100 protein-coding genes and 1 pseudogene (2 of these 101 only partly in view) are annotated in these 115,343 nt (G+C 39.2%); 53 read left to right on the top strand and 48 right to left on the bottom strand.

Annotation, left to right across the window (positions count from 1 at the left end; genetic code table 11):
* The 7 genes from AAEU28_RS10785 to AAEU28_RS10755 form a co-directional block, all read left to right on the top strand.
* Positions 1 to 940: the 3' portion of a DUF1513 domain-containing protein gene (locus tag AAEU28_RS10785; protein ID WP_421964113.1), read on the top strand. Its footprint begins 155 nt before the window's first position; only the last 940 of its 1,095 coding nucleotides appear in the window; the start codon falls outside the window, past its left edge; its stop codon occupies positions 938 to 940.
* A 273-nt stretch (positions 941 to 1,213) separates the two neighbouring features.
* The gene (locus AAEU28_RS10780; RefSeq protein ID WP_421964112.1) at positions 1,214 to 2,662 is read left to right on the top strand and encodes an SLC13 family permease; all 1,449 of its coding nucleotides are present in this window, start codon (positions 1,214 to 1,216) and stop codon (positions 2,660 to 2,662) included.
* Between the two features lie 13 nt (positions 2,663 to 2,675).
* A complete protein-coding gene (locus AAEU28_RS10775; RefSeq protein ID WP_421964111.1) occupies positions 2,676 to 4,433 on the top strand; it encodes a sensor histidine kinase in 1,758 nt (585 codons plus the stop codon).
* Positions 4,434 to 5,786 carry a sigma-54-dependent transcriptional regulator gene (locus AAEU28_RS10770; RefSeq protein WP_421964110.1) on the top strand — a complete coding sequence of 451 codons (1,353 nt, stop codon included), beginning with the start codon at positions 4,434 to 4,436 and terminating at the stop codon, positions 5,784 to 5,786. It begins immediately after the preceding gene.
* Positions 5,787 to 5,993: 207 nt separating this feature from the next.
* Entirely contained in the window at positions 5,994 to 6,938 is a 945-nt protein-coding gene (locus tag AAEU28_RS10765) for a porin (protein ID WP_421964109.1), read from the top strand.
* A gap of 10 nt (positions 6,939 to 6,948) precedes the next feature.
* The gene (locus tag AAEU28_RS10760) at positions 6,949 to 8,397 is read left to right on the top strand and encodes an SLC13 family permease (protein ID WP_421964108.1); all 1,449 of its coding nucleotides are present in this window, start codon (positions 6,949 to 6,951) and stop codon (positions 8,395 to 8,397) included.
* A gap of 64 nt (positions 8,398 to 8,461) precedes the next feature.
* Positions 8,462 to 9,865 (top strand): coniferyl aldehyde dehydrogenase, encoded by a 1,404-nt coding sequence (locus AAEU28_RS10755; RefSeq protein WP_421964107.1) that lies wholly within the window; start codon positions 8,462 to 8,464, stop codon positions 9,863 to 9,865.
* Between the two features lie 34 nt (positions 9,866 to 9,899).
* Here AAEU28_RS10755 and AAEU28_RS10750 read toward each other — a convergent pair whose 3' ends face one another.
* Genes AAEU28_RS10750 through AAEU28_RS10735 form a run of 4 tightly spaced genes read right to left on the bottom strand, consistent with a single transcriptional unit; the run spans position 9,900 to position 12,441 of the window.
* Positions 9,900 to 10,625, bottom strand: a complete 726-nt coding sequence (locus AAEU28_RS10750) for a tetratricopeptide repeat protein (protein WP_421964106.1) — start codon at positions 10,623 to 10,625, stop codon at positions 9,900 to 9,902.
* 60 nt (positions 10,626 to 10,685) lie between these two features.
* Positions 10,686 to 11,324: a flavin reductase family protein gene (locus tag AAEU28_RS10745; protein WP_421964105.1), complete on the bottom strand. Its 639-nt coding sequence runs from the start codon at positions 11,322 to 11,324 to the stop codon at positions 10,686 to 10,688.
* Positions 11,325 to 11,327: 3 nt separating this feature from the next.
* Positions 11,328 to 12,077: an SDR family NAD(P)-dependent oxidoreductase gene (locus AAEU28_RS10740; protein ID WP_421964104.1), complete on the bottom strand. Its 750-nt coding sequence runs from the start codon at positions 12,075 to 12,077 to the stop codon at positions 11,328 to 11,330.
* Positions 12,055 to 12,441: a thiol-disulfide oxidoreductase DCC family protein gene (locus AAEU28_RS10735; protein ID WP_421964103.1), complete on the bottom strand. Its 387-nt coding sequence runs from the start codon at positions 12,439 to 12,441 to the stop codon at positions 12,055 to 12,057. Before AAEU28_RS10735 ends, AAEU28_RS10740 begins: the two co-directional genes overlap by 23 nt.
* Before the next feature lie 178 nt (positions 12,442 to 12,619).
* On the opposite strand from AAEU28_RS10735, the gene ppc reads away from it, so the two are divergent.
* The 3 genes from ppc to cdd all read left to right on the top strand — a co-directional run bounded on the left by ppc (position 12,620) and on the right by cdd (position 16,847).
* Entirely contained in the window at positions 12,620 to 15,253 is a 2,634-nt protein-coding gene (gene ppc / locus AAEU28_RS10730) for a phosphoenolpyruvate carboxylase (protein WP_421964102.1), read from the top strand.
* A 318-nt stretch (positions 15,254 to 15,571) separates the two neighbouring features.
* Positions 15,572 to 15,940 (top strand): hypothetical protein, encoded by a 369-nt coding sequence (locus AAEU28_RS10725; protein ID WP_421964101.1) that lies wholly within the window; start codon positions 15,572 to 15,574, stop codon positions 15,938 to 15,940.
* Between the two features lie 46 nt (positions 15,941 to 15,986).
* On the top strand, positions 15,987 to 16,847 hold the full coding sequence (cdd, locus tag AAEU28_RS10720; RefSeq protein ID WP_421964100.1) for a cytidine deaminase: 861 nt from the start codon (positions 15,987 to 15,989) through the stop codon (positions 16,845 to 16,847).
* Between the two features lie 31 nt (positions 16,848 to 16,878).
* Here the strand turns inward: cdd and udp are convergent, their stop codons facing one another.
* Entirely contained in the window at positions 16,879 to 17,637 is a 759-nt protein-coding gene (udp, locus tag AAEU28_RS10715) for a uridine phosphorylase (RefSeq protein ID WP_421964099.1), read from the bottom strand.
* 157 nt (positions 17,638 to 17,794) lie between these two features.
* Between udp and AAEU28_RS10710 the strand changes: the two genes are divergently transcribed.
* The 3 genes from AAEU28_RS10710 to AAEU28_RS10700 all read left to right on the top strand — a co-directional run bounded on the left by AAEU28_RS10710 (position 17,795) and on the right by AAEU28_RS10700 (position 20,743).
* A complete protein-coding gene (locus tag AAEU28_RS10710; protein ID WP_138479538.1) occupies positions 17,795 to 18,574 on the top strand; it encodes a DUF2189 domain-containing protein in 780 nt (259 codons plus the stop codon).
* A 283-nt stretch (positions 18,575 to 18,857) separates the two neighbouring features.
* The gene (locus tag AAEU28_RS10705) at positions 18,858 to 19,970 is read left to right on the top strand and encodes an arginase family protein (protein ID WP_421964098.1); all 1,113 of its coding nucleotides are present in this window, start codon (positions 18,858 to 18,860) and stop codon (positions 19,968 to 19,970) included.
* A gap of 56 nt (positions 19,971 to 20,026) precedes the next feature.
* Positions 20,027 to 20,743, top strand: coding sequence for an amino acid ABC transporter substrate-binding protein (locus tag AAEU28_RS10700; RefSeq protein ID WP_421964097.1), 717 nt, complete (start codon positions 20,027 to 20,029; stop codon positions 20,741 to 20,743).
* 24 nt (positions 20,744 to 20,767) lie between these two features.
* On the opposite strand, the pseudogene AAEU28_RS10695 reads toward AAEU28_RS10700, so the two are convergent.
* A pseudogene (locus AAEU28_RS10695) lies at positions 20,768 to 20,965 on the bottom strand (VF530 family DNA-binding protein); the annotation flags it as partial.
* A gap of 17 nt (positions 20,966 to 20,982) precedes the next feature.
* A complete protein-coding gene (locus tag AAEU28_RS10690) occupies positions 20,983 to 21,282 on the bottom strand; it encodes a DUF1496 domain-containing protein (RefSeq protein ID WP_421964096.1) in 300 nt (99 codons plus the stop codon).
* A gap of 91 nt (positions 21,283 to 21,373) precedes the next feature.
* On the opposite strand from AAEU28_RS10690, the gene AAEU28_RS10685 reads away from it, so the two are divergent.
* On the top strand, positions 21,374 to 21,604 hold the full coding sequence (locus tag AAEU28_RS10685; protein WP_390443705.1) for a TIGR02647 family protein: 231 nt from the start codon (positions 21,374 to 21,376) through the stop codon (positions 21,602 to 21,604).
* Between the two features lie 19 nt (positions 21,605 to 21,623).
* On the opposite strand, the gene maiA is transcribed toward AAEU28_RS10685, so the two are convergent.
* The gene (gene maiA, locus AAEU28_RS10680) at positions 21,624 to 22,250 is read right to left on the bottom strand and encodes a maleylacetoacetate isomerase (protein ID WP_421964095.1); all 627 of its coding nucleotides are present in this window, start codon (positions 22,248 to 22,250) and stop codon (positions 21,624 to 21,626) included.
* A gap of 67 nt (positions 22,251 to 22,317) precedes the next feature.
* Positions 22,318 to 23,613, bottom strand: a complete 1,296-nt coding sequence (hmgA, locus tag AAEU28_RS10675; protein ID WP_421964094.1) for a homogentisate 1,2-dioxygenase — start codon at positions 23,611 to 23,613, stop codon at positions 22,318 to 22,320.
* A 129-nt stretch (positions 23,614 to 23,742) separates the two neighbouring features.
* Between hmgA and AAEU28_RS10670 the strand changes: the two genes are divergently transcribed.
* A complete protein-coding gene (locus tag AAEU28_RS10670; RefSeq protein ID WP_421964093.1) occupies positions 23,743 to 24,162 on the top strand; it encodes a MarR family winged helix-turn-helix transcriptional regulator in 420 nt (139 codons plus the stop codon).
* Positions 24,163 to 24,203: 41 nt separating this feature from the next.
* Here AAEU28_RS10670 and AAEU28_RS10665 read toward each other — a convergent pair whose 3' ends face one another.
* Entirely contained in the window at positions 24,204 to 27,326 is a 3,123-nt protein-coding gene (locus AAEU28_RS10665) for a TonB-dependent receptor (protein WP_421964092.1), read from the bottom strand.
* A 49-nt stretch (positions 27,327 to 27,375) separates the two neighbouring features.
* Positions 27,376 to 28,188 (bottom strand): S1/P1 nuclease, encoded by an 813-nt coding sequence (locus AAEU28_RS10660; RefSeq protein WP_421964198.1) that lies wholly within the window; start codon positions 28,186 to 28,188, stop codon positions 27,376 to 27,378.
* A gap of 287 nt (positions 28,189 to 28,475) precedes the next feature.
* Here AAEU28_RS10660 and AAEU28_RS10655 point away from each other — a divergent pair, with 287 nt between their 5' ends.
* Positions 28,476 to 29,330 (top strand): PhnD/SsuA/transferrin family substrate-binding protein, encoded by an 855-nt coding sequence (locus AAEU28_RS10655; protein WP_421964091.1) that lies wholly within the window; start codon positions 28,476 to 28,478, stop codon positions 29,328 to 29,330.
* Positions 29,330 to 30,247 (top strand): hypothetical protein, encoded by a 918-nt coding sequence (locus AAEU28_RS10650; RefSeq protein ID WP_421964090.1) that lies wholly within the window; start codon positions 29,330 to 29,332, stop codon positions 30,245 to 30,247. The genes AAEU28_RS10655 and AAEU28_RS10650 overlap by 1 nt, the downstream gene beginning before the upstream one ends.
* Before the next feature lie 58 nt (positions 30,248 to 30,305).
* Here the strand turns inward: AAEU28_RS10650 and ushA are convergent, their stop codons facing one another.
* Complete coding sequence (ushA, locus tag AAEU28_RS10645; RefSeq protein ID WP_421964089.1) at positions 30,306 to 31,895, bottom strand: bifunctional UDP-sugar hydrolase/5'-nucleotidase UshA; 1,590 nt, start codon at positions 31,893 to 31,895, stop codon at positions 30,306 to 30,308.
* A gap of 68 nt (positions 31,896 to 31,963) precedes the next feature.
* On the bottom strand, positions 31,964 to 32,143 hold the full coding sequence (locus AAEU28_RS10640) for a hypothetical protein (protein WP_138479514.1): 180 nt from the start codon (positions 32,141 to 32,143) through the stop codon (positions 31,964 to 31,966).
* Positions 32,144 to 32,360: 217 nt separating this feature from the next.
* On the opposite strand from AAEU28_RS10640, the gene AAEU28_RS10635 reads away from it, so the two are divergent.
* Positions 32,361 to 32,879, top strand: coding sequence for a GNAT family N-acetyltransferase (locus AAEU28_RS10635; RefSeq protein WP_421964088.1), 519 nt, complete (start codon positions 32,361 to 32,363; stop codon positions 32,877 to 32,879).
* Here AAEU28_RS10635 and AAEU28_RS10630 read toward each other — a convergent pair.
* The 3 genes from AAEU28_RS10630 to AAEU28_RS10620 are packed head-to-tail and all read right to left on the bottom strand — an operon-like array spanning position 32,872 to position 36,327.
* Positions 32,872 to 33,468, bottom strand: a complete 597-nt coding sequence (locus AAEU28_RS10630; RefSeq protein ID WP_421964087.1) for a PqiC family protein — start codon at positions 33,466 to 33,468, stop codon at positions 32,872 to 32,874. The two genes, AAEU28_RS10635 and AAEU28_RS10630, sit on opposite strands and share 8 nt — an antisense overlap.
* Positions 33,468 to 35,126, bottom strand: a complete 1,659-nt coding sequence (pqiB, locus tag AAEU28_RS10625; protein WP_421964086.1) for an intermembrane transport protein PqiB — start codon at positions 35,124 to 35,126, stop codon at positions 33,468 to 33,470. Before pqiB ends, AAEU28_RS10630 begins: the two co-directional genes overlap by 1 nt.
* On the bottom strand, positions 35,119 to 36,327 hold the full coding sequence (locus AAEU28_RS10620) for a PqiA/YebS family transporter subunit (protein ID WP_421964085.1): 1,209 nt from the start codon (positions 36,325 to 36,327) through the stop codon (positions 35,119 to 35,121). Before AAEU28_RS10620 ends, pqiB begins: the two co-directional genes overlap by 8 nt.
* A gap of 236 nt (positions 36,328 to 36,563) precedes the next feature.
* Between AAEU28_RS10620 and dnaK the strand changes: the two genes are divergently transcribed.
* The gene (gene dnaK, locus AAEU28_RS10615) at positions 36,564 to 38,492 is read left to right on the top strand and encodes a molecular chaperone DnaK (RefSeq protein ID WP_421964084.1); all 1,929 of its coding nucleotides are present in this window, start codon (positions 36,564 to 36,566) and stop codon (positions 38,490 to 38,492) included.
* Between the two features lie 106 nt (positions 38,493 to 38,598).
* On the top strand, positions 38,599 to 39,735 hold the full coding sequence (gene dnaJ / locus AAEU28_RS10610; RefSeq protein ID WP_421964083.1) for a molecular chaperone DnaJ: 1,137 nt from the start codon (positions 38,599 to 38,601) through the stop codon (positions 39,733 to 39,735).
* Positions 39,736 to 39,778: 43 nt separating this feature from the next.
* On the opposite strand, the gene AAEU28_RS10605 is transcribed toward dnaJ, so the two are convergent.
* Entirely contained in the window at positions 39,779 to 40,012 is a 234-nt protein-coding gene (locus tag AAEU28_RS10605) for a hypothetical protein (protein ID WP_421964082.1), read from the bottom strand.
* Between the two features lie 446 nt (positions 40,013 to 40,458).
* On the opposite strand from AAEU28_RS10605, the gene AAEU28_RS10600 reads away from it, so the two are divergent.
* From AAEU28_RS10600 to AAEU28_RS10585, 4 genes are all read left to right on the top strand, one after another.
* Positions 40,459 to 42,705 carry an acyl-CoA dehydrogenase gene (locus tag AAEU28_RS10600; protein WP_421964081.1) on the top strand — a complete coding sequence of 749 codons (2,247 nt, stop codon included), beginning with the start codon at positions 40,459 to 40,461 and terminating at the stop codon, positions 42,703 to 42,705.
* Between the two features lie 95 nt (positions 42,706 to 42,800).
* Positions 42,801 to 43,742, top strand: a complete 942-nt coding sequence (locus tag AAEU28_RS10595) for a kinase (RefSeq protein WP_421964080.1) — start codon at positions 42,801 to 42,803, stop codon at positions 43,740 to 43,742.
* Positions 43,739 to 44,554, top strand: coding sequence for an SMR family transporter (locus AAEU28_RS10590; protein ID WP_421964079.1), 816 nt, complete (start codon positions 43,739 to 43,741; stop codon positions 44,552 to 44,554). The genes AAEU28_RS10595 and AAEU28_RS10590 overlap by 4 nt, the downstream gene beginning before the upstream one ends.
* Positions 44,555 to 44,625: 71 nt before the next feature.
* Positions 44,626 to 45,018, top strand: a complete 393-nt coding sequence (locus tag AAEU28_RS10585; RefSeq protein WP_421964078.1) for a cytochrome b562 — start codon at positions 44,626 to 44,628, stop codon at positions 45,016 to 45,018.
* A 26-nt stretch (positions 45,019 to 45,044) separates the two neighbouring features.
* On the opposite strand, the gene ykgO is transcribed toward AAEU28_RS10585, so the two are convergent.
* A complete protein-coding gene (gene ykgO / locus AAEU28_RS10580; protein ID WP_058032458.1) occupies positions 45,045 to 45,185 on the bottom strand; it encodes a type B 50S ribosomal protein L36 in 141 nt (46 codons plus the stop codon).
* 14 nt (positions 45,186 to 45,199) lie between these two features.
* The gene (locus AAEU28_RS10575) at positions 45,200 to 45,451 is read right to left on the bottom strand and encodes a type B 50S ribosomal protein L31 (protein WP_390443652.1); all 252 of its coding nucleotides are present in this window, start codon (positions 45,449 to 45,451) and stop codon (positions 45,200 to 45,202) included.
* Between the two features lie 180 nt (positions 45,452 to 45,631).
* Here AAEU28_RS10575 and AAEU28_RS10570 point away from each other — a divergent pair, with 180 nt between their 5' ends.
* Positions 45,632 to 45,883, top strand: coding sequence for a hypothetical protein (locus tag AAEU28_RS10570; protein WP_421964077.1), 252 nt, complete (start codon positions 45,632 to 45,634; stop codon positions 45,881 to 45,883).
* A 2-nt stretch (positions 45,884 to 45,885) separates the two neighbouring features.
* Here AAEU28_RS10570 and AAEU28_RS10565 read toward each other — a convergent pair whose 3' ends face one another.
* On the bottom strand, positions 45,886 to 46,539 hold the full coding sequence (locus AAEU28_RS10565) for a DUF6058 family natural product biosynthesis protein (RefSeq protein WP_421964076.1): 654 nt from the start codon (positions 46,537 to 46,539) through the stop codon (positions 45,886 to 45,888).
* 140 nt (positions 46,540 to 46,679) lie between these two features.
* Here AAEU28_RS10565 and dapA point away from each other — a divergent pair, with 140 nt between their 5' ends.
* Together dapA and AAEU28_RS10555 are read left to right on the top strand one after the other, a co-directional pair.
* A complete protein-coding gene (gene dapA, locus AAEU28_RS10560; protein ID WP_421964075.1) occupies positions 46,680 to 47,594 on the top strand; it encodes a 4-hydroxy-tetrahydrodipicolinate synthase in 915 nt (304 codons plus the stop codon).
* Between the two features lie 58 nt (positions 47,595 to 47,652).
* Positions 47,653 to 48,948 (top strand): DEAD/DEAH box helicase, encoded by a 1,296-nt coding sequence (locus AAEU28_RS10555; protein WP_421964074.1) that lies wholly within the window; start codon positions 47,653 to 47,655, stop codon positions 48,946 to 48,948.
* A 68-nt stretch (positions 48,949 to 49,016) separates the two neighbouring features.
* Here the strand turns inward: AAEU28_RS10555 and AAEU28_RS10550 are convergent, their stop codons facing one another.
* Positions 49,017 to 49,655, bottom strand: coding sequence for a glutathione S-transferase family protein (locus AAEU28_RS10550; protein ID WP_421964073.1), 639 nt, complete (start codon positions 49,653 to 49,655; stop codon positions 49,017 to 49,019).
* A gap of 169 nt (positions 49,656 to 49,824) precedes the next feature.
* Positions 49,825 to 51,432 (bottom strand): AbgT family transporter, encoded by a 1,608-nt coding sequence (locus tag AAEU28_RS10545; RefSeq protein WP_421964072.1) that lies wholly within the window; start codon positions 51,430 to 51,432, stop codon positions 49,825 to 49,827.
* A gap of 161 nt (positions 51,433 to 51,593) precedes the next feature.
* Here AAEU28_RS10545 and AAEU28_RS10540 point away from each other — a divergent pair, with 161 nt between their 5' ends.
* Together AAEU28_RS10540 and AAEU28_RS10535 are read left to right on the top strand one after the other, a co-directional pair.
* Positions 51,594 to 52,541, top strand: a complete 948-nt coding sequence (locus AAEU28_RS10540) for a ribonuclease Z (RefSeq protein ID WP_421964071.1) — start codon at positions 51,594 to 51,596, stop codon at positions 52,539 to 52,541.
* Between the two features lie 73 nt (positions 52,542 to 52,614).
* The gene (locus tag AAEU28_RS10535) at positions 52,615 to 54,711 is read left to right on the top strand and encodes an ATP-binding protein (protein WP_421964070.1); all 2,097 of its coding nucleotides are present in this window, start codon (positions 52,615 to 52,617) and stop codon (positions 54,709 to 54,711) included.
* On the opposite strand, the gene AAEU28_RS10530 is transcribed toward AAEU28_RS10535, so the two are convergent.
* The 3 genes from AAEU28_RS10530 to AAEU28_RS10520 form a co-directional block, all read right to left on the bottom strand.
* Positions 54,708 to 55,511 carry a DUF1338 domain-containing protein gene (locus tag AAEU28_RS10530; protein WP_421964069.1) on the bottom strand — a complete coding sequence of 268 codons (804 nt, stop codon included), beginning with the start codon at positions 55,509 to 55,511 and terminating at the stop codon, positions 54,708 to 54,710. The two genes, AAEU28_RS10535 and AAEU28_RS10530, sit on opposite strands and share 4 nt — an antisense overlap.
* Before the next feature lie 95 nt (positions 55,512 to 55,606).
* A complete protein-coding gene (gene astA / locus AAEU28_RS10525) occupies positions 55,607 to 56,629 on the bottom strand; it encodes an arginine N-succinyltransferase (protein WP_421964068.1) in 1,023 nt (340 codons plus the stop codon).
* 36 nt (positions 56,630 to 56,665) lie between these two features.
* A complete protein-coding gene (locus AAEU28_RS10520; RefSeq protein WP_421964067.1) occupies positions 56,666 to 57,871 on the bottom strand; it encodes an aspartate aminotransferase family protein in 1,206 nt (401 codons plus the stop codon).
* Positions 57,872 to 58,021: 150 nt separating this feature from the next.
* Between AAEU28_RS10520 and AAEU28_RS10515 the strand changes: the two genes are divergently transcribed.
* Positions 58,022 to 58,450, top strand: coding sequence for an Lrp/AsnC family transcriptional regulator (locus AAEU28_RS10515; RefSeq protein ID WP_421964066.1), 429 nt, complete (start codon positions 58,022 to 58,024; stop codon positions 58,448 to 58,450).
* A gap of 60 nt (positions 58,451 to 58,510) precedes the next feature.
* Here the strand turns inward: AAEU28_RS10515 and AAEU28_RS10510 are convergent, their stop codons facing one another.
* The gene (locus AAEU28_RS10510) at positions 58,511 to 60,427 is read right to left on the bottom strand and encodes a putative bifunctional diguanylate cyclase/phosphodiesterase (protein WP_421964065.1); all 1,917 of its coding nucleotides are present in this window, start codon (positions 60,425 to 60,427) and stop codon (positions 58,511 to 58,513) included.
* A 386-nt stretch (positions 60,428 to 60,813) separates the two neighbouring features.
* On the opposite strand from AAEU28_RS10510, the gene AAEU28_RS10505 reads away from it, so the two are divergent.
* From AAEU28_RS10505 to rluF, 10 genes are all read left to right on the top strand, one after another.
* Positions 60,814 to 61,137: an isoamylase early set domain-containing protein gene (locus tag AAEU28_RS10505; RefSeq protein ID WP_349286986.1), complete on the top strand. Its 324-nt coding sequence runs from the start codon at positions 60,814 to 60,816 to the stop codon at positions 61,135 to 61,137.
* On the top strand, positions 61,124 to 63,106 hold the full coding sequence (malQ, locus tag AAEU28_RS10500; RefSeq protein WP_421964064.1) for a 4-alpha-glucanotransferase: 1,983 nt from the start codon (positions 61,124 to 61,126) through the stop codon (positions 63,104 to 63,106). The genes AAEU28_RS10505 and malQ overlap by 14 nt, the downstream gene beginning before the upstream one ends.
* Entirely contained in the window at positions 63,099 to 65,318 is a 2,220-nt protein-coding gene (glgB, locus tag AAEU28_RS10495) for a 1,4-alpha-glucan branching protein GlgB (RefSeq protein ID WP_421964063.1), read from the top strand. Before malQ ends, glgB begins: the two co-directional genes overlap by 8 nt.
* A gap of 2 nt (positions 65,319 to 65,320) precedes the next feature.
* Positions 65,321 to 67,363 (top strand): glycogen debranching protein GlgX, encoded by a 2,043-nt coding sequence (gene glgX, locus AAEU28_RS10490; protein ID WP_421964062.1) that lies wholly within the window; start codon positions 65,321 to 65,323, stop codon positions 67,361 to 67,363.
* On the top strand, positions 67,353 to 69,872 hold the full coding sequence (locus AAEU28_RS10485; RefSeq protein ID WP_421964061.1) for a glycogen/starch/alpha-glucan phosphorylase: 2,520 nt from the start codon (positions 67,353 to 67,355) through the stop codon (positions 69,870 to 69,872). The genes glgX and AAEU28_RS10485 overlap by 11 nt, the downstream gene beginning before the upstream one ends.
* On the top strand, positions 69,865 to 71,169 hold the full coding sequence (gene glgC / locus AAEU28_RS10480; protein WP_421964060.1) for a glucose-1-phosphate adenylyltransferase: 1,305 nt from the start codon (positions 69,865 to 69,867) through the stop codon (positions 71,167 to 71,169). The genes AAEU28_RS10485 and glgC overlap by 8 nt, the downstream gene beginning before the upstream one ends.
* A gap of 10 nt (positions 71,170 to 71,179) precedes the next feature.
* A complete protein-coding gene (locus tag AAEU28_RS10475) occupies positions 71,180 to 72,712 on the top strand; it encodes a glycogen synthase (protein WP_421964059.1) in 1,533 nt (510 codons plus the stop codon).
* Between the two features lie 187 nt (positions 72,713 to 72,899).
* Entirely contained in the window at positions 72,900 to 74,117 is a 1,218-nt protein-coding gene (locus tag AAEU28_RS10470; protein WP_421964058.1) for an EAL and HDOD domain-containing protein, read from the top strand.
* A 79-nt stretch (positions 74,118 to 74,196) separates the two neighbouring features.
* Positions 74,197 to 75,210: an ABC transporter substrate-binding protein gene (locus AAEU28_RS10465; protein WP_421964057.1), complete on the top strand. Its 1,014-nt coding sequence runs from the start codon at positions 74,197 to 74,199 to the stop codon at positions 75,208 to 75,210.
* Between the two features lie 57 nt (positions 75,211 to 75,267).
* On the top strand, positions 75,268 to 76,155 hold the full coding sequence (gene rluF, locus AAEU28_RS10460; RefSeq protein ID WP_421964056.1) for a 23S rRNA pseudouridine(2604) synthase RluF: 888 nt from the start codon (positions 75,268 to 75,270) through the stop codon (positions 76,153 to 76,155).
* An 85-nt stretch (positions 76,156 to 76,240) separates the two neighbouring features.
* Here rluF and AAEU28_RS10455 read toward each other — a convergent pair whose 3' ends face one another.
* Positions 76,241 to 79,291 carry an efflux RND transporter permease subunit gene (locus AAEU28_RS10455; RefSeq protein WP_421964055.1) on the bottom strand — a complete coding sequence of 1,017 codons (3,051 nt, stop codon included), beginning with the start codon at positions 79,289 to 79,291 and terminating at the stop codon, positions 76,241 to 76,243.
* A gap of 2 nt (positions 79,292 to 79,293) precedes the next feature.
* Positions 79,294 to 80,373, bottom strand: coding sequence for an efflux RND transporter periplasmic adaptor subunit (locus tag AAEU28_RS10450; protein ID WP_421964054.1), 1,080 nt, complete (start codon positions 80,371 to 80,373; stop codon positions 79,294 to 79,296).
* Between the two features lie 147 nt (positions 80,374 to 80,520).
* On the opposite strand from AAEU28_RS10450, the gene AAEU28_RS10445 reads away from it, so the two are divergent.
* The 3 genes from AAEU28_RS10445 (at position 80,521) to AAEU28_RS10435 (ending at position 82,134) form a co-directional block, all read left to right on the top strand.
* A complete protein-coding gene (locus tag AAEU28_RS10445; RefSeq protein WP_421964053.1) occupies positions 80,521 to 81,411 on the top strand; it encodes a LysR family transcriptional regulator in 891 nt (296 codons plus the stop codon).
* The gene (locus tag AAEU28_RS10440; protein ID WP_421964052.1) at positions 81,401 to 81,709 is read left to right on the top strand and encodes an MGMT family protein; all 309 of its coding nucleotides are present in this window, start codon (positions 81,401 to 81,403) and stop codon (positions 81,707 to 81,709) included. The genes AAEU28_RS10445 and AAEU28_RS10440 overlap by 11 nt, the downstream gene beginning before the upstream one ends.
* A 149-nt stretch (positions 81,710 to 81,858) precedes the next feature.
* Positions 81,859 to 82,134: an HU family DNA-binding protein gene (locus tag AAEU28_RS10435; RefSeq protein ID WP_138479433.1), complete on the top strand. Its 276-nt coding sequence runs from the start codon at positions 81,859 to 81,861 to the stop codon at positions 82,132 to 82,134.
* 58 nt (positions 82,135 to 82,192) lie between these two features.
* Here the strand turns inward: AAEU28_RS10435 and ilvN are convergent, their stop codons facing one another.
* Positions 82,193 to 82,690 carry an acetolactate synthase small subunit gene (gene ilvN / locus AAEU28_RS10430; RefSeq protein ID WP_138479431.1) on the bottom strand — a complete coding sequence of 166 codons (498 nt, stop codon included), beginning with the start codon at positions 82,688 to 82,690 and terminating at the stop codon, positions 82,193 to 82,195.
* Entirely contained in the window at positions 82,690 to 84,414 is a 1,725-nt protein-coding gene (locus tag AAEU28_RS10425) for an acetolactate synthase 3 large subunit (RefSeq protein ID WP_421964051.1), read from the bottom strand. The genes ilvN and AAEU28_RS10425 overlap by 1 nt, the downstream gene beginning before the upstream one ends.
* A gap of 399 nt (positions 84,415 to 84,813) precedes the next feature.
* On the opposite strand from AAEU28_RS10425, the gene AAEU28_RS10420 reads away from it, so the two are divergent.
* Positions 84,814 to 87,774, top strand: coding sequence for an immune inhibitor A domain-containing protein (locus AAEU28_RS10420; RefSeq protein ID WP_421964050.1), 2,961 nt, complete (start codon positions 84,814 to 84,816; stop codon positions 87,772 to 87,774).
* Positions 87,775 to 87,846: 72 nt separating this feature from the next.
* Here the strand turns inward: AAEU28_RS10420 and AAEU28_RS10415 are convergent, their stop codons facing one another.
* The 6 genes from AAEU28_RS10415 to AAEU28_RS10390 all read right to left on the bottom strand — a co-directional run bounded on the left by AAEU28_RS10415 (position 87,847) and on the right by AAEU28_RS10390 (position 94,869).
* Positions 87,847 to 88,854: an isocitrate dehydrogenase gene (locus tag AAEU28_RS10415; RefSeq protein WP_058032489.1), complete on the bottom strand. Its 1,008-nt coding sequence runs from the start codon at positions 88,852 to 88,854 to the stop codon at positions 87,847 to 87,849.
* A 206-nt stretch (positions 88,855 to 89,060) separates the two neighbouring features.
* Positions 89,061 to 90,743, bottom strand: a complete 1,683-nt coding sequence (locus AAEU28_RS10410; protein ID WP_421964049.1) for a hypothetical protein — start codon at positions 90,741 to 90,743, stop codon at positions 89,061 to 89,063.
* A gap of 7 nt (positions 90,744 to 90,750) precedes the next feature.
* The gene (locus tag AAEU28_RS10405) at positions 90,751 to 91,140 is read right to left on the bottom strand and encodes a DUF3192 domain-containing protein (RefSeq protein ID WP_421964048.1); all 390 of its coding nucleotides are present in this window, start codon (positions 91,138 to 91,140) and stop codon (positions 90,751 to 90,753) included.
* 68 nt (positions 91,141 to 91,208) lie between these two features.
* A complete protein-coding gene (gene xni / locus AAEU28_RS10400) occupies positions 91,209 to 91,976 on the bottom strand; it encodes a flap endonuclease Xni (protein WP_421964047.1) in 768 nt (255 codons plus the stop codon).
* Positions 91,973 to 93,313 (bottom strand): nucleotide 5'-monophosphate nucleosidase PpnN, encoded by a 1,341-nt coding sequence (gene ppnN, locus AAEU28_RS10395; RefSeq protein ID WP_421964046.1) that lies wholly within the window; start codon positions 93,311 to 93,313, stop codon positions 91,973 to 91,975. Before ppnN ends, xni begins: the two co-directional genes overlap by 4 nt.
* Positions 93,314 to 93,327: 14 nt before the next feature.
* Entirely contained in the window at positions 93,328 to 94,869 is a 1,542-nt protein-coding gene (locus AAEU28_RS10390; RefSeq protein ID WP_421964197.1) for a GGDEF domain-containing protein, read from the bottom strand.
* Between the two features lie 187 nt (positions 94,870 to 95,056).
* Here AAEU28_RS10390 and AAEU28_RS10385 point away from each other — a divergent pair, with 187 nt between their 5' ends.
* Positions 95,057 to 96,835 (top strand): M61 family metallopeptidase, encoded by a 1,779-nt coding sequence (locus AAEU28_RS10385; RefSeq protein WP_421964045.1) that lies wholly within the window; start codon positions 95,057 to 95,059, stop codon positions 96,833 to 96,835.
* 93 nt (positions 96,836 to 96,928) lie between these two features.
* On the opposite strand, the gene hisIE is transcribed toward AAEU28_RS10385, so the two are convergent.
* Genes hisIE through hisG form a run of 8 tightly spaced genes read right to left on the bottom strand, consistent with a single transcriptional unit; the run spans position 96,929 to position 103,954 of the window.
* Positions 96,929 to 97,540 (bottom strand): bifunctional phosphoribosyl-AMP cyclohydrolase/phosphoribosyl-ATP diphosphatase HisIE, encoded by a 612-nt coding sequence (gene hisIE, locus AAEU28_RS10380; protein ID WP_421964044.1) that lies wholly within the window; start codon positions 97,538 to 97,540, stop codon positions 96,929 to 96,931.
* Complete coding sequence (hisF, locus tag AAEU28_RS10375) at positions 97,531 to 98,310, bottom strand: imidazole glycerol phosphate synthase subunit HisF (protein ID WP_138479413.1); 780 nt, start codon at positions 98,308 to 98,310, stop codon at positions 97,531 to 97,533. Before hisF ends, hisIE begins: the two co-directional genes overlap by 10 nt.
* Complete coding sequence (locus tag AAEU28_RS10370) at positions 98,292 to 99,026, bottom strand: 1-(5-phosphoribosyl)-5-[(5-phosphoribosylamino)methylideneamino] imidazole-4-carboxamide isomerase (RefSeq protein WP_421964043.1); 735 nt, start codon at positions 99,024 to 99,026, stop codon at positions 98,292 to 98,294. The genes hisF and AAEU28_RS10370 overlap by 19 nt, the downstream gene beginning before the upstream one ends.
* A 12-nt stretch (positions 99,027 to 99,038) precedes the next feature.
* Positions 99,039 to 99,629, bottom strand: a complete 591-nt coding sequence (gene hisH / locus AAEU28_RS10365) for an imidazole glycerol phosphate synthase subunit HisH (RefSeq protein WP_421964042.1) — start codon at positions 99,627 to 99,629, stop codon at positions 99,039 to 99,041.
* Positions 99,626 to 100,687, bottom strand: coding sequence for a bifunctional histidinol-phosphatase/imidazoleglycerol-phosphate dehydratase HisB (gene hisB / locus AAEU28_RS10360; RefSeq protein ID WP_421964041.1), 1,062 nt, complete (start codon positions 100,685 to 100,687; stop codon positions 99,626 to 99,628). The genes hisH and hisB overlap by 4 nt, the downstream gene beginning before the upstream one ends.
* 16 nt (positions 100,688 to 100,703) lie before the next feature.
* The gene (gene hisC / locus AAEU28_RS10355) at positions 100,704 to 101,759 is read right to left on the bottom strand and encodes a histidinol-phosphate transaminase (RefSeq protein ID WP_421964040.1); all 1,056 of its coding nucleotides are present in this window, start codon (positions 101,757 to 101,759) and stop codon (positions 100,704 to 100,706) included.
* Complete coding sequence (hisD, locus tag AAEU28_RS10350) at positions 101,760 to 103,049, bottom strand: histidinol dehydrogenase (protein WP_421964039.1); 1,290 nt, start codon at positions 103,047 to 103,049, stop codon at positions 101,760 to 101,762.
* A 5-nt stretch (positions 103,050 to 103,054) separates the two neighbouring features.
* Complete coding sequence (gene hisG, locus AAEU28_RS10345; protein WP_421964038.1) at positions 103,055 to 103,954, bottom strand: ATP phosphoribosyltransferase; 900 nt, start codon at positions 103,952 to 103,954, stop codon at positions 103,055 to 103,057.
* Positions 103,955 to 104,265: 311 nt separating this feature from the next.
* On the opposite strand from hisG, the gene AAEU28_RS10340 reads away from it, so the two are divergent.
* The 3 genes from AAEU28_RS10340 to tsaB all read left to right on the top strand — a co-directional run bounded on the left by AAEU28_RS10340 (position 104,266) and on the right by tsaB (position 107,185).
* Positions 104,266 to 104,496, top strand: a complete 231-nt coding sequence (locus AAEU28_RS10340) for a hypothetical protein (protein ID WP_421964037.1) — start codon at positions 104,266 to 104,268, stop codon at positions 104,494 to 104,496.
* 84 nt (positions 104,497 to 104,580) lie between these two features.
* The gene (locus tag AAEU28_RS10335; RefSeq protein WP_404396833.1) at positions 104,581 to 106,491 is read left to right on the top strand and encodes an ATP-dependent DNA helicase; all 1,911 of its coding nucleotides are present in this window, start codon (positions 104,581 to 104,583) and stop codon (positions 106,489 to 106,491) included.
* A gap of 1 nt (position 106,492) precedes the next feature.
* Complete coding sequence (tsaB, locus tag AAEU28_RS10330) at positions 106,493 to 107,185, top strand: tRNA (adenosine(37)-N6)-threonylcarbamoyltransferase complex dimerization subunit type 1 TsaB (RefSeq protein WP_421964036.1); 693 nt, start codon at positions 106,493 to 106,495, stop codon at positions 107,183 to 107,185.
* Positions 107,186 to 107,277: 92 nt separating this feature from the next.
* Here the strand turns inward: tsaB and AAEU28_RS10325 are convergent, their stop codons facing one another.
* A complete protein-coding gene (locus AAEU28_RS10325; protein WP_421964035.1) occupies positions 107,278 to 108,576 on the bottom strand; it encodes an alkaline phosphatase in 1,299 nt (432 codons plus the stop codon).
* A 159-nt stretch (positions 108,577 to 108,735) separates the two neighbouring features.
* Between AAEU28_RS10325 and AAEU28_RS10320 the strand changes: the two genes are divergently transcribed.
* From AAEU28_RS10320 to rnd, 3 genes are all read left to right on the top strand, one after another.
* Positions 108,736 to 109,608: an alpha/beta fold hydrolase gene (locus AAEU28_RS10320; protein WP_421964034.1), complete on the top strand. Its 873-nt coding sequence runs from the start codon at positions 108,736 to 108,738 to the stop codon at positions 109,606 to 109,608.
* Between the two features lie 118 nt (positions 109,609 to 109,726).
* Positions 109,727 to 111,379, top strand: a complete 1,653-nt coding sequence (gene fadD / locus AAEU28_RS10315; RefSeq protein WP_421964033.1) for a long-chain-fatty-acid--CoA ligase FadD — start codon at positions 109,727 to 109,729, stop codon at positions 111,377 to 111,379.
* A gap of 51 nt (positions 111,380 to 111,430) precedes the next feature.
* The gene (gene rnd, locus AAEU28_RS10310) at positions 111,431 to 112,558 is read left to right on the top strand and encodes a ribonuclease D (protein WP_421964032.1); all 1,128 of its coding nucleotides are present in this window, start codon (positions 111,431 to 111,433) and stop codon (positions 112,556 to 112,558) included.
* A gap of 53 nt (positions 112,559 to 112,611) precedes the next feature.
* On the opposite strand, the gene minE is transcribed toward rnd, so the two are convergent.
* From minE to minC, 3 genes are read right to left on the bottom strand one after another with little or no spacing between them, the layout of a single operon-like run.
* On the bottom strand, positions 112,612 to 112,875 hold the full coding sequence (minE, locus tag AAEU28_RS10305; protein WP_058032510.1) for a cell division topological specificity factor MinE: 264 nt from the start codon (positions 112,873 to 112,875) through the stop codon (positions 112,612 to 112,614).
* A 1-nt stretch (position 112,876) separates the two neighbouring features.
* Entirely contained in the window at positions 112,877 to 113,686 is an 810-nt protein-coding gene (gene minD, locus AAEU28_RS10300) for a septum site-determining protein MinD (protein WP_421964031.1), read from the bottom strand.
* Between the two features lie 5 nt (positions 113,687 to 113,691).
* On the bottom strand, positions 113,692 to 114,390 hold the full coding sequence (minC, locus tag AAEU28_RS10295) for a septum site-determining protein MinC (RefSeq protein ID WP_421964030.1): 699 nt from the start codon (positions 114,388 to 114,390) through the stop codon (positions 113,692 to 113,694).
* Between the two features lie 170 nt (positions 114,391 to 114,560).
* Between minC and AAEU28_RS10290 the strand changes: the two genes are divergently transcribed.
* Entirely contained in the window at positions 114,561 to 114,842 is a 282-nt protein-coding gene (locus tag AAEU28_RS10290) for a YcgL domain-containing protein (protein WP_421964029.1), read from the top strand.
* A protein-coding gene (locus AAEU28_RS10285; protein ID WP_421964028.1) for a lytic murein transglycosylase crosses the window boundary here: on the top strand, positions 114,835 to 115,343 show its 5' portion. It continues 508 nt past the right edge of the window; the window shows 509 of its 1,017 coding nt (coding positions 1-509); the start codon lies at positions 114,835 to 114,837; its stop codon lies off the right edge, out of view. Before AAEU28_RS10290 ends, AAEU28_RS10285 begins: the two co-directional genes overlap by 8 nt.

The raw sequence follows: 115,343 nt of genomic DNA, 5'->3' as shown, positions 1-115,343 counted from the left end.
GCAGGGTCATCTACATGGACGCGTTGAGATCTCTGAGCGCGCCCATGATTTAGCCTATATTAAATCGCAAAATAGAATAATCGCCTTTGCTAGAAGGCCCGGCGTTAAGTTGCACGTTATTGATGTCGCGTCGAAGCTGGTAGTTAAAGAAATTGACGCCCAGCCTCAGCATCACTTTTTTGGTCATGGTGTATTAAACGCTGATGAAAGTTTATTGTTCTCCACAGAAAACTACTTCGATGAACATATGACAGAGCGAGATGGTTTAATCACCGTTCGAGATACCAAAGACTTTTCTATTGTTAGGCAGTTTTCAAGTCATGGAGTAGGACCACATCAACTTGCGATGTTAAGTGATAATCAAACTTTGGTGATTGCTAATGGCGGCATTCATACTCATCCTGCTAAATCGAGAGAAAAGCTAAACCTAGATACAATGCAACCGAACTTAAGTTATATAAATACACTAAATGGTAAACTTGTTTCTAAACACCAGTTACGCGACAAGCATCTAAGTATTAGACACTTATGTGTGGCTAATGATGATACCGTTTACTTTGGCTGTCAGTATCAAGGTGCTGTATATCAGGTGAATCCGCTTATTTATGGTCATAGGATCGGTGAACAGATCCAGCCGATGCAAGCAACCGATAATGAATGGATGCGTTTCAAACAGTACATTGCGAGTCTTTCAGTTAATGACCAAAATGAGCTGGCTGTTACTTCTCCTCGCGGGGGCGTGGTGAGTATTTGGGATAGAAAAACGCTAGAATTAAAGTCTTTATTAACGCTGGATGATACTGCTGGCGTTGCGAGTAGCAAAACGACATTTATAGCAACAACAGGGCGGGGTAATTTAGTTGGTGTAGACAAAGCGTTAAGTGCGATTAATCAACATCAGATCCGGTGGGATAATCACATGATCAGTTTTATGGCTTAAATTTCTATAAATCTTAAAAATTTCATTTTAAGCACAGGTAAAATTTGCTGCGTTTTCAGTTATTAACGACTGAAAGCGCATTTTATCTTTTAGATCCCTCTTTTTTTGAGTTGCGTCTTGTCGTTCAAAACCCTCTCATTCATACTCACTCCTTAATTACTAAGTAATCTGCACGCTGAATAGTAAATTTATCTCTAGCGGTTACTTTCAATACAAACGGCATTGAATGTATTTACAAACGAAACAACGAAAATAATAAAGTAATGTACGGATATGATTTCAGATAACAATAAAACACTTTTCCACTATTTTTATTTATTACTCGGACCAGCCATTTTCTTATCAACCTTTTTAATTGATACGCCATCCGGTATGCCTGACGTTGCTTGGAAAACCGCAGGTTTGGCACTGTGGTTGGGTGTGTGGTGGGTGAGTGAGGTTGTGCCTATTCCTGCGACCTCATTAGTGCCTATCATTGCTGTGCCATTGGCGGGTATTAACGATATAAAATCCGTGACGAGTGTGTACTCTCATCCGCTCATATTTCTATTTTTAGGCGGCTTTTTAATTTCTATTGCGATGGAAAAGTGGCACTTACACAAGCGAATTGCCCTGATCACCATGCTGAAAAGTGGCAATAATCCCAAATTCCAGATCTTGGCCATGATGATGGTCAGTGGCTTTTTATCAATGTGGATCAATAACACAGCAACAACCCTAATGATGTTGCCGATTGCCTTGTCGGTTATCTATGTTTTACGAGAAAACAATAGTAGTTGTGATAATTACGGTAAGGCGCTGCTATTAGCAATCGCTTACAGTGCGAGTATAGGTGGTGTAGGGACTATCATTGGGACTGCGCCAAATGCATTGATGGCCGCTTATCTCTGGGAAAACCATCAAATCAAAATTGGCTTTGCTCAGTGGATGATGTTCGCTGTGCCATTCGTATTTACTATGATTGTTATTTGTTGGTATTGGCTGACTCGATTTGCTTTTAACGTAAAACAAGTCGGCAATAATGCTCAGTTAAACACACTGTTTCAAAAACAAGTAGATGAACTGGGCAGCATGACACTCGCCGAGAAAAATGTACTGTTTGTATTTGTTTTTGCTGCGGTGAGCTGGGTGTTAAGACCTTATTTAGCAAGTTGGACAGGATTAAATATCACAGATACAGGTATTGCTATTATTGCGGCGTTACTGCTTTTTGTTTTACCTGCAAAAAAAGATAATAAAACCAAGGTGATGGATTGGGATGCAGCGCAAGCTGTACCTTGGGGAATTTTGCTGTTGTTCGGTGGGGGTCTTGCGCTTGCCGCTCAAATTAAAAGCTCTGGCCTAGCGCAATATATTGCGGATATGTTGGCTGGCGCATCTGCAATCCCTCTTATTTTAGGTGTGTTAGTGGTCGCGACATTAATTTGCTTTTTAACTGAGATCACATCTAATACTGCAACAGCCGCAGGCTTCTTGCCTTTACTTGGCCCTGTTGCAGAGCAAATTGCGGGTACACCACTGATTTGGGTGATACCAGCAGCAATTGCTGCAAGTTGCGCATTTATGATGCCAGTAGCAACACCGCCAAATGCCATTGTGTTTGGTTCTGGCGAGATAAAGATAAAAGACATGGTTAAAGCTGGCTTTATGATGAATATCATTGCAGTCTTACTCATAACCTTGTTAACTATGACCCTCGGCTCTTGGGTATTTGGTTACTAAAACAGGCAGACTTTTGCAGCAAAAACTATCGACCAAACTATTTGTTTATTTTTTAGGTTTAATTATCGGGTTGTGCGTCATCTATCATGTTGGCGTGCAATACGATCTTAAACAGACTCGTCAAAACAGCACTGAAAACCTAGAAAAGCTTCATCAATATTTCACCTCAGAACTTGCACGTTTTACTTCAATTCCAAATTTAGTGCGACAAAACACGCACATGCTGAATTTGCTCGATGAAGAAACTAAACATGACTTAAAGCCGCTTAATGAATACCTTGCAGATATTCAAATTGCCAGTGGCGCATCTGATGTGTATGTCTTGAATGAGCAAGGATGGGTGACTGCCAGCAGTAACTGGCAAACAGCGCATAGTTACATAGGGAGTAACTTTGCTTTTCGAAAATACTTTTATGAGGCAGTTGAAAACGGCAATGCGATAGATTTTGCTGTAGGGCTTCGCTCAGGTGCTCGAGGCATTTATATTTCTCAGGCAATAGAGCAGCAAGGCGAAGTCAAAGGCGTTATTGTTGTTAAAGTAAATGCAAGTCATTTTGAAGAGGTTCGTGACAGCCTAGATACAGGTCATCAGCATAGTTTTATCTTGATGGATAAATCAGGCATTGTATTGATGTCCGATCAAGAAAAATGGCGATTAATCTCAACGCAACCTTTAACCCAAACTGACATCGCTGAATTTGATGCTTCACGGCAATTCTCAGGACGTGAGATCAACACGCAGCCTTGGCGCTTTGACGAGCAAACAGAACAGTTACAAATTTCGACAGAGGGGCGTTTAGCCAAACACTTTGTGTATGCTAAAAAGCCCCTTGAATCACTCAATGCGTCACTATATTTACTGTCAGCCATTGATGATGTGACAGCCAATCAATGGAGCCGCTTGGCACTGAGTTCAGTATTATTACTGGCGTTATTTATTATTTTTGAAGTCATTTTAGTTAAGCTGGCAGGCTACAAGCAGTTACTCTTTACTCAAAGAAGTTTGGAAGCGCAAATCAATGCCCGCTCTGAGCAGCTACTTGAAACACAGCAAGCTTTGCTGCGCGCCGCGAAATTGGCAACCATAGGTCAACTCAGTGCCGGAATTAACCATGAAATAAGTCAGCCACTTACGGCTATGAGTGCCTATTTGGCCAGTAGCAAGCGATTATTACTCAAAGGTCAGTTTGAAAAAGTCCAAGAAAACTTAATGCTAATTGAAGCGCTAATAAAACGAACCCATACAATCGTTGCGCAACTTAAGCACTTTAGTAAATCTCAAAAGCCTAAGTTAGCATTGCATAAACTTAAGGACTTATTTGCTAATGCATTAATTATCATCGGTCCTGAGCTTAAAAAACATGATATAAAGTTGAGCCTTGAATTAGACGACATAGCTGTGTGGGTTGACCCAATTCTCTGCGAGCAAGTTATTGTGAACCTACTTTCAAATGCGTGTCATGCGATGCAAGACGTCGAAATAAAAAAACTAACAATCTCTAACTATACCGATGCAGGTCAATCATCAATCAAGATATCTGATACTGGCACAGGTATTGAGTCGCATACCCTTGAGAGTATTTTTGAGCCTTTCTTTACCACTAAGTCGGGTAATGGTTTGGGCTTAGGTTTGTCTATTTCTAAACAAATAATACACTCCTTCAAAGGTGAACTGAGCGCTGAAAATAATTCAGATATCGGCGCGAGTTTTATCCTTACACTGCAAACATCAATCGGTTCAGCTCCACTTTCTAATGAGAAGAGAATTTAAATGAGTCATTCCAGCGTCATTGTTATTGATGATGAAAAGAGCATTCGTGATGCCCTAAAACAACTACTAGAATTAGAAGGCTATGAGGTGTTTTGCTATGGCGATGCCAATGCTGCGTTGAGCAAATTAAGCCGCCGTTTTAACGGGGTGGTGTTAAGTGACATCAATATGCCTAAACTCAACGGCCTTGAATTTATAGAACAAGTTAAGCAATTTGACAGCGAGCTACCGGTTATTTTCTTAACGGGGTTTGCTGATGTGAACATTGCAGTTAAGGCAATGCACCTTGGTGCCTATGACTTATTTGAAAAACCAATTACCGACAAGTTGTTAGATTGCATAGCAAGAGCCTCTGAAAAGCGTGCTTTGGTGCTTGAAAACCGCGAACTTAAGCAAAGTGTGAAACAACATTCGGGACCTGGGGTTAGAATTTTAGGTCAAACACAAGTCATGCAAGACATGTTGCAACTGCTTGATGCAGTGTTAGATACCCCAGCTGATGTATTAATTGAAGGAGAAACTGGCACAGGTAAAGAGCTGGTGGCACGTTACCTTCATGAGCACAGTAACCGCAGTAAACATAATTTTGTTGCCATTAACTGTGGCGCAATCCCAGAAGAGTTGATTGAAAGCGAATTATTTGGTGCAAAAAGTGGTGCTTATACAGGGGCGCAAAGTTCGCGTATTGGTAAGTTTGAATATGCGCAGGGCGGCACTGTGTTTTTAGATGAAATTGAAGCTATGTCGCCTAGCTTACAAGTTAAGTTATTACGGGTATTAGAAGAGCGCAAAGTCACACCCGTTGGTGAAAACACGCCAATTGATTTAGATGTCAGAGTGATTGCTGCAACAAAAGTCGACCTACAAACCTTGGTGGATGCACAGCAGTTTAGAGCCGATCTTTATTACCGCTTGAATTTACTTAAAGTGCCTATTCCGGCACTGCGTGAGAGAAAAGCAGATATTCCTCTGTTGTATAAGCATTTTTGCTCAATTGCGGCGACCCGTTTTCATAAGACATTTGAACCTATTACACCCGAGCAAGCCTTGCTCCTCAGAGAAAAGCCTTGGCCCGGTAATGTACGAGAGCTTAGAAACCACGCTGAAAGAACGGTTTTGTTGGGTAAAGCATTGGCCCTTAAAGATTTAGAACAAGTCTCGCAAACTGATGAGTCACTGAGCTTACAAGAAAAGGTCAGTTACTTTGAGCAATCGTTAATTGAAGAAGCCCTCTCTCAATCACAAGGCAGTATCAAAGAAGCCATGGCGTTGTTGCAATTACCACGTAAAACCTTATACGACAAAATGGCAAAGTATGGTCTAACCCGTACTATGTTTACCGAATCAGAATGAGTGTGTGGCTTTGGTGACAAGTGCAGTAAAAGCGTGTGTGAAAATCCGCACATTATTTGCGGATTTGTTGTTAAGTAATTTTTTAACTTGTTGAAATTAAGCTTTTTTATCTTTTTGGCAACCATCTTGTAACACTAGGGCGTGTTTATCTTTGAAGTTGCAAAGGTCAACACGCCCTGATCACAACTATAAAAAAGGTAAAACAAGATGACAGCAAGTAAAACTCTAATCGCACTCGGTGTGATGGCCACATTTTCAAGCACCGCTTTTGCAGCCGATTACAATGTGTATGGCAAAGCTGAAGTTCAAATTGCAGACACTGATAAAGGGCTAATGCGTTACACCAAAGCGGGCACGCAAATTGACGCGCCATTTTCACGTATTGGCATTAAAGGTGAACACAAACTGAGTGATTCTCTTAAAGTGGTGTTTAAATATGAAGTACAAGTAAAGGGCTTTGAAAACGACGACACTAAATCACCATTTTCTTCGCGTAACACCTATGTAGGTTTGGCAGGCAATTGGGGGACATTGGTTGTTGGTCGTAACGATACGCGCTTTAAATACAGCGAGGGTAAAGTTGATCAATTCAACGAAACCCAAAGTGATATTGCACAAATCTTACCTGGACAAGACCGACTAGGCGATACCCTCACTTACAGCAGTAAAACCTATAATGATCTGTCGTTCTCCTTCACCTATGCACCGAAAGATGATGCCTCAAATGAAGAGACTGGGTTTGCTGCGACCGCAATTTATGGCGACCGAGCTTTAAAAACAAAACCTTATTATATCTCATTAAGCCACACTGATAGCTTGAATAATTTGGTTGCGACACGTGTAGTTGCGGCGTATAAGTTTGATGCATTCCAACTGGGTGCTATCGTTCAAGACAGTGAAAATCTAGATGGTAGCAAATCTGGCACAGGCTATTTGGTCAGTGCAAGCTATAAAACGGGCAGTTGGGTGCCTAAAATTCAATTAGGTAAAGATACCAGTAAATTACGTCATGCCGAAGAAGCCACACAATGGACACTTGGTACAGACTATATTCTCGATAAGCAAACCAATCTATACGCACTAGTGACACAACTGGACCTTGAGTCAGACGATGACACGTCAATCGCTGTTGGCATGAAGTATAAGTTTTAAGGGTTAAAGAATGTCTGATTATTCATCTGCACATCCAATCAAATATGCCATGTTGTTTTTAGGACCACTGGCAATGTTATTTACTTGCCTTGTGTCTCCACCCGAGGGCATGAGTGTTGAGGCTTGGCGTACAGCGGGTTTAGCTTTTTGGCTAGCCTCTTGGTGGGTAAGCGAAGTCGTGCCTATTCCTGCGGCATCATTGTTACCTTTGGTGGTATCACCTCTTGCTGGCATCGCACCCATTAAATCGGTTGCAGCACCTTATGCGCATCCACTTATTTTCTTATTTTTAGGCGGCTTTCTAATTTCAATTGCTATGGAAAGGTGGGGCCTACACAAACGTATTGCATTAAAAACCATGCTTTATGCGGGCTCGAAGCCAAGCGTACAAATTCTAGCTATGATGTTAGTGACGGCATTCTTATCTATGTGGATGTCGAATACAGCCACTGCGGTGATGATGTTGCCGATTGCATTATCGGTTATCCATCTTGTAAAAGAGCGTGACAGCAGCAATGAAGCATTTGGTAAAGCGCTACTGCTTTCGATTGCCTATGGTGCCAGTATTGGTGGTATTGCAACCTTGATTGGCACGCCACCAAACGCATTAATGGCAGCTTACTTAGCTGATAGTTATCAAATCGAAATTGGTTTTGCGACTTGGATGGCGGTAGGCTTACCTTTATCTGTCACCATGTTATTCATTACTTGGTTTTGGTTAACCAAAGTGAGTTATAAAGTAGATAACTCGGAAGCAGAAGTCGATACCAAATCGCTGTTTAAAAAACAGCTAGATAAATTAGGTGACATGTCACGCGCGGAAAAAGGCGTTTTAGCAGTCTTTATTTTCGCAGCCTTAAGTTGGATCTTCCGACCGCTATTGGGCGATTGGACTGGCCTGAAGATCTCAGATACCTCTATTGCGATTGCAGCAGCGCTATTGTTGTTTGTGATCACCGCTGATAAGAAAACCGGTGAGCGTATCTTGGATTGGGATAGTGCGGCAAAAGTGCCTTGGGGTATTTTATTGCTGTTTGGTGGCGGTTTGACGTTGGCTTCACAAATTAAGTCGTCAGGTTTGGCAACGTACATTGCTAACCTATTGGTTTCGGCTGACACCATTCCATTGGTTGTCAGTGTATTGCTGGTGGCTGGTTTGATTACTTTCTTAACCGAGATCACTTCAAATACAGCAACGGCAGCAGGCTTTTTACCGTTACTGGGTCCTGTAGCTGAGTCTATTACGGGCACGCCATTAGTATGGGTAATTCCAGCTGCCATTGCAGCGAGTTGTGCCTTTATGATGCCAGTTGCCACGCCACCCAATGCCATTGTATTTGGCTCTGGCGAGATAAAAATGCGCGATATGATCCGTGCAGGCTTTGTGTTGAATATTGTGGCGATTGTACTCATTACTGTACTAACACTGACAGTCGCAAGAAGCGTCCTTTCTTTCTAATTTGAAACAACTAACAGGCTCATTTATAGTGTATTTATTCAAATACCGATAAATGAGCCATGTTGTGCAATACGAGATAGATCCCCAACTGACAAAGCAACTTGAATCTCTCAAAGTTGCTTTTATGCATCATCCTAATTCATCCGTAGAAACACGCATTTCTTTATTAAAGAAAATAAGAACACAGCTTGTTGCAGCCGAGCATGACTTTATTGCAGCCTCTAATAAAGACTTTGGAAATCGCTGCACGTTTGATACACAAATGGCAGATTTTATGCCTGTGATTGGTGGGCTAGATCATATCATTAAGCATTTAAAATCTTGGCTCAAGCCCAGTAAACGCAAAGTCGGTATTCAGTTTGCCCCCTCAAAAGCCCACATTGAATATGTGCCAAAGGGTGTCGTGGGTGTTATTTCACCTTGGAATTACCCGATACAGCTTGCCTTAATGCCAGTTCTCACGGCGTTGGCTGCGGGTAATCGAGTTATGTTAAAGCTCAGTGAATATACGCAGGCAACAAATCAAGTTATCAAAAGTGTGCTAGAGCCTTTTTCAGATCATTGCTGTGTTGTAGAAGGGGGCCCAGCTGTTGCGAAAAGTTTCAGTGCAATCCCCTTTGATCATTTGTTTTTTACAGGAAGTACTGAAATAGGCAAGTACGTGATGCGTGCTGCCGCGAATAATTTAGTGCCTGTGACCTTAGAGTTGGGGGGGAAATCTCCAATTATCGTGATGGACGATGCAGACATCAAACACGCAGCCAAAAGTATTGTATTTGGTAAAACCGCCAATGCCGGACAGATCTGCGTTGCACCTGATTATCTGGTTGTTCACGAAAAATGTAAGGGCGCGTTAATAGCTGAGATTAAAAAGCACTACAAAAAACAATTTAAATCAGGTGCAAACTCAGACAAATTAACCTCAATTATTAATCAGCAACAGTATGAGCGACTCATCGAATTAATTGGTGATGCACTGCATAACGGTGCTGAGGTTTGGAGCGAACCACACAGCGAAAATAGTGAAACTCGAAAACTTGGCTTACACCTCATCGATAATGCCTCGGAACAAGCACGGGTAAATAGTGAAGAGATTTTTGGCCCATTATTGCCAATAAAAACCGTGTCTAGTTTTGATGAGGCTTTAAAGGTTATAAAAGAAAACCCAAATCCACTCGCGGCGTATTTATTTACAGAAGATAAGTCTCTCATTAAGCGTGCAGAGCGAGAGCTACAGTGTGGCGGTCTAGTGATTAATGATGTACTACTTCATGTGGCCGTTGAAGACTTACCTTTTGGTGGTGTCGGCGCTTCAGGTATGGGGCAATATCACGGTAGAGAAGGCGTTTTGACTTTCAGCCACGCCAAAAGTGTTTTTAAAAGCGGAAGTTTAGGTAAACCAAGAATGCAATTACTACTGTCACGGTCAAAACTGCTTACTTGGTTTGTGAAAACCTTGCAGAAATAATGTAGACATAAAAAAAGCGCCTTAGCGCTTTTTATTAGTCAATTTTAGAACCTGGAAAATAGGTTTTTTCTTGAATACGCCAATAAAGTTTGTTGGCTTTTTCAATTGCTTTTTCAACCTGAGAAGGGGAAAGCTGTTGTTCATCAAGCTCTCGGCTTTTCATCGCTTGGCGATTGCCATTATATTCAGCCAATGTATTCCAGATGAACGACTTTTCGATGTTTTTCTCAACACCTAACCCTTCATAGTACATTAAGGCGAGGTTAAACATTGCCAAAGTGTAGTTGCTCGCAGCGGCCTTTTCGTACCAGTCCATCGCGACAGCGTAATCTTTTAACACCCCGTCACCATTGGTATACATCACACCGAGGTTGAATTGCGCGGCAGCTAGATTTTTGTTTGCAGCCTGAGTGAACAACTCAATAGCACGTTGCTTATCTTGCTTCACACCACGGCCTTCTTCATGCATGACAGCTAATGAAAACATAGCATCAGCACTACCCAGTTTTACTGCTTTTTGAAATAACTCCGCTGCTTTACGTGGGTTCTTAATAACGCCATGACCGCCTTCATGTAATTTAGCTAACTCATATATGCCAGGAGCGTAATTCATATCAGCTAAGTATTGAAATTCCTGTAAAGCCCTTTCAAAATCACCTGCATTTGCAGCTTCAATCCCTTCCTCTAATCCTGCAGTTGCAGTAAAGCACACGCTCATTAAGCCGGCGAGTGCAAACTTCTTTAGGTTATTACGCCACATGGTTATTCTCTCTTATGGTCGGTATTTTGAGTTTAAAGCAACCAAAAGAAAAAACAAACCCTAAAGTGTAACTAAAGGCTTAGGCTTTGAATCAGGTTTAGCGTAGCTTAAGCGATTGATTTTACTTGTAGTGTGATAACTGTCCAATCCAGTTATCGCGACGGTATTTGCCGCTTCTATGTCGATAAAACCATCAGCTTGTATGACTGAATCAGGACAGTGAAGTGCGATCAATTCACCAATCACTAAGTGAGTTTGGTTAAGCTCAATTACCTGTTCACTGACAAGTTTTAGACCCATCTTAATTTTAGACTCTTTGACGAACGGTGCTTTAAAGTCATTTAAATATTCTGCGGTTAAACCTGTTTCAGTAAATTCTGATTGTTTTTTTTCGTAACGAGCTGATGTTTGGTGCGCTTGTGTAACTATTTCTTCACTCACATGATTCAGGGTATAAAAACCAGTTTCTAATAGGTTTTCAAAAGAATGTCTTGGCACCGAATGAGGTCGAATGATCATACCAAGTAGAGCAGGGTTTGCGCCTAAGTGAAAAACAGAACTGACAATAGATAAGTTTTCTTGACCTTTGTTATCAACGGTTCCTAGCAGGTTTGCACTTTTGAAACCTGACAAGCTATTTATCAAATGAGCACGATATCTTTGTTCTAATTCATTGAGAGATTGGGTATTAAAAAACATAATTCACCATTGTATAGACTGGCCTTGCCAATCGAGATAATTAATTAAATCGTTACTGTTCGATTCAACGATTTGGTTAAATAAGCACTCAGCGACAAACTCGGGTTCAAATAATTTGCCTGCCGGTACATTTTTTTGAAAAGGTTTAGACAGGGGGGTGTCCGTAGTACCTGGGTGGAAAAGTAAGACCGTACTTTGAGGGCATTGACGTTTTAATTCAATCGCAAAACTTTTCATCATCATATTAAGTGCTGACTTTGAGCTTCGATAGCTGTACCAACCACCGAGTCCGTTATCTTCGATGCTGCCCACACGAGCTGAAAGCGCAGTAACAACGCATTTATCAGAGCGCTTCAGTAAATTAACGAGATGCTTAAGCCAAAGCATGGGAGTAATGACATTCGAATTGAACAGCGACTGTGCATAAGCTGGGTCAAATTGTCGGATGCTCTTTTCTGGGCCATGCAAGTCTGAATGTAATTGACCATTAAAAAATGTGATGGTTTTTATTCTTACATTTTCTGACAAGTAAACATTTTGAAAAGTCGATACAGAGTCAGAGATTGATTCATCAGTGTAATTTGTGGTGAAGTGATGAATATTCTCTGAATCAAAATTTAATGTGTTCTGGCTAAAACTCACCACTAAGTCATCAGGGTTTTGTTCGTTAAGTTTATTAATAAACGCTAAAGCAATTTTACTGCTCGCACCGATAACAAGGTGCAGTGATTTATCTTTGGCACTGTCCATCATTACACCCATCTTTTACTAAAAAGCGTGAAATTTCCATTCTATGTTTGGCAAAAAATAAATAGCCTTTATCGGCGAACCACTTTATTGGTTGCACTCTTAGCAATCTCAACCACGGATATTTACCAACGGTTTGCCAAGCTTGTACGTTTGCATCTAAGCCAAGCAATAACCTGCCATCATCGGAGTAACCATGTAATATTTTCAGCGTGTCTGATTTGGTGATGTTTGGATAAAGTCGTTTGAAATCGAGTTCATGAATATCATGAACATTAATCAAAGTGAGCTTGTTTTCAAGGTCGAACTGCTTGAGTTTTCTCATTTCTTTGGCACACAAAGGACACTGGCCGTCATAGAGTAGTTGCATTGCTTTTATGCTGCTTAGTAATTAAGTAGTTAAAATTACGCTTAAAATTCATAATGAGATCACTCGATCTGCCTTTAATTCTCTGTATAGTAGAGAGTAATTATTGAACAATGAGTGCTTAGAGCAAGTGGTGTTTTAAGCAGTTTGGTTATAGAAATAATAATTAAAAGGAGTCGTTATGGGAGAGCAGTACGAAAACCTGAGAGCGAATGTGAGCCAACTAGGTGGCTGTCTAGGGCGTATTATCGAGCAAACACTGGGTGAGGGAATGCTAAAAAAGATTGAACAAATTCGTCTTTTAGCAAAGTCATCTCGTCAAGGTGATACCGATGCCCGAGCCACATTGCTCGACACTTTACATAGCCTGACTGATCAAGAACTATTACCTGTTGCTCGTGCATTTAACCATTTTTTGAACCTAGCTAATGTAGCAGAGCAATTTCATACAATTTCGGTGACAGGTGCACCCGAAGGTATTTACAAAGCATTAAATGAGCAAGTCGAAAAGCTTTCGAATATGTTAGCAAACGACGAATTAAACCATGCGCAAGTTGAGTCTGTGCTCGCTGGGTTAGACATCGATTTAGTACTTACAGCTCACCCTACCGAAGTGACACGTAGAACCATTATTAACAAACACGTACAACTGAGTGACTGTTTATCTGCCCTTGAATTACAGTGTCTTGATGTAGACGAACGCAAGGTCATTATTAGCCGAATTGAGCAATTGATCAGTCAAGCTTGGCATACCAATGATATTCGCGCTAAACGGCCAACTCCGCTTGATGAGGCGAAATGGGGTTATGCAGTTATTGAAAATAGTTTATGGCATGCCGTCCCTCAGTTTATTCGTTACTTCAACCAGGTTACTCAAGATAAATTAGGTATTCAGTTAAAGAAAATTCATAGTCCAATCCGCTTTACCTCATGGATGGGGGGCGATAGAGACGGCAATCCATTTGTGACCTCTGAGGTGACTCAATCAGTGCTAGATCATGGCCGCTGGATGGCGATTGATTTAATCTCTCGTGACATTGATATGCTCAGTAGCGAACTTTCTATGTATCAAGCAGATGAGCATGTGAAAGCTTTGATAGGGGAGCAACACGAACCGTATCGCTATTTATTGAAGCAGTTGAAAGGCGAACTTGATGAAACCATTCAAGCGCTCGAGAATAAAATAAAAGGTGAGGTAGGCTCAGAGCAAGAAGTGATCATACATATTGAGCAAGTAAAATCACCGCTTACGCTCATTTATAACTCGCTGCATAACTGTAATATGTCGCAAATTGCAGATGGACTGCTACTCGATACGTTACTCAGACTAGAGTGCTTTGGTATTAATCTCTGCAGCTTGGATATTCGTCAAGATTCATCAAGACATGCTGATGCGATTGCTGCTATTGTTGAACACTTGGAGCTGGGCGACTATAACGCTTGGAGCGAAACACAGAAGCAGCAGTTTTTGATTGCAGAATTAGCATCTAAAAGGCCATTGTTGCCAAAAAACTTCTCTGCGTCTGATGAGATTCAAGAAGTTTTAAAAACTTGCCAATTAGTGAGCCAGCAAACCCCTGATAGGCTAGGTATTTATATTATTTCAATGGCGCAATATGCTTCAGATGTACTGGCTGTTAAATTACTTTTAAAAGAAACAGGTTGTCGTTTCAATTTACCCGTTGCGCCGTTATTCGAAACTTTGGACGATTTAAATCGTGGGGCAGATGTCATAACCCAATTGCTAGCCTGTGATTGGTATCGTACTCATATTAATCATAAGCAATACGTGATGATTGGCTATTCTGACTCAGCGAAAGATGCGGGTATGATGGCAGCTGGTTGGGCGCAATATCAAGCTATGGATAAACTGCTTAAGGCTGCAAAAGACTTTGGCGTTGAGCTGGTATTGTTTCATGGTCGTGGTGGCACAGTGGGTCGTGGTGGAGCACCAGCTGCTCAGGCTTTACAATCACAGCCTCCTGGCAGTTTGAGTAACGGATTGCGCGTTACCGAGCAGGGTGAGATGATCCGCTTCAAATATGGATTACCCAAAGTCGCGGTGCAAAGCTTTTCGATTTATACCAGCGCAATCATTGAAGCGAACTTAACTCCAGTTCCATCTCCTAAATCTCATTGGGTTGAAGTAGTAGAGCTCATTGCCCAAAGTTCATGTAAATATTACCGACAAATCGTCAGAGAAAATCCAGATTTTGTCGCATACTTCAGACAAGTTACCCCTGAGTTGGAACTGGCCAAGTTACCCCTTGGGTCTCGACCTACTAAACGTAATCCGAATGGTGGCGTTGAGAGCTTAAGGGCTATTCCATGGATATTTGCTTGGAGTCAAAATAGGCTAATGCTGCCAGCTTGGCTTGGCGTTTATCAAGGCTTACAAGCTGCGATTGATAAATACGGCATTGAAATGTTACGTGAAATGCGTGAGCAATGGCCGTTCTTTAGAACACGTTTAGAAATGCTAGAAATGGTTTTTTGTAAAACAGACATTTGGCTTTCTGAGCATTATGAAAAAGTGTTGATGAAAACCGATGCAAAAGCGCTTGGTACGCAGCTTAGACAAGACCTTAAATCAGCTCAAGCATTGATAACAGAGTTGGCACCAGGAAATACCTTATTATTAGGGCAACCTTGGTTAAGACAATCTCTGCAATTGAGAAATCCTTATATCGATCCGCTTAATTTACTTCAGGTCGAGCTATTAAAACGCACCAGAGAGCACGAAAATGAACAAATTGATAAAGCGCTTATGGTCACTATGACAGGCGTTGCTGCAGGAATGAGAAATTCAGGATAAATACCGCGTTAATCAAAGTGATAAATTTTGATCAAATGTTAACTTATTAGTAAAAGGTATGAGTGAAAACTCATACTTTTTGCTATTTTTTAATCTTCAATTGGTTTTTTTGTATTAATTTTATTGACTGTTTAGATTGTATACATAGAATCTCATCCGACGTCTATGCCCCCGTCATTCGAATAAGCGCATTTCACTGTTAGCATCTGCTGCTTGCGTAAGATAAGTACACGCATCAAATCGAATATCGTTAAACACATATGGGATCTTAGGGTAAAGGAGATGGCGTTTTAGAGTTAACACGTTATTTGAGGTTCTATGCAAACGCTATCTACCAGTATTACTTATGATGAATCAACTTCGCTTGTGATGATGACACTTATAGGCGTTGTAACCGCTGAAGACGTAATAAAAACCTATCAAAGAGCGAACAGTTATGCACAAGATTATAAGTCCTCAAAATTACTGATAGATGTGACTGAGCTTGAACATAACTTTGCCGCGATTGATATCGTGTCTTTAATGCCAAAGGTAGCAAATGCATTGCAGAATATAAAATTGGCACGTGTAGTGAGTTTTGATGGCTACATGCATGATTTATTTTTGCAGAAAGCGAAACGCTTTGGGATCACGGTAGAGAACTTCGATTGTTTCAAGACTGCTAAGCATTGGTTGTCTAACTCATGATAAAGGGATAAACTATTCGGCCTTTTTCATAACGTGTGGCATTTTTATGCTAACGATTCCAAAAGAACTAGAACAAGAATTACAACAAAAAATTCAATCTAATGGTGGTGTCATTCCTAAAACACTACTTGATTCGTTAATGGCTAGGTTTGATGTAGAAATCAAACCTCTTTTGCAAAGCCTGCTACCTATTGCAGCAAAATTTTCAATAGCGCCGATTTCTAACTTTAATGTCGGTGCGATTGCTTACAGCAGCGTCTCTGGTTGTGCATACATAGGGTCCAATTTAGAGTTTAATCACGCCGCATTGTGTTTAGTGGTTCACGCTGAACAATCTGCTATCAATACAGCCTGGATAAATGGCGAAACACATATCTCATACATTGCCATCACTGATGCACCTTGTGGCCATTGCAGGCAATTTATTAATGAAGTGAAGTTATCAGAAAAGATAGAAATACTTTTACCAAATACCAATACTTCATTACCAGAGTTGTTACCTCACTCTTTCGGTCCAGCAGATCTGGGTAATGAAACACGTCTTCTTGATAAATCAGAGCCACATACCTTCGATTCAAAACTACCTATTTCACCTGAATTGCTTAAACACTACCAGGCTTCATATGCGCCATATTCAGGTAACAAGTCAGCAGTACAAATTAAAACTGCAAAGCATGGTGATTTTTACGGTCGTTATGCTGAAAATGTGGCGTACAACCCGAGTCTGTCACCATTACAAAGTGCTCTGAGTCAAATGGCACTATCAGGATTGAGTCTTGATGAAGTTGAAGTGGTAGAAATTACGTTAGTTGAAACTGAGCAATATAAAAATCAATCGGGTGTTGCTGATGTAGTATTAGACAGTTTTACCGGTAATTATGAAATAAAAAAAGCGTATGTGAGCTAGGCTTACATACGCTTTTTCATAATCTTAGAGATTATTTTTCTAACACGATTTCTGCCGCTTTTAAAACCACTGCAATTGCTTTTTGTTCTATCTCTTGATGATCCACATTTGGGATCTCCTGACGTGTTCTATTCACTAACACACCCGCGATACAAGCCGCTTTTAAACCTAAAGCTGCACACATTGTAAATAAAGTTGCAGACTCCATTTCATAGTTCATAACATTCAGTTTTTGCCACTCTTCGCAACTGCCTTGGAACGCCTTATTCACATAACCAGAGTATGTATCGTAGCGTTCCTGGCCTGGATAAAATGTATCACTCGATGCCGTTATGCCTGCATGATATGTCACACCGATTTCTTCACAGGCTTGTACCATTGCAGCGGTTGAGTGGAAGTCAGAGACAGCAGGGTAAGATAGAGGAGCAAAATGCTGGCTAGCACCATCAAGTCTCACTGACGCCGTGCTTACTAAGATATCACCTTCATTGATATGAGGTTGTATTGCCCCGGTTGTACCGATTCTTAAAAATGTTTTGACACCGAGTTGAGCGAGCTCTTCTACTGCAATTGACGTAGAAGGACCACCGATCCCAGTTGAGCAGATCACGACAGGTTGTTGTTTTAGTTCTGCGAGATAGACGTGAAATTCGCGTGTTTTTGCTAAACAAATACTGTTATCGAGTTTGTTAGCAATACGCTCAGCTCTTTCAGGATCGCCAGGAACAATTGCTAAATTAGCACCTTTTAGTTGCTCGGTGCTTAGGCCCAAATGAAATACCTTATCCATAGTAAACCTTATTTATTATAAAACCGTAGTTTGAAAGATTAGCGTATAAAGTACAGGACAGATGTCCGATTGTCTTTGTGCACGATCATGCAATTCCTTGCAAGATTGGAGTTGTTCTTCTAAACATTAATATAGCCGCAACAAAAAAGGGGTTATTATGCCAGCTTCACCACCAATCGATAAAAATACAGAATTTGCTCGCTGTCTCGAAAGTAACAGAATTAGTTCACTAGCACCGTTTCACTGGCTATCGCTTGCGATTGCCGATATGGTGAGAGCACCAATGTTAAGTTTAATCTATGGGTTAGTATTTACTGCCATACCCGTCACTATCTTATATTTAATTTACCAATTAGATACACACCTGGTTATTCTGCCTGCCGCAGTAGCCTTTGCGCTGATTGGTCCTGCATTCGCAGCAGGGCTTTATGATGTCGCTTGGGAGTTAGAAAAAGGCCATACACCAACGTTAGGACATAGTTTGAAATCTATGTTCAGAAACCCTGCGGGAGAGTGGGGGTTTGCGATACTTCTCATGGTCATAATGATTGTTTGGATGCGTTTAGCGGCGCTTGTACACGCGCTATATCCGAACGTGCCTAATCCGACATTTGAGCAACTACAATCATTTTTAGCGTTAGGCAGTTTAATTGGCGGTATCTTATTAATGAGTGTGTTTGCAATATCAGCATTTACACCACAGATCATGATGGAACGCCGAGTTGATATTATGACTGCGGTTGTGTCGTCTATAAATGCGGTTAAGAACAATGCTTCAGCTATGATAGTATGGGCATTCATCATATTGTTTTTAGTATTGTTTGGTTTTGCCACAGGTGGCACGGCCTTTATAGTGATTATGCCATTACTTAGTTACGCCAGTTGGCATGGTTATATTGCTATCATAAAGACCAAGAAACCAAGAGGTTATGAGTAAAATATTCATTTAAACTGAATATTAAACCAAGGGCTGTTTTGCAATAAAACGGCCCTTGTTGACATAAAACGACAGCGTGCTATATCTCTGCCCACAAACAAAAATTCTGTTTTACCATTTAACGTCTAATTAAGCTTAAGACATTGTATTTCAATGAATATATAAAAATGTTTTTGTCTTTTTGAACGTGTTTTACTGTGCGCTTTAATGAACACAGTATTAGGTGAGATATTTTTTCTTAACAAAGTTTTAGCATGAATATGCAAAGCAAGCAGAGGTTTCTATGAGTATTAGCAAAGAACAATTTTACAATAAAATGACCCAGTGTTTATGTCCTCCGGGAGATGGTGTATTTACTGTTAATACTGCAAAAGAAAGAAAAGATGCACTGCGTACAAAGCTTTATGGGCAAACTGAAGGTATTGAGCAGATCTGGAAAGAGTCACTACTGAAGATTGAAGAGTCAGAGCATAAAGCGGCAATTTTAGGTATCAGCTCAGACTGCGGCGGCGGTATTTTAAGAGGCGCCAACTGGGGACCATTATTTCTAAGAAGCACTTTAATTGAGCAGCAGCCTCATATCGATGCGTTTGATTTAGGCGATGTTCGTGTTATTCCACACCTACTTCATGATAAATACCTCAATGAAGTCACCATAGAGAATTGTCAAAAGGCGCTTTATCAAAGTTCTGAAGAAGGCTACCACGTATCACCTCTCTCTATTACTGAAGATGTATGTGATGGTTTCTATCAGCATTACCCTAACAAAGGGATCTTCGGTATTGGCGGTGACCACTCGATCAGTTATCCATTAACAAAGTCGTACTTGAAAGCGAAAAGAGATGCGGGTAAGCGTACTGCTATTATTCACTTCGATGCACATACAGATTTGTTAGTAGAGCGTTTAGGTATTGATTTATGTTTTGGCTCTTGGTGTACGCATATTCTTGAGTTTTTGCCAGCTCCGCATCATTTGATTCAGTTTGGTATTCGTTCAAGTGGTAAAGATAAGTCTCATTGGGAGTCTACGTTTGGTGTTAAGCAACATTGGGCGCATGAAATCAGAGAGCGTGGTGCTCACGCAATCGTAGACGATGTAATCGCACAGCTGCAAGCTGACAATGTAGATGAGCTATACGTTAGTTTTGATATCGATGCCTTAGATGAACAGTGGGCATCTGCAACTGGTACACCTGAAGGCAATGGTATGACCCCTGATGAAGCCATGGTTATTTTGAAGGCATTGTCTGAGCGTTTCCCAATCACAGGCGCAGATATGATGGAAATCGCTCCATTTACTGACAGCTCATTAGTCGGTCAATCAAGTTCTGAGACAACTTTACGCGAAGGCGCGAAAATATCAGCATTTCTTCTAGATGCGATTAATAGAAGTTAAGCTATAGTATTAGGTGATGGTTTTAAAACCATCACCTTTTTATTATAGGGAGCGATATGAAATCAGCGTTGTTCTTTTTCCTCTTTTTGTTATCAACAAAAACATTTGCTTATACATTGAATATCGTCACAGAGTTATTTCCGACTTATCAATATCTAGATAATCAAGGTAACTTGGTAGGTCCAACTGTAACTAAAGTAAGAAATATCTTGGCAGATGCCGATATTGACTACAGCCTTTCAGTTGAGCCTTGGCATGTTGCATACAGTGCCGTTAAAAGAGATCCTAATACGTGTATCTTTTCTATAGGTAGAAATAACCAACGTGAAGATATGTTTAATTGGGTGTTCCCTGTTGGTCAGTTTACTAGTTCATTTTATGCACTAAAAAGCCGCAATTTAAAACTCTCAGTATTAGAGGATGCATTAAAATATAGGACAGCGGTTATTAGAAATAACTTTAGCCATCAATATCTTAAAGAGCATGGGTTTAATGAACAAGAGCAATTAGTTGTCATATCTAGTTTTAGCAAAGTGTTAGAAATTCTAGAAACAAGAAAGAATCAATTAGACTTGGTCGTTTTGGGGGATAGTCAGGTTCAAGATGCATCGAAAGATAATAAACTCATGCAGCACCTAGAACCTCTTTTGAAACTCGATAATATTAATAATCAGTTATATTTTGCATGTAATAAGTCAGTACCTGATTTTATTGTAGATAAATTGCATAGTTCACATAAAAGTTTGTATCCGCAATTACTTCTTAATAGGTGACCACTTAAACCCATGAAAAGTATCAAGATAGAGTTGTTCAACTTTGTCCCTTGCCCAAGGTGTTTTTCGCAAAAACTTTAGACTCGATTTAATGCTCGGGTCGTGGGTAAAGCAACGAATATTGACAATATTTCCCATCTCTTCCCAACCAAGCTCTGCTTCAAGCTTAATTAATATCTCTTCTAGTTTTATACCGTGAAGTGGGTTATTTGGTTGTTCCATAAATAATGACTTCTTGTTTAGTTAATGCGAATGGATTTCTTTGGTTTATGTGGGAGCGGTTGCCCGTTTTCATCAGCAATTCGCCATGTTAGTTGACCATTTGTTTGGTTATCGAACTTATTAGCACAAACGAATAGTTTATCAGCCATGACAATCAATGCACCTTCACTGTATTTAGCGTCTTTATACCAACAAACAGGAGTAAGATTGTCTAAAAATAAATTAGTCTTGTTTAACTTGGGGTTAGCGTAACTATAACCTGAAATAAATAAAGAGGTTATCACAAGGCTAATAAAACTAAATTTGTTGTATGTCATGGCATAACTCCTATTTTTAGCTAACCTTAGTTTAGTTCATGAAAATTTGAACCTATATTACCACAACAACAATAAATTAATGGGAGAGGTTATGGCTATAGATAGTAATTTTATGGCTGAGTTAACACTTTTAGCAAAGTTTCCACGTTCAAGTATGCAAATGGGGATCAAAATCCATAAAGACGCTGACCCTAGTTTGATCGCGGCGGCAGAAAGGCTTTACAAGAAAGGTGTTATTGATAGTCCTGATGGCGGTTATTTGACTGACTTAGGTTTAGATTTAATCGGACACTTAGATCAGGTGCATTGTGCGCTTCAGTAAGCGCACAATGAATGAAATATTAAGCAGCGTCGAATTGATTTTCAGGCGCTGCATCAATAAATTCTTTATGCGTATTACAGTGATTGTAAATAGCTTCAATTTTTGGGAATTGACTCATATCTACTTTAAAGCGTAACGCATTAAACACTTGAGGCACTAAACACGCATCAGCGAGCGTAGGTTTATCGCCAAAACAAAACTTATCACCGGTTAGCATAGTTTCAAGTTTCTTAAACCCTTCAATAACCCAATGTCTGTACCAAATGTTCTTTTGCTCATCATCAACATTTAGTTCATTTGATAGGTATTTAAGGACACGCAAGTTATCGATTGGGTGTATGTCACAAGCTATGGCATAACAAAAGCTTCTAATTTGAGCTTTCTGCCATGGGTCACTCGGAAGTAGAGGCGTATCGGTATATGCTTCTTCTAACCATTCTAGAATTGCCAGAGACTGTCCTAAAACACCTTGCTCAGTTTCTAGCGCAGGTAATAAACCTTGACTGTTTTTATTGGTGTACTCTTCTCCAGTTTGTTCTGATTTCAAGAGGTTAACCGCAGACATTTCATGCGCTATGCCTTTTAAATTCAATGCAATGCGTACTCTATACGCTGCAGAAGAGCGAAAATAGGTATAAAGTTTCATATTCAGGTCCTTAATCACGACAAAGGCACGCGATTGCGTGCCTAATATTTATAACATTATAGAAAGCTTAAGCACCCTTAAAGTACTTTTTGATACCTTTCCAACAATCAAGGTAATTTTGTTGTCTTTCTTTGCCTTCAAGTGCGTATTTTGTTGGAGAGATCACATAACGAGACTCAAACATGAAAGCTAAAGTGTTTTCATATCTTTGCGGCTCAAGCTCTGCATTTGAAGCTTTTTCGAATACATCGGCTTCAGGTCCATGCGGTGACATACAATTATGTAAGCTCATACCACCAGGAACAAAACCATGCTCTTTCGCATCATACACACCTTCAATTAAGCCCATAAACTCACTCATAATGTTGCGGTGATAATATGGTGGGCGGAAAGTCTCTTCTGCAACCATCCAACGTGGTGGGAAGATCACAAAGTCTACATTGGCTACACCAGCGGTACCTGATGGAGACGTTAGGACTGTGAAAATTGACGGATCTGGGTGGTCAAAACTGACGGTGTTCATCACGTTGAAACGCGAAAGGTCATATTTATAAGGCGCGCTATTACCTGTCCAAGCTACAACGTCTAGTGGTGAATGACCAATGTTACAGCGGAAAAGGTTACCGTTAAACTTAGCCACAAGCTCAAAGTCACCTTCAAGATCTTCGAACGCAGCTACAGGATATTGGAAGTCACGCTCATTGGTATAACCGTTAGCGCCTACAGGGCCACGCTCTGGCAGAATGTAAGGGTGGCCGTAGTTTTCACAGATATAGCCACGAATACTGTCGCCAATTACTTCAACTGAGAACTTGATACCACGTGGAATAACTGCAATTTCGCCCGGCTTTACTGCAAGTTTACCGCATTCAGTATGTAAAACCATTTCGCCTTGTTGAGGAACGAATAGCAATTCACCATCAGCATTATAAAAATAACGACCTTGCATTGATTTATTAGCAACATAGACGTGGATACCAATACCCACTTGACCGTTTGCACTGCCATTTGCTGCCATGGTTACTAGACCGTCAACAAAGTCTGTTGCTTCATTTGGGATGTCGATAGGGTTCCAGCGTAGCATAGTAGGGGGTGTTGGCACTTCAGTAATTGGCGCTGTTCTTAATAAACCATTGTCCATCGGCGTATAGTCACCTTGAACAACTGAAGGACGAATACGGTAGAACCAATTACGACGATTGTCAGCACGTGGTGCTGTGAACGCGGTTACATTAAATTGTTCAGCATATAGGTCGTATTTTACTTTTTGTGGTGAGAATTGACCTATTGGTAATGCGCCTGGTAAAGCTTCGGTTTCAAACTCGTTTCCAAAACCTGTTAAGTACTGAAATTCTGTGCTCATAGAACTTGCTCCTTTGATGTTTGCAATTAAGATACTCTCATGTGAGACTATGTTCAAATTAAAAAACAAACTTTGCTTGTATAATTTAGTTTACAAAGGCAATGAGATGCAGAAAATAAAAGACAGTTTATGTTAGAAATTACAGAATTTTTACCTTATCAACTCGTACATTTAGCAAACAAAGTAAGTGATGACTTTGCAAATGTATATAAAGAGCAAGCCGATTTAACCTCGCCTCAATGGCGTGTTATGGCACATCTGGCACAATCGAACTTTACTGCAAAACAATTAATTGATCTCGCTCGAATTGATAAATCAACGATATCAAGAGCAATTAAACAACTAGAATCAAGAGGTTTAGTAGAGCTTAGAGCCGACGAAAAAGATAAGCGCAGCAAAGTACTGTTCTTAACTAAAGAAGGGCGTGAAATTTATAAAAAACTGTCAGTCTCAGCTAAAGCTTGGGAAAAGTCATTGTTAAAAGATCTGTCAGAAGAAGAACGAGTGACATTGAAAGCGGTGTTACACAAACTTAATGAACACATATAAAAAAGGCCAACATGCGTTGGCCTTAATAAATCTAATTTAGATTAGAAAGTGTATTTCACACCGAAACGCATTTCCCAAACTGATACATCTTTCTGTACAGATTGGTTAGCTGCATTTGGATTGAAGTCAGAGTAAACGTACTTACCGTCAACAATCGCTGCCTTAACAACTCGGTTACCTACGAAGTTACCTTTACGCATTACACCCCAGTCATCGTTTAACATGTTAGTTAAGTTGTCGATAACGAAGAATACTTCACCTTTGTGACCATCCATAAATCCAGGTACTTCTTGAGTGATCTTGAAGTCTAGCTTTTTGAACCAATCAGCATTTTGGCTATTTCGAGCTGCGATTTGACCACGATCTAAACCTTGTTCAGCGATCCAGTTATGGAAATCTTCGATTTCAGCAGCTGACATGTTGTAAGTTACTTTGTCATCATTGATTTCAGGAACATACATTAGCTGACGACCACTGCGTGAGTTCCAGCTTGCATCACCAAACGCGCTGTCGCTGCCAGAGAATAGGTAGCTGTACGGTTGACCTTTGCTTGCCTGACCGAATAGGTTGAACTTAGTCTTGAAGCCGTCAATTAGTTCTACTTTATAACCAAGTTGTAAAGTAAAACGATGTGGTACTTCATAATCAGACGTAGATAAGCTTGGTGCAGTCGGGTTGAATGTCGCGATGTTACCGTAGTTCGAACCAGCTGTAGAGCTTGTCATTGGGTTCACATCTTGAGAGTCAGTGAATGCATAAGATAGAGTTAAGTCAATACCATTATCAAAACGCTTGCTCATTGCAGCAGAGATGATGTGTGACTTAGCATCTGGACCTGATACGTTAGTTAACATGTAGTCGCCATCTCGACCGTCTTCACGCTCTTCAATAAGAGGACGACCGTCAGGTGCTGTTTTACCAGTTGTTTGAAGTGCAATGTCTTTTACAAGCGCTGAGTTTTGCTTATCTGTGTATAGGTAATCTACGCTGAACACATACTCGTCTTCAGTTGTGTAGGTTGCACCTAAAGCGATTTTCCACTCTGAAGGAATTTCAAAGTTAGGCGCAGTTGAGTTTACAGCACCGTCGCCATCACCGATAGCAGTGTTACCGATAGCGTCGAACATGTCTTTAGGAACATCATAACCTGGTGTACCACCGTGGATGTTCGTTAACTCAGTTTCAAATAAGTTAGCATAGAAACCACGCTTACCAATTTGAGTTACACCATCATTTGAGTATGAGTTAGATAGCCATACATTCGGGTTACCACCAGAATATAGACCAATACCACCACGTACTTCTAACGCGTCATCAACATACCAGTTGAAACCTACACGTGGTTGAAGTAAGTCAACGCCATCAAGGTTTTTAGTGTTCATGAAACCATAACGTTCTTCAAAGCGCTTGTTTTCTGTTGGACTGTCATCACTTGTGTAACGGTCATAACGTAGACCGAACGTTAGTGTTGCATCGATATCAGAGAATGCGTATTCATCTTGAACGTAGAAAGTATGCTGCGCATAAGAGAATGAAGCAGCTACATCGTTAGGGTTGTTAGTACCAGCTGAGTTGTTGTAGAACGTGAATGCAGCACCGTTCTCATAATCTTCAATAGAGCTGAAACGGAATTCACCTTGTGTATGCTGCATGAATAGGTTGAATACATTTAATTCTTCGAACTCGTAACCAGCAGTGATAGTGTGCTCATCAAGGTAATAAGTACCCGCTAATTTAAGCGTGAAGTTATCCCAGTCTAGATCATTTGATTGACGAGAGTCATCAGGACCAATGTAAACTGTACCTTCGTCTTCGGTTGTGATTTGGAATTCACCAAAACCAGATGCAGCATCTAGTGATGCTTGGCGACCATCTAAATCAGTTTTACCGATGCGTACTTCAGTTGAAAGTTCATCAGTCCAGTCTGAGTATAGTGACGCTACGATTGACGTCATCTCTGCGCCTTGCTCGTAGAAGTGGTTGCTTAGCGGTAGCTCATCACTTGCTTGGTCAGACTGAGATAAACGGAAACCATCATTCCAGTTGTACACTACGTTAGCACGGTGGCTGTCGTTAATGTTCCAATCAAGCTTAACTAGAAGCTTTTCATCTTCAACAGGCATACTAGGAACCATTGTACCCGGGTCATAGTTATACTTGTCTTTTGTAATTGCGATAATACGGTCAAGGTCAGACTGGCTTACAGTATTGTTTAAAGCACTGTAGCTAAATTGCTCAACACCTTCTAACTTCTCGTAAGAAGTAAATAGGAATAATGAATCTTCGATCAGAGGCATACCAACGTGGAAGCCGTAACGCTTTTCAGAGTAATCACCGTTGTCGATGTCTTCGCCTTCTACCTTATCACCCTTCATAGAGTCATTTGTGTAGTCGTAGAACATACCACCACTGATATCGTTACCACCAGACTTTGTAACCGCGTTGATGTTACAAGAAGTGAAACCACCGTATTGAACGTCGAAAGGTGCTAGTTCAACAGCAACTTGGTCGATTGAATCAAAAGAGAAAGGTGCACGAACAGTAGGGTAGCCGTTTGAACTTAGACCAAAGTTGTCGTTCATACGAACGCCGTCTAGTGTAAGGCTGTTAAAGCGAGGGTTACCACCACCACATTGGATAGCACCACGGCTCTCATCTACGTAAACACGTGGATCTGCACGAACGATATCACGAAGGTCACGGTTAATCGCAGGTGCTTCTTGAAGGTTTTCAAGTGTGAAAGTTGCCGCAGGACCTGTACCACCAGACATCTGGCTAATTGGGCGACCTGTTACAACGATTTGCTCGATATCTGAAGGAGCTTTCAACTGAACGTTTACTGGGTAGTCAGAACCAAGAGAAAGATATACGTTTTCGATAAGCTGATCTTCAAAAGTCGTTGAATCAACGATGATTTGGTAAGGACCACCTACACGTAAACCCTTTGCTGAGAAGTAACCTGCATCATTTACAGTTGCCACTTTAGTTGAACCAGAAGGTAAGTGCATGATAGTTACTGTTGTACCAGCAGCTGGATTACCTTGAGGACCAACGATCTGACCTTTCACTGCAGAAGAGGTTTCGTTAGCAAACGCAGCGCCACTTGCACCGATGCCAGCAATAACTGCAAGCGATAGTGCCGTTTTGCGTAGTTGAGTTTTCATTTTATTGTTTCCCGTGTTGAGATTATTTAACTTACTTTTTTGCATGCCATTAACCACGCTTTTTAATAAGCGCTTCAGTTAGCGGCTTTGCGTTACTGTCAAAAATTTGATTGAGAAGCCCGGCTAAACGAATACCACCTTGTGATAAGCGCTTTTTGACAACTGGCATATGTTTGTAGACATAGCCATAACTGAGCTTTGTTTCGTTTTCACCGTATACACGATGAGATATTTTGTTTGATTCAACCAACCAATCAGCAGGCTGGCTATTTAAGTATGCCTTTATAGTCTTTTTATTTGACGTTTTTATGAAATCTGCAAACTCAGTGAAAGATAAATTTTCATTTTCAATAAGATGCGTATCCCATGTACTGTGCAGGTTAGTTTCTTTCCCGAAAAAAGATACCTTAATTAAGTTACCACCTCGGTCTTCAGAGCGTCCCGCATGGAAAGGTTGATGGCTATCTCCAACCAAGTGGACTAAGAAACTTAAAGCAAACTTTTTAGATTCTAAGTCGCTCTTATTACTCTTTAAAATATTAATAGAATAATAAATTCCGTCTAAAATATGTGCAACTTTATCTCTGGAGTCAATAGAAGTGTTTACATATTGATGCATTTTTTTTGCATCTTTAATATTAATGTAATGCCATTTGCCTGATTCTTTTCGCCAAAAGTGCTCCGGATTAGAGCGCATTTCATCGGGCCAGGTTGAGATTTGGGCAAGAGAGCTACCAGCTAGTAAAGGCTGCAGGGCTGATTTAGTATTATCAGTTAAATGCATATCAGCTATTTCACCAATAACTCTGTGACCGTTTTGGCCCCAAGCTACTGCTTTTTGTGAACTAAGTACTATTAACATTGTCAATGATAAAGCAAGTGTTTTAGTAACTGTTGTCAAATTCAACATGGTTAGCCCGTGTAAATCGTAATCTTATTAAGGTCAATTGTCCGTGTTTTTGAAGTTTGAATAAAGGACTCAAGTTTATTCATCATTACTTGTTAACAAAGTAGTTAAATCAAGGGTTTATGAAATTTAAATAATTTTACCTATTGTAATGAGTAAGTAAACTTGCTCTAATAGCCGTGTTGTCAATAAACTTACTTTTTGTTTTGTTAAAAAAATATAAATTATCGTTAAAAACTATCTTGTTCCTGTCTGTTATCACAAGTACATGGTTAGTTTGGCTACTATCTCAATTGGTTATTACTGATACATCTATACATCTGGTGCCTATACAGCAACATAAATTCCAGTGCCAAACTTCATCAAGTGAAAACCAAGCTGTATTTAGAGTTAAAGTACCCACAAAACAACTTGCTGAGCAAATACTTCCGGCGCTTTGTCAAAACAGTGTTCTTAAACGTCAATTTGGTCATGTTGAAGTTTTTTGGGGGGGAAGTTTAGCTGAACAAATCGAATTTTTTGGTAAAGGTATCGCAGATCTCATATTGAGCAAAGACAGTATTATGCAAGCACTTCGTGCCGATGCGACACATAACTACACACCGATTATTGGCTATTCAAGTTACTCTGCATTTTTTATCTCCAATAAAGAAAAACCAAAACTTGAAAAGGCATATTTCCTTGACAAGCGTATTGGATTGCTTGATCACCCAACAAGTCGATCTGGCCATATCTTGCCAAAGAAAGCATTTAAGCAATTAGATTTAGATATTAAAAACCTAGATATTACTTATGTTAGCTCTCACACCGCATTAAGAGAAAAGCTTGCAAATAATGAAGTAGATATTATCGCGTCTTATTGGAATGATAAGACTGATGACGAAAAGTTTTCCCATAACTATATTATCCCTATTGGTGATAATATTACTGGCAGCCGCTGGTACCTTAAATTGACAGAAAACAATACAGATCTTGCCTGTGCCGTTCAAACAATCACAACACAAATAGCGCAATCAGTAGGCAGTGCCTATTTCGAATCTCTAGAAAAGTTCTGGCAGTGCGATCTTTCACCTTATAAATTTATTGGTGAAAAATAATGATAAACATAAAACCTATTTATATTTTCACAGCAGCCGTTTTTGTTTTGTTAAGTTTGCTGTTTTATTTGGGGCAAGAAAGTAAAATATCACAGGCGGTTGAACTGCAGAGCGAACAAGTAGCTAAGCGTGTCTCTCTCGATGTCAGCAGCCTACCATTAGCTGAACCACTTTTTAACTATGCAGGCAACCAGCAAGAAGTAGATATTTATATTGAGCAATTGAATCAACAACTCGATTCACTAGACTCTAGAGTAAAAGTTGAATCGATATCTACTATTAAGCCAACTGATAAAGTATTTTTGGAATTGTTTGCGAATTATAAAACTATCTATTTAGTTTTGATTGCTGATAGAAGCCATGCCAAATACACGTACATTATAGTGATGTTACTTACCTTGGCTAACGCATTACTCTATCGCAAAGTATTTAGAAAACATATTGAAAACAAAGTGAAAAAAAGAGCGGTTTCAGTCGAAACTATAAAACCAAAGTTAGTAATTGATTTATACTCAAAGTCACTATTTATAGAGGGGACTAATGATATTCAAAGTCAATTGGCCAATAAGCCACTTTGCTTTTATCTGGCAATGATCGAATTTAGCCATGCTTACCCAGATTTAAACCTTCATTTAAATAAAGACGTGCCAGCTGAGTTACTTACTATCGCTGAAAAGTATTTTCATAGATTATCTGTTCTAGGACATACAGTTAGAAAAAGGCCAAATTTCTCGAACAGTTTAGAAAAAACTCTCAGTGAGATTAGGGCTGCACTTGACGAAATTTTAAGAGAAAGCCCAGAACTAAAAGCAAAACTGTACCCACCTAAAGCGCATGGTGAAGGGTCGCGATCTAAGTTACATAGCTATGGTCTTAAGGGCTTGTTAGACAATGATTATGAGATAAGAGGTAAATAATCCGCTAAAGATGCCAGATATGTTCTGGCATCCATTATTGAATACAAGACGACTGAACTTATAGTTCGTTTACTTTAATAGGTGAGTATTTCTCAATATAGGCTTTTAATACTTCAGCATCAGTTCGTTCCGAAGGAACAAAGCCTTTTCTACCGACAAGCACTGGATAACCATCACCTCCTGCTGCATTGTAACTGTTGATACTCATTCTGTAGGTTTTGTTAAGTTCTAAAGCTTGACCGTTAATTTTTATATTAATTAACTTTCCCTCTTTTCGTTCAAAACTTAGCCCTTCATATTGCAAGTAAGCACCAGCATCAATCGGGAAAGAAGTAACGACTTCAAGGTAATCAATTAGATCTTTACCTATCCAATTCATTGCAGTAATTCTGTTCTTAAAAGGATGAACTTTTAAAACATCTTTATAACTTATCTCGCCCGCTTCAATACTGTGACGTATGCCACCGCCACTTATTAACCCAAAATCAGCATTCACTGATTCTTTTTGTGCTTTAATAATAAGTCGTGCTAATGGGCTTTGCTTAAATCTTACAGTATCTCGTTTACCGTCTAAATATGCATCTGTGAAGCCAATTGGTAAATCAAGTTGTCCTTCACCTATCTTTTTGAATGGTTTTAATAGAGCTAACATTTGCTGATCTTCTGGAATATATTCCCCGATCACTTCACCAGTATCACTTTTTAAATTGACCGGAATTAGCTGATAATTCTCGAGTGTAATTTTTTCACCTTCTATTTTAAATTCAGCTTTACCAACATATTTTCCCCACTCATGGGCTTGCATGATCCAAGTGCCGTTCTGATTATCTGGCTTACAAGCTTTTCCTGGTGCAAAACCTTTATCCGGGTTACCAAGTGAATCTACACAAACAGGTTCTTGAGAGTGTCCGCCAATGACCATATTGAGCGCGCCTTTTGGCAACTCTCTTGCTAAAGTGACATCGCCGGGTGCATTAATACCATATTTTGCGTCGTGGTAATGGCCCATGTGTGTAACGGCAATAGTAACGTCGATCTCTTCATATTTATTATTAATATCGTTCAGTACTTTTTTTGCAGCGATACTCGGTTTGATAAAGTCTAAATGCCCAACATACTCGGGGTTTGCAATCTTGACTGTATCGACAGTGGTAAGGCCTATCACACCAATTTTAAGACCATTTTTTTCTATAATTGTGTATGGTTGGTATGCATGAGACGCATCACTTTTATTAAGAATATTCGCCGATAGAATAGGGAATTGAGCCCATTCAATTTGTTTATCAAGGATATGCAATGGATTATCAAATTCATGGTTGCCGATTGCCATAGCATCATAGCCAAGTAAACGCATACCTTTGAAATCAGGTTCTGCATATTGAAGGTCAGATTCTGGAACGCCAGTATTTATATCGCCACCCGAAAGTAATAACACGGCATGGCCATTTTTTTGGGCTTCATTTCTAAGCCTGTCAACAAGTGTTTTTCTTGCTGACATACCATATTCGCCTTTTTCGTTCTGCCAAAAACGTCCATGGTTATCGTTAGTGTGTAGGATAGTAAGGTATTCAGCTTTTGACTGCTGAGCTGTGTAGGTAGCACACCCTGAAAGTGTTATAGCTACCGAGAGAGCTAATAATTTGCGCATAATAAACCCGTGTGAAGTAATTACGCGCTTAGTTTAAACTATATGCTTTAAAGCGCTACAGGTGGGCACTAATTTCTTTTTGAGCAACTTTTAAGCGCGGCCGTTTCTCTTCTTAGTAATTCTTGTTTTGCAAATGCACATTTCTCATGGTCAATTTCAACCATCCAGTTTAAAAAGCTTGCAGGCAAACTAGTGTATTTCTCGCCTTGATGAAGGCCGAAATCACAAATAGGTGATTCAGTATTCATTACTTAACCTGTTCTGTTGTTTTTATAGCCACTGCATCCTATCAAACTCAGATTAAAATAAAAGAACAAAACGTTACAGAAAGGTTAATTTTAATAACCGGTAGTTTTAAGAGTTCTCTTTACATTAGATAATTAGTTGTTTAATTAATAGTATTTGCTGTAGATTGTATACAGTGTAGGTGTGGTATATCCAAGAGTAAGGGATTAGGGTTCTATCGTGAAATTGAATACAAAAAGATTATTGCTAAGAAAGGCAACTTTAAATGATGCCGGTTTTATTTTTAAATTATTAAATCAAGATAGTTTTAAAAAAAATATAGCTGATAAAAACATTAAAACTAATAAAGATGCAGAACATTACATTGAAACCGCTTTTTTAACACCTTATAAGTTAGATACTTTTTCACCTTATATTGTGTGTCTTAAAAGTAATGATAAAGATATTAGGCAAATCGGTGTATGTGGCTTATACAAAAGACCAGCATTACAGTATCCAGATCTTGGTTATGCGTTTTTAGATGAATTTACTGGGTTAGGTTATGCGAGTGAAGCGGCAAGATGTGTCATTGATTACTCGCTTAATACGCTAGGACTGAAATATCTCTGTGCACTCACTGATCCTGAAAACAGGGCAAGCATAAACTTACTAAAAAAATGTAAGTTCAACTTAGAAACACAAGTTATTTTAAACGAAGAGCAGGGTGTGAGTAATCTGTATCAACTTTCACTTAAATAGATTTCGATAGAATGATTCCTGTTATTTTATCAGTAAGCTTTTCCCAGCTAAATTGATGTGCTTTGATGAGCGCATCAAATCCTGAATCTTCTAGTGGGGTTGAAATCGAGAACAGCTCTGAATTTAATAATATCTTTCCTTCGGGATTAAATTGATAAATAAACCATTGGCCTTCAATCAATGAACCAAACTCATAATGGCCAGCAAGTTTTGTGACAGTCACCTGGAGCATAAACTCACCATCTTGAGGCGTTGTTTTTCCGGCAGGAATTACTTTGTAATTAGATACCTTCTTTACCAAGCTACGTGCCATGGAGTCAGTAAGCGTATATTTAGGGTGCTGAGACCAAAAGTGATAATTGGCAATATTGACAGAGTTATCCGTTAATATCTGTATTAGAGGTTGTTGATCTGCAACACCTTGGATCTTTACTTGATTAATATGTAGGTATTTAGTTATCGTCTGCCCAGAAGTTGTTGCACTGTCTTCTTGCTGATACGTAAAGTCATAATATTTTAACTGAATGTTTTGGCCTGAGGAGCAAGCTGTTAACGTTAGCAGTACCAAAAGAATAGTTAAATTACGCATTATGGCTTCTCTGGAATTGGGTCATTTGGAGTGTTTTTATCAAATATCAGCATAGTTGGTTGCTCATTTAAACCCTTAGATAGTGGTTTAAGTGTATTTGATAAGTTTTCTAACTCTTGCAATGTATTGGTTAGCTGATCGACAACACCAGAGTCTTGTTGGTAGCTAGATAATGTGGTTTCAAATTGCTTCAAGCTACTAGTGAGTTGAGTTAGTGTTGTCTCTAATTGTGTTAAATTTTTAGCCACTTTATTTGCAGTCTCGTTGTTATTTAATTCGTGGATCATGACCTTTAATTCTTCTGCAAGAGATTGGTATGCCACTAATGTATTGTTTAATGTGTTGGTGGTTTGTTCGAATGGCAGCTTATTTAGTTTGTTAACCAAAGCCGTCATTTGTTCCGATAAAGCAGTAAAACCACTCGATATGCTTGGAAGAACAGGGTATATGTCAGTTTTAGTGACATAACTCATCTCATTAGCATTATTATAAAAATCAAAATCTATGTATACCGCACGGGTTAACAAATTGCCACTTTTTAGGGATGCTCGTAATCCAGAGTTAATCCATTTGTCTATATTTTGTTGCCAATATTGTTTTGCTAACTGCTCATTTTTATAAATTCTGCCATATTCAATTTTTATCAGAACCGGCACTTGTGTGTTGTCTTGCTCAAAGTATATGGGTTCTCCATCTTTCTCTATTTGGGCCGGTGCTTGTTCAACAGTGCCAATCCTCATTCCCCTGTATTCCACAGGTGCACCTGCATTGAGACCACGAATTGACTGTTCAAATTCGACAATATAAAAGTCGAAATCATCAAAGCGTTTTTCTAGCGCTTGCGAATAGTTTTTATGCAAAGCATAAGTTTTATTAGCGACTGCAATATCATTAGGCTTTTGTTCTGGAGGGTAATCAACAGATATACCACCTTTGATTAACTTTGATAAACTTCCTGTTGAAAATTGTACGCCGGATGTATTGAGGCTGAAATCAACCCCTGAACTCACCCAGAAAATCGTGTTGTTGGTGATCAGTTTATCATATGGAGAAAAGACAAAGATGCCGTATTGCATAGACAAGGTATCAACATCAAATCGTCCGGATTCAATCTGACCTATTCGGTAGCCTCTAAAATAGATAGAAGTTCCAACATCAAGCACTTCTGCTGAGCTCGCGGTTAATTTGAACCTCTTACCTTCTATATCATTACTTATCAAAGCAGGTTCATCTTGTAGAGTGAATAAATATGACAGGCTCTGGCTTTGTCCTGGCTCTAACTCTAAATACGCCCCTGAGAGTAAGGTGTTCATACCTGATATACCAGATTGGTCTATGCGTGGTTTAACAACCCAAAATTTAGCATCTTCAGTTAGTAAGTCACCATATTGATTGTCGATTTGAACTTTAGCTAACACACCATTTTGAGATAGATCCAATTCTAGGCCTTTTACTAAACCGACCTTTACATTTCTGACTTTAACTTCTGTTTTACCTGCTGTGATACCATCTGCAGTCGTCATTTTTACATAAATTGTATGACCTTGATCAGCTTGGTACTTAAATAACATCCAAGCAGTTATAAGCAGTGCGATGATTGGAATAATCCAAATCACAGTAAATTTTGGCTTAGATTCGATATAAGCGTGTTCATTCATGATTGTGAAACTTGTCCCATAAGATCCGAGGGTCAAAACTATTCACGGCAACGATCTGACATAACACCATGATAGTAAAAAATACGATACCAATTTGAGGTTCAACACTGAGCACAGTACCAAGTTGTACCAAAGAAACCAAAATAATAACGACGAAAACATCGATCATTGACCATTTACCCATTATTTCTAACCAAAGATAAATTGTGCTTGCCCGTTTGGGGTGTGTACACTTTCTCGATTGTAATATTAAGTAGAACAATGCCACAGCTTTAATAATCGGAATACAAACACTGGCTAAGAATATCAGTATAGCGACTGGGTAGGAGCCTGATTGCCACATAACAACTACGCCAGAGAAAATGGTAGCCGGTGTTTCATTGCCCAGGTTAACGGTATTCATAATGGGCAGCAGGTTTGCTGGGATTAAAAAGATCGTTGCAGTGACCATCCAAACAATTGCTCTTTGCGCTGAATTGGGTTTACGGAAGTAAGTTTTAGTATAACACCGCGGGCAATGAGTTTCTCTGGTTAGCTGAGAGCAAGTTAAACACTGCTTGAGCTCTTGTGCTCTCGCGCTTTTACCATCGTGAAGCAGGGCGGGTTGAAACAGCATCTGCTGTCTTTCCCATAATTCAGTTTCATTTATAAGAGACAACGTCTCTATAAAACAAACTACAAATAGAATATAAGCCCAAAAGCCAAGACCAAATCCAATATCAGCGAGTGACATTAATTTAAAAACACTGACTAAAACGGCTACTAGGAATATATCGGCGAGATTAAGCGTTCTTGTCTTATTGAGTAAACGTGCCAGATAGCGAGCATTATGAGGATTTAGGTCTTGCCAATAATGGCTGTTAGTTAATAGTACAAGTAAGCATACAAACAGTGGGATTAAAAATGTACTGAACACGAAAATACCAGATAGAACGACACTATATTTATCTGCAAGCAAACTAAAAGCCTGCCATAAACTTATATCTTGAACTAGTCCATGTTGGCTGAAGCTTACAAAAGAGGGATAAAGACTAGAAAATAGGAATAATAGACTGGTAAGGCTGAATGCAATCAGCCATTGTTGTTGATTAGTTTGATAACTGACTATCTCATTTTTACAACAAGGACAAATTGCACGCTGATGTTCTCCAAGTGAAGAAACACGAACTAATGAGTCACAATGTTTGCAGGCGAGGATCATAAATAGTTAGTTTAATTCTACTTAAGTATTTATTGAGTTTGATTTACTGCAGTAAACAAAGCAAGGTAATTGCGTTATTTGGTATTTAAAGAAGAAAAAGTGCCTACAAAACAGGCAAAAGAAAAATAATTTCAAAAAAATGCATTTTTTTTTATTTTTACGCTTGAATTCAAAAACACTGCCCCTATTTACTAGTCATCGAAACGAACAACGAATTTTGAAGTCGGAGAAGATTCATGGGTAAAATTATTGGAATCGATTTAGGTACTACTAACTCTTGTGTTGCAGTACTAGATGGTGATAGCGCACGCGTTATTGAAAATGCTGAGGGTGATCGTACAACCCCATCAATTATTGCTTTCACTGAAGAAGGTGAAACCTTAGTAGGTCAGCCAGCTAAACGCCAAGCGGTTACAAACCCTAAAAACACATTATTTGCAATCAAGCGTTTAATCGGTCGTCGCTTTGAAGACGAAGAAGTACAACGTGACATTGGCATCATGCCTTTCACTATTACTAAAGCAGACAATGGTGATGCATGGGTAGAAGTACGTGGTGAAAAACGTGCTGCACCTCAGATTTCAGCTGAAGTGCTTAAGAAAATGAAAAAGACAGCGGAAGACTTCTTAGGTGAAGAAGTAACAGAAGCTGTAATCACAGTACCAGCTTATTTCAACGATTCTCAGCGTCAAGCGACAAAAGATGCTGGCCGTATCGCTGGTCTTGAAGTTAAGCGTATCATCAATGAGCCAACTGCTGCAGCACTTGCATACGGTATGGACAAGAAACAAGGCGACAATGTTGTTGCCGTTTATGACCTTGGTGGTGGTACATTCGATATCTCAATCATTGAAATCGATGAAGTAGATGGCGAGCACACGTTTGAAGTACTTGCTACAAATGGTGACACGCACTTAGGTGGTGAAGACTTCGATAACCGTGTTATCAACTACCTAGTAGCTGAATTCCAAAAAGATCAAGGTATTGATCTTAAGAATGACCCGCTTGCAATGCAGCGTGTTAAAGAAGCAGCAGAAAAAGCGAAGATTGAGCTTTCAAGTGCACAGCAAACTGAAGTTAACTTACCTTATGTGACAGCAGATGCAACTGGTCCTAAGCACATGAACGTAAAACTAACTCGCGCTAAGCTTGAATCTTTAGTAGAAGATCTAGTAACTCAATCAATCGAGCCATTAAAGCGTGCACTTGCTGATGCAGACCTTTCTGTGAGCGACGTTAATGACATCATCCTTGTTGGTGGTCAAACACGTATGCCACTAGTGCAGAAGACAGTAACTGAGTTCTTCGGTAAAGAGCCTCGTAAAGACGTTAACCCTGATGAAGCGGTTGCTGTAGGTGCTGCAGTTCAAGGTGGTGTATTAGCGGGTGACGTAAAAGACGTACTATTACTAGACGTTTGTCCTTTATCTCTTGGTATTGAGACAATGGGTCAGGTAATGACTGCGTTAATTGAGAAAAATACAACTATTCCTACTAAGAAGTCGCAAACATTCTCTACTGCGGAAGACAATCAATCAGCAGTGACAATTCACGTGCTACAAGGTGAGCGTAAGCGTTCAAGTGACAACAAGTCTCTTGGTCAATTCAACCTTGAAGGTATCCGTCCTGCACAACGTGGTGTACCTCAAATTGAAGTAACGTTTGACGTTGATGCTGACGGTATCTTACATGTATCTGCAAAAGATAAAGATACAGGTAAAGAACAGAAGATCACTATCCAAGCTTCTTCTGGTCTAAGCGATGATGAAATTGACCAAATGGTCCGTGATGCTGAAGCGAATGCTGAAGAAGATAAGAAGTTCGAAGAACTTGTTGCTTCACGTAACCAAGCTGATGCAATGGTTCACGGTACGCGTAAGCAAATAGAAGAAGCGGGTGATGCACTACCTGCAGAAGACAAAACAGCAATTGAAGCTGCACTTTCTGAACTAGAAACAGCAATTAAAGGCGATAGCAAAGAAGAAATCGATGCTAAAGTTCAAGCGCTAGCTGAGAAATCTCAGAAGCTTATGGAAATTGCTCAAGCAAATGCACAGGCGCAACAAGCACAAGGTGCCGACGCGGGTGCACAGCAGCAAGGTTCAGCTAAGCAAGATGACGACGTAGTTGATGCAGAGTTTGAAGAAGTAAAAGACAACAAGTAATTGTTGAACTTCAAGGGCGCATTTAAAATGCGCCCTTAGTCTATTCAAAATCTGTAAAAATAAATGTTCTGGTAGTTAAAACTACCCTTAACTGAGTATCAAAACTATGTCAAAACGTGATTATTATGAAGTGTTAGGTGTTGCAAAAGACGCCAGTGAACGTGACATAAAAAAAGCTTATAAACGCTTAGCGATGAAGTACCACCCAGATAGAACTGCAGGTGATGCGGATTTAGAAGCCAAGTTTAAAGAAGTCAAAGAAGCGTACGAAGTACTCACAGACAGTCAAAAACGTCAGATGTATGACCAATACGGCCACGCAGCTTTTGATCAAAATGGTGGTGGCGGCCATGGTGGCTTTGGCGGAGGCCATGGTGACTTTGGTGATATTTTCGGTGACGTATTCGGTGATATTTTTGGTGGCGGCGGTCGTCGTCAATCACGTCAACAACGCGGTTCAGATCTTCGTTACAATATGGAGCTTAGCCTTGAAGAGGCAGTTCGAGGTAAAGAAGTTGAAATCAAAGTACCAACTTGGGTAAGTTGTGAACCATGTGACGGAAGTGGTGCTAAAGCGGGCTCTAAACCTAAGACGTGTTCTACTTGTCATGGTGCGGGTCAAGTACAAATGCGCCAAGGCTTCTTTGCTGTTCAGCAAACATGTCCTACGTGTCAAGGTACGGGCTCTGTTATTTCAGATCCTTGTAACAGCTGTCATGGCCAAGGTCGTGTTGAAAAAACCAAGACGTTATCAGTAAAAATTCCAGCAGGCGTTGATACTGGTGACCGTATTCGCCTTACCGGTGAAGGTGAAGCAGGCATGCATGGCGCGCCATCTGGTGATTTGTATGTTCAAGTTTCTGTGCGTGAACATCCAATTTTCACTCGTGATGGTAATAACTTGTACTGCGAGGTACCAATCAGCTTCACTACAGCAGCGGTCGGTGGTGAAATTGAAGTACCAACTCTAGATGGCCGAGCGAATCTGAAAATACCAGCTGAAAGCCAAACAGGTAAGATGTTCAGAATGCGCGGTAAAGGTGTTAAATCTGTGCGCAGCGGTTCAGTCGGTGACCTAATTTGTAAAGTGGTAATTGAAACACCTGTAAACCTAAATGACAGACAAAAAGAGCTGTTAAAAGAGCTAGAAGAAAGCATGGGTGCAGACAACGGTAAAAATAGACCGAAAGCACAAGGCTTCTTTGATGGTGTTAAGAAGTTCTTCGATGACTTAACAAAGTAAAATTTGTTGAACCAAAAACGGCGCATAGCGCCGTTTTTCTTTTTTAATCTAAAATTAATAGATAGTCTTGCTCACCCTCACATCGACATGCTTGTGATTGACCATCCTTTTGACCAAATAAACTTCCTGATTTACAACCAAACAATTGGCATTTCGCCTCACAGGCCATTGCATCTCGCCATGTGACATACTCGTCATTCATGAAACTAAAAGCAGAAGTAACCGTCAGCATGCCTATGAAAAGAGTGAGCACTTTAAGCTTTGATTTAAGCCACATGCGACACCTCTTTTTCATAAGTATTAGACTTTAGTCTAATGCTTAAACGCCATTGTTCAAGTAAAGAGTCATGTTATGTTGGCAATCAATTCTAGCTTTATTTTGAAAATCTAACGTCAATACATAAGTGCCTAAATTCATATTCTATAAATAACAAATTTGGGAGTGACTGATTTTATAGACTAAATTTAAGATAAAGATTCTAACTTCGACTTGGTTTTAAATTTTTCTGTTGTTTTAATAACCAAACTTTGTAAGTTCAAATATTTATATTCAAAAATTTTCTAAGTTGAGCTTACACGTGTAAGCCTATCTATTTCAATGACTTAAACTAGCATTTGCAAAGGCGTAGTAATTTTCTTGTTAAATAATTGCATAGAGTAATTGATCTAACGCGTTTTTTATGCCGTAATGTAGATATATTCAACTGGTCTGATGAGTTAGTTATGAGTTTAAGAACACAATTTAGAAAAGTATTACCAAGTATCTCAATTACAGAACAAGAAGCGCTTGACGCGGGTGATGTTTGGTTAGAAGGTTCAATCTATCAAGGTAAGCCTGATTTTAGTGCGCTTCGTGCAGTACCTGAGGCGACACTTTCGGCAGAAGAACAAGCTTTCATTGACGGTCCAGTGAAAGAGTTAATGGCTATGATTGATGATTCTGTTATTCAGAACAGTAAGCATCTACCTGAACATATTTTAGATTTCTTAAAGAAAGAACGCTTCTTCTCTTTGATTATTCCAAAATCTTACGGTGGCCGAGAGTTTAGCCCTTATGCTAATTCCACTATCGTAGGTACAATCGCGACTAAATCTTCAGCTGTTGCCGTAACGGTTATGGTGCCTAATTCATTAGGCCCGGGTGAGTTATTAATGCACTATGGTACTGAAGAGCAACGTGCGCATTACTTACCTCGTTTAGCTAATGGTACTGATATTCCATGTTTTGCACTTACCAGCCCTGAAGCAGGTTCTGATGCCGGTGGTATTCCAGATCAGGGTATCGTAACTAAGGGTATGCACAATGGTGAAGAAGTTCTAGGTTTAGAGATCACTTGGGACAAGCGTTACATCACTTTAGCACCTATTGCGACAGTATTAGGCCTGGCATTCAAAGTATTTGATCCTGAAGGTCTATTAGGTGGTAAAGAAGAGTTAGGTATTACGTGTGCGTTAATTCCGAAATCACATCCAGGTGTTGAACTTGGTAACCGTCATGACCCTATGGGTATCCGTTTCTACAACGGTACTACACGTGGCAATAAAGTGTTTATTCCAATGGAGTTCATCATTGGTGGGCAGAAAAACATTGGTCGTGGTTGGCAGATGCTTGTTAGTTGTCTTGGCGCCGGTCGTGGTATCTCACTACCTGCTCTAGGTGTTTCTACAAGTCAGGTAGCGCTTAAGTCAGCGTCAGAATATGCTGCGGTTCGAGAACAGTTTGGTCTATCAATTGGTCAATTTGAAGGTATTCAAGAAAAGCTAGCTGACATAGCAGGTAAGACTTACCTACAAGAGTCTATGCGTGTGTTAACAACTGAAGGTTTAGGTATGGGCCTGAAACCATCAGTTGTAACTGCAATCGCAAAATATCATATGACTGAAATCGGTCGTGATGTGCTTGACTCGGCAATGGATATTTTAGCTGGTAAAGCTATCCAAAATGGTCCACAGAACACGTTAGCTAGTGGTTATGTTGCTCAGCCAATCGCAATCACTGTTGAAGGCGCAAACATTCTAACACGCAACCTAATGATCTTTGGTCAAGGCGTTATGCGTTGTCACCCGCATCTTCAAGAAATGGTTGAAGCAATTCATAGTGAAGAAGCTGACGCAGATAAGAAATTTAATAAGAAATTCCGCCAAACTGTAGGTTACGGTATTTCGAATGGCTTACGTGCATTCGGCTTAGGCTTAATGCCATTTATGGCTGGCAGTCAGAGCTCATTGTCTGAAGTTAGACCATATGAGAAAGCGGTTATGCAATTGTCATCTCGTTTAGCTCTATTTGCTGATTTCTCATTATTAGTTCTAGGCGGCAAGTTAAAGCAAGCTGAAATGCTATCAGCACGTCTTGGTGATGTAATGAGTTACCTATATGCAGCAATGGCTTCAATTAAGTACTATGAGCAGAAAGTATCTGAATCAGAGCGTGCACAAGCAGCACCTTATTTCCATTATGCAACGCGCTGGGCATTACAAAATGCTGAAAACGCATTACATAAATTCTTAGATAACTTCCCAGCAAGTTTTGCTCGTAAGTTCTTACGTGTAGCAACATTACAATTTAGCCACAGAATGGCAAAAATTGACGACAATTTAATTCGTGAACTAGCGGCTGCCGCACAACAAGACACTGCATTTAAGTCACAAATCACAAAGCTAGTTAAACCAACTGCAGGTGATGGCCATGATATTAACGAGCAGGCATATAAGGCGAAAATGGCTTGCTTAGATTTACTTAAAGTACTTAAGAAAGCACTTCGTTCGAAACAAGTAAAACCAGGTGTACGTTTCGCTGACACATTAGATAACGCTTTAGCCGCAAACGTAATAACAGCTGAGCAATATGCTAAATTAATTGATTACAACAAGAAGCGAGAGAAAGCGATCCGAGTTGATGAGTTTGATTTCGACTTAAACCTTATTGATGATTGTCCGTTGAATGCTGAAATTCAGCAGGCCAGTTAACAATCGTGGAGAACATCGCCCAGCAATTCGCTGGGCGTTTTTATTTTAGGCGCGTACAATAAATCAAAGTTTAAAATAATGAAAAAGTCATTGCTTTGAGTACACGTCATTTAGAAAAGTACATACCTGAGCTTACGCTCACAGATTTATCTATTTCACTTTGGAGTGGGTGTGGGCAAATTCAATCAGGTTTCTTTAATTCACAGCCTGTGATAGTTAAACTCAGCGAAATTCCTGAAAACATTAATCACCAAGTCATTTCACAAACTGATTTTGCCAAACAAAGAAAAGATAAGTCTTACCTGAACGAACTCAATTTTTACAACGACCCGTCATACCATACAGCTTTTGAGAAAGTAAGACCCTATTGTTACTTTGCAAAGAGAATAGGAGCTTTAAATGTTTTGATCTTAGAAGACTTTAAATCAAAGGGTTTTCGAAATATAGATGATCATAAACTTGAACACATCTATGCAGTTGTTAAATGGTTAGCCCAGTTTCATGCCCAAGGGCTTACTTTTATCAAATCAGAACCATTTCCATTAGGCGGATATTGGCATCTTGAAACAAGGCCTGATGAGTTTGAAAAGATGGAATTCATTGATTTAAAACATCAGGCAATTTATTTGGCAGACTCACTGTATAAGGCTAACTACCAGACGTTAATACATGGTGATTCTAAGTTAGCAAACTACGCGTTCGACAAAAATTACAACGTACTTGGCTATGATTTTCAATATCTCGGTAGTGGAATTGGGTTACAAGATGTGATGTTGTTTATGACCAGTGTGTTTAATGATGAAGCGTGTGAAAAGTATGAAGAATCAATACTTAATTTATACTTTGAAAGTTTAAAGAAAGCACTGATTAATACCATGAGCATAAAAGAGTATGAACTTTTAGAGCTTGAATGGCGTACTCTATGGCCAATAGTATGGTCTGATTTCTATCGTTTTTTAAATGGCTGGAAACCTGAACATAAAAAAATAACGCAATTCATGCAAAATAAGTTTACAGAAGTTCTAAACAATATATGATTTTTTCTTTACTAAGTGCACTTTGCTGGTCTTTATTTGATATTGCAAGAAAAGAGCTAGCCCAGCATGTTAATCCAAAGTTCTTGTCGCTTGCAATGAGCGTCAGTGTTCTGCCTTTGTTCTTCTTATTGTGGGGATTTCAAGGGTTTCAATTCCCGAGTAGTTCTTATTATTTTCCAGCTGCGATAAGTGGCTTACTTGCTGCAATAGGCAGTGTTTGTTTTATGTTCGCGATCTCGAAAGGCAAACTTGCAATTGTATTATCTATTACTGCTTGTACACCGTTTATTTCAGCAGTGTTCTCATTCTTTTTTTTAGAAGAACTACTTTCTCAATTCGAGTGGTTAGGCATTGTATTAGTTGTGTTTGCAACCATGCTACTTGCTGGCACATCAATTAACACACGTGATAAATCAAGCTTATATGCATTAATTACAGCACTTGCATGGGGCACCTGTATTGTATTCGATAAACAAGCGTTAACTCATGGCTCTAATTCGTTCCACGGCATGTTTCTGACATCCATAATAATTACTGTTTTGTCTATTAGTTTGAGAATTGACTATCAATGGCGAGCCTTGCTGAGAAACTTTAAGTGGTGGCTTATTGCTGTAATGGTGTTTTTTGGTGCTGTATTTCTTCAATTTGCTGCGCTTGAATATCTAAACCCTGGTGTTGTAGAGGCCATTAAACGTGGAATTGGCATTGTACTCGCTGTAATCATTGGTCGTGTATTTTATCAAGAAACTCTGTCTAGCAAGCAAATAACGGGTGTTTGCTTAGTTTTGTCTGCTACTTATTTATTCATGTAAAGGGGCTTTACAAACCGCTTTTTTATTTTTCTAGAAAACTTATAATGTCCACTCGATTATTCGGAGTTTATATGAAGTATTTAGTTTTATTGCTTTTCTCAGCCATTACTTTTAGCTTTAGTGCTTTTGCACAGACTAGCGATTTATCTGTAACAATGAAAAACATAGGCCATGCTTACAAAAAGGCAGTTCGCTCGACTGACGGTGTAGAAATAATCAGTCAGATTGATGAAATGATTATTTTGATTCAAAAAAGTAAAAAGGCTAATTTCAAAGCTGATTTAAAAGAGCAATCAATCGAGGGATTAGATAAGGTCATCACCGTATTACAAGAATCAAAGCGCTTTGTAGAGAAGGGTGAGATTACTAAAGCTAAGGAAAAATTAAAGAAAGTTGATGTACTTCGAGAGAAATATCATGAGCTACACGAGCCACCTAGTGTTTGGGAGCTGTTATTTGGATAGAGAAAAGCGGCATAAATGCCGCTTTTTTATTTTTTCTTTTTCTTCATGCCTTGGACGGCTTTGAATCTTGGATTGGATTTACAGATCACAAATACTCGGCCACGTCTTTTTACTACTTGGCAACCAGGGCGACTTTTGGCACTTTTTAAAGAACTGAGTACTTTCATAAATTTTCCTTATATTATTTGCTTGCAAGATTTTTGAAGCGGCGGTTGAATTGAGCAACACGACCATCAGAAGCTGTAATTTTCTGCTTACCTGTATAGAAAGGGTGTGATTCACTTGAAACATCAATTGGTACATATGGGTAAGTTACGCCATCAATTTCGACTGTTCTATCAGATTTGATTGTCGAACCAACAATAAAGTATTTATCAATAGAAGTATCGTGAAATGCCACTTGTTCGTAATCAGGGTGAATATTAGGTTTCATAAAATGCCCTTATGTTTTGTTATAATATCTCGCATGTTATTCTAAATGAAAACTATTTGCAAATGGGTTTTGGGTAAATTTGTCGATTTTGATGGTTTGTTGCGCAAACAAACACCTTGTCTCTAGCTATTCGTTGTAGGCCTGTTATAAATAAGGTGTAAGTTTTAAAGGGAAGCAACAATGGAAGAGCTAAATAATAACTTGGATAACACCGTGATTGATTCGCTCAAAAATAAAGATCACAGTGGCATTAACAAACAGCTTGATAAGTTGAGTTGTACTCATAGTGACATCATTGAGTTACTTGCAGAATATGTTGTATTAGCTGAACAAGATGATGAAAGTTTTGATGCTTGGTACGACGTTCTTTGCGAAGATCAATTAAAAGTTTTAAAGGCATTTGAAATTATGAGAGCTCACTTAGAGTCGTGAGCTCATCTTACTGATAAATCATATTGCTTTATTAAACGCTCAATATAACGCTGTCGAATAAGCTGTTTTGGTAATAGTGGATTGTCTAGTGCAACTGAGTTATTAAGTTGTCTGAGTGCAACATGAAGGATTTTTCGTGTCTCCTCATCGAGTATGTCTAAGCTAAAATCTTCAGTTAAAAATGAAATAACATACTTAAATAGATCGATAGCAACGATTTCTTCTATCTTTCCTGTAGAACTGATTGCGCCATATTTTCCTACTAAGAAATATTGCCAACTCGACTGAATGGATTCTTCTAGATCTTCTGTAAATGAGGCGATAAGTGTTTCGGGTAAACCATGCACTAACTGATTCAAAGCCTGTTGATAGAGATTCCCAAAATACATGAATGCTTGACTTGATGACTCAATATTATGCTTTATAAGTATTTGAGCCCAAGCTAGATATCCCCTCGGGTAATATTCAATCTGCTCTGTATGCTCTGTGATCCCTAAGTAAGAATTGACTTGAAGTTTATTTTCTATAACGAAACTGCTCGCTGGAAACAAACCTGACTCTTGCCAGTGAAATAAGATATCTTCATTGACTCTCGCAGACTGGCATATTTCTATAGTTTGATAAAAATTTTCATTGAAATGATTAAGTAAGCTCATATTGTTACTGGTTAAATATACAGTGTTTGTATTTAATCAGTAATACAACCAATTTACAAGTCATTCAGTCTAAAGAAAGCTCGGAACTGCTACTGTTTTATGTAAGAATATTGGCACTTGGAATAAGAAAACTTGTAAACATGCAGATTAACGAAAAACTACAACAAGCAAGCTTGATCACCGCGATAAAAACTCCTTACTTAGCAAGTGGCGAAATCGATTTACTCGCCTACGACAAATTAGTCGAGCTACAAATTGAAGCGGGTGTCGACGGTATTATCGTAGGCGGTACAACCGGTGAAGGCCAATTAATGAATTGGGAAGAGCACCTAATGTTAATTGCGCACACGGTGAGTAAGTACAAGCAACAAATTTTAGTTATCGGTAATACGGGCAGTAATAACACTCGTGAAGCTGTGAAAGCGACAGAATATGGCTTTGCAACGGGAATGGATGCCGCATTACAAATCAACCCTTACTATGGTCGCACTTCAGTTGAAGGTGTAATTAAACATTTTGAAAAAGTGCTCGAGATTGGCCCAGCATTTATTTACAACGTACCGGGAAGAACGGGGCAGGACTTAACGCCTGATATTATTGAGCCCCTTTCGAAGCATGACAATTTTATTGGTGTTAAAGAGTGTGCAGGTAATGAGCGTATTGCTCACTATGAAAAACAAGGTATCTCATGCTGGTCTGGTAATGACGATGAAGCACACGATGCAAGACATTTACATGGTGCACATGGCGTCATTTCAGTTACTTCTAATATTGTGCCTAAGCAGTTTAGAAGTTTGATGAACGAACGTAATGACGAACTAAACCAGTCATTGCAGCCACTAATCTCTTGGTTATTCTGTGAACCTAACCCAATCGCAATAAACACGGCGCTTATGATGACTGGTGCTGTAAAGCCTGTCTTCAGATTGCCTTATGTACCATTAAGTACATCTCAACAACAACAAGGCTTGCAATTAATCTCTGAACTAGCTGTGGGTAGTTATGTTGGAAATGCACCAAGTTTACTAAACTCTGAGTCAATTATTCTTTGTTAGAACTCACTAATTGACGTATAATCTGCGGCCTTTTAATGATTGGCCGCAGGTTTTTGTTATGAATTTCAAATCTTTTAGTTTTTCTCCGCTTATACTGCAAGCACTAGACGAATTAGAATTTCACACCCTTACACCAATTCAGCAAGCTGCTATCCCTGTTGTAAGAAAAGGGCATGATGTACTTGCTACTGCCCAAACAGGTACAGGTAAAACAGCCGCTTTTAGTTTGCCAATCATTCAGAATATTTTTGAACATGCTGAGCAACACCCTAGAGCTTTGATCATAGCGCCAACCCGTGAGTTAGCAGAACAGATAGCAAATAACTGCAAACAATTTGCTAAATATACTGACCTTAATGTGGTTGCTTTATTTGGTGGTGTGAATACTGCTGGTCAAGAAGAACAATTGAACGCCGGCTGTGATATATTGGTTGCAACACCTGGCAGGCTTCTTGATCACTTACGTCTGGGAAGTGTAAATCTGTCTCAGGTAAAGCATTTAGTGTTAGATGAAGCAGACAGACTACTCGATATGGGTTTTATTACTGACATCCAAAAAGTAATAGAGCTATGTCATGAAGATAAACAACAATTATTCTTCTCGGCAACTTTCCCAACGGCAATGAAACAGTTTGCACGTCAAGTTTTAAAGCACCCTAAGTTTGTTCAAGTTACACCTGAAAACACAACAGCTGAAACGGTGAGGCATATTGTTTATCCTGTTGAGCAAGGCAGAAAGCAAGAGCTGCTTTCTGAGTTAATTGGTAAGAAGAATTGGCAACAAGTGCTTGTATTTGTGAACATGAAAGATGTTGCTGACGACATTGTTAAAGAGCTAAACCTTGATGGTATTCCTGCCACTGTGTGTCATGGCGATAAAAAGCAAGGGGCTAGACGTCGAGCTTTACGTGAGTTCAAAGAAGGCAAGGTTCGCGTGTTAGTTGCCACTGAAGTTGCTGCTCGAGGAATTGATATCGAAGGTTTGCCTCGCGTGGTTAACTATGATCTACCTTATCTTGCAGAAGATTACGTACACCGTATTGGTAGAACAGGTCGTGCGGGTCAGCAAGGCCAAGCAATTTCATTTGTTGCACGTGAGGAAGAGCAAGTATTACTGCATATTGAAGAATTAATAGGACAGCAAATTAAGCGCTATTATTTACCTGGCTATGAAGTAAGTAGTCGTGAAAGTCTGATTAAAAACTTAACTAAAAAACCTTCACATCAACGTAGAAAACCAAAAACGAACCGCCCTAGTAATCAGGCAAGTGGTGAAGCGAGAGCGAAAAACAGAGCGCGTATCGCGAATGTGAGAAAGCAGATTAAAGGTAAGTCTTTAAAGTTGAGTAAATAAATTCTTTTTAAGTAAAATATTCAAAAGGTTGCCAAGTGCAACCTTTTTTAGTTTTTTCACTACAATGATTAAATAGCATAGGCTGCGAGGCTTACCTCTTCAATTTTGCAGGCTTGTTGTATTGCAACATCTCTTGCCATGGTTTTTAAATATCTATTAAGATTATTAAAGCTTAATGGTGGATGTTGAATTTCGTCGGCCCAAATGCATAGCATAAATAAAATGTAATCACAGACAGTAATGGATTCACCAACTAAATAGGTATTGTCGTTGAGTTGTTTATCAATGATCTGTAATACATCTTTTAATCTTGTTTGCTGTGTTCTTACAATGTCATCGTAAATTAATGCGTTTTGTGTGTGTCTTTCCGGATAAAAGTAAGTCATCAGTTCAGTTTGCAGTGTACTAGTTAAATACATCAACCACTGATTGAAAATAGCCTTTTGTTTTATATTTGCAGGAATAAGACCTGCTTCAGGGTGTTTTTCTGCAAGGTATAAGCAAATTGCTGCGCTTTCGAATAGAACAAATTCATCATCAACCAAAGTAGGGATCCGTCCTGTTGGGTTGAGTGATAAATATTGGGCTGATTTTTGAGCCAGTTTTTTTCTGTCTACAAGCTCGAGTTGATAGGGGGCATTAATTGCTTTTAAAACAAAATGAGGGGCAAGACTGGCATTACAAGGGTAGTAAAACAGAGTATACATACTTCACCTAGATAGTTAGAGTTTTTCGATAGCAGTGTCCTTTCAGTAAATGGTACTTGAAAAACCTAGGTGAGATAATCAGTTTAATCAAGAAAATACTTCACTTTACAAACAAAAACGGCAACCCGAGTTGCCGTTTAGTAGTATAAAATTGTGATTTAGTTAACGACTAGGGCGTATAGTAAATCGGCGAGTTAGGGCCCACAGGTAAGCCAAAGCCAAATACCCAGATGTAGAATAGTGCAACCCAACCAACAAAGAAGAACATACTGTACGGAAGCATAGTCGCTACTAGTGTACCGATACCCATATCTTTTTTGTACTTAGTCGCAACTGCGAGTATCAGACCAAAGTAACTCATCATAGGTGTGATCAAGTTAGTCACTGAGTCACCAATACGGTAAGCGGCTTGGATAGTTTCTGGCGCATAACCAATTAACATTAACATCGGTACGAAGATAGGAGCCGTCACAGCCCACTGAGCCGACGATGAGCCTAAGCTTAGGTTTACTAATGCACACATAAAGATAAACAGTACAAAAACTTCAGGACCTGTTAGGTTAAGCGCTTGAAGCAGTGCTGCGCCGTTTATAGCTAAAATAGTACCAAGGTTCGTCCATTTGAAGAAAGCAACGAACTGAGCCGCAAAGAATACAAGTACAATGTACATACCCATAGAGCTCATTGACTTACTCATAGCGTCAATGACGTCGCGGTCATTCTTCATAGTGCCAACAACGCGACCATAAACAAAACCAGGGATTGCAAAGGTAACAAAGATAAATACTACGATACCTTTTAGGAATGGAGAGCCAGCTACTTCACCGGTTTCAGGGTGACGTAAAATACCATTTTCAGGTACGATGGTTAATGCAAGAAGTGCAGATACAACAAGCAGAGAAACACCAGCCCATTTCAAACCAGACTTTTCTTTCGCACTTAATTTTTCAATGTTGTTTTCACTTAAGTCGATGCTTGCTTCGTCTGGGTTGTATTTGCCAAGACGCGGTTCAACAATTTTTTCTGTAACTAATGTACCAACGATGGCAATTAGGAATACTGATATCATCATGAAGTACCAGTTCGCCTCAGGGCCGACTTCATAAGTTGGGTCAATCATCTGTGCCGCAGGTGTTGTAATACCTGCTAGCAGCGGATCGATTGTGCCAAGTAAAAGGTTTGCACTATAACCACCTGAAACACCAGCAAACGCCGCAGCTAGACCCGCAAGTGGGTGACGACCTAGGCTATGGAAAATCATTGCAGCAAGCGGAATTAAAACAACATAGCCTAATTCAGATGCTGTATTTGATAAGATTGCGGCGAAAACAACCATGAAAGTAACTAGGCGCTTTGAAGCACCCATCACCATACCGCGCATCGCCGCAGAAAGCATACCTGAGTGCTCAGCAACACTTACACCCAGAAGTGCAACCAATACAGTGCCTAATGGTGCGAAACCTGTGAAGTTAGTTACAAGCCCTGTAACGATACGCTGAAGACCTTCAGCACTTAAAAGGCTAACAACTTCAATGACACCATCAGGATCACGTCCTTTAGCGCCTTCAGGGCGAGGGTCAATGGCGCTTAAGCCAAACCAATCTGCTATACCACTGAAAATAACAATGGCGATACAAAACATAGCAAAAAGCGTGATAGGGTGGGGTAACAAATTTCCTAAAAATTCAACAGTTGCTAAAAAGCGATTAAACAAACCCTGTGGTTTTTGTTCTGTTGATTGCTGATTTTCAGGTTTTGTCTCAACTGCGTTCGACATAATGAAAAATACTCAATACCAAAATTGCCGCATAACCTATCACTTTTTTAATTTGAAATCATTTTTTTACCGTTAATTCACAGTAAAAACAGGACAAACACCATGACGAAAACCTGACAATTTGGCAATATAGGCTCAACTAAACGTTTACCGTCTTTAATATGCACATTCACTTCCTCGGCACTTCATCAGGTGTACCTAGTCAAACTAGAAACACATCGTCCACAGCAATTTCATTTGATAAAACAAAATCATGGGTTATGGTTGATTGTGGCGAGGCAACACAGCATCAACTCTTAAAGTCTTCTCTTTCTTTTTTTCATTTAGAAGTGATCTGCATTAGTCATGTACATGGAGACCACTGTTATGGTTTACCCGGGTTATTGTCGTCTATGGCGATGAACGGCAAAAAATCTGCTGTTCACCTAATCGCGCCCAAAGAAATAATTGCATGGTTGCACGCAACTTTTCATATGTCTGATACAAGACTCTCCTTTGATTTAATCACACATGACATTAGTGAAATGACAGGTTCATCTGATTTCAATTTTTGTGATATTGAAGTTATCCCCTTAAAGCATAGAGTCTCCAGCTTTGGTTTTAAGGTTTCTGAAAAGCTGATCCCAAAAAAGCTTAAAATTGAAAAGCTAACAAAAGACGGCATTAAAAGTGGCCCTCATTACAATAAATTGCAAAAAGGAGAAGATGTTGTATTTGGTTCAGAGCTACTTTTAAGTAAAGATTATACATTCCAAAGCTGGCAAACGCGTCGAGCTATTGTTTGCGGAGATAACGAAAGACCGGCTCTTGTCGCTAATTATTGTTCTGATATTGATGTGTTAGTGCATGAGTCAACTTTTACACATAGTGACCTACACAAGGTGGGTTTTCATACAGGCCATTCAGATGCAAAAAGAGTTGCAGAATTTGCACAGCTACAGCAAATTCCAACACTAATTTTAACTCATTTTAGTGTCCGATATCATGGAGAGCATGGACTTGAAAGTGTAAGGCGAGAAGCTAGCCACTACTATTGTGGTAATTTAATTCTCGCAGAAGATTTTCTTACTTTCTCAATAGAGAAAAGAAAGTTGCATTTAGAGCAATAATAATTTGACATATTTATAGCGCATCTTTCACTTTGATATATGCTTAAAACAGATACAATTTCGTTTAGTGAATATGCCTACTTTAAATATCAAAACACGTATTTTACTGTTTGTGGTGATTTTTGAAATATTGGCATATTCGTCAATTGTACTTTTTAGTAATGTTTACTACAGCAGCGCGTTATCTAATGTCAAAGAACAAGAAATCATTCAAACCTTCAAATCTAGCGCTAATAAAATTGACCACACAATCTCATTGATGGAACAAAGTGCCTTCAACTTAGCACAACATGGCCTCTCTCTTTATCTTGAGCATAATAAATCGAATTTTGATAAGGCAGAATTAAAGCAGAAATTTAGTGATATTTTAGAACAGCACTTTTCATTCTTTGAACTTGCCTTAGGTGGTGGTGTCTGGTTTGAACCTATGCGAGTGTTCGAAGATACACAATATTTCGGTCCTTATGTTTATCGAGATAATAAACGTATATTATTTAGCTGGGAGTTAAGTGGTGAGCAATATGATTATCATAGTCAAGATTGGTATCAGTTAGGAAAACAAGCTGCAAAAAACGCGCTTCCAGTTGTCTGGACACATCCTTATGTCGACGAAGCGGGAAGCTTAGCGCCGATGATGACAGTTGACGCGCCTATAATTCTAACTAATGGCGATATGATTGGTATGGCAACCGTAGATTGGTCATTGTCTGAACTAACTGCATTTTTAGAGACAGTGAAGATTACCGATAACTCTTCACCACTGTTGATCCACAAAGCCTCAAATAGAATTATCAGCTTTCCTTTAAAATCAGAGTTGGTGATGCAAACGACACCTGATGAAGCATGGTTCAAGCCATTGTATAATGATTCATCAAATACTAAGTTCAATACTTTTAGAAGCTTACCAATAAACGGTAAACTGTATGACTTGTATTTTCTTGAAACAAAAAGTGGTTTTATATTGGGTTTTTTCAGCCCACATAAAGACATTGATAAAGAAGTAAGAGCAGTATCTCAAGTCACTTTATTGGGAGGTGCAATTATCGGTATCACTTTCATCGTCTTGATTATCTTTATCATGAAGCATCTTTTTAAGCCTTTTGATTTAGTGCTTAGCCAGATTAAAGGCTCTATCAAGCATACTGATAACGAAAAAGTAACCGTTCAAAACATTGTTTATGACGAGCAAAACGAATTCACGCCAATTATTACTGAGCTAAATTTTGTCTATCAGCAAGTCAACACACATATAGCAGAAATTAATCAAGCTAATACTGCGCTTACTAAGACACAGAATGAGTTAGATAAGCTCAACATTGACCTAGAGCTAAAAGTCAAAACGCGTACAGATGAGCTTAATCATAAAACTGAAGAAGCGTTAAAGGCGCTTTCTGAATTGCAAACGATACAGAAAAAATTGATTGAACAAGAAAAGCATGCGTCACTCGGACGACTAGTAGCAGGGATAGCCCATGAAATTAATACGCCAGTAGGCGTTGCCATCACAGCAGCTTCATTTGTTGAAGATGAAGTGGTACATCTCGAAGAGAAGTTGCAATCATGTCAGTTAACAAAACACCAATTGATTAAAGTTATTTCTGATTTCAAAGAAGGCTGTTTTATTCTTAAAAGTAATTTACATAGAACTGCTGAATTGGTTGCCAGCTTTAAACAAGTCTCTGTAGACCAATCTTCTGAATTGCTACGCAAGATAGAACTGAATGCCTACTTAGAAGATGTGATCCGTACTTTAAAGCCAAGGATTAAAAACTCGTCGCATAAGGTTCACCTTGAACCTAACCCGGTTGAAATAGAAGTGCTTTGTAGCCCAGGTGCAATAGCGCAAGTTATTACAAATATTATAGAAAACGCGTTAGTTCATGCCTTTAATAAACATGAGTCTGGTGAAGTTAATGTACTACTCTCTCAATCAGGCAATGAAGTCAGTATTTTGATTTCAGACAATGGACAAGGTATGCCTAGTGATGTGCTAGAGTGTATTTTTGATCCGTTTTTTACTACGAATAGAGAAAATGGTGGAAGTGGTTTAGGTATGCACTTGGTCTATAACATTATTTCTCAGCAATTAAACGGGACGATTAATTGTTCGAGTATTGTTGGAAAGGGAACTCAATTTATCATTAAGTTCCCACTAAACTCGACGAATTAACGAGCGTTTGTGCTTTCGAAGATTTTGTCAGCAGACGCAGCTACAAATCCAGTATATATTTCACCATCTGGTTTGTTGTAACGTAGTGCAAACTCATAGAAACAGCTTGGAATTGCAAACTCACCATCAGTGAATACAACATTTGCGTGATCGGCCAATGTAGATGATTGCTCTAATAGCACTTCTGGAGAACCTTTGATTTCGCCACCTGAAGCATTCAATTCAAACCCAGCTTCTTTTAAAGATGTATTTACCGCTTCAATAGTCTCAAAGTTCGCTAAATGATTAATGCTTACAGTGAAGTGATTAGCACGATAGCCCCATGCAGACATCCAAGCTGCATATTCACTTTCTTCAAGTAAAGCTTTATAAGTTTCATTACTTACTTGCCAGTGCGTGCCTGAGTATAAGAAATTATCTGCAGTTACAGCATCTTCATCAATTTGATCGACCATTTCTTTAACAATTTTCTGTAAAGACTCAGAACACTTTTCAACAAGTAATTCAGAGATGAATACTTTAGGTTTAGTTGGTTCTGAATGCTCGAAGTGTTTTGCGTATAGTTTTTTTGCTTCGAAATGGTATTCACCACATTCTTTGTAACCAACCGCTAGAAAATGCGCAGCAAGCTTTTCTAAACCTACTTTTTCTATGTTAAAAGTACGAAGTGCAATATGATCGTTTATAACGTCAGACTGCTGCGTAGAGCCGAGTAGCTCATGAACTTTAATTGCTGAAGGTGTAACTTCTAAATAGTTAGACCAAAGGTTATCAAATAGTGTGTCAACATTGTTGTGCATAATGGTTCCTTAATTTGACGGCTTAGCCGCTCAGTTTATGTATCGATTAAGCACGACACATAATCTCATACCAATTTTAATCAATTATTTGCGTTTTATAGCGCAAAAATTCTTACTGTATCGCTATTTTTTAGGCTAAGTGCTTCAGCTTCTTCACGTGCAATTGTGAGTGTTAGCGCTTGTTTGTCTAACAGTACGTTATCTGTAAACACGGCTTTGAAATCAGTGAGTTTTTGATTTGAAATAGCATAGGTTTGCTCACCGTTAATAGAGTCGACTATATTTACAGGGACGATATAAGACTCTTGTACGGTTCTGATATTATCTAGCTTTGCTTCTATTGTTGGGCCAGCATCAAATAAATCAACATAACCTCTATGCTCAAACCCTTCTTTTTGAAGGAGTCTTAGTGCAGGCTTGGTTTTTTCATGCACATGACCGATAACGGCTTGAGCCTCATCACTGAGTAAGTTCGCGTAAATAGGATACTTAGGCATTAGTTCGCTGATAAATACCTTGTCACCCAAACCAACCAGATGGTCTGCTTGAGGAAATTCAATTGAAAAGAAGTGCTCTTGCAACCATTGCCAAAAAGGAGAATGGCCTTGAGCGTCACTTACTCCGCGCATTTCTGCAATCACAGTCTCACTAAAACGACTACTTTGATCTGCCATAAAAGCAAAACGAATTCGGCTCAAAAATCGACCAGCAAGACCTTTGCGGTATTGTTCGCGTAAAAACAAAGTACAAATTTCAGAGCAACCCGTGTAGTCATTACACATACTCAATATTTCAACCGTGTTATATACGTTTAAGGTACTTGAATGGTGAACCGTTTTACCTAGGTGATAGTGGTAAAGTGGCACTTGTGTTCCAACCGCAGCTTCAATCGCTGTTGTACCAACAATTTCATTCGTCTTTGTATCTTCTAGTACAAATAAATAACCTTCATCAAAAGGTGTCTCAACATGTTTCGAGAAACTATTTTCAGAACGTGAAATTTTATCTTGAAGCAGGTTGTCATCAACAGGCAAAGACGTGAAGCCATGACCAGACTCTATTGCGATTTGCTTTAAAGCTGCAAAGTCAGTGTTTTTTATTGGTCTTAAGATTTGCATATTAAAGTGAGGGGCCAAGTGGCCCCAAATCCTATTTTAGCTGTTTACAACATCTGCAACTGCAAGCTCAAAACGAGCAAGGCCCGCCTTAATATCGTCTTCTTCAATCACAAGTGATGGCGTGAAACGAACGACATTAGTACCAGCTACTAGTGTCATTAGTCCATGTTTCATACTCGCAACTAAGAAGTCTCGAGCACGACCTTCAAACTGCTCATTTAGAACCGCACCTAAAAGTAGACCCTTACCGCGAATTTCACTGAACACATTGTATTTTGTGTTGATAGCTTCTAGCAGTTCACGGAACATGGCTTCTTTTTGTTGAACACCAGTAAGAACAGACTCGGTATTTACTGTATCAAAAGCCGCTTCAGCGACAGCACATGCTAATGGGTTACCACCATAGGTTGAGCCATGAGTACCGATTTTAAGGTGTTTTGCAATATCAGTTGTTGTGATCATTGCGCCAATTGGAAAGCCACCGCCGAGTGCTTTTGCTGTAGTTAAGATATCAGGTGTCACATTTAAACCCTGGTATGCATAAAGATGACCTGTACGACCAACACCTGTTTGCACTTCATCAAAAATCAGCAATGCATTATGCTGGTCACATAGTGCTCTAACACCTTCAGCAAATTCTTGCGTCGGAGAGATAATTCCGCCTTCACCTTGAAGCGGTTCCATCATAACTGCACATGTGTTGTCATCCATGAGTGACTTTAATGTTTCTAAATCGTTGTAATCACAATGAACAATATCAGCCGGTTTAGGGCCAAAGCCGTCAGAGTAAGCTGCTTGACCACCAACAGTCACAGTGAAGAAAGTACGACCGTGGAAGCCTTTGTTAAAAGCAATAATTTTAGATTTGTGCTCACCATAGTTATCAAGTGCAAAGCGGCGAGCAAGTTTAAGTGCAGCTTCGTTTGCTTCAGCGCCTGAGTTCGCAAAGTAAACTTTATCGGCGAATGTTGCATCAGTAATTTTTTTAGCAAGTCTAAGCGCAGGTTCATTAGTCATTACATTTGATAAATGCCAAATTTTTTCGCCTTGTTCTTTTAATGCATTTACAAGATTTGGGTGACTATGGCCTAAACAGTTAACAGCGATGCCACCTGCGAAATCGATGTATTCATCACCTTTTTGATCCCACACTCGTGATCCTTTACCTTTAACAGGGATAACTTCTGAAGGGTTGTAGTTTGGCACCATGACGTGGTCAAAAAGTTCGCGGTTTACTTGCATAATACTGCCTCTAAAACATGTGTTTAATAATTATTCTTTACTATCGATTGATAGTTTTCTTAATTATCACTCTGATATAGTGAAATTTGCAGTGCAATATTTTTCAAATTGATAGATAATTTTGGCAATATAACCAAATAAATGGTCATTATGATAAAATTACAAGATGAAAAGTTGATAGCTCTATTAAGAGCGAATGCAAGAACGAGCATTTCAGATTTGGCAAGAATGCTCGATCAGTCACGCTCAACAGTTCAAAATAGACTTCTTAAGCTCGAGCAAGCTGGAGTGATTAAAGGTTATAGCGTTGAATTTGGAGAAGAGTATCTTGAAGGGCTTGTTTCTGCGCATGTTTCTATAAAGGTAAAGCAGAAGCTGACCACACAAACAACGGTTGCCTTAAAGCATCATAATAACGTAACTGCCTTATATGCAATCAGTGGTGAATACGACATGATTGCCATTGTTGAAGCTCAAAGCCTCCAGCAACTTAGTAGTATACTCGATGACATCGGTGATCTAGATGGAGTAGAGAGAACCAACTCATCTGTCATTCTAGAGACCAAGTTTAAACGTTAAACGTTCAGATTTACAAAAGGCAATACCTTGAAGTGTTACAGTAAAGAAAATTACCGGAGTTTAGTTCTTTTGCACTTCGGGTAACCAAACACTCGTTCCAGTTGTTGCAATATGGTTCACATTGCCAGTTAATACTTTTGAGCCCACATTATAAGAGGTTTCTGGTCTACTGACTAAGTAGCCTTGAACACAACGAATACCCAAGTTTTTAACTAATTCAAACTGTTCGATTTGTTCAACGCCTTCAGCAACGATTTTTAATCCAAGTTGATGACCTAACTCACTAATAGAGTTCAAAATTTTAAGGTACTTAGGATTTTCATTGGCTTGAGTTATGAAAAGTTTATCTATCTTAATAACATCAATAGGCAAATCGGCAAGTGTACTCAAAGAACTAAAGCCTGTACCAAAGTCATCAATCGCAACACTGACACCAGCCTTACGACAAGACTCTAGTTGCTGAATTATATCTTCACTGGCAGTAATAAGTGTTGATTCTGTAATCTCAAGCATTAAAGAGCTCGCTGGGAGCCCTGTTTTATTAAGTGCATCCATTACCCAGTTATAAATGCCTTTGTGCTTAAGTTGAATACCAGATACATTGACTGATATTTTGACTTTTTTCATGCCTGCATTGTGCCAAGCTGACATCTGCCTACATGATTCTAGCAAAATCCAATCTCCTAGCTCTAAGATAAGATTAGATTCTTCCGCAATCGGTATAAACTCAGAAGGCGGAATAAGTCCTTCTATAGGGTGCTGCCACCTGATTAATGCCTCAAAGTAATCAATGGCACAATCTTCAACATGTACAATCGGTTGAAAAGACATATGGAAACTGTTTGAGCTAATTGCGAGTCGCAGCTCTTCAAGCAGGTAGTGGTATCTGCGCATTTTATTTCCCATTTCTGGAGAATAAACTCTAAAGATACCTCGACCATCAGTTTTAGCTCTGTACATGGCAACATCAGACATTTGTAATAATGCATGCGGTTGCGATGCGCTTTCTGGGTAAGACGCGATACCAATACTGGCGCCAATTTTTACCAGCTTGTTACCAAGAACAAAATCGCGTTCTATCTCTGTCAAAACCGCTTGGGCGAGCTCAGTGCAAAATGCAGGATCTCTAATATCAGGCACAAAAACTGAGAATTCATCTCCACCCAGTCTAGATAAGTTTTGATCGATACCGTTTTGGGGGTGAAGGTCCTGTATCTTAAATTGACGTACTATATCTTTAAGACGATTTGCAACTTGAATTAAAATTTCATCTCCGAAGCTATGGCCAAAAGAGTCATTCACTTGCTTAAAGCCGTCTAAGTCGATAAATAAAAGCCCACACCTAAGTTTGTTTTGCTCTGCGAGCTTGAGCTGCTTCTCAAGGTGCTCAATATAAGCATGTCTATCGATTAACTGCGTGAGTTTATCTTGATAAACGTGGTGGTCTGTTTGTTGTTGAATTTCACCAACTTGTTCGTGTATTAAATTTATTGCATGTCTGATTTGAGTAACAGTAGAGCCGTATCTCAGGCTCTTTTCATCAACCTCAAAACGTTTTAGCAGCTTATGTATATCTTTATTGATCTCATCTAACGCAACTTTTTGACGTTGATGATTTCTTTGATTCCTGGCTAGGCTACTTAGTGATATGACGATAAGCAAAATGGAGATTAAGGCATAGGGCGAAAGAATGCTTTCGATAAAAGCATGTTCTGCTTTGATTGCGAGTAGCTCATCTTTATTCCGCGTTAAGACGTGTACAGTGTTGTCCAATTCGATGAATTCATGAGATGGCAACATAAACCTAAACCAGGCTGAAGAAGGTGTGATATTTGATGCCGAACTAAGCTTAGTTACATTAACTTGCTCTTCGTTAGCTATATCCATAAGAGACTTGGTGAATAAAAAGTTGAATATGAAACCCAACAAGATCACACAGAGAATGAGTAGTCCTTGTAATTTAAGCTTTTTTAACATATCAGCTGGTTCCAGCAATTCCCATGCGGAGAAACAATATCAGACTTAAGTTTTATCATATTTATGACATTTTATGAAAGTAAGATTTTAAATTTAGCAACAAACTGAATAGCTATGAGTAAAAATTGCGTACTTATTAGGAATATTCACTTTACACTGTTTAAAACTTGGTCTAATTTAAAATTCTCTCTCACACATACATACCACTCAACGTAATGTTGAATTTGTTTAACTTGCGCATTTAATCTTGCGCTGATGACACTTGAGTTGTCACATAAGATAAACATTCAGTTGATTAAATAGGCAAATAATCTTCAAAGCTGAAATGCAGTCTATTTCACAAGCAAGAACTTAATGCGTAATTTCTTTAGGAATAAGGCAAGGCAATGCTAAATAAGCGATTCTTTAAGACCAAAGCAGAAGCTGAAATAACTTTCGAGTGTGGGTTTAAAAATGCGGATAAAATCGAACTGGTTGCTGAGTTTAATGACTGGCAACCAGTTGAGATGAAATTCGTTAAATCACGTCAAGTATTCAAAAGTAAATTTCGCTTACCAACAAATAAACAGTATCAGTTCAGATACCTGATAGATGGTGAGGTTTGGGAAAATGATAATCAAGCTGATGGCTACAAAGCAAATGGGTTTGGTTCAGAAAACAGTTTAGTGTCTACCATAAAGGAAGTTGGTATTCAGAATGAATGCATTTGAACAACTTTGCTATTTATACGGCATAGGTTCTGAGTTCACAAAATATACAGGTGAAACCGTTAAGTTTTCTCCTTCTGTTAGAGAAGCAGCACTTAAAGCTTGTGAAATTGACTTTCACTCTAATGAATCAATAGATGCCCTGAACTATAAGTTAGACGTGAGTCCTTGGCACTCGTTATTGCCGAGTATAAGCCTTGTAGAGCAGTTTGCTCCTCATCTCACTGTAAAAGTTATAGATAATCAGGCTTACGGGACTGTTCATTTAGAAGTGCCAGAGATTGATTTAAGTGTTGAATTATCGTTTGAAAAAGCGATTTTCACTGGCGATTATATTGATGATGGAACACGTTTCATTGAACTCAAACTTCCTATTCCGAAACATCTCCCAGTGGGATATTTTGCTGCAAAGGTAATACTCGATAAAAAAGTGTGCTCAACAGAGTTATGGGTGTCGCCTAAAAAAGCGGTTTCTTTCAATGCACAAAAACAACTGGGTGTTAGTGTTCAGCTTTATACATTAACTTCACCAGAAAATTATGGCTTTGGTGATTTTTCAGATTTACAGCAACTGATAAATAATAGCGCAAACTCAGGCATTGATTTTATTTTGCTTAATCCGCTACACCTATTGTTTGAAGAGCAACCGCATAGAGCCAGCCCATATAGCCCAAGTCACAGAGGGCTAATTAACCCTCTCTATATTTCGATAGCTGAATGCCTTACTAATTCTACGTTTTCACAATTGACTGACGAACATAACTCGGCTTTAGCAATTTTAAATGCCGAAAAACAGGCGCAATACATAGACTACGAACTGGTCGCAGAGACAAAATATAAGTTATTAAAGTCTCTTTATCGCCAATTTAAGCAAAACGCCAGCTTGAAATTACAGCGCAATTTCCGTCGATTTTGTCAAACAAAAAGTAATTTATTGAGCACTTTTGCAGATGACGAACGGGCAAAGTTCTGGCAGTGGCTTGCTCATGAACAACTAAATCAATGTCAAAAGCTTTGTTTGTCACTTGGGATGAAAACAGGTTTGATCAATGATTTAGCTGTTGGTTGCGCGAAAGATGGCCTTGAATTCTTAACGAATCAATCAATATTTGCCAAACATGCTGAAATCGGTGCGCCACCCGATCCTTGGGCTGAGAATGGTCAGAATTGGGGGTTACCGGTTATTGACCCTAAAAAAATGGCGGATAATCACTTTGCTTACTTTAAGCAATTAATAAAAGAGAACATGCAGTATTTTGGGGCTTTAAGAATTGACCATGTGATGTCATTAAGGCGCTTATGGTGGTGTTTAACAGTCGATGCCGAGCAAAGTGGTTGTTATGTGTATTATCCATTTGAATATCTTTTAGCTATTTTAAAGATTGAATCTCACTTAAATAATACCGGTTTAGTTGGTGAGGATTTAGGGGTTGTACCCCCTGAAGTTACTGAAGCCTTGGCGTTAAGTGGTATTTATGGAAATACTTTGTTTTATTTCGAAAAAAACCATATGGGCGAGTTCAAACATGGTAACGATTACCGCGAAAATTGCATGTTAATGTTATCGAACCATGACGTACCCCCGTTTATTTCTTGGTGGTGTGCTCAGGACGTGGACTTGAAATTAAGTCTTTCTCTTTGCACTGAATCGGAAGCCAATGCATTAAAGTCTCAAAGACTAATTGATAAACAACGCGTATTGAATTGGCTCAATAAATCTCATCTTAGTTTAGAAAGCGATGTAGACGAGTTGTTTAATGAGCTAGTTAAAACACTCATACAAACCCCTCCTAAACTTTTTAGCTTAAATTTTGATGATTTAGCAAAACAAACCTTGCCTATTAACATTCCTGGTACAGATAAAGAATATAAAAATTGGCGACGTCGAATTCTGACACCGATAGAAGACGTTTTTGCTGAACAGCAAAGTTTACTCAATGATTTAACAGTATTAAGGAAAAGCAATGATTGACTCTTTGGCCCGCAAAGAAACTACTTACGACGCGCAAATAAAAGCATTACAACAAGGTCAATTTAGTGATCCTTTCTCTTTCTTAGGGTTACATGCTAACTCTGAACAGCAATTTGAAATAAGAGCATTTATTAAAGGGGCACATTCTGTCGAGTTGGTGAGTCCCTCTGGAAATATTGATTTCTCAAACATTAATGATTCGGGTTTATTTGTCCTAACGCTAAAAAATGTCGATTTACCAGAGCCATATCAACTGAGGGCGTTATACCACGATGGCTCAGATCATGTTTTTTACGACCCTTACCAGTTCAAATCATCCCTAAGTCAGGATGATATGTATCTTTTTAATGAAGGCACCTTAGAACATGCATATCGATTATTAGGCGCGCATTGTGTTGAGCAACAAGGTGTATCAGGTGTTAGGTTTGCTGTATGGGCTCCAAATGCTCAGTCAGTGTCTGTTATCGGTGAGTTTAATCATTGGCATGCTGATCAGAACTTTATGCGCAAACACCCTGCAAATGGTATTTGGGAATTGTTTTTACCAGAAATAGAAACGGAGCAATGTTATAAATACGCGATTACAGATTGCCATGGTAATCGTTTTGAAAAGGCTGATCCTTTTGCATTAAAAACACAACAATCTCCGGGTACTGCATCCGTTATTCAAAAATCGATCCCACAAGTCTCAGTTAAAAAGAGTAAAGTTCAAAATACTCTTAATAGAGTTGATGCGCCAATCAGTATTTACGAAGTTCATCTAGGCTCTTGGAAAAGACGAGTAAACGAAGGGGAGCGCTATCTTACTTATCGAGAATTGGCAGATGATTTAGTCAATTATGTAAAAGAGCTAGGTTTTACGCACATTCAATTAATGCCAATCAGTGAGTATCCTTTTGATGGCTCTTGGGGTTATCAGCCTGTTGGGTTATTTTCTCCATCAAGTCGATTTGGCTCTGTAGATGATTTTGCTTACTTTATTGAGTCATGTAAAAAAGCGGAATTGGGCGTTTTATTGGATTGGGTACCGGGGCACTTTCCATCTGATCCGCATGGTTTGCATTGTTTTGATGGGACGCATTTATATGAGCATGCAGACAAACGACAAGGATTCCACCCAGATTGGAATACGTATATTTACAATTATAGTCGCCCTGAAGTTCAGTCTTATTTACTTTCAAACGCCATCTACTGGTTAGAACAATATCAAATAGATGGCTTACGCGTTGATGCCGTTGCTTCCATGTTGTACTTAGATTACAGCCGTGAAGAAAATGAATGGGTACCAAATCATTTAGGTGGTCGAGAAAATTTTGACGCCATACATCTTTTACAAAAAGTAAACACTCGCAGTTATGCCAATCAAAACGACATTATGATGGTTGCTGAAGAGTCAACAGCTTGGCCTGGTGTGACCAATTCTGTTGATAATAATGGTTTGGGTTTTGGTTACAAGTGGAATATGGGGTGGATGAATGACACGCTAAATTATATGAAGCGTGATCCAATTCATAGGCAATACCACCATCATGAAATGACCTTTTCTATGGCTTACGCGTACTCAGAAAATTATATTTTGCCACTCAGCCATGACGAAGTGGTACATGGTAAAGGCTCTTTATTATCTAAAATGCCAGGGGATGATTGGCAACAATTCGCTAATCTAAGAGCGTATTATGCATTTATGTATGCGCACCCAGGTAAAAAGTTACTTTTCATGGGGGCTGAGCTCGCACCCAGGGAAGAGTGGAATCACAATGCTGGTTTAGATTGGGATTTACTTAACTCTGAAGCGCATAACGGTGTATTTAAGACTATACAAAAGTTAAACCAAGTCTACAAAACATCACCTGCGTTTTATGAGTTGGACCAGCAGCCTGAAGGATTTAAGTGGATTGACAGTGATAATAGTCAGCAAAGTATTTTCAGCTTTGTTCGTTTTTCTAAATCTAAAAATCAGCATATCGTTGTAATCTCTCATTTCACCGGTCAAGTTTACCACCAATTCAGAATGGGGGTGCCAGCTAAAGGTGTATATCAAGTCGCCCTAAACACGGATGATGAGACGTTTTGGGGTAGTGGTGTTAATGCAGTTGCACACAGCCAGCAGCTTATCGAGACACAAGATATCGCCAGTCATGGCTTTGAGCAAAGCATTCAAATAACTATCCCGCCTTTATCTACGCTTTATTTACAGTTCGTGACGGGGTAAGAATGCTGATTTCTGGTAAAGGTAATAGCTCACCCTTAGGCGCTTCTCAGTCAGATAATTCAGTGAATTTTGCACTATATGCTCCACAAGCTTCACATGTTTCACTCTGTTTATTTGATGACAGTGGTTACGCTGAAACAGAGTGTTTGGCTATGCATTTACACGAAGGGGGCGTCTGGTCAGTCAGTGTTGAAGGTTTACATGAAGGTTGTATTTATGGCTTCCGGGTTTCTGGAAATTATGATTTGAGTTCAGGTCAGTTACATAATGAACATAAATTATTGCTAGACCCCTACGCAAAAGACCTTCACGGTCATTTTTATTGGAGCGAAAGGCACTTTTGTCATTTACCTGTTGGGCATTTTAATGATGCTGATAATGCTTTTGATATGACGAAGTCGAAATTAGCTTTACTTCATAAATATCAGGGAGAAAGGCCAAATGTTCCATGGAGTGAGACTGTTATTTATGAGTGTCATGTAAAAGGCGCGACGAAATTAAATAACAAAATCCCCGAAGCCCTGAGAGGTAAATTTCTTGGCCTTGCACATGAAAACTTCATTCATCATTTAAAGTCTATGGGGATTAATGCAATCGAGTTATTGCCTGTTCATAGCTTTATCAGTGAACAGTTTTTAACAGCCAAAGGCTTACAGAATTATTGGGGCTACAATACGCTTAACTTTTTTACCCCACATAAAGAATACCTTGTTGATGGAAACATTGATGAATTTCAGCAAATGGTTGGGCTACTTCATAAAGCGGGTATAGAGGTAATTATTGATGTTGTCTTTAATCATACCGCTGAAGCTGGGCTTGAAGGGCCAACATTGTCTTTTAAGGGGCTCAATAATTCTGGTTATTATCGATTGTTAGCTGACAACTGTGATTACATTAACGATACAGGGTGTGGCAACACAGTCAATATAGATGACCCATATACGCTAAAGCTCATACTAGATAGTCTAAGATATTGGGTTGAATATTACGGGGTTGATGGTTTTAGGTTTGATCTCGCCAGTATTCTCGGTAGAGGCAGAAAAGGGTTTAATAAAGGTCACGCCTTCTTTCAAGCAATCCATCAAGACCCGATTTTAAGTCAATGTAAACTCATTGCTGAGCCTTGGGATATCGGCCCTGGAGGCTATCAGCTCGGTGCATTTCCTGCTCCTTGGCGTGAGTGGAACGATAAATACAGAGATACTGTTCGTCAGTTCTGGCAAGCCAAGCAACATGTTCTTCCTGAATTGGCAAAACGGATCCATGGTTCAAATGACTTATTTGAACACAACTTGCGAGGTCCGTTAAATTCAATCAATTTCATCACCAGCCATGACGGTTTTACACTCAATGATTGGGTGAGCTATGAAAATAAAAACAATCTTGCAAATGGTGAGAATAACCAAGATGGTCACAATGACAACCACAGTTTTAATTGTGGTATTGAAGGTGAAACCCAAAATGTTGACGTTAATACTCTCAGAATAAAACAGCAAAAGAATGCACTTATCACGCTGTTTATGTCTTGCGGTGTACCTATGGTTGCTGCTGGTACAGAGCTTTGCCATTCTCAAAAAGGTAATAACAACGCCTATTGCCAAGATAACGACATAAGCTGGTTAAATTGGGAAGAACACAACAAACAAGATTTAAGCAACTTTATTGCTAGGCTTGTAGAGATAAGACGTAGTTTTACTATTTTCAAGCATCCTTTTTTTGTACATCAAGAAGATAGTGACTTTTCGGTGCACTGGTTTGATGAGCAGTCTGAGCCTATGGATACGGTTAAATGGCACGACCCAAGTTCGCAATTTTTAATGTGTCGCTTGGATGACAACAGCAATAAAACGTCCCTTTTATTACTTTTAAATGCAAGCGAGGCACCTGTTAACGTCAGCCTTCCCAAGAATACACAGAAGTGGCATTTACAAATCACTTCTGAGCCCTCTGTTAAATTCAACCAAATAGAACAAGTTTTAGATATTTCAGCGCAATCAAGCTGGGTTTTTTCTACTAATTTTGAAGGAAATGATAATGAGTCATAAAAATTCAAATGGACAAGTGCCTGATACAGCCAAGGTCGACACCTTGTTAGCTGATGTCAGTGAAGATTTAAATCGACATTTTTACTATACCTTAGGGCGAGATAAAAGCGTCGAGACAAGGCTCTATTTATATCATGCTCTGGCATTAACAATTCGAGATAGGCTGGTTGCTAAATGTAGAAAAACCAATGAGATTAGAAACAAGCAGCCAACAAGAAAAGCGGCATACATTTCACTTGAGTTTTTAATGGGTCGAGCGCTTGGTAACGCTATTTTGAATCTCGATTTGGAACAAGATGTAAAAACAGCGCTTGAGCAATATAGTGCAGAATTGGAGTGTGTAAGTAGTGCCGAGCATGATGCAGGTCTTGGTAATGGTGGTTTAGGTCGACTTGCAGCATGTTTTTTGGATAGTTGTGCCAGTTTAGCACTTCCGGTGGTTGGTTATGGTATTCGCTATGAATATGGCATGTTTAACCAATCTATCGAAAACGGTTATCAAGTCGAGCACCCAGACAACTGGTTACGAGAAGGGCACCCTTGGGAGCTGAGTGCGCCAGAACAGTCAAAGCGAGTTAAGTTCTTTGGCCATGTTGAGTCATATGTCGATAAGCATGGAAGAACACATAGAGCGTGGGTGAATACCCAGGATGTGCTTGCTGTGCCTTATGATGTACCAATTCCTGGTTATAAAAATGGCATTGTTAATACATTGAGACTTTGGAAAGCAGAAGCAACAGATGAGTTCAATTTAAGAGAATTCAATGAAGGCAGCTATTCTGATGCTGTTGCGCAAAAAAACTTGGCAGAGCAAATTTCTATGGTGCTCTATCCCAATGACAGTAGCGAAAATGGTAAAGAGTTAAGGCTTCGACAACAGTACTTTTTAACCAGTTCTAGTTTACAAGACATTCTAGATGATTGGGTGGTCGATCATGGTGAAAACTTTGATGATTTTGCAAAATTTCATGTATTTCAGTTGAACGATACACATCCAAGCATTGCTGTTGCAGAGCTTATGCGTTTACTGATTGATGATTATGAAATCGAGTGGGATAAAGCGTGGGAAATCACCACAAGTACCATGGCATACACGAATCATACCTTGTTACCTGAAGCATTAGAGCGTTGGTCAGTTTCATTATTTGAAAGGCTTTTACCTCGCTTACTAGAAATTATTTATGAAATTAATGCCCGCTTCTTAGCGCAGGTTGCTATTCATTGGCCTGGCGATGTTGCAAAACAAAGGGAGCTTTCTTTAATTGAAGAAGGGGATGTACCACAAATTCGTATGGCATATTTAGCAATCGTCGGAAGTTTTTCTGTTAATGGTGTTGCTGCGCTTCATACTGAGTTGTTGAAAAGTGGTCTTTTCAACACTTTCTATCAGCTTTGGCCTGAGAAATTTAATAACAAAACCAATGGGGTAACCCCTCGAAGGTGGCTTGCGCATTGCAATCCTGAGCTTAAATCATTAATCAGTGACTATATCGGCAATGAGTGGATTGCTGATTTCAGTAAGATTAAAGACTTGCGTCGCTACTATGATGATAAGCAGTTTCAAACTAAATGGTTTGAAGTTAAGAAAGCGAATAAAGATAAACTTGTAGCTTTAGTTAAATCACAATGTGGTGTTGAGTTTGATTCAACTATGATGTTTGACGTGCAAGTAAAACGTATTCACGAATATAAACGTCAATTATTGAACATTCTTCATGTCATTCATTTGTACATTCAGGTTTGTAAGGGTGAAACAGAAAACCTGACACCGCGATGTGTTTTGATTGGTGGTAAAGCTGCACCCGGGTATTACATGGCGAAGCAAATCATTAAATTGATCAATAATGTTGCTGAAGTCATTAATAAAGATGAAAGGGCTAAACCTTACTTAAGAGTTGCATTCCTGCCTAATTACAATGTTACTGCGATGGAGACTATTTGTCCGGCGACCGATTTATCAGAGCAGATCTCAGCCGCAGGCAAAGAGGCATCGGGCACTGGCAATATGAAGTTTATGATGAATGGTGCCATTACAATCGGGACACTCGATGGTGCCAACATCGAAATCTTAGAAAATGTTGGTGCAGATAATTTCTTTTTATTTGGTGCAAAAGCAGAAGAAACCAGCGCTATCAGGGCGCAGTATGACCCTCAGAAAATTATTCGTAACAGTGAAAATTTAAGTGCGGTGTTTAAGTTGCTTGAAAGCGGCCACTTTAATTTATTCGAACCGAACATCTTCGACGACATTATCAATGCCGTTAAATGCCCAAGTGACCCTTGGTTAACCGCGTATGACTTTGACAGTTATTGTCAGGCTCAAAGTAATGCAGCCAAAGCGTATCAAGATAAAGTTCATTGGACTCAAATGAGTATTCTCAATACTGCGGCCAGTGGCAAATTTTCAAGTGACAGAACTATTTCACAATATAGTGAAGAGATCTGGCAAATAACGCCGGATACAGCACAGATTACAGACAAGGAACAAATGGAGAAGCAACATGCCTAGTTATGAAAATCGTTATATTAGTAATTTAACCAGAGAGACCTATGCCCTGATTTTGGCTGGTGGCCGAGGCTCTCGTTTACATGAGTTAACTAACTGGCGTGCAAAGCCTGCTGTCTACTTTGGCGGTAAACATAGGATCATCGATTTTCCGCTTTCAAATTGTATAAATTCAGGTATTAGACGTGTCGGCATAGCCACACAGTACAAGTCTCACTCACTAATTCGCCATGTTAATCGAGCGTGGGGACACTTTAAAAAAGAACTGGGTGAATCTGTCGAGATCTTACCGGCATCTCAGCGTTATGGTGATGAATGGTATTGTGGAACAGCGGATGCGGTATTCCAAAATATGGACATTATCCGTCATGAATTACCTAAATATGTCATGATCTTATCAGGAGATCATGTCTATCGTATGGACTACGGCGCATTGCTCGCAAAGCACGTTGAAACTGGTGCAGATATGACAGTATGTTGTATCGAAGTTCCTTGTGAAGAAGCTGCTAATACGTTTGGAGTGATGACGGTTGATGACAGTAACCGTGTCAGACGCTTTGACGAAAAGCCTGCTGAACCTTCTTCTATTCCAGGAAAAGAAGGGACTTGTCTAGCATCAATGGGCAATTATGTTTTCAATACTGAATTCCTATTCGAGCAGTTAAAAAATGACGCAGAACGAGAGGGGTCAGGTAGAGATTTTGGTCATGATATTATTCCTGCTATCATCGAAGAGCATAACGTGTTTGCATTCCCTTTCAGAGAGCCAACACAAAAAGGTCAAGCATACTGGCGTGATGTGGGCACTATTGACTCATTCTGGGAAGCAAATATGGAGCTTGTTTCTCCTGAGCCACAATTAGATCTATACGACCCAAGTTGGCCAATTTGGACTTATCAAGAACAGCTACCTCCAGCCAAGTTCATTTTTGATGACGAGGAAAGACGTGGTATGGCTGTAGATTCAACGGTTTCTGGTGGTTGTATTATATCTGGCTCTGTTGTGCGTAAATCATTACTTTTTTCAAATGTCCATGTTCATTCTTACTGTACTATTGAAGGCTCAGTGATCCTGCCCGGTGTTAAAATTGGCAGAAACTGTAAAGTTAGAAATGCCATCATCGACCGTAGTTGTGAACTGCCAGAAGGCATAGTGATTGGCTACGACTCAAAAGTTGACGAAGAGAATGGCTTCAGAGTGTCTAAAAAAGGCATTGTATTGGTGACGAGAGATATGCTTGCTGCGTATAATCAACGTCAACAAGTAAATGAAGAAAAACATGAGCTTTCAGTAGTTTAAAAGGCTGGGTATGCATATTTTAATGGTCGGAGCTGAAAATGACCGATTGCCTAATTGTAAAGTTGGGGGGGTTGCGGATGTTATCCGTGACATCCCTTACGCTTTAAGTGAACATGGCTTAACGGTATCAGTTGTGGTACCAGATTATGGTCAAGAGCAATTAACTCGACATTTTATCGCAGACATAGTAGTGCCTTTCAGGCAACATTTAGAGACAGCGAGTTTGTGGTTAGTTGAATCAAGTGAGGGTGTAAATCAATATGTAATTTCACATTCTTTGTTTTCAGACAATGGTGGGAAGATATATTGTGATGATGGTGCAAACAGGCCGTTTGCCTCAGATGCAACGAAATTTGCTTTTTTTAGTGCTGCAGTTTGTGAAATTATAGAACACAGGGTAATTGATAATCTAGATGTTGTTCACTTACATGATTGGCATGCCGCGGGCGTGTCTGTGCTTGCTAAGTTTAGCCCACGCTTTGTGTATCTGAAAACGTTGAAGCTTGTATACACAGTCCACAACTTAGCCCTGCAAGGTATAAGACCTTTTAATCATGATGAATCAAGCTTAGAAGCCTGGTTTCCAACCTTAAATTATGATGGTCATCAAATTTGCGATCATAAATATCAACACTGTTACAACCCGATGCGTAGTGGTCTTAACTTGTGTGATGTGATCCACGTTGTTTCACCTACCTACAGTTTGGAGGTTCAAGAGACAAGTAGACCTGATGAAGGTTTTTTTGGTGGTGAAGGTTTAGAACATGATATGCGTTTGGCTGCGACTCAGGGGAGACTGTTTGGTATTCTGAATGGGTGTAATTACGGCTCAGAAGCTAGTCAAAGACTCTCGTATAGTGAATATCTAACTGAAGCGGAAAAGTGCATATTCAAATGGATGTCCAAGTCTCACCTTATTGAAACTAAGCACTATATTGCTCATCAAAGAGTGTCTAAATGGAAAGCTCTGGAAGAAAAAACAATTGTTTCTAGTGTGGGCCGTATAACGGATCAAAAAGTGCTATTACTAATGCAAAAATCACCAAATGGTATTGTTTTGGATGACTTAGCTTTAGTCGCTGATAAATTTGATAGCAATATCGTTATCCTGGGTAGTGGTGATCCATATATTGAATCGCAATTCATGCAGGTCATGGCTCGAAGAGATAATGTTTTATTTTTAAATGGCTATGATCAAAAGCTTGGAGATACATTATATCCATTGGGGAAGCTATTCTTAATGCCGAGTTCATTTGAGCCTTGCGGCATAAGTCAAATGCTTGCTATGCGGGATGGACAGCCATGTTTAGTGCATGGTGTCGGTGGGTTAAAAGATACGGTTTCGCATAACGAAACGGGCTTTGTATTTAATGGTGAGTCATTAGCTGAACAAGTTGAACAATTAACGGATTCATTTGAATACGCTTTGTCTTTGCTTGCTTCTAATAAGGAAGTGTTCTCAAATATTTCAATGAATGCAAAAGCTAAACGGTTTGAGTGGTCGGGTTTAGCTAAACAGTATATTTCTAAATTGTATAAATAAACTTCAATTATACGGCTGGGGCACAAAATTGGATCTACTTCAGCCGTAATCCTTCCTATAATTTGCTATAATTTTAGATTAAAGACTTTGTTTTTAGTGATTTAGTGTGGTTTTTTTGCTGGGCTATAGTGCTATTATATTAAGTGTTTGTACTTGAAAGATTGTATTTGGGAAAAGGAGCTTATGCTTGAAAGTTTTTGTTGCAAGACAAGCTATTTTTAATAGGAAAATGCAAGTTGTAGCGTATGAACTACTTTTTAGAGATGGTTCTAGCAACAGTTTTCCCAACATTGCAGAAGATAAAGCAACTGCAAAGCTAATACTTGATAATCAATTGAATCTTGGCACGCGGTATCTTACATCCGGTAAGAAAGCCTTAATCAATATCGGTCCAGAGTCTTTAAAACAAGAGCTTGCAACTTTTCTTCCTGCAAATGACGTTATTTTAGAATTACTCGAAACAATTCAGCCTACTAAAGATAATTACGAGCTTGTTCGACGTTTATTTCATCAAAATTATAAATTAGCGTTAGACGACTTTGTATATGAAGATGCATGGCGGCCTTTCTTGAAACTAGTGCGTTTAATAAAGTTTGACGTTATGCAAAACCCTTTGCATACCATAGTACCGCTAGTTGAAGAGCTAAAACAGAAAAAGAACATTAAGCTGTTAGCAGAAAAAATAGAAACAGAGGAAGAGTTCGAAATAGCAAAAAAAATGGGCTTTCATTTCTTCCAAGGCTATTTTTTTGCAAAACCTCGGGTGATAGAAGAAACAGATATAGAATTTAATTACACCATAGTCATGCTCATCTATACTGAAGTACTTAAGCCTAATTTGAATATTACCAAAATAGCGCAGTTATTCTCGCAAGATACAGCGCTTGCGTATAAATTGCTGCGATTAATAAACTCGGGTGTATTCCCGATAAAAAGTAAGATTGAGTCCATCAAACAAGCCTTGGTTTATTTGGGATACGAACGTACTAAAAAGTTTGTAGGCTTGATCATGACGGCACATGTTGCCAAGGGTAAACCAACAGAGTTAACCAGGATGAGCATTGTACGCGCTCGATTTTGTGAACTTATAGGCAATAAGGTTCAACCAAACTCAGGCTCATCTTGTTTTTTAGTGGGACTTTTTTCATTACTTGATGCCATTTTAGATAGACCCATGGAAAAGGTTGTTGATAAGTTGCCCTTTCCTGAGGAGCTCCAAAATGCGTTATTGGGCGAAGCGAATTTCCATTACTATGTACTTAATATAGTCAAAGCTTATGAATCTGGTAGCTGGTGGAAATTACAAAAAGCGTGTCAATATTTAAATATCAGTGATGAATGCTTACCCGAGTTCCATGCATCAGCGATTTTATGGGCTGATATGTATAAAGATAAGGCCTTTTAGACATATGGTTAATCACAACTAAATGCAGTTTATAATTAGAGTTATCTTATTATTGTTCGTTTCCATGACATTTAATGTTATGGCTAAACAAACGGTGCTTTTTGTAAACCCTTCAGTAGTCGACGATCCATTTTGGAGTAAAGTCCAAACTATTAGTCAAAATGCGGCAAAGCAATTAGGTTTTGACTTACAAGTTATCTATGGAGAAGGAAATAGGCATATTCAAATTCAAGAGCTAAAAAAATACCTTGAATATCAAAGTAAACCTGATTACGCCATTTTGATACTTTACCCTGGTGCCGCAGAAGAAACGTTAAAAATACTAGAACAACATCAAGTGTCCTCAATTACCTTGGAAGAAACAATTTCTGGTGATGAAAAAAAAGTTATCTCTGAACCAGGGCAGAAGTTTAAGTTTTGGCTTGGTGAGGTTTACCACGATAATTATCAAGCTGGATATGAATTGGCCAAAACTTTACACCAGCTCAGTGATAAAAATTTAAAATCAAAAGCTGTTCTTATCAACGGTCATTATGGTTCCGAATCTGATATGAGGGCTAAAGGCGCAGTCGATTATTTCGGATCACATAATGTAGATGTTGCCCAAGAAGTTCATGCGTCTTGGTCTGAATCTCTTTCAACTGAACAAACTCTAAAACTGCTTAAAAGACATAAAGATATTAATATTGTTTGGGCTGCATCAGATCTAATGGCCATTGGCGCAATGAAAGCATGCAAACAAGCCTGCGCTGAAAGTCAAAATATCGCATTTGGAGGGTTTGACTGGTTATCGGTTGGCCTTGAAAAAATAGCCTCAGGTGAAGTACAAGCGAGCGTCGGAGGGCATTTTATGATGGGTGCATGGGCGCTTGTTAGTTTGTTTGATCATCAAAAAAATCACCCTTATTGGACTGAACACAAAGAGTTAGTCATACCCATGGGTATTATTACGAAAGACAATGTGCATAATTATCAATGGATGAAAAGTAATCCTAATTGGGGTCAAATTGACTATAAATCTAAAAGTCTGCACCTAAATAAACAGTCACAATATCAACTCCACTTAATTCCTAAGGTTTGGCAGAAAAATTAGAGAAAATTAAATACTAATCCTTTAAAATACTGCCAATTGAATTTTAGGGATTGTCTTTTGACTGCTACAACACGTTTAAATAAATATATTAGTGAAACAGGTTTTTGTTCAAGAAGAGAAGCTGACAAGCTTATTGACGCTGGACGTATTAAGGTTAATGGTAATCTACCTGAAATGGGTGTGAAGGTATCAGACGCAGATACAATCCTGATTGATGACAAGCCACTTAAAGCAAAGCCTAAACGTGTTTACATTGCTTATAATAAACCTGTTGGCGTGACCTGTACGACTGAGAAAAAAATAAAAAGTAATATTGTCAGTGCGATAGATTACCCAGAGCGTATATTTCCAATTGGTCGACTTGATAGGCCTTCAGAGGGGTTAATATTTCTTACTAATGAAGGTGACATCGTTAACAAAATTCTACGTGCCGGTAATAACCACGAAAAAGAATATGTGGTTACAGTTGATAGAAGCATTAATAAACGTTTTGTTGAAAGAATGGCTGGTGGTTTGCCAATCTTAGATACGGTAACCAAAAAATGCTTCGTGAAGCAAACCGGCGATAAGACTTTTACCATTATCCTTACTCAGGGTTTAAACAGACAGATCCGTCGAATGTGCGAATACCTTGGTTATGAGGTAACAGCGCTGAAACGCGTACGTATTATGAATGTTAACTTGAATGGATTAAGACCTGGGCAATGGCGACATTTAACTGAGCAAGAAATGGCTGAAATAAACAAAGCCATTGAAGGATCAGCAAAAACAGAAGAAGGCTCTGTGGATAGCAATAAAAAAATCAGAAAGCCATCAGATAAAAAAACTTTGACGCGTTATACCGATGCAAGGTCTAAAAGAGATGAGCAGCAACCTAAGAAGCATTCAAGAAAGCCTACAGAACGAAAAAAAGGTACCTTGTCTTTGAATCGGAAATCAAAATAGTTTCAGTTAACTAGAACTGAATTATTTATGCATGCAAGTACTAAAGTATTTGCATGCATAAAAATGGCCGAATAAGGCCATTTTTTTATTTTTGTTTAATCGAAAAAAATAAACAGTAAATCACTGGTAAAACAATCAGAGTGAGGATTGTGGCAAAGCCCAACCCAAACATGATAGTCACAGCCATTGATTTGAAAAACACATCAAATAGCAATGGGATCATGCCTAAGATAGTGGTGATAGCAGCCATCGAAACAGGTCGAACACGACTCACACCCGAATCAAAAACTGCTTGATAAGGTGATTTACCTTCACTTAACTCCAAATTTATTTGGTCGACTAACACGATCCCATTTTTAATAAGCATGCCTGATAGACTTAATAAGCCTAAAAGTGCCATAAAGCTAAATGGTGCTTGAAACACAACTAACCCAGCAGTAACACCAATAATGGCTAAAGGCACGGTTGACCATATCACAAGCGGTTGTCTTACAGAGTTAAACAGACAAACAGTAATGATAAACATGACCAAGTAACCCAAGGGTAATGAGCCAAATATTGCTTTTTGCGCTTTACTTGAGGCCTCAAATTCACCACCCCAATCTAAGTGATAGCCTTTAGGGAGTGGTATCGCTTCAATATCACTTCTCACGCGTGCAAATAGTTTTGCAGGTGTTTCGTCGCCTATGACATCATGATCAGCCATAACTGTGATAGTACGCTTTCTATCTTTACGCATGATCAATGGATCTTCCCAAGTTACTTCAAAGTCATCAACAACCGTTGTTATTGGTACAAAGACATTGAGGATAGGGCTGTATATTTGTAAATCTGATAAGTTATTTACCTGATTACGTTCATCAACTGGAGATCGCGCAATAATTGGTAGCAGCTCTGTGCCTTCTCGGTATAAACCAACTGTTTTACCTGTTACAGAGGTAAGCAGTAAGTCATCTATGTCAGTCTTACTAATCCCCAGTCTTCTGGCTTTTTGTTCATTAAATTGAGGGCGGATCACCTTAGTTCGCTGACGCCAATTATCACGAATGTTAAATGCCCCTTTATCTTGTTGTAGAACGTGTTTAGCTTTTTCTGCGAGCTGTCTAAGTAAAACTGGATCTCCACCTGAGAAACGAGCCTCAATTTTTGCACTCGTAGATGGACCAATTTCCATTCGTTTAACTTTGATTTTGCCATCAATTGGCATATTCATTTCAAACGTTCTTAACTTTTCAATCATAACCGCAACGGAGTCACGGTCTTTCACTCTGACGATAAGTTGTCCATAGGCGTTGTATTGTTTTTCTGGCTCATAGGTAAGCATAAACCTTGGTGCCCCTTGACCAACTGTTGTTGTAACATCCTCAACGAGTTCGTCATTTAACAAGAAAGCCTCTATCTTAGCTATGTTTTCTGCGGTACTGCGAATATCGGCACCTTGATAATGCCAATAGTCGACATAAAACATGGGTGTATTTGAAGCTGGGAAGAACGACTGTTTTACTTGGCCAAAGCCGATAACAGAAGAAACGAGTAGTGCAACCATGAGTAAAATGGTTGAAACGCGGTATTTAAGCGCGGTACTTAACAGGGCTTTATAAACAGTAAAAATAACACCTTGATATGGGTCTGATTTTTTTTCATCGCTATTTTTCGTTTCTTTGAACATAAGGTCCGCAAAAAATGGCGTTAATGTAATAGCAGTAACCCAACTCAACATCAATGAAATGAGTAATACCCAGAATAAAGAGCCTGCAAACTCACCACTGGCATCGCTACTTAAACCAATAGGCGCAAATGCTGTGATCCCTATGATAGTTGCTCCAAGAAGCGGCCATTTAGTTTGAGCGACAATATTTACAGCGGCTTGAACTTTGGTTTGTCCGCGTTTTAGATTGATTAAAATACCTTCAGTGACGACTATGGCATTATCAACCAGCATCCCTAATGCAATGATCAGTGCACCTAAAGATATTCTTTGTAAATCTATGGCGTATAATTTCATGAATATAAAGGTACCAAGTACGGTAAGGAGCAGTACACCACCGATCAGAATGCCACTTTTTACGCCCATAAATACCAGTAATACCACTATTACAATTGCGACGGCTTCGACTAAACTAACAATAAAACCGTTAACTGACTTTTCTACTTCGTTTGGCTGATTATAAATAGGCGATATTTCCATACCATGTGGACGTTGATACTCTAAATCAGCAAGGTGCTTATCGATTGCTTTACCTACATCAACAACATTCACACCTGAATTAAATGAAATGCCTAATAAAAGCGCCTGCTGCTCATTGTATTTAGTTAGATGGGTAGGGATTTCTGCAAACTCTCTTTTGACTGTGGCGACGTCCCTTAAATAGATTAGCTCATTGGCCCCAGGGCTTGAGATTAATAAGCTTTCTAACTCAGACACATCATGAAACTCACCAGTAGGGTGAAAGCGAATTGACTCATCGCCAACACGAATTTTGCCCGCATTTGAAACATGGTTTTGAGATTGTAATAGTGAAAAAATCTGTGCTGGTGGAATACCCAATTGCGATAATTTTTGCGTTGATATTTCAACAATAACCTGAGATTGCTGAGTACCAGAGACGGTAACTTTACTTACCCCGTCAACAAGTACGAGTTCACGCTTTAAGTAATCAACATAATCTTTTAATTCACTGTAAGAGTAACCATCACCTGTTATCGCATATAACACACCATACACGTCGGCAAAGTCATCAATTATATTTGGCGTAGAAACGCCTTTAGGAAAACGTCCTGACAGGTCGTTTACTTTTCTTCTCAGCTCATCCCAGATCTGTTGTAAATGCTGCTTTCTATAAGTGCTTTTCATTTCAACTGTTATCTGTGATTTTCCAGCAGAAGAAATTGAAGAAATAGTATCGACATAAGGCAATTGCTGAATGGCATTCTCTATGACAAAGGTGACTTCTTCTTCTACTTGTTCTGGAGACGCACCTGGGTAATAGGTGATAACCATGGCTTTTTTAATCGTAAACTCAGGGTCTTCGAGTTGTCCTAAGTCTAAGTAGGAGGCTGCACCTGCTATTAAAAGCAATAGCGCAAACATCCAACTGATGACTTTGTTATCAATTGACCATTTAGCTAGGCTCATTATTATAAACCTCGCTCTTTAACCCAAGGTTTTACCTTTAGACCTTCATAAAGGTGGTATACGCCAGCCGATACAACTTGTTCGCCAACGTTAAGGCCTTCAAGTACATCAATTTGGTCTTGATAGATATTGCCAACCGAAACTTTACGCTTAGACAAACTCTGAGTATCTGGATTAAAAACCCATACATACGCGTTATTGTCTAATTGCTCTGTATCAGAAGAGAAAACTGCAGAGGCAGGGACGGTGATTGCATTGCTGTGATGCTCGGTGATTTTTGAAAGGTCTATCGAAACCTGGCCCGTCATTCCCTCAAATAAATTAAAGTCTTTAGGTATGGGTAGCGAGAAAACCACCTTATAACTAAGAGTGGCAGGATCTGCCTGTGTGTCCCATTCTTTGATTGATAGGTCATACGCTTTGTCTGGGTAACCATCAAAGGTAACAGAAGGATGATAATCTAAATCTTTTTTAACTCTGGCAACTAAACGTTCAGGCACGTAAATCACCACATCCATCATATCTCTGCTTTCGAGACGCAGAATATTTTGCTTGGCGACGATATTTTCGAAGTTCTTAACAAAGACTTTGGCAACCGTTCCTGAGAAAGGCGCGCGAAGCTCACTATTTTCTAAATTTGTTTTAGCGATTTTAAATGCCGACTCAGAGACTTGTTTGTTGGCCAAGGCTTGGTCAAACTCAGCTTTGGTTGCAATAGAACGTTTATATAATGAATCGACACGCTTTAGTTGAGCACTAGCAAGTTCGAATTGTGCTTTACGTTGTTCATACTGTAATTGAAAATCTTCTGGATCTAATTTAGCGAGTAGGTCGTTTTTATTAATAGTTTGCCCAGCGCGAACAGGGAACTCTATGAGTTCTCCACTGACACGAAAAGCAAGGTAAGAGCCTTGGTTAGCCACGACTTCGGCTGGGAAGCTGCGAATATTGTGCGCTGTAGGATCTTTCACTTCGAATAATTTTACTGGTCTTATGACCTCTATCTGTTCCGACTTTTCATTTTCTTGACTGCAGCCTAGTGTCAAAACTGTAAGCAGTGCGATAACACTTAACCTCAACATGGTTCACTCCATTTATTTATAACAATCATCTAAATCGATCACTTAATTTAGCGAATTGTTATTTGCTCTTAAAAATTTCGGTAAGGATAAGAAAAAACCTGATAAAATTAAAATTATTAAAAATTGTAAAGTTGATAAGTTTAATTTATGAAGTTGGCCGATCTCGAAATTCTCGATGCAGTTGCAAATTCTAAAAGCTTACAAGAGGTTGCATTAAGAATGCACAAGACCCAGCCGGCCATTTCTCAGTCAATTAAAAGACTAGAACAAAACCTTGGGTTTAGCATTGTCGATAGGGATGCATATCGATTAAAACTCACAGAGCAAGGCAGGCATTTTTATTTAGAGGCAACCAAGTTGTTGGCTATTCGTGATGATTTGAAGATACTAGCTAACGAATTTGCTGAGGGCAATGAAGCTAAGTTTAGTATTTGTTATGAACCCATTTCATACCAAAATATATATAATGAGGCCATTGGAGATATTTTCAAAACGTATAAATCTACTGAATTTTCAATTACCAGTGGCCCGCGTTTTGAAGCTCTGCAGCAAGTGAACAGTGGTAGAGCTGAATTAGGCATAGGTCCTTGGTTTGATTTGTTTCACGCAACAGGTGAACTTGAAACGATGAAAGTAGGGGAGATAGAGCTTGGAATAGTTGCAAAAAAAGGTTTGTTACCTCCATCTTTACATTACGAAGCCTTAGAGTCTTATCCATGTATTGCGATGTTTGAAAGTGCGTTTGCTTTTGACAGTGAGCGTTTGGCTTATACGCTAAACACGAACCGTATGAAAGTCGATGACCTGACCTCTATGAAGTCATTTTTGTTGTCAGGCTTAGGGTTTGCACTAACCAGTCTCGCGCATTGTAAAAATGAAATTGATAACGGTGAATTAGAACGAATAAGGATTATAGACAGACAAGACAGTTTCACAGCTAATATCCATGTGTTTAGAAAGCATACGAGACACCATGGGCCTGTAGCTAGAGCGATCTGGTCTAGATTTAAGCAATTAGGTGAAAAATATGATGGATGATTTTGAATTACGGGTGCATACCATTATCGGTGCAATCCCATATGGTCATGTTGCAACGTACGGACAAATCGCCAAATTGGCAGGACAAGCCAATTACTCTAGAAAAGTGGGGAGAATTTTAAAAACGCTGCCAAAAGATTCTAAGTTACCTTGGTATCGAGTTATAAACGCTCAAGGAAAAATATCATTTCCGGTAGATAGCTGTAAGTTTTTTGAACAGAAAGAAAGGCTTGAAAATGAGGGCGTGGTTTTTCTAAATAATAAAGTAAGCTTAAAAAAATTTAAGTGGCTTGATTAAAATAAGCTCTAAAATAACTCGAAAGCCCTTTATCTACGGTATTTAATGCGATTTTTCATAAAAATCTGTAGTAAATAGTTGCACTAAGCCGAAAAATACATAAACATAGGTTTTGCTTAGGCAAAATTACAATAAATAGGAATTAAATAATGAATAAAGCTCAACTAGTTGAAAAGATGGCAGCTGATGCTGAAATTTCTAAAGCCGCTGCAGCAAGAGCGCTTGAATCATTCACTGGTGCTGTTACAACTTCTCTTAAAGAAGGTAATTCAGTAGCACTTGTTGGTTTCGGTACTTTCTCAGTAAAAGAGCGTGCAGCTCGTACTGGCCGTAACCCACAGACTGGCGCTGAGATCCAAATCGCAGCTGCAAATATTCCTAGCTTCAAAGCAGGTAAAGGTCTTAAAGATCAAGTAAATCAGTAATATTTACTTATATTGAATTGACTAAAAAGGGGCCTCAGCCCCTTTTTTTATTGTTGATTTAGGCTCTTAAAGCCTTATCACCGCGGCCGATCCCCACCGCACCAGAACGTACTAACTCTATAATATCGCTCTCATGTCTTAGCATATCTAAAAACGATTCAATTTTTTCAGAGCTACTAAGCAGTTGCAGTGTATAGCTTTGTTTACCCATGTCGATAATGGCGCCTTGATACACATCAGCAATACGCGTAACAGCGGCACGCATGGTTTCGTCTCTGGCATACACTTTAACAAGTAACAGTTCTCTTTCAATATGCTGAACTTCTGTTAAGTCCTGTACTTTCAGCACATCTACCAGTTTATTCACTTGTTTGGTTATTTGCTCGACGACTCTATCGTCACCATGGGTGGTAATTGTAATACGCGACAAGGTTTGGTCGTCAGTAGTCCCAACCGTTAAGCTGTCAATGTTATAGGCGCGCTGTGAGAATAAGCCAACAATTCTTGATAATGCGCCAGGCTCATTTTCTAAAAGGATACTTAAGATTCTACGCATTATGCTTTCACTCCTTTTTTCAACCACATATCGTCAACTGCACCCAGCTTTATTTGCATAGGATAAACATGTTCTTTTTCGTCTACACGAATATCTAAAAATACCAATCTATCTTTGATAGAGAACGCTTTTTCAAGTGCTTCATCAAGTTGATCAGGTCTATCGACTTTAATGCCGATGTGGCCATAACTTTCTGCCAGCGCAACAAAATCAGGTAAAGACTCCATGTATGAGCTGGAATGGCGACCACCATATTGCATATCCTGCCATTGTCTTACCATGCCTAAGGAGCGGTTATTCAACGAAATAATTTTCACTGCTAAGCCATATTGCAAACATGTTGATAGCTCTTGAATATTCATTTGAATAGAGCCATCACCCGTTACGCACAATACCTCACTTCCTGGAAAAGCCATTTTGACCCCCATTGCAGCGGGTAAGCCAAAGCCCATGGTGCCAAGGCCACCTGAGTTAATCCATTGGCGCGGGTTTTTAAACGGGTAGTACTGGGCTGCAAACATCTGATGCTGGCCAACATCAGAGCACACGTAGGCATCGCCATTAGTAATCTCGTATACTTTCTCGATGACAGTTTGAGGTTTTAACACTTCAGGGTTGGTTTCATAAGCAAGACACTTTTGTGCTCTCCACTTTGTAATTTCTTCCCACCAAACTTCTTGTGCAGCACGGTCAATGCGCTCAGAACTGGCGTTAATTGCACTTAACAATTGCTCGAATACTGTCGCAAGGCATCCTACTACTGGAATATGTGCTTTGATGGTTTTAGAAATAGAAGTAGGGTCTACGTCGACATGAACAATGGTCGCATTTGGGCAGAATTTTTTAACGTTATTTGTTACACGATCATCAAATCTTGCACCTAGTGCTAAAATCACATCTGCATTCGCCATCGCTTTGTTCGCCTCGACACTGCCATGCATACCAAGCATGCCGATAAAGTTAGGGTGAGTGCCACTAATTCCACCTAATCCCATGAGGGTATTTGTGATTGGAGCGTTCAGAGTTTCAACCAGCTCTTTCAATTTATCTGATGTATCAGATAAAACAACGCCACCGCCAGAATAGATAACTAAACGCTTTGCATTTAAGATAGCTTCAACTGCTTTCTTTATCTGTTTTCCGTGACCTTTAACACTAGGGTTATAAGTACGCATTTCTATTTGATTAGGCATCTTAAACTCGAACTTTAACTGCGGATTTAAAATGTCTTTGGGTAATTCAACGACCACCGGACCTGGGCGACCAGAATTAGCGAGATAAAAAGCTTTGGCCAGAACCGTAGGGATCTCTTCTGCACTTCTGCAGTTGAAGCTATGCTTAACAATTGGTCTTGAACAACCAACGATATCGGTTTCTTGGAATGCATCATCACCAATCAGATTTGAAGGTACTTGCCCTGATAGTACGACCATTGGAATAGAATCCATGTATGCAGTTGCAATACCAGTAATACAGTTTGTTGCACCAGGGCCTGATGTTGCAAGCACGACGCCGACTTCACCAGTTGCCCTGGCATAGCCATCAGCCATATGTGTTGCAGCTTGTTCGTGCCTAACTAAAACATGCTCAATGTCGCTTTGTTGAAATAATGCATCATATAGATCCAGTACTGACCCGCCAGGGTAGCCAAATATATATTCTACTTCTAAAGCTTTTAAAGCTTTTACGACTAACTCTGAGCCGTTAAATTGCGTTTGTACCATCCTCATTCCTCGGTGCAATCGTAAAATTAAACAAAAAAAAACCCCGCAATTGCGGGGTTTCATCGTAAATCAAGTTAATACGTCCCCGCTGAGCTTATTAAAAAGACCAGTACGAGCACGACATTTACAATTAAATTAGAAATCATAACTTGAAATAAAAATACTATTAAAATTTAAACAAAAACATTAAAGGTTTTTTATATGCATAAGTCAAGGCGATTCACACTAAAGTTGCATAAAATTTCTATAAATTCATTTTTGGTGATGATCTGGTTGTTCTTGTGGTCTATTTTTAATAATCGAATGAATAAAGTATTTTTACTGCGATTTTATCTTGGTACAGACGTGTACCCTTTGTAGTGATAGTATCAAATTAATAAACGAATATCGGTGAAATATATGAATTTAAAGTATTTTGTTCTAATTAACTTTGGCATTTTATTTAGTATACATGCCAATGCTATGCCTGATTTATTACGATTGGATGAAGAAAGAGTTGTTTATTGGAAAGAAAAGAAACTTGGACGTGCTTTAAGCGAATATGAAAAAAAACAGTTATTAAATAATTATATTTCACAAAGCGGAAAGCCAAAAGCATCTTCGTTAACTATACCTTTTAAAGGAGTCAAACAAACCCGTAAACACCTTAAACAATTTGTACAAAGTGACAACACCGATACGCTGCATAAAGTAAAGATTTTAGGCATTCTTGTAGATTTCCCAGACTTGAGGTCAAGTGACCCTAGACTTGAATCAGGCGATACAGATATGTTTTATAACAGTTATCCATTCGAACATTATCGTGATTTACTTTTCTCTGTCGATGGCTTTAATGGACCTAACGAAGAAAACTTTTCTAGTGCCAGACAATATTATCAAAATGTCACAGGAAACAATTTTGACTTAACAGGCAACGTCTATGGTTGGGTTACTGTAAAGGAAGAGGCTGCTTATTATGGTCGACAAAGTGGAGATATTCGAGATGAGAATGTAGCTGAATTGGTCTTAGAAGCTGTTGAAGCTTTAGTTGCCCAAGGTGTAGATCTTACTGAGTACGATCAAACTGATCTGAATGATATTGATGGCGATGGGGTTATTAATGAGCCTGATGGTATCATTGACCATATTCTATTGTTTCACTCAAGCATTGGCCAAGAAGCTGGCGGCGGTGTTCTCGGTGATGATGCGATTTGGTCACACCGATTCTTTGTGACAAATAGCTCAAATCAGCCCGCGAATGTAACTGGTTCATCTATAAAAGCCTATAATTATACAATTAATCCAATTGATGCAGGGATTGGTGTGGTTGTACATGAATTTGGTCATGATTTAGGTCTGCCAGACGAATACGACTTAAAAGACATAGAAATAGGTGAACCTGTTGCTAATTGGTCTGTCATGTCAAGTGGTAGTTGGATGGGGGAAGTCAGAGGGTCAGCCCCAGTCATGTTCAGCCCTAAAAATTTAGAATATCTTCAAAATCGTTTTGGAGGAAATTGGGTTAACCAAAAGTCGCTTGAGTTGTCCTCAATTGATGGCAGTGAAAGTTATAATGTAACGCATGCAAGTGTTTTTAACGAATTTACAAATCAAATTAAAATTACCTTACCTCCTTTACTAGAAGACTTTATCGTACCAAGCTCTGGCTCATTTCAATACTACTCGGGCGATGGTAATAATCTCAATAACCAAATGTCATTTCAGGTGTCATTACCAGACTCGGATCTGTTAACACTAAAAATGAAGAGTAAGTTTAGTATTGAATCTGACTACGATATTTTTCAGGTTTATGTGAACTCGGAACCTTTAGCTGGTAATGTAACGAAAACGACTCATCCTAATTACCCAAGTGTTAGGCATTATCTTGATGGTAGCTCGGCCTCAAGTAATGTACAAAATGCTGAATTTGTTGATTTAACTTATGATCTCTCTTCATATGCTAATCAACAAGTGACCATTACCTTTGTTTATCAAACTGATGCAGCAGTTTCTTTCTTTGGCATAGTGCTTGACGACATATCAATTTCCTCATCACAAGAAATAATACTAACTGACAACGCTGAAAGTAATAATAGTAACCAATTCAACGGATTTCGAAAAATAGGCCGATATAAGTCAGGCAATGAACATGCTTACTACCTACAACTAAGAAGCCATCAAGGATTAGATAAGGGTTTACAGCAAGCCCAATACTCTGCTGGCTTAACGCTTTGGTATTCTAATGAAAATTATGAAAATAATAACACTTCTGAACATCAAGGCTTTGGTGATTTACTTATTATAGATACAGATCAGAGACCTATATTTAAGTCTAATGGTACTGATGCTGCTAGTTCAATGATACAAGTTCGCGACGCTGCTATGCGACTAACGCCACAATCAGCAGGACTAGGAGACAATGACCTTTCGTCAGTAAGCTTTTTTGATGATAGTTTAGATTATACATTCAAGTTACAGCCAGAGTCTGGTGTTCAGGTTCCTAAATATGGTTTAAAGATAGAGCTTTTGGATATCTCTGAATCTTTTGATAATGCTGAAGTTCAAATTTCTTATACAAAAGGACAAACAGACATCAGTTATATCATCAACGATAACCAAGTGCGCTTTTTTGCAAATGGCTTTTTGTTATCTGAGACAGATAGCTTCACTTGGGAATTTTCCGACGGTCAATCAAGTGAAGTTCTTAACCCAACTATTCAATTTGAACAATATCAAAAATACACGGTTAAATTCACACAACGTAAAGAAAATGGTCAAGTTAATCGTGCCGAAACTGAAGTGAACTTAAGTAAACCTTTAGAGGTTGCAGAGGTTGATCTAGCACATGCAAATGGTCTTCTTAAAGGTAAGGTGTCGTTTAATGGGGGAGTTGAACCCTATAGAATTGACTGGGATATGGGGGATGGAAATAGTTTAAATGGTGATGAAATATCCCATAGTTATTCATTGAGCGGCTCTTACACGGTTAAAGTGACAGTGACAGATGGTAATGATAATTCTGTTTCTGAATCGAAGCAGATTACTTTGGCTGTTCCACTTGAAATAACAACTTCTGTGACGACGAACGGACTTCAGTTATCTGCCTCAGCAGCTTTGTCTGGCGGGACAGGAAATTATAGTGTTAGCTGGGATTTTGGTGATGGTAATCAGAGAAATGGTGATAGTGTATCACATACCTATTCTGCGAGTGGACAGTTTACTGTCACAGCAACATTAATAGATACAGAGAGTAATAAAGCGAAGACAGAAACAAAAACTGTTACAGTTACTGACAATCAAAGTGAAGAGTCTAGCTCTGGTGGTAGTATGTTTGTGCTATTGCTATCTGGCTTGTTATTGTTACGCAGGTTTAAGCTTTAATCATAAACAAAGAGCTGCCTTTGGCAGCTCTTATATTTAATAAACAAAAATAAATTGTAGTTTTATTCTTTATTAAAGGCGATCGATCACGGCTTGTGTGAAATCTGTTGTACCGTGGCTTCCACCTAAATCACGCGTAGTTCTGTCACCTGTTTTGATCACATCAGCTACTGCATTACGGATACGGTCAGCTGTTTCACCCATTTCTAAGTATTCAAGCATTTGGATTGACGCTAAGATTACTGAAGTTGGGTTTGCAAGGTTTTTACCTGCAATGTCAGGTGCACTACCGTGAACGGCTTCAAAAATAGCAGCATTTTCACCAATGTTTGCACCAGGTGCCATACCAAGGCCACCAACTAAACCAGCACATAGGTCTGATAAGATGTCGCCAAATAAGTTAGTTGTTACGATGACATCGAATTCTTCCGGTGTCATAACAAGTTTCATACACGTCGCATCAACAATCATTTCTGCTGATTCGATATCTGGGTAACGCTCACCGACTTCACGTGCAACTTTAAGGAATAAACCTGAAGTTGATTTCAAGATATTCGCTTTGTGAACAGCGGTTACTTTTTTACGACCTTCGCGACGTGCTAATTCGTATGCAAATGTAACAATTTTCTCTGCACCATCACGTGTGATTTTTGACATTGCTTCTGCTTCATTACCATCTTCAGAAACAACCTGACCAAGACCTGAGTACATGCCCTGTGTGTTTTCACGAATAGTAATAATATCAATGTCGTCGTAACGGGCTTTTGTGCCTGCAAAAGATTTTACCGGGCGAACGTTCGCGTATAAGCCAAATTGCTTACGCAGTGTTACATTGATTGAAGTGAAACCTTCACCAACAGGTGTAGTTAATGGGCCTTTTAAAGTGATCTTATTTTTTTCGATTACTTCTAGTGTTTCTTTAGGTAGAAGCTCACCTGTTTTTTCTAGTGCAGTTAAACCTGCATCAACAAATTCATAATCAAAATCACAGCCTGCAGCGTTTAAGATCTCAATTGCTGAATCAATAATGCTTGGACCGATACCATCGCCCTTGATCACAGTGATAGTTTGCTTTGCCATTATGGTTTCCTTTATCAATATATTTTTCACACCTAGCCACTTGGGCACTAAATACAGAGTGTAGTAAACAAAGAAGGAAGGTGTGTGTTCGCTTGAAAAATTAAGCGCGTTTTATAACAATTTATGCAGTCTTATGCCAGCAAGTAATGAAAAATAGGCATAATCACTGTTTATGTTTGTCATTGATAATATTTATAGAATAAATATCACTCAATGACGCAATGTGGTGATAGGTCTAGCAGAGCGACTTTGAACACTTCAATATTTTCCCACTCGAAGTGTTTAAGGACATCTGTTGTGGTTTGCTTTTGCCATGGTGTTCCTAAATCAATATCGAATAGTGTTGTTATTGCCAAATACTTAATAGCAACAAATTCTTTGTCGACGTCATTCAGCTGACTTTTCGTCTTTGTTTCAGTATTTAACAGTGCGCGATGTGAAAATGACTCAGAAAAGTAACTGCTCACATAGTCTATTAATGAATCATGTTGGTAATCCTTTAGCCCAAATAATTGTGCAATTGAAAGCGGTTTACACGAAAATTCATCCTTGTCTATTTGAATAAAACGCATCATTTTCTCAGGGTGCTGATGAAGTAAGAAGTAAATAAAAGCGGCGAAAGGGCAGAGGTAAAATTCAAATTTTTCACTGTGCTTTTTACTTATTAATAAGGTGATAACTTTATTAATATGCGCGTATTTATTAATAATATCAGACACAAATGGGTGACTAATATTTGCAATCATGGTTTCTAGTAATACACGCTGACATAGTAAAGCAGCAGTATCTAACCCTACCATTGTTAAACTATGCCTCAAACTCCCTGCTTTTTGTCCTTGACGATTATATTGCTTAGCTGCAGAGCGAAGTGCTTGCTCTATGTGTTCAAAATTAGAGACTACTTTTTCGAGTTGTTTAAAGTCAGGGTATTTAGTGTTTCCGAGTTTTGCAATAGACTCAAGGTTTTTACTATCGTCTAAAGCTTTAACTTCAGTTTCTGGTAGCTGTTCATTAAACCAAATTTTATAAAGTAGAATAGGATCACTAATAATTTGACTTCGATATTCACCAAAGATGGGCTGAGACGTTCTGATGATCCTTCTGGCTTTATTCTCTATCATTAACGCAAGATAATGAATATTGCCATTTTTTGCTAAAACAATACATTGCTCATTCTTATAAGACACTGACAGCCCTGATGGGTGGGCAACAAGTTGTCCACTTAATTCACATAATGCATTTTGTGCGAATTCGTTATAACAACTTAAATAAAGTGATTTTATCGCTTGATTAAGGCTAAATGTTTTTACTCTTGGTCTAGGTGTAATCGCTTTGGCAATGCGCATCGCGATTGCAACGATAATGCTTGGATTATCATAAAGAGGTATTGCATTAATACCCGTAATGGCTGAGGCATATTTATCCAAACGGGCGAGTATTCTTTGTACTTGTCCAGTGGGCACATTGCCTTTATTCAACATTTTCACAGCGAGAGCATGTCGGTTTTGAACTAGCCTTTGAGCCTGCTCTGTCAGGTGTTGCCCAGCAGCAAGCTTATTAGTTTCATTTGATGTGCAAATTTGGTCAGCTATGGCCGCGATTACCAATGATTCTGTGATTTCTTTATTAAACTTTAATGCGTGACAGATTGCAGTAACAAGTATGCATTGATTTACAACTAGGTTAGTTGTGTAGCCTTGATGTTTTGCGTAAAAGTGGAGGTGAGCATGTAATGCGCCAGGTTGCTGACTGTAACACTGAACAAACCTTTCAGCCAGTTGCGTAATACTTGGATAGATAACAGGCCATTTTTCTTTGTTGTAATAAAGCCTTAGAACTTGATGTGAATGCTCGAAAAGTTTTTTTAATTGTGTAGGAGATGCTTTCACGGTGGCATTATTCTCCACTTATTTTTGTATATTCAAGAGTTGCATTATCACCCCAAACGAGCAAAACACCATTTTTAAATAAGAGACCAGTGCATTCGTCTTGAGTTGTAATGCCATCAGATTTAACAAGTTGTGTTCTATAGTAAACTATTTGAAAAACATCATTTTGTTGTTTAGACACATAGGTCAAGTCCGGACTGCCAAGTGTTTCAAGTACTTCCTCCAAATGCATGACTTCAGTTTCATCAAGTTTTGAAATAAAGCGGTTATTGAATGCCTCTCTATCTTGCCAGATCATAGCTTGAGGGTCATCTTTATAGAAATTGATCACTAGCATGACAATACTTGCATAAACAGCAAGGCCTAAAATAATGTATTGCAGTACTTTTTTGATCATGACTAGTCCAAGAATTAAATCCAAGTCAGTATATCAAAGTCTTCACGAGTTAAAACTTTCTTAGACAATTAACGGGTAACTCTCAAATCTTGTAGATTAAACCCTAAATGTATATCTGTTCTTAATGAAACCAAGTTCTTGCTAGTAATAAAATCGTCTATACCAGAGTAGATCTTTTGCTTTTCAGCGGGTTTTAGCGATTCGTAAGCTAAAATATTTTCAAAATCACCACATTCGCTCAATAATCTTTGTGCAGTTTTTAAACCAATCCCAGCTATACCAGGTACATCGTTTGTTTTATCACCTGCCATAGCCCAAAGTTCAGTAAGTTGATGTTTTTCGACTTTGAATTTATCTCTTACCTGCTGTGTATCAATCCAGGTTTTTTTAAAATAATCGTATATTCTAATGCTTAGGCTAAGGTGAGGAAGAAAGCCTTTATCTGTTGAGGCTATCACTACATTTACGTTTGCAGCAGCTGCCTTAGTTGCAAGAGTTGCAATGATATCGTCAGCTTCATCGTGATCTGGTCTATAAACGGGTATGCCAGTTTGTTCAAATGCCTTTTCAATAATCTGCATGTTGCTAGACAAGATTTCAGGCATAGGTTTTCTTGTAACTTTATATTTGTCGTAGTAGTGATACCGCCAACTTCCATCACCATCGAACACAGCTATCGCATGTGTTGCTGAAGTAAGATTTAATAACTTATTAACGGCTGAAGAAACCCGTTGAGCGGTATTATTTACAGCGGTAATATCTTCTTGGTTTGGTTCAATTGCAAAAATGCGCCGAACGAGGTTCAGCGCATCGATTAGTACTAAGGTTTTACTCATTTATTCACTACATAACACGGCGTATATTTACTACCAGGTAATTTCATACGACCTTGTTCTACAAATGCTTGTAACAGGGTGTCCATTTTTTCCATTAATGTGCTTTCACCATGAAGCTGATAAGGGCCATGCTTTTTGATTTCTCTAATGCCTTCATCTTTAACATTACCTGCGACAATCCCAGAAAATGCTCTACGCAAATCAGCAGCCAGAAGCTCTTTATTCTGATCTAAAGACAGGTTCAAATTCGCCATGTTTTCATGAGTTGGCTCAAATGGCATTTGGAACTGGTGCTCAATTTTTAGCGTCCAGTTAAAGTAATAAGCATCGCCCTGAGACTTTCTATATTCCCTAACCTTAGGCATAGCTTGCTTTAGGGTGACCGCCACTTTTTGTGGATCGCCGACAATCACTTCAAATTTACTCAAAGCTTCTTCACCGAGCGTATCTTCGACAAATTGGCAGATCTCTTTGAAATAATCAGCTGAGGATTCAGGACCAGTTAAAATAACGGGTAGGCATTGTTTTTGATTTTCAGGGTGTAATAGTATGCCTAATAAATATAGAAGCTCTTCAGCTGTACCCGCACCACCAGGGAAAATGATAATGCCATGCGCTGTTCTGACAAATGCTTCTAAACGTTTTTCGATATCGGGTAATATTACAAGCTCGTTGACGATGGGGTTAGGGGGCTCTGCGGCGATAATACTTGGTTCAGTTAGGCCTAAATAACGATTACTTGTAATACGTTGTTTTGCGTGACCAATGGTTGCACCTTTCATAGGGCCTTTCATAGCGCCAGGTCCACAGCCTGTACAAATATTTAGCCCGCGTAAGCCTAGTTCATATCCCACCTCTTTTGTGTATTTATACTCGATTTCACTGATTGAATGGCCGCCCCAACAAACAATCATATTTGGGTCTGTATTAACTGGTAACGCAGAGGCATTTCTGAGCATATCAAAGACCATATGAGTAATTTGTTGCTCGTCTTCAGTTGGCTCGTGGCGTTGATAAATAAATAACAAATCACGGATCACAGAAAAGATATGTTCATGGATACCTGTGATTATTCTTCCATCTACAAAGGCAGTTTCGGGGGGATTGTCTAACTCAATTTTTATGCCGCGCTCTCTAGCGATGAGCTTTACATCAAAATCTTGGTATTTGTCGTAAATTTCACTGCTAGAATCAGTATGACTACCTACGTTTAATACTGCTAATACGCAGTTTCTAAAAAGTTTATACCTTTCTGTACTCGAAGAGGCTTGTAAAAGGTCGACTTCAAGCTTTGAAAGTAAATTAAGTACGCCAGTTGGATTTAGTTGGACTTGCATAGGCATTCTCCTTGTTATTTACGAATGCAAAGGCGATCTCTACCACTGTTTTTTGCTTCGTAAAGTGCATCATCAGCTCTATCAAAAGCTGCCAAAGGTGTATCACCTTTTTTAAATTGCGTCGCTCCTAAAGACACAGTTATTTGTACTTGCTTATCTTTAAACTTAAATGGAATTGCTTTAATGGTATTCCTAATCTTTTCTAATGGTGCTTTGGCATGAGTTAAAGGCATACCAGGCATTAATAAAACAAACTCTTCACCACCATAACGGGCAATAAAATCAGATTTACGTATTGCTTTCTTTAAAGCTCTAGCGATTACTTGTAGTGTTTTATCGCCTGCACTATGACCATATTGATCGTTGATAGATTTAAAGAAATCGACATCTATAACAACCAAAGTCGTTTCATTCCCATGCTGTTCGAACATGTGAAACTCTTGATTAAATCTATCATCAAACGCTGCGCGGTTTGGTAGCTTTGTTAAGCCGTCTAGCAAGCTTTTAAATTGCTGTTCAGAAAGTCTTTTCTTATAAGTATTAACTTTAGTCTCTAAAACATTGATGCGAGAATTAATTTGCTCAAAACTGGCGAGTAAATCCGCTTTATCCTTTTGTTCTAATTCTTCTCGTTTGACTAAGTCTTTTCTCAAAAGCTTTAATTCACCGTCAACCAGTTCTTTTAAATCGGAAATAGATGTCGCTTTTTGCGTTTGTTCATTTAAAAGTTTGATCTTAGTCTCAATTTGTTTATTGAGACCTGAAAGCTCGGCACTCATATGCTTAGTCGAATTGGTCGTACTAAGAATAGATGCATGAAGCTCTTCTAATGTCTGATTAAGTGAGACTAAAAAGCCTTGAGCTGATTGACGTTCTCTAGCAATGCTGTTGGCAATTATCTCTATGATAGCAATCGCGCAATCAAGTAACACATCCACTTCTGCAGACTGAGATAGTGTCGTTTTAATATCGATGACTTCTTTTGATACATCGTCTTCGAATGTAATTTCATTGGCTAAAGTTAATAACTCACTGGCCAGTTCAGGCTTTTGCATTGTTGCTGTTTTTGCTGAAGCGTCAGAGCTTGTTTTGACAGCTAACACTTTTTGATAAATACCAATGAGCTTCTCAAAAACAGGCAAAAATTCATAACTTACATTTACTTCAGTCAATTCGTGATCTAATAAGTTGCGAAGTTTTCGGCGAGTATCATCTGGGATACCTTTAAGCTTTTGCAGTTGTCTACCCGCGTCAGAAATACTGTTTGAAAGCTTTTGATGATTTTCAGCGTTGACAGATTCTTGATTTTTAAGGGATTGAGTAATGGTATTAATAAGAGGAGCTAAATCATCAAAGCTCACGCCTTTACTAAGCGCTTGTCTAAATTTAGCCAAAAGATTATCTAGAGCAACATCTTGACCTTTGCTACTCACTGCGAGCTTCGCCGCAAAATTACTTAGAGTCTGTATTTGATCTTTATGCGCATTCTCGAGCTCAGCTCGTGCTTTAACTGCTTGTTTTAGTTTTTTTTCTATTAGCGCATCTTTATTGGTCACAAATTTTGCCATCTATAAATTCATTAACACTCTAAGTTTACAACAATTATCTCATTTTTGAAGGTAATTTGTTTGTTACATATCACAACAAGCCTGATGATATGTAGTTTATCTCTTTTATTAAACTTTATTAGGGGAGTTTGTTAGTCTTTTCTTATACTTTTCTGTGAATATTACAAATACCAGTATGAATAAAATTACACTCTCTCTTCTTGCTGCTTTTGCAGCTCTTCCTGCATTTGCAGATGTGGAATACAAATTATCAATTGATGAACCAGCACATCACCTTGGTGATGTTAAAGTTACTTTTCCGAAAACAGCTCAAGCGCATTTAGATGTGCATCTTCCAGATTGGCGAACGGGTCGTTATGAAATCTTAGACCTTGCCAATGGTATTCGTTTTTTTGATGCAAAAAGTGAAAAGGGTGAAGATCTTCAATGGAAAAAGATTGATAAAAATACATGGCGCGTACATTTAAATGAGCCAACAGAAGTCAACATTTCATACCAAGTCTATGCGAATCAATTAGGCATGCGCTCTCGCCATATTGATGATAGCCACGCATTTATTGATGCATCAGGCTTTTTTATGTTCAGTGATTCATTTAGACAAGAGTCAGTAACTGTAGACCTAGATGTACCAAAAGGGTGGCGTTCGGTCTCAGGGATGGATTTTGCGGATGACAAGCATAGTTTTAAAGCGGATAACTACGATGTCTTATTAGATTCTCCTATCGAAACAGGTATTAACGACTTATATAAATTTGAAGTAGATGGTCGTAAATATGAACTCGTTATTTGGGGCGAGGGTAATTACGATGTTGAATTAATGCTTTCTGATCTTAAAAAGCTCGTTAAGACAGGCAGTTTAATTTGGCATGACTACCCGTACGATCGTTATGTATTTATGGTACATGCGACCAGCGGAGCACGTGGTGCGACTGAGCATTTAAATTCGACCATAATCCAAAGGCATAGAGACTCGTTTGCCAAGCGTGAAGATTATATTGGTTTCATTGCAACGGCTGCGCACGAATTTATCCATACGTGGAATGTAAAAAACTACCGTCCAGCAGGCTTAGTGCCATACGATTACATTGCCCCCAATTATTCGGATTTGTTGTGGTTGTCTGAAGGTTCAACCAGTTATTTAGAAAACTATTTACTGCTAAGCGCAGGCATAACAAGCAATGAAGAGTTTTATAAAGATCTTAATAAAACCATTTCGCGTCATTTAAAAACGCCAGGTAGAGAAGTGCAGTCAGCTGCTGAAACCAGTTTTGATAAGTGGATCAACGCAGGTGGTGACCATGGTCGTAATTTCAGCACCAATATTTACTCTGAAGGGTCATTAGTGTCACTAGCACTAGATATTGACTTACTAGATAAGAGTGAAGGTAAAGTAAGTTACAGAGATGTGCATTCAGAGCTATATAAACAGTTTAAATTACCAAAAAGCTTTACTAGCCAAGATGTTCAGAATATTTTAAAGCAAATTTCTGGTCGTGATTATTCAACTTGGTGGAAAGAGAATGTTGAATCACCGCTCAGCATTGACTTTGATGCGCTGCTTGCAACTGTTGGTTTAGAATATACACGCCCAGACAATAGCAAAGCCGTAGCTGGTTTGGATGTGATGGCAAAGTCTAATGGCGAGCTACTTATTTTAAATCATGTAGCGAGAGAAAGTTCTGCATGGCAAGGTGGTTTAACAGCCGGAGATAAGTTAGTTGCTTTAGATGGACGTCAAGTACGTAAGTCATTAAAAGAGACGCTGGCTTTGTTTGAGCCAGAGCAAGAAGTTACTGTAAGCTTTATTAGACGTCATCAACTTATGACGACAAAAGTAAAGCTTACATCTGACTTTGATAAACCTAAAAAGGTGAAAGCAGTTAAGGCCCCGACTGAACGTCAGGCTAAATTATATAAAGCATGGACGGGTGTAGAACATCCAAATGCAATCTAATCTTCCATTTTAGTAATAAAAAAGCCCAAGTTATTTATTAATAACTTGGGCTTTATATTTTTCGATGAATTAATTAACCAGAGTTCAGGCTAATTACTTATGGCGCTGTTCAAGTGTATCAATCACATCCTTTAAGTTTAACTCGCTACGTTGCAATAAAACGGTAAGGTGATAAAGCAAGTCAGCTGACTCATTAAGCAGTTCTTCATTGTCTTTTTTCATGGCGGCTAGTGCGACTTCTACACCTTCTTCGCCCACTTTTTGACAACTACGGCTCAAGTCTTTTGCAAACAATGATGCTGTATAACTTGATGCTGGATCTGCATCTTTACGTTCAACAATAACATTCTCAAGCTGAGCTAAAAAAGCTAAGTCAGGTTTTGCATCACCAAAGCAACTTGTTGTACCTAAGTGACAGGTTGGGCCTTTCGGGTTGGCAAGCACTAATATAGAGTCGAAGTCACAGTCAGTGTGAGCAGACACTAGCTCTAAATAGTTTTCTGAAGTTTCGCCTTTGGTCCACAAGCGTTGTTTGGAACGAGAATAAAAGGTGACTAGACCTTTTTCAAAGGTCATTTCAATGGCCGCTTGATCCATAAAGCCCTGCATTAGAATCTGTCCGGTTGCTGCATCTTGAATGATCGCAGGCAGCATATCGGACTTTTTAAAATCAAGTTTTGATAAGTTCTCTTTGGTTAGTTGCATAATCTCGCTGCGACCCCATTGTTTGTTAGGTATTGTTTAAGTTCGTTTATGTCTATGACGTTTTTGTGGAATACGCTTGCTGCAAGAGCACCGTCAACTTGGCTTTGCTCAAATACATCAACGAAGTCTTGCATGGTACCTGCACCGCCAGATGCGATAAGCGGCACGTCACAAATTGCTCTAATTTCAGATAATTGCTTATTGTCGTAGCCTTTACGCACACCGTCTTGGTTCATGCAGTTTAAAACAATTTCACCAGCGCCTAAATCTTGCACACGTTTAACCCATTCTTGTGTTTTATAACGGGTTCTTGAAGACGCATTTGGATCGCCTGTGAGCTGATAAACAAGATATTGATCTGTTTCTGCGTCATAAAAACTGTCGATACCCACGACAACACACTGTTTACCAAACTCATCGTGCAATTCTTTAATGAGCTCAGGTCTATGAATTGCAGGACTATTGATACTGATTTTATCGGCACCACTTTCAAGCACTTTAGCGGCATCTGCAACAGACTTGATGCCACCAGCGACACAAAACGGAATATCTATGTGACGGGCGATTTGCTCTACCCAAGTGACATCTAATAAGCGTTTTTCTACACTGGCAGAAATTTCATAGAACACCAGCTCATCAGCGCCGGCCTTACTGTAAAGCTCGGCGAGTTCGAGAATGTCACCGACAACTTCGTGACCTTTAAATTTGACGCCTTTTACTACTTGACCATTTTTTACATCAAGGCAAGGAATTATGCGTTTTGATAACATGCAAGTGCCTCCTCAACTGTAAAAGCACCATCAAGGAGTGATTTACCTAAAATGACACCGCCGACACCGATTTCAGCGAGTCGTTTAATGTCGTCTAATGAACTTACCCCACCAGAGGCTTGTACTTTTATATTGTTATTATGTGAAACGATTTCTTCATATAGGGCAAAAGAGGGACCTGTCATAGTGCCGTCTTTGCTGATGTCCGTGCATAAAAAATCAACAACACCTAACTCCACATAAAAGTCGAGTAGGGTGAATAGGTCTTTGTCGGCATCGCTTAACCAACCGTGTGTTGCTGGTGCCCAACCAGATTGGGTTTTGTTCACATCAAGTGCAATGACAAATTTCTCAGGGCCAAACTCTTTGATCCACTCTGCAACTTGCGTTTGTTGATCTACTGCCATTGAACCAATAACAACTTGAGCCGCGCCAGCTTCAATCCATTGTTTTACATCTTCATAGCTGCGCACGCCGCCACCGACCTGGTAAGGGACGTTTAATGCTTTTGTTGCTGCTTGAATTTGTTGCCACTGTTTCTTTTGCGGATCACGCGCACCTTCTAAATCTACTAAATGTAATTTTTCTGCGCCTGAGTTCTGATAGGCAAGCAGACGTTCACCTAGTTCAAATGGATAGAACTGGGCTGTGTCGTATTTACCTTGGTAGAGGCGAACAATTTGATTTTGTAGTACATCTAAAGCTGGAATTATCATGTTTACCTCTGCCTATACATTCCAATTTAAAAAGTTTGTTAAAAGCTTAGCGCCGACTTGTGCACTTTTTTCAGGGTGAAATTGCATACCTGCGTAGTTGTCTTTACAGACGATGGCAGAAAAGGTTTGGCCATATTCGCCAGATGCCAAGGTATAGTCGTTTACACTGTGTGCAAAGCTATGTACAAAGTACACCTGATCATTTGCTGTGAGTCCTTGCGTAAGTGCGTGAGGTTTTTCAATTCCCAAATTATTCCAGCCCATGTGTGGTGCAGTTAAATTGCCAACTTCGAGCTCAGTTACAGCGCCCGGAATTTTGTTTAAGCAGTCAACATCACCTTCAGAGGTTTTCTCACACAAAAGCTGCATACCTAAACATATGCCCATTAATGGCTTTTGATATTCATCTATGGCTTGTTGCCAACCATTATCAAGCAAACGTTTCATGGCAACAGACGCGTGGCCAACACCAGGAAGTATAGCTCTGTCAAATTGTGCTAGTTGTTCAGGAGCTGTAATAATTTCTGGGTTAGCGCCTAATCGGTCAAATGCAAAACGCACAGAGTTAATATTGGCACAGCCAGTGTTTATAATGGCTATCATAAACACCCCTTAGAACTTGCAGTTAATTGACTAGCATCTTTTTGGATTGCCACACGTAATGCTCTTGAGAAAGCTTTAAATAACCCCTCTACTTGGTGGTGACAATTACCCTCTGATACAGACAAGATCAAACTTACAGCTGCATTATCAGAGAATGATTTAAAGAAGTGCTCAACCATTTGTACATCTAAGTCCCCGACTTTTTCACGAGAGAAATCAGCATTAAGTACAAATGATGCGCGGCCCGATAAATCAATCTGACATTCAGCTTTGCATTCATCCATTGGCAGCGCAAAACCATAACGGTTAATTTGCGTTTTTGTACCAAGGGCTTGTTTGACAACTTGGCCAAGTGCGATACCGATGTCTTCAACTAAGTGGTGCTCGTCTATGTGTAAGTCGCCAGAGGCTTTAATATTAAGGTAGATATTGGCGTGGGTTCTTATTTGATCCAACATGTGATCAAAAAAGCCTAAACCAGTAGAAATTTCTCCGCTTACGCCCCGGTCAAGATTAACCGCAACATCAATTTGTGTTTCTTTGGTGTTGCGAGTTACAGACGCTTCACGATTCAGAGTGGTTAATTGAGTAACAATTTGTGGCCAATCACCTTCATAAAGAATACCTTGAATACATAGGTTATCAGCAAGGCCTAAATCAGTTTGACGGTCGCCAATGACATAAGATTTAGCAAGGTCGACTTTTCCTGAGCGCATTAATTCTGTAAGTAATCCCGTTTTCGGTTTTCGACAATTACAGTTATCTTCATCGAAGTGTGGGCAGATCAAAACGTCATCAAACTTGATCCCTTGTGATGAAAAAATTTCCATCATCTTGTCTTGTGCAATATCAAAGTCAGCGGTTGGAAAGCTATCAGTGCCTAAGCCATCTTGGTTAGATACCATGACTAAACGGTAACCTGCGGCTTGAAGTTGTAATAGCGCAGGAATTACATTTGGCAGTAGTACCAGCTTTTCAAGGCTGTCGACTTGTTTATCCGTGATTGGCTCATCAATTAATGTGCCGTCTCGGTCGATAAATAGATATGGTTGACTCATTTTTATTCCTTACTACTTAGAGGCCATTCAGCCAGTCGGTGACTTGTTGTAATTCTTGCTCTGTGCCGATTGAGATTCTGATCCAATCATCTTGTTCGAATAATACAAATGGGCGCATTATCAAACCAGATTGCATGGCAACATCAATGGCAGCTTTGTCTTTTAAACGGACAGTGACAAAGTTTGCATAGCTGTCTAATACAGCGATTACTTGCTTGTTGTCCTTAAGTGCCAATGAAAGCTCGGCTTTCGCTGCGTTTAAAATTTGCACTTGGCGTTTTACTTGGGTGATGGCGTCTTTAGTTAATGCTTGGGCTGCAATCGCAGCCACCACAGTCGACACTGGGTAAGGTGCGATGACCTTTCTGACAACATTCAATAATTCGCTGTTAGAAAGCATGAAGCCCGTTCTTAAACCCGCTAAGGCAAACGCTTTAGAAAGAGTTCTCAAAACGACGACATTTTTGAAGTCTTGTAACAGACTGACAGAAGAATATTCTTCACAAAATTCAATATAGGCTTCGTCTACTACAACAATGGCCTTACCAGATAACTGATCCGCAATTTCAGCAATTTTCTCAACAGGTAAAATTGCGCCGGTTGGATTATTTGGATTACAAATAAAGACCAGTTTTGATTGCGCACACGCTTCGCTAATTGTGGTTTTATCGTCATTGATGAGTTGCTCTTGGCTCAATACATTCAATGCGACATTGTGTGTATCAGCCGTGACTTTATACATGCCGTAAGTTGGTGCAAAAATGCTGATTGAATCTTTACCTGGCTCGCAGAATGTTCTCACTAAAAGCTCTATTCCTTCGTCAGCACCGCGCGTCATTAATACGTTTTCTTCGCTTACGCCTGCATAATCAGCGTATGCATCAATCACTGTTTGCGGTTGTGGATCAGGATAACGATTCAAGTTATCTAGACTTACGTCAAAAGTTTTAGCATACGGGCTTTCATTGGCATTTAACCAAGTTGAGCCCGATAGCTTCATGCTTTTAGCTGAGCTATACGCTTTTAGCTCATTGATGTTCTTTGGTAACAGCGTGGTGATCACATCACTCATTTACAAATTCTCCAAACGCACTTTAACGGCATTGGCGTGTGCGTCTAATCCTTCTGCATCAGCAAGCGGCAAAATCGCTTTGCTTAAATTCACTAAACCCAAAGGGGTAATACTTTGCACAGTATATGTTCTATAGAAGTCCATTAAATTAAGACTTGAGTAGACTTTACTGTAGCCATAAGTTGGTAATACGTGATTTGTGCCAGAGGCATAGTCCCCCGCAGACTCAGGCGTGTAATCACCAACAAACACTGAGCCTGCATTTTTAACTAACCCGACATATTGGTCGGCTTGGTCAATTTGTAGAATAAGGTGCTCTGGACCATATTTGGCCGAAACGTCAAACGCCTGTGCCATGTCATCGACTAATATCAAGGCACTGTTATCTAGCGCAGCACGTGCGATATCTGCACGAGATAAGGTTTCAAGCTGAAGTTCAATTTGCTTTTGTGTTAGGGCAATGATTTCTTCACTATTACATACAAGCAGCACTTGAGAGTCTCGACCGTGCTCTGCTTGGGAGAGTAAATCAGCAGCGATAAAAGCCGGGTTTGCGCGCTCATCTGCAATGACCATAACCTCAGAAGGACCTGCTGGCATATCAATCGCAAACCCAGGAACAGACTGGCTAAGCAGTTGTTTTGCCATGGTCACATAACTATTACCAGGGCCGAATACTTTGTTTACCTTAGGGACTGACTCAGTGCCATAGGCCATAGCAGCGATAACACCTGCGCCACCACTTTCGATGATAGTGGTGATCCCGCAAAGTTTAGCTGCATATAAAATGGCAGGGTGGATGCGCTCATTACCATTTACCGGCGTTGCTAAAACCACAGTTGTTGCGCCAGAAAGCTGTGCACACACGCCTTGCATTAAAACAGAAGAAGGCAGTGGCGCACTGCCACCAGGTACATAAAGACCGATAGCATCGATGGCTTCAAATTTTAATTCACACACAACGCCAGGTGCGGTTTCAATCTTTTTAGACACCGGTTGTTGCTGTTGGTGAAACGCTTTGATGTTGCTATAAGCTAAATCAATGGCTTGCTTTAAAGACGGTTCAAGCAAGTCTTCACTTTGCGCTATTTCTTCGCTCGGCACACGTAAACGAGGTTGTTCACGTTTGTCGAACTTTTTAGCAAACTCAAGTAATGCGTTGTCACCGTTTGCAATGACATCATTAATAATCGCTTGTGTTTGTTTCTCAATCGACTCACTGGCTGTAACTGCAGGTCTTTCTAAAATTGCAGCCTGTGCTGATTGAGAACCCTCATTCCACTTAAACACAGTCGTTACTCCATCATTTTTTCAATTGGCATAACGAGAATAGAGTTTGCACCAAGTGCTTTTAGCTCTTCCATGGTTTCCCAGAATAGTGTTTCGCTGCTAACCATGTGTAGCGCCACATAATCGTCAGAGCCAGCAAGTGATAGTAGGGTAGGTTGACCAGTACCTGGCAGTAGTTCACACACTTCGGTTAATTTTGCTTTAGGCGCGTGTAGCATGATGTACTTGCTTTCTTTGGCTTGCTTAACACCTTTTAAGCGCGGCATTAATTTATTGATTAGTGCCAGCTTATCTTCATCGTTTAGTTTTGGATTTTGAATAAGGCATGCATTTGATTCAAGGATGGTATCACCTTGCATTAAGCCATTTGCTTCAAGTGTTGCACCAGTTGAAACAAGGTCACAAATTGCATCGGCAAGGCCTGCACGCGGTGCGACTTCTACAGAGCCAGTTAGCATCACCGCACTTGCATTGATACCTTCACGCTTTAAGTAGCCTTTTAGGATTTCAGGGTAAGTTGTTGCAATACGCTTGCCTTCAAACCAAGACTTATCTTGTGGACCAAGTTCCTGTGGCCATGCCAGTGCAAGGCGGCAGTAACCAAAATCTAACTTAGACAGTTTTAGTACTTCAGCATATTGGTTAAGACTCTGACGCTCAGCTTGTGTTTCTTCAAGTACGTTTTCGCCAACAATACCTAAGTCACATACGCCGTCCATAACAAGACCAGGAATATCATCATCGCGCACACGTAAAACGTCGATTGGCATGTTTGTTGAGTGTGCAATTAGGCGTTGTTCACGCAGGTTTAATTTAACACCTAGTTGCTTGAGAAGTTCTTGGCAGTCTTTTGAAAGTCTGCCTGATTTTTGAATTGCGATTCTTAAACGGTTGTTAGTACTCATTATTTATATCCTTTGTTCTAAAACGAAAAACCCCGAGGGAACCTCGGGGCGATATAAATTCTGAGTTGAGTCGCCGGGAGGTTCCTTTTAGGAATAACCCACCAGCGAAATACCTGACAGGCTATTCGGGTGTATGATGGTGATGATGAATAGTTGTCAGTGTAATAAACATGTAAATTCTCTTAATCAATTTTGATAACGTAATTAGAAGAACATATTTTACAGATTGAGTGCAACTAAAATTTTGAATTTTTTAAAGTATAAATTATAACTGTCGATAATAAGAAGTAGGTACAAGCTTGTAGGAGGATATGATGGATGTGTTTAAGCCCTTGTTAAATAACATAATTAGGCTTGAAGTTTCGCATAAGCCGACTTTTTATGTGGCAGGTGTCATAGATAACAAAGTTGAAAAAGTAAAACTCGATAAGGCCAAAAAAGAAGACGCCAAAAGAAAACTCAGCGAGCAATCACCCAACAAAAAGCAAAAACAAACTGAAAACGACGAGGATGACGGTAAGCATTTAGATGTATGGGCGTAACATATTAACCATGTTTTCAAACACTCGGTTGCTCATCTAAACACTAAACCGTACAATTGCAAAAAACACTGCTGTAGTCACTTCTTGCAAATTAAATCGCTTTTTTCAGAATCAGGTCCATTAGCTTTAAATATTCCTGGATATAAACCAAGACAGCCTCAAATTGATATGGCTGAGATGGTGCATGCCGCAATAGAAAATAAAACTCAGTGTGTAGTCGAGGCAGGAACAGGTACCGGTAAAACATTCGCGTATTTAATTCCTGTGTTACTCAGTGATAAAAAATCGATCATAACCACTGGCTCTAAAGCGCTACAAGAACAGCTCTATCATCGAGACTTGCCACAACTTGCTAAAATATTGAATAAGGGTAGAAAAGTTGCTCTGTTAAAAGGGCGTGCAAATTACCTGTGTACCTATCGGCTTGAGCAGCATGTAGCCCACGTTCCTACCGACGACCCTGATGTGATGCACCAACTTGCCATGGTTGCAAAGTTTGCCTCTCAAACTAATACGGGTGATTTAGCAGATTGTGTTGGTATTGAAGAAGATGCCAAGGTGCTACCTTATGTAAACTCAACGGCGGATAACTGTTTAGGCAAGGAGTGTCCTGATTACGCTGAATGCTATATAAGAAAAGCGCGTATTAAAGCGATGGAAGCAGATATTGTGGTGATCAATCATCACTTATTTTTTGCTGATATGGCGGTGAAAGATTCAGGCTTTGCAGAGCTTATGCCGGACGCTGACAATTATATTTTTGATGAAGCACACCAAATACCAGAAATTGCCAGTGATTATTTTGGTGACAGCATAAGCACCAAGCAGCTAGTGGCCTTGATCAACGATCTGCGTTTAATCTACCGCTCTGATATTCCAGACATGTTGCAATTGGGCAATACACTCAATAAGTTAGAAACGGCAGTTGCCGATCTTCGACTCGCTTTTGCAGGTGAGAGTTCACGGGGAGATTGGCGAGAATCATTAACCAGCAAAACCATTTGTGATGCGCTGCACCGTGTCATTTCAGATTTAGATTTCTTGTATAAAGTCTTAAAACTTTGCCTTGATAGAAGCGATAAAATTGAACACCCATTTGAAAAGGTCTTACAGTTCAAAAACCAATTAGAGCGCGCATTTGACACAACACAAACGGGTTACAGCTATTGGTACGAGACAACGCGACGTTTCTTAACAATCAATATCACACCTCTAAACGTCGCAAATAAATTCAAAGAAATAATAGAGCGAACACAAGCAAGCTTTACTTTTGCGTCAGCGACTTTATCGGTAAACGACTCGTTAGATCATTTTAATAAGAGCTTGGGCTTAAAACCTAAGCATCAATTATTGGTCGAAAGTCCGTTCGATTATGAAAATCAAGCGGTTTTATGTATGCCTAGATATTTGCCCGAAACCAGCGATGATATGATGCCACATAGCTTAGTAAAACTAGCTAAAGAGCTTATAAAAGCGGCAAAAGGGCGTACATTTTTACTTTTCACCAGTTACCGAGTTATGCACTTAGTTTACGAGGGGCTAAGTACTGCTACTGAATATCCTGTGTTTATGCAGGGTCAATCGTCCAAGCGGATCATCCTTGAACAGTTCATTCGCCACGGCAACGCGGTATTAATGGGCACAGCTTCTTTTTGGGAAGGAGTTGATGTTCGAGGCGATGCACTTAGTTGTGTGTTAATTGATAAATTGCCTTTTACATCACCTGACGATCCATTATTACAAGCTAGAATGAAAGATTGTGAATTAACCGGTGGTGAGCCTTTTGAAGACATTCAATTACCCCAAGCAATCATTAACCTTAAACAAGGTGTCGGTCGCTTAATTCGAGATCACAGTGATAAAGGTGTACTTGTCATTTGCGATAACCGCTTAGTTACGCGAAAATATGGGCAGACATTTTTACAAAGCTTACCTAATATGCGCCGCACAAGAGATTTTCAAAGCGCATTACAGTTTTTAGAGAACATAGAATAATATGACTTATAACCTTTTAGCGTTAGACGCTTCTACTGAAGCGCTTATTATTGCCATTCAATTTAATGGTCAAACAGTTAAACATTTTGAAGTTTGTCCTCAGCAACATAGCCAAAAAGTGTTGCCTTTAGTTTCTGAGTTATTAGACAAAACAGGCTGTAAGTTACAAGATTTAGATGGCATTGTATTTGGTCGCGGACCAGGTAGTTTTACCGGTGTTCGTATTAGTGTCGCAATCGCACAGGGTCTGGCATACGGTGCAAATTTACCGCTAGTGGGTGTCTCAACATTACAGGCAATGGCACAGCAAGCCATTGACGAAAAACAAGTTGAGTCTGTCGTTACGGGTATCGATGCAAGAATGGGTGAGATTTATTTCGCACATTATCGTAAATCTGAAAATGGGCTCGCTGAATTAAGCATTGATGAAAATGAAGTGGTGTGTGCGCCAACTCATTTACCTGAGTCGATTAAAAGCTTAACTGCGGTAGGAAGCGCGTGGGAACCTTATGCTGAGCAAGCGGGCGATTTAAATTTAGATGTCATCTCAGAAATAACCTTACCTGATGCAGCATATATGCTAAAAATTGCAGAAGTTGAGTTTGAAAAAGGTAACACTGTACAAGCAGCCGATGCGCAGCCGCACTATGTTAGAGATACGGTAACTTGGAAAAAGCTGCCTGGTAGAGAATAATACCCGATATCATTTTTAAATAAGCAAAAAGCCAGAACAATGTTCTGGCTTTTTGCTGGTTATTATTTCTGGATCAATTACAGTTCGATAAATTACTTTTCGATAAAGTGAATTAGTTTTTCTGCAATTTGAGTGTTGTTCTGCGACCCTATAAATTGCTCATAGCCTTTACCATAAGCAAACACTTGTACATCTATTGCAGTATGACCACTTGTCGTCCAGCCAGTATAAGTTGCTGTATTAATGACTTTATTGATGGCTTTGTAAAGCGCTTCATCACCGTCTTTTTTGGCTTTTGACAGAGAAGCTAAATCGTCTTTACTAAGCGCTAAACTTGTATGTTGAGACCAAGCTGTTTTTAAATCATCAGCTTCAAGTAGTGACTTGGTTATTGTCATAACAGACGAATTCACTTTTTTCACCTCATCAGGTAACCAAGTGTATTTGCCATTCGCACCTAGGGTTAAACCGCCCGTAGAATGGTCGGCGGTTACAACTAATAATGTGTCAGGGTTTTGGTCAACATACGCTTTGGCAAGTTCAATTGATTTGGCAAAGTCGTGCATTTCTTTCATGGCACATGCAATATCATTTGCGTGGCCGCACCAATCAATTTGACTGCCTTCTAGCATGATAAAGAAACCTTTATCATTGTTTTTAGATATTAGATCTAAAGTCTTAAACGTCATTTTTTCTAAGCGGTTTGGATTCTCATCTATTGCGTGAGGAAACGCTTTGTCAGCAAATAGCCCCAGTGCTGGTAATTGTTCAATTTGATTTAATTTGTGCCAGTCAGACGTATATTGATAACCTGCTTTTTCAAACTCTTTAATTAGGTTTCTGTCGCTGCGTTTAAAATATTGCACGCCACCACCAAGCATTAAATCGACGGGTAGCTTTCCTGCAATTTTTACGTCGAAGTAATCATCAGCGATCTCATCATAGTTACGACGAGATTCATTATGTGCTGCGAAACTTGCAGGTGTAGCGTGGTTTATTTGTGAAGTCGATACTAAACCAGTACGCATGCCTTTTTCTTTCGCTACTTGAAGCATGGTTTTCAAAGGTTTTTTATGCGTGTCGACTGCAATTGCTCCATTATAGGTTTTAGTTGCTGTACTAAGAGCTGTCGCACCTGCTGCACTGTCAGTGACATAAGTATCATCGTCGGGGTAGGTGTGTGCCATACCAACAAGGATTTGGTCAAATATAGTGGGTTCTACTACTTTGGTATTTGGGTTGTCAGAATAATAACGATATGCAGTGGTAAAAGCTGGGCCCATACCATCACCAATCATGTAAATAATATTCTTTGGTGCTTCGGTAGCAAATGCATGACTACCAAAAGCCATTAAGCACGATGTTGTTAATGCGCTCATCGCGTACTTCATATTAGTTCCTTATTTCTTCCCGTGTGTTCAGATAAATATCTAGCAATAAGACTCGATTATTTACGAATAATATTTAGCTATTGTTTACTGATATTTTTGCTTTTAATTTTAAGTAAGGTAAAGATATTACCAGTTAAGTGTTTTTTAAATAATGAAAATATGACAAGTAGCGAAAAAAATACGTTTAAAGCTTTAAAGCAGCTTGGTTTATCTGGAAAGATTAAAGGAAGTGGTAAAAACTTGGTTATCTGCCTTCATGGTTGGTTAGATAACTGCAATAGTTTTGCTCCGATCTTCGCTGAGGATTTGAATACGGTAGACTACACTTGGCTCGCAATCGATTTACCAGGGCATGGAGAATCTCACTGGAAAAGTCATGATGCCCACTATTATTTCATTGATTATGTCTATGATTTGAGAGCACTAATAGAAGAGCTTGATTTCAATAAAGTTTTCTTAGTGGGCCACTCAATGGGAGCCATGATCTGTAATCTATATGCCGCCTGTTATCCTGAACGCATTGCAGCTATGAGTTTGATTGATGGAATAGGGATAGTCACAACCAAACCGAGCGATACAAAACAGCAGTTATTAAACGCTTTTAAACAAAGAAAGAAGTCATCTGAGAGTTTGGAAAGCAAATCATTTAAAAGTTTTGATGATGTTGTTAAGGCAAGAATGAAGGTATCAGACTTAGATTATGATAACGCCGAACTTTTGATGAAGCGAAATACGAAGATTGAAGAACAAGGCGTTAAACTGAAAACAGATCCACGTTTAAAGCAACATTCAGGTTTCAGGTTCTCTACAGCACAAGCTTTGTCTTGTTTAGATGGTATTAACACTCCAACACTGTTTATAAAAGCAGAGCAGGGGTACCCCATGATAGATGCTCAACTAGAATTATTTAGAGATTGTTTTCGAAATTTGATGGTATCTGTTATGCCAGGAGGGCATCACTGCCATATGGAAAATGCAGCGCAAACTTTACAAACAATTTCATCTCATTTCGCCGCATATAATGAAACTTGATTGTACATTGGAGAGAAATGTGGGAATATCGTTAAATTAGAGTTTTTGCTCAATTGTTAAAGTGCCTTAGATAGATTAAGGTTAATATTAAAATAAAAACGATAAACGAGGAGTTACTGTGGATAAAATTTGGTTAAAGCGTTACCCAAAAGGTATGCCTGAAACAATTGATCCAGAGCACTACAACTCACTGCTTGAATTATTTGACAAAAGTTTTACTGAGTACGCGTCTTTACCTGCGTACAGCAATATGTCAAAAACGATGACATATCAACAAGTTGATATTGCAACAAAAGCAGTTGCTAGCTATCTACAAAATACATTAGGGTTAGGTCGAGGCGATAAGGTTGCGGTGATGATGCCGAACTTATTGCAAACACCAATTAGTATCTTAGGTGTGCTGCGTGCCGGTTGTACCGTAGTGAATGTAAATCCTTTATACACAGCACGTGAATTAGAGCATCAGTTGAATGACTCTGAAACTAAAGCCATTTTTATTCTTGCAAACTTTGCCAATACCCTTGAAAGCGTGATTGGTAAGACAAACGTAAAACACGTTTTACTTACACAAATTGGCGACATGTTAGGCGGAGTTAAGAAGCATCTAGTCAACTTCGTGGTTAAGCGCGTGAAAAAAATGGTCCCGCCATTTTCATTACCTAATGCTATTCCTTTTAATGAAGTAGTTAGTGCTAATCCGAATGCGTATAAAGCACCAGATATTCATAGGGATGACTTAGCATTTTTGCAATATACGGGTGGTACTACTGGTGTTTCTAAAGGTGCAATGCTCTCACACGGCAACATGGTGGGTAACTTAGAGCAAGTATCGGGCTGTTTAGATAATGTATTAGACAAAGGTAAGGAAGTCGTGATCACCGCATTGCCTCTTTATCACATCTTCGCATTAACAGCGAACTGCTTAACATTTATGAAGTATGGTGGTCATAATATCTTAATTACCAACCCGCGCGATATGGCCGGGTTTGTTAAAGAATTAGCTAAGTACCCGTTCACTGCTATCACAGGGGTTAATACTTTATTTAATGGCTTGTTGAATACTCCTGGATTTTCAGATTTAGACTTTTCTAAGTTGAAAATGTCGCTAGGCGGCGGAATGGCTGTTCAACGCCCTGTGGCAGAAAAGTGGCAAGCGGTTACCAAGAGCAAGCTAATGGAAGGCTATGGACTTACCGAGTGCGCACCACTTGTTACAATTTGTCCTTATGATTTAGATGGTTACAATGGGTCAATCGGTTTACCTGCACCGAGTACTGAACTCAAGATTATTCTTGAAAACGGTGAAGAAGCACCTAAAGGTGAAGCCGGCGAGCTTTGCGTTAAAGGCCCGCAGGTAATGCAAGGTTACTATAATCGTCCAGAAGCTACTGCAGAATGTCTTAAAGATGGTTGGTTTGCAACGGGTGATATTGCGACTTACGATGATGAAGGTTTCTTCTATATCGTTGACCGTAAAAAAGACATGATCTTAGTGTCTGGTTTTAATGTGTTCCCTAACGAAATTGAAGAAATTGTTGCGATGCATGATGGTGTACTTGAAGTTGCTGCCATTGGCGTACCGCATGAAGTAAGTGGTGAACAAGTTAAAGTATTTGTTGTTAAAAAAGACCCATCTTTAACAGAAAAAGATATAATCAGTCATTGTCGAGATAATTTAACTAATTATAAAGTACCGAAACTAGTAGAGTTCCGCGACGAGTTGCCTAAAACTAACGTCGGAAAAATTCTAAGGCGTGCTTTAAAAGATTGATAAAAACCGGCGAAAGCCGGTTTTTTTATAACCCAAGGCTTAGGAGTGAAAGTGCAGTACCAAGTCATTACAGAGCAGCAACAACTAGATGAATTTGTAACAGCAATTGGTGACGCCACTATATTGGCATTAGATACAGAGTTTATGCGTCGTCGTACTTTATATCCTGAAGTTGCACTGATCCAAGTTTATGATGGACAAAACTTAGCATTAATAGATCCATTAGTAGCGTTAGATTATTCTGCTTTTTGGGAAATTTTGAAATCAGATGATGTATTAAAAATACTTCATTCACCGTCTGAAGACATTGAAGTGTTCAATAACTTCGCTGGTTTTGTTCCAACTCCGATGTTCGATACTCAATTTGCTTTGCAATTATTAGGTGAAGGCAATTGTGTTGGTTTTGCAAATATGGTTAAGCAAATCCTTGAAATAGAAATTGATAAAAGTGAATCAAGGACAAACTGGTTACAGAGGCCATTGACAACGAAGCAATTAGATTACGCAGCCAGTGATGTGTTTTATTTGCTACCTTGTTTCAATTATATTTCTAAGCAAATCTCTGAAAAGGGTTTAACCCATATCGTACTTGAAGAAAGCCAATTGCTTATTGAGAAACGTTCTTACGAATTACCAGATGAATTACTTTACCAAGATATTAAAAATGCGTGGCAACTTAAACCGCGAGATTTAGCTGCTTTAAAACTGCTTGCTCCGTGGAGAAGGAGTAAAGCTAAGAATAAAAATTTAGCTTTGAATTTTGTTTTAAAAGAACAAAATATGGTTGAGATAGCTAGACGGCGCCCAACAAACATTTCTTCTATGAGAAATATTCCTGGTGTTGAGGCTATGGAAGTGAATCGGTCTGGTAAAGAAATTCTAAACCTCATTGAGCAGGCAAAATCAGTAGATATAGAAGCATGTCCTGAGAAATTACTTCGCTTGATTGATTATCCTCAATACAAAAGAGCTGCAAAAGACATTGCAACTAAAATAAAGCAAGTGGCTTCGACCACTGAAATTCCTGCTGACGTATTTGCTTCAAAAAAACAAATTAATCAATTGATCAGTTGGAAATGGAAACACACTGATGAAGCAAGGGATTTATTAATTAGGCCAGATCTACTTAAATCCTGGCGATGGGAGTTTTTAAAAGACGTTCTTGTGGAATGGCAATAGCTAAAGTTTGTCGATGAAAATAAAAAAGCCTAGGCATTGCCTAGGCTTTTTTATTAAGACTTTTCGTCATCAGGTAATGTGACGTTAAGTTCAAGAACTGCTAAATCATCCTCATTTTGTTCAAATTGGACGTTTACAGCGTCAGAATCGACCTTCACGTACTTTCTAATAACATCTAAAATATCTTGTTTTAATTGTGGCAAGTAATCAGGCGTGCCGCGTTTTGAGCGTTCATGTGCAACGATAATTTGAAGTCGCTCTTTAGCCAGCGAAGCGCTTGATTTCTTTTCTGAGCGAAAATAATCGAGTAATGACATTCTATCCTCCAAATATACGCTTGAATAAACCTTTCTTCTCAACCTCTAAGAATCTGAAATCAACGACTTCACCGAGTAATCGATTAATTGCATCAGCGTAAGCTTGACCCGCATCAGATTCATTATCAAGAATAACAGGTTGACCAGAGTTAGAGGCATTTAGCACTGCTGTTGATTCGGGGATCACGCCAAGAAGGTCAATAGCAAGGATTTCTTGTACATCTTCCACAGACAACATTTCGCCTGCATTAACTCGTTGCGGGTTATATCTTGTTAAAAGTAAGTGCTCTTTAACGGGATCTAACCCTTGCTCAGCACGACGAGATTTGCTTTGCAAAATACCTAAAATACGATCAGAATCTCGTACAGAAGATACTTCAGGGTTTGTTGTTACAATTGCTTCATCCGCAAAATATAGCGCCATCATAGCACCAGCTTCTATACCTGCAGGCGAATCACATACAATATAGTCAAATTCTTCTTTTAACTCATTTAAAACTTTTTCAACGCCTTCTTTTGTAAGCGCATCTTTGTCACGTGTTTGTGATGCAGGAAGGATATAGAGTTTTTCAACTCTTTTGTCTTTGATCAGTGCTTGATTTAAGTTTGCTTCGCCATTAATAACGTTAACAAAGTCATAAACGACTCTGCGTTCACAACCCATAATTAAATCAAGGTTTCTAAGGCCAATATCAAAGTCAATAATGGCTGTTTTGTATCCTTTTAGCGCCAGGCCTGTGCCAATTGCTGCGCTAGAGGTAGTTTTACCTACACCACCTTTACCTGAAGTTACGACAATAATTTTTGCCATCTGAATTATCCTTTGACCAAAGCTGTTATTTCTAAAGATTCGTTACGTTGTGTTATTTGTGCTGGTTGTTCCCAATATTCACCTTGAAGTGATTCACTTAACCAATAGCTACCATTGATTGAAACTAACTCAGCTTTTAATTGTTGACAATAAATTGCCGCATCTTGTGCACCTGAGGCGCCTGCTATTGCACGGCCTCTCAAAGTACCATAAATATGAATATTACCATCTGCGATCACTTCAGCGCCGTGACTAACCGCTCCAAGCACAATTAAGTCTCTGCCTTTTGCATAAATTTGTTGGCCAGAACGCACTGTTGTTTGAATAACTTGAGGCGGTAGATACACCTCTTTTTCTATAACCTCAGCTGAAGTATTAGATTTTGGCTTTTGCACATCTTGGCTATAATTGAGCACTGATAAGCCAACTTCTTTAGCGGAAATATTTTGCTGTTCAGAACCGTTACACACACCAACAGGGTTGAGTTGTAAAGCAGAAATTGCGTTACGAAGCTCAAGAAAATCAATTGCTTCCTCTTGAACTTGCGAAAGATTAACTACGATAGGCGCACCTTGGAAAAATTTAGGTGCTTGTGAAATCTTTTCGTCTAGCTCTTTGCGTAATAGAGCCAAGTCGACAGTAAATAGATGTAATACAGAAAGAGTGAAAAGGTTGCCTTTCAACTCGAATGTTTGTTCAGACATATTACGCAGTTCTTATAATTATCCAGTTTATAAAATTAGAAAGACAGGCTATTGAACATTGCAAAAAAGCTTAATCAGGCTTATTAGTTGTTGCTCGCTAAACTTTCCAATTATATTTTTAGTCATGTTATAGTGCTGTCAAGATATAAGCAAGAATTTATAGGGTTATAATGCTAACTGCGGTCTACAAAAGCTCAAAAAGAGCAGATACTTACCTTTACATAGAAAAACGTGATGATTTTAGCAAAATTCCTGAACCTTTAATGGGTATGTTTGGTACACCAATTTACGTCATGATGTTCGATTTATCAAAGAGGGAGCGTTTAGGTGTTGCTGATATTAATCTTGTTCAGTCTGAGTTAACTGAAAAAGGGTTTTATTTACAATTACCGCCAAAAGAAGACAATCTTTTGGATGAATTAAAAAAACAAAACGGAGTAGATAGTGTCTAAATTCGTTCTTCCTATATTAGTCGCTTCGAGTTTATCATTTTCAGCCTTTGCAAATACGCAAGCAAAATTCGATGAATACGTTTCAAAATTGAAAGTTGAAGCGCTAGAAAAGGGTTATAGTCAGGCCTTAATTGACGAAGCTTTTGCAACGGTTAAATTTAAAAAGAAAGTTATAAAAGCAGATAAAAATCAACCAGAAGTGGTTGAGACTTTAGAAACTTATTTACCAAAACGCGTGCCTCAGTGGAAAGTTGATAGGGCTCGTAACCTATATGCTAAGCATAAGCCTGTTTTAGAATCGATCGCGAAAGAATATGGCGTCCAAGCTAGATTCATCGTTGCCCTATGGGGGCTTGAAAGTAACTTCGGCCGTATTCAAGGTGGTCACCCTGTTATCAGCTCTGTTGTTACACTCGCATTCGATGGCAGACGAGAGGCTTTATATAAGCGTCAGCTTTGGGCTGCACTGGATATATTAAAAGATGGTCATATTAGTTTAGA

It is taken from the genome of Pseudoalteromonas sp. SS15 (assembly GCF_049257195.1).
Taxonomy (GTDB): domain Bacteria; phylum Pseudomonadota; class Gammaproteobacteria; order Enterobacterales; family Alteromonadaceae; genus Pseudoalteromonas.
This window is presented reverse-complemented; position numbering and strand designations above follow the sequence as displayed.

What these genes read in the sequence shown, in the direction of transcription:
- AAEU28_RS10780 (WP_421964112.1), top strand. Translation starts at nt 1,214, where the DNA reads ATGATTTCAGATAACAATAAAACACTTTTCCACTATTTTTATTTATTA.
- AAEU28_RS10770 (WP_421964110.1), top strand. Translation starts at nt 4,434, where the DNA reads ATGAGTCATTCCAGCGTCATTGTTATTGATGATGAAAAGAGCATTCGT.
- AAEU28_RS10765 (WP_421964109.1), top strand. Translation starts at nt 5,994, where the DNA reads ATGACAGCAAGTAAAACTCTAATCGCACTCGGTGTGATGGCCACATTT.
- AAEU28_RS10760 (WP_421964108.1), top strand. Translation starts at nt 6,949, where the DNA reads ATGTCTGATTATTCATCTGCACATCCAATCAAATATGCCATGTTGTTT.
- AAEU28_RS10750 (WP_421964106.1), bottom strand. Translation starts at nt 10,625, where the DNA reads ATGTGGCGTAATAACCTAAAGAAGTTTGCACTCGCCGGCTTAATGAGC.
- AAEU28_RS10745 (WP_421964105.1), bottom strand. Translation starts at nt 11,324, where the DNA reads ATGTTTTTTAATACCCAATCTCTCAATGAATTAGAACAAAGATATCGT.
- AAEU28_RS10740 (WP_421964104.1), bottom strand. Translation starts at nt 12,077, where the DNA reads ATGATGGACAGTGCCAAAGATAAATCACTGCACCTTGTTATCGGTGCG.
- AAEU28_RS10735 (WP_421964103.1), bottom strand. Translation starts at nt 12,441, where the DNA reads ATGCAACTACTCTATGACGGCCAGTGTCCTTTGTGTGCCAAAGAAATG.
- ppc (WP_421964102.1), top strand. Translation starts at nt 12,620, where the DNA reads ATGGGAGAGCAGTACGAAAACCTGAGAGCGAATGTGAGCCAACTAGGT.
- AAEU28_RS10725 (WP_421964101.1), top strand. Translation starts at nt 15,572, where the DNA reads ATGCAAACGCTATCTACCAGTATTACTTATGATGAATCAACTTCGCTT.
- cdd (WP_421964100.1), top strand. Translation starts at nt 15,987, where the DNA reads ATGCTAACGATTCCAAAAGAACTAGAACAAGAATTACAACAAAAAATT.
- udp (WP_421964099.1), bottom strand. Translation starts at nt 17,637, where the DNA reads ATGGATAAGGTATTTCATTTGGGCCTAAGCACCGAGCAACTAAAAGGT.
- AAEU28_RS10710 (WP_138479538.1), top strand. Translation starts at nt 17,795, where the DNA reads ATGCCAGCTTCACCACCAATCGATAAAAATACAGAATTTGCTCGCTGT.
- AAEU28_RS10705 (WP_421964098.1), top strand. Translation starts at nt 18,858, where the DNA reads ATGAGTATTAGCAAAGAACAATTTTACAATAAAATGACCCAGTGTTTA.
- AAEU28_RS10700 (WP_421964097.1), top strand. Translation starts at nt 20,027, where the DNA reads ATGAAATCAGCGTTGTTCTTTTTCCTCTTTTTGTTATCAACAAAAACA.
- AAEU28_RS10690 (WP_421964096.1), bottom strand. Translation starts at nt 21,282, where the DNA reads ATGACATACAACAAATTTAGTTTTATTAGCCTTGTGATAACCTCTTTA.
- AAEU28_RS10685 (WP_390443705.1), top strand. Translation starts at nt 21,374, where the DNA reads ATGGCTATAGATAGTAATTTTATGGCTGAGTTAACACTTTTAGCAAAG.
- maiA (WP_421964095.1), bottom strand. Translation starts at nt 22,250, where the DNA reads ATGAAACTTTATACCTATTTTCGCTCTTCTGCAGCGTATAGAGTACGC.
- hmgA (WP_421964094.1), bottom strand. Translation starts at nt 23,613, where the DNA reads ATGAGCACAGAATTTCAGTACTTAACAGGTTTTGGAAACGAGTTTGAA.
- AAEU28_RS10670 (WP_421964093.1), top strand. Translation starts at nt 23,743, where the DNA reads ATGTTAGAAATTACAGAATTTTTACCTTATCAACTCGTACATTTAGCA.
- AAEU28_RS10665 (WP_421964092.1), bottom strand. Translation starts at nt 27,326, where the DNA reads ATGAAAACTCAACTACGCAAAACGGCACTATCGCTTGCAGTTATTGCT.
- AAEU28_RS10660 (WP_421964198.1), bottom strand. Translation starts at nt 28,188, where the DNA reads ATGTTAATAGTACTTAGTTCACAAAAAGCAGTAGCTTGGGGCCAAAAC.
- AAEU28_RS10650 (WP_421964090.1), top strand. Translation starts at nt 29,330, where the DNA reads ATGATAAACATAAAACCTATTTATATTTTCACAGCAGCCGTTTTTGTT.
- ushA (WP_421964089.1), bottom strand. Translation starts at nt 31,895, where the DNA reads ATGCGCAAATTATTAGCTCTCTCGGTAGCTATAACACTTTCAGGGTGT.
- AAEU28_RS10640 (WP_138479514.1), bottom strand. Translation starts at nt 32,143, where the DNA reads ATGAATACTGAATCACCTATTTGTGATTTCGGCCTTCATCAAGGCGAG.
- AAEU28_RS10630 (WP_421964087.1), bottom strand. Translation starts at nt 33,468, where the DNA reads ATGCGTAATTTAACTATTCTTTTGGTACTGCTAACGTTAACAGCTTGC.
- pqiB (WP_421964086.1), bottom strand. Translation starts at nt 35,126, where the DNA reads ATGAATGAACACGCTTATATCGAATCTAAGCCAAAATTTACTGTGATT.
- AAEU28_RS10620 (WP_421964085.1), bottom strand. Translation starts at nt 36,327, where the DNA reads ATGATCCTCGCCTGCAAACATTGTGACTCATTAGTTCGTGTTTCTTCA.
- dnaK (WP_421964084.1), top strand. Translation starts at nt 36,564, where the DNA reads ATGGGTAAAATTATTGGAATCGATTTAGGTACTACTAACTCTTGTGTT.
- dnaJ (WP_421964083.1), top strand. Translation starts at nt 38,599, where the DNA reads ATGTCAAAACGTGATTATTATGAAGTGTTAGGTGTTGCAAAAGACGCC.
- AAEU28_RS10605 (WP_421964082.1), bottom strand. Translation starts at nt 40,012, where the DNA reads ATGTGGCTTAAATCAAAGCTTAAAGTGCTCACTCTTTTCATAGGCATG.
- AAEU28_RS10600 (WP_421964081.1), top strand. Translation starts at nt 40,459, where the DNA reads ATGAGTTTAAGAACACAATTTAGAAAAGTATTACCAAGTATCTCAATT.
- AAEU28_RS10590 (WP_421964079.1), top strand. Translation starts at nt 43,739, where the DNA reads ATGATTTTTTCTTTACTAAGTGCACTTTGCTGGTCTTTATTTGATATT.
- AAEU28_RS10585 (WP_421964078.1), top strand. Translation starts at nt 44,626, where the DNA reads ATGAAGTATTTAGTTTTATTGCTTTTCTCAGCCATTACTTTTAGCTTT.
- ykgO (WP_058032458.1), bottom strand. Translation starts at nt 45,185, where the DNA reads ATGAAAGTACTCAGTTCTTTAAAAAGTGCCAAAAGTCGCCCTGGTTGC.
- AAEU28_RS10575 (WP_390443652.1), bottom strand. Translation starts at nt 45,451, where the DNA reads ATGAAACCTAATATTCACCCTGATTACGAACAAGTGGCATTTCACGAT.
- AAEU28_RS10570 (WP_421964077.1), top strand. Translation starts at nt 45,632, where the DNA reads ATGGAAGAGCTAAATAATAACTTGGATAACACCGTGATTGATTCGCTC.
- AAEU28_RS10565 (WP_421964076.1), bottom strand. Translation starts at nt 46,539, where the DNA reads ATGAGCTTACTTAATCATTTCAATGAAAATTTTTATCAAACTATAGAA.
- dapA (WP_421964075.1), top strand. Translation starts at nt 46,680, where the DNA reads ATGCAGATTAACGAAAAACTACAACAAGCAAGCTTGATCACCGCGATA.
- AAEU28_RS10555 (WP_421964074.1), top strand. Translation starts at nt 47,653, where the DNA reads ATGAATTTCAAATCTTTTAGTTTTTCTCCGCTTATACTGCAAGCACTA.
- AAEU28_RS10550 (WP_421964073.1), bottom strand. Translation starts at nt 49,655, where the DNA reads ATGTATACTCTGTTTTACTACCCTTGTAATGCCAGTCTTGCCCCTCAT.
- AAEU28_RS10545 (WP_421964072.1), bottom strand. Translation starts at nt 51,432, where the DNA reads ATGTCGAACGCAGTTGAGACAAAACCTGAAAATCAGCAATCAACAGAA.
- AAEU28_RS10540 (WP_421964071.1), top strand. Translation starts at nt 51,594, where the DNA reads ATGCACATTCACTTCCTCGGCACTTCATCAGGTGTACCTAGTCAAACT.
- AAEU28_RS10535 (WP_421964070.1), top strand. Translation starts at nt 52,615, where the DNA reads ATGCCTACTTTAAATATCAAAACACGTATTTTACTGTTTGTGGTGATT.
- AAEU28_RS10530 (WP_421964069.1), bottom strand. Translation starts at nt 55,511, where the DNA reads ATGCACAACAATGTTGACACACTATTTGATAACCTTTGGTCTAACTAT.
- astA (WP_421964068.1), bottom strand. Translation starts at nt 56,629, where the DNA reads ATGCAAATCTTAAGACCAATAAAAAACACTGACTTTGCAGCTTTAAAG.
- AAEU28_RS10520 (WP_421964067.1), bottom strand. Translation starts at nt 57,871, where the DNA reads ATGCAAGTAAACCGCGAACTTTTTGACCACGTCATGGTGCCAAACTAC.
- AAEU28_RS10515 (WP_421964066.1), top strand. Translation starts at nt 58,022, where the DNA reads ATGATAAAATTACAAGATGAAAAGTTGATAGCTCTATTAAGAGCGAAT.
- AAEU28_RS10510 (WP_421964065.1), bottom strand. Translation starts at nt 60,427, where the DNA reads ATGTTAAAAAAGCTTAAATTACAAGGACTACTCATTCTCTGTGTGATC.
- AAEU28_RS10505 (WP_349286986.1), top strand. Translation starts at nt 60,814, where the DNA reads ATGCTAAATAAGCGATTCTTTAAGACCAAAGCAGAAGCTGAAATAACT.
- malQ (WP_421964064.1), top strand. Translation starts at nt 61,124, where the DNA reads ATGAATGCATTTGAACAACTTTGCTATTTATACGGCATAGGTTCTGAG.
- glgB (WP_421964063.1), top strand. Translation starts at nt 63,099, where the DNA reads ATGATTGACTCTTTGGCCCGCAAAGAAACTACTTACGACGCGCAAATA.
- glgX (WP_421964062.1), top strand. Translation starts at nt 65,321, where the DNA reads ATGCTGATTTCTGGTAAAGGTAATAGCTCACCCTTAGGCGCTTCTCAG.
- AAEU28_RS10485 (WP_421964061.1), top strand. Translation starts at nt 67,353, where the DNA reads ATGAGTCATAAAAATTCAAATGGACAAGTGCCTGATACAGCCAAGGTC.
- glgC (WP_421964060.1), top strand. Translation starts at nt 69,865, where the DNA reads ATGCCTAGTTATGAAAATCGTTATATTAGTAATTTAACCAGAGAGACC.
- AAEU28_RS10475 (WP_421964059.1), top strand. Translation starts at nt 71,180, where the DNA reads ATGCATATTTTAATGGTCGGAGCTGAAAATGACCGATTGCCTAATTGT.
- AAEU28_RS10465 (WP_421964057.1), top strand. Translation starts at nt 74,197, where the DNA reads ATGGCTAAACAAACGGTGCTTTTTGTAAACCCTTCAGTAGTCGACGAT.
- AAEU28_RS10455 (WP_421964055.1), bottom strand. Translation starts at nt 79,291, where the DNA reads ATGAGCCTAGCTAAATGGTCAATTGATAACAAAGTCATCAGTTGGATG.
- AAEU28_RS10450 (WP_421964054.1), bottom strand. Translation starts at nt 80,373, where the DNA reads ATGTTGAGGTTAAGTGTTATCGCACTGCTTACAGTTTTGACACTAGGC.
- AAEU28_RS10445 (WP_421964053.1), top strand. Translation starts at nt 80,521, where the DNA reads ATGAAGTTGGCCGATCTCGAAATTCTCGATGCAGTTGCAAATTCTAAA.
- AAEU28_RS10440 (WP_421964052.1), top strand. Translation starts at nt 81,401, where the DNA reads ATGATGGATGATTTTGAATTACGGGTGCATACCATTATCGGTGCAATC.
- AAEU28_RS10435 (WP_138479433.1), top strand. Translation starts at nt 81,859, where the DNA reads ATGAATAAAGCTCAACTAGTTGAAAAGATGGCAGCTGATGCTGAAATT.
- ilvN (WP_138479431.1), bottom strand. Translation starts at nt 82,690, where the DNA reads ATGCGTAGAATCTTAAGTATCCTTTTAGAAAATGAGCCTGGCGCATTA.
- AAEU28_RS10425 (WP_421964051.1), bottom strand. Translation starts at nt 84,414, where the DNA reads ATGGTACAAACGCAATTTAACGGCTCAGAGTTAGTCGTAAAAGCTTTA.
- AAEU28_RS10420 (WP_421964050.1), top strand. Translation starts at nt 84,814, where the DNA reads ATGAATTTAAAGTATTTTGTTCTAATTAACTTTGGCATTTTATTTAGT.
- AAEU28_RS10415 (WP_058032489.1), bottom strand. Translation starts at nt 88,854, where the DNA reads ATGGCAAAGCAAACTATCACTGTGATCAAGGGCGATGGTATCGGTCCA.
- AAEU28_RS10405 (WP_421964048.1), bottom strand. Translation starts at nt 91,140, where the DNA reads ATGATCAAAAAAGTACTGCAATACATTATTTTAGGCCTTGCTGTTTAT.
- xni (WP_421964047.1), bottom strand. Translation starts at nt 91,976, where the DNA reads ATGAGTAAAACCTTAGTACTAATCGATGCGCTGAACCTCGTTCGGCGC.
- ppnN (WP_421964046.1), bottom strand. Translation starts at nt 93,313, where the DNA reads ATGCAAGTCCAACTAAATCCAACTGGCGTACTTAATTTACTTTCAAAG.
- AAEU28_RS10385 (WP_421964045.1), top strand. Translation starts at nt 95,057, where the DNA reads ATGAATAAAATTACACTCTCTCTTCTTGCTGCTTTTGCAGCTCTTCCT.
- hisIE (WP_421964044.1), bottom strand. Translation starts at nt 97,540, where the DNA reads ATGCAACTAACCAAAGAGAACTTATCAAAACTTGATTTTAAAAAGTCC.
- hisF (WP_138479413.1), bottom strand. Translation starts at nt 98,310, where the DNA reads ATGTTATCAAAACGCATAATTCCTTGCCTTGATGTAAAAAATGGTCAA.
- AAEU28_RS10370 (WP_421964043.1), bottom strand. Translation starts at nt 99,026, where the DNA reads ATGATAATTCCAGCTTTAGATGTACTACAAAATCAAATTGTTCGCCTC.
- hisH (WP_421964042.1), bottom strand. Translation starts at nt 99,629, where the DNA reads ATGATAGCCATTATAAACACTGGCTGTGCCAATATTAACTCTGTGCGT.
- hisB (WP_421964041.1), bottom strand. Translation starts at nt 100,687, where the DNA reads ATGAGTCAACCATATCTATTTATCGACCGAGACGGCACATTAATTGAT.
- hisC (WP_421964040.1), bottom strand. Translation starts at nt 101,759, where the DNA reads ATGAGTGATGTGATCACCACGCTGTTACCAAAGAACATCAATGAGCTA.
- hisG (WP_421964038.1), bottom strand. Translation starts at nt 103,954, where the DNA reads ATGAGTACTAACAACCGTTTAAGAATCGCAATTCAAAAATCAGGCAGA.
- AAEU28_RS10340 (WP_421964037.1), top strand. Translation starts at nt 104,266, where the DNA reads ATGATGGATGTGTTTAAGCCCTTGTTAAATAACATAATTAGGCTTGAA.
- tsaB (WP_421964036.1), top strand. Translation starts at nt 106,493, where the DNA reads ATGACTTATAACCTTTTAGCGTTAGACGCTTCTACTGAAGCGCTTATT.
- AAEU28_RS10325 (WP_421964035.1), bottom strand. Translation starts at nt 108,576, where the DNA reads ATGAAGTACGCGATGAGCGCATTAACAACATCGTGCTTAATGGCTTTT.
- AAEU28_RS10320 (WP_421964034.1), top strand. Translation starts at nt 108,736, where the DNA reads ATGACAAGTAGCGAAAAAAATACGTTTAAAGCTTTAAAGCAGCTTGGT.
- minE (WP_058032510.1), bottom strand. Translation starts at nt 112,875, where the DNA reads ATGTCATTACTCGATTATTTTCGCTCAGAAAAGAAATCAAGCGCTTCG.
- minD (WP_421964031.1), bottom strand. Translation starts at nt 113,686, where the DNA reads ATGGCAAAAATTATTGTCGTAACTTCAGGTAAAGGTGGTGTAGGTAAA.
- minC (WP_421964030.1), bottom strand. Translation starts at nt 114,390, where the DNA reads ATGTCTGAACAAACATTCGAGTTGAAAGGCAACCTTTTCACTCTTTCT.
- AAEU28_RS10290 (WP_421964029.1), top strand. Translation starts at nt 114,561, where the DNA reads ATGCTAACTGCGGTCTACAAAAGCTCAAAAAGAGCAGATACTTACCTT.